92 protein-coding genes and 2 pseudogenes (2 of these 94 cut by a window edge) are annotated in these 115,343 nt (G+C 72.7%); 37 read left to right on the forward strand and 57 right to left on the reverse strand.

Going from position 1 to position 115,343, the window contains the following annotated elements; translation table 11 throughout:
• Positions 1-68, reverse strand: partial view of a low temperature requirement protein A gene (locus tag QRN89_RS33200; protein ID WP_290353109.1) — the beginning only. 1,099 nt of this gene lie to the left of the window's left edge; 68 of the gene's 1,167 nt are visible here — the first part of the coding sequence; its start codon is at positions 66-68; the stop codon falls past the left edge of the window.
• Entirely contained in the window at positions 68-2,332 is a 2,265-nt protein-coding gene (locus QRN89_RS33205) for an FUSC family protein (RefSeq protein WP_290353110.1), read from the reverse strand. Before QRN89_RS33205 ends, QRN89_RS33200 begins: the two co-directional genes overlap by 1 nt.
• 1,099 nt (positions 2,333-3,431) lie before the next feature.
• Here QRN89_RS33205 and QRN89_RS33210 point away from each other — a divergent pair.
• The 3 genes from QRN89_RS33210 (at position 3,432) to QRN89_RS33220 (ending at position 7,061) form a co-directional block, all read left to right on the forward strand.
• The gene (locus QRN89_RS33210) at positions 3,432-5,090 is read left to right on the forward strand and encodes an NAD(P)/FAD-dependent oxidoreductase (protein ID WP_290353111.1); all 1,659 of its coding nucleotides are present in this window, start codon (positions 3,432-3,434) and stop codon (positions 5,088-5,090) included.
• Positions 5,087-6,535 carry an ATP-binding protein gene (locus tag QRN89_RS33215; RefSeq protein WP_290353112.1) on the forward strand — a complete coding sequence of 483 codons (1,449 nt, stop codon included), beginning with the start codon at positions 5,087-5,089 and terminating at the stop codon, positions 6,533-6,535. Before QRN89_RS33210 ends, QRN89_RS33215 begins: the two co-directional genes overlap by 4 nt.
• 163 nt (positions 6,536-6,698) lie before the next feature.
• The gene (locus QRN89_RS33220; RefSeq protein WP_290353113.1) at positions 6,699-7,061 is read left to right on the forward strand and encodes a UBP-type zinc finger domain-containing protein; all 363 of its coding nucleotides are present in this window, start codon (positions 6,699-6,701) and stop codon (positions 7,059-7,061) included.
• Between the two features lie 537 nt (positions 7,062-7,598).
• Here QRN89_RS33220 and QRN89_RS33225 read toward each other — a convergent pair.
• Positions 7,599-7,838: a DUF2630 family protein gene (locus QRN89_RS33225; protein ID WP_290353114.1), complete on the reverse strand. Its 240-nt coding sequence runs from the start codon at positions 7,836-7,838 to the stop codon at positions 7,599-7,601.
• A gap of 225 nt (positions 7,839-8,063) precedes the next feature.
• On the reverse strand, positions 8,064-9,704 hold the full coding sequence (pgm, locus tag QRN89_RS33230; RefSeq protein ID WP_290353115.1) for a phosphoglucomutase (alpha-D-glucose-1,6-bisphosphate-dependent): 1,641 nt from the start codon (positions 9,702-9,704) through the stop codon (positions 8,064-8,066).
• 251 nt (positions 9,705-9,955) lie between these two features.
• Here pgm and QRN89_RS33235 point away from each other — a divergent pair, with 251 nt between their 5' ends.
• Positions 9,956-10,576, forward strand: a complete 621-nt coding sequence (locus QRN89_RS33235; RefSeq protein ID WP_290353116.1) for an L-threonylcarbamoyladenylate synthase — start codon at positions 9,956-9,958, stop codon at positions 10,574-10,576.
• 73 nt (positions 10,577-10,649) lie between these two features.
• Here the strand turns inward: QRN89_RS33235 and QRN89_RS33240 are convergent, their stop codons facing one another.
• From QRN89_RS33240 to QRN89_RS33260, 5 genes are all read right to left on the reverse strand, one after another.
• A complete protein-coding gene (locus QRN89_RS33240) occupies positions 10,650-11,939 on the reverse strand; it encodes a sugar ABC transporter permease (protein WP_290353117.1) in 1,290 nt (429 codons plus the stop codon).
• Positions 11,936-12,730 carry an ATP-binding cassette domain-containing protein gene (locus tag QRN89_RS33245; protein WP_290353118.1) on the reverse strand — a complete coding sequence of 265 codons (795 nt, stop codon included), beginning with the start codon at positions 12,728-12,730 and terminating at the stop codon, positions 11,936-11,938. The genes QRN89_RS33240 and QRN89_RS33245 overlap by 4 nt, the downstream gene beginning before the upstream one ends.
• A 66-nt stretch (positions 12,731-12,796) precedes the next feature.
• Positions 12,797-13,963 carry a sugar ABC transporter substrate-binding protein gene (locus tag QRN89_RS33250; protein WP_290353119.1) on the reverse strand — a complete coding sequence of 389 codons (1,167 nt, stop codon included), beginning with the start codon at positions 13,961-13,963 and terminating at the stop codon, positions 12,797-12,799.
• 162 nt (positions 13,964-14,125) lie between these two features.
• A complete protein-coding gene (locus QRN89_RS33255; RefSeq protein WP_290353120.1) occupies positions 14,126-14,749 on the reverse strand; it encodes a TetR/AcrR family transcriptional regulator in 624 nt (207 codons plus the stop codon).
• A gap of 216 nt (positions 14,750-14,965) precedes the next feature.
• The gene (locus QRN89_RS33260; protein ID WP_435833311.1) at positions 14,966-17,023 is read right to left on the reverse strand and encodes a discoidin domain-containing protein; all 2,058 of its coding nucleotides are present in this window, start codon (positions 17,021-17,023) and stop codon (positions 14,966-14,968) included.
• Between the two features lie 394 nt (positions 17,024-17,417).
• Between QRN89_RS33260 and QRN89_RS33265 the strand changes: the two genes are divergently transcribed.
• Complete coding sequence (locus tag QRN89_RS33265) at positions 17,418-18,185, forward strand: NPP1 family protein (RefSeq protein WP_290353122.1); 768 nt, start codon at positions 17,418-17,420, stop codon at positions 18,183-18,185.
• Positions 18,186-18,615: 430 nt separating this feature from the next.
• Positions 18,616-18,822, forward strand: coding sequence for a hypothetical protein (locus tag QRN89_RS33270; protein ID WP_290353123.1), 207 nt, complete (start codon positions 18,616-18,618; stop codon positions 18,820-18,822).
• A 74-nt stretch (positions 18,823-18,896) separates the two neighbouring features.
• Here the strand turns inward: QRN89_RS33270 and QRN89_RS33275 are convergent, their stop codons facing one another.
• A complete protein-coding gene (locus QRN89_RS33275; RefSeq protein WP_290353124.1) occupies positions 18,897-19,994 on the reverse strand; it encodes a glutamate--cysteine ligase in 1,098 nt (365 codons plus the stop codon).
• Between the two features lie 357 nt (positions 19,995-20,351).
• Here QRN89_RS33275 and QRN89_RS33280 point away from each other — a divergent pair, with 357 nt between their 5' ends.
• The gene (locus QRN89_RS33280; protein WP_290353125.1) at positions 20,352-21,194 is read left to right on the forward strand and encodes a class II glutamine amidotransferase; all 843 of its coding nucleotides are present in this window, start codon (positions 20,352-20,354) and stop codon (positions 21,192-21,194) included.
• A gap of 131 nt (positions 21,195-21,325) precedes the next feature.
• Here the strand turns inward: QRN89_RS33280 and QRN89_RS33285 are convergent, their stop codons facing one another.
• The 5 genes from QRN89_RS33285 to QRN89_RS33305 form a co-directional block, all read right to left on the reverse strand.
• Complete coding sequence (locus QRN89_RS33285; RefSeq protein WP_290353126.1) at positions 21,326-22,099, reverse strand: methyltransferase domain-containing protein; 774 nt, start codon at positions 22,097-22,099, stop codon at positions 21,326-21,328.
• Positions 22,100-22,459: 360 nt separating this feature from the next.
• Positions 22,460-23,143: an STAS domain-containing protein gene (locus tag QRN89_RS33290; RefSeq protein ID WP_290353127.1), complete on the reverse strand. Its 684-nt coding sequence runs from the start codon at positions 23,141-23,143 to the stop codon at positions 22,460-22,462.
• A 212-nt stretch (positions 23,144-23,355) separates the two neighbouring features.
• Positions 23,356-25,095, reverse strand: a complete 1,740-nt coding sequence (locus QRN89_RS33295) for a SpoIIE family protein phosphatase (RefSeq protein ID WP_290353128.1) — start codon at positions 25,093-25,095, stop codon at positions 23,356-23,358.
• A gap of 76 nt (positions 25,096-25,171) precedes the next feature.
• Positions 25,172-25,729: a DUF6114 domain-containing protein gene (locus QRN89_RS33300; protein WP_290353129.1), complete on the reverse strand. Its 558-nt coding sequence runs from the start codon at positions 25,727-25,729 to the stop codon at positions 25,172-25,174.
• Positions 25,720-26,343 (reverse strand): DUF6230 family protein, encoded by a 624-nt coding sequence (locus QRN89_RS33305; RefSeq protein ID WP_290353130.1) that lies wholly within the window; start codon positions 26,341-26,343, stop codon positions 25,720-25,722. Before QRN89_RS33305 ends, QRN89_RS33300 begins: the two co-directional genes overlap by 10 nt.
• A gap of 228 nt (positions 26,344-26,571) precedes the next feature.
• On the opposite strand from QRN89_RS33305, the gene QRN89_RS33310 reads away from it, so the two are divergent.
• Both QRN89_RS33310 and QRN89_RS33315 read left to right on the forward strand, forming a co-directional pair.
• On the forward strand, positions 26,572-26,973 hold the full coding sequence (locus QRN89_RS33310; protein ID WP_290353131.1) for a hypothetical protein: 402 nt from the start codon (positions 26,572-26,574) through the stop codon (positions 26,971-26,973).
• 302 nt (positions 26,974-27,275) lie between these two features.
• Positions 27,276-27,803: a hypothetical protein gene (locus tag QRN89_RS33315; RefSeq protein WP_290353132.1), complete on the forward strand. Its 528-nt coding sequence runs from the start codon at positions 27,276-27,278 to the stop codon at positions 27,801-27,803.
• 66 nt (positions 27,804-27,869) lie between these two features.
• Here QRN89_RS33315 and QRN89_RS33320 read toward each other — a convergent pair whose 3' ends face one another.
• A complete protein-coding gene (locus tag QRN89_RS33320) occupies positions 27,870-28,289 on the reverse strand; it encodes a VOC family protein (protein WP_290353133.1) in 420 nt (139 codons plus the stop codon).
• A gap of 204 nt (positions 28,290-28,493) precedes the next feature.
• On the opposite strand from QRN89_RS33320, the gene QRN89_RS33325 reads away from it, so the two are divergent.
• The gene (locus QRN89_RS33325; RefSeq protein WP_290353134.1) at positions 28,494-29,696 is read left to right on the forward strand and encodes a phospholipase D-like domain-containing protein; all 1,203 of its coding nucleotides are present in this window, start codon (positions 28,494-28,496) and stop codon (positions 29,694-29,696) included.
• 38 nt (positions 29,697-29,734) lie between these two features.
• On the opposite strand, the gene ppk2 is transcribed toward QRN89_RS33325, so the two are convergent.
• The 3 genes from ppk2 to QRN89_RS33340 form a co-directional block, all read right to left on the reverse strand.
• A complete protein-coding gene (gene ppk2 / locus QRN89_RS33330; RefSeq protein WP_290353135.1) occupies positions 29,735-30,814 on the reverse strand; it encodes a polyphosphate kinase 2 in 1,080 nt (359 codons plus the stop codon).
• Between the two features lie 192 nt (positions 30,815-31,006).
• Positions 31,007-31,354, reverse strand: coding sequence for a ribosome maturation factor RimM (locus QRN89_RS33335; RefSeq protein WP_290353136.1), 348 nt, complete (start codon positions 31,352-31,354; stop codon positions 31,007-31,009).
• Between the two features lie 137 nt (positions 31,355-31,491).
• Complete coding sequence (locus QRN89_RS33340; protein ID WP_290353137.1) at positions 31,492-31,977, reverse strand: DUF5709 domain-containing protein; 486 nt, start codon at positions 31,975-31,977, stop codon at positions 31,492-31,494.
• 408 nt (positions 31,978-32,385) lie between these two features.
• Here QRN89_RS33340 and QRN89_RS33345 point away from each other — a divergent pair, with 408 nt between their 5' ends.
• Positions 32,386-33,831, forward strand: coding sequence for a glyceraldehyde-3-phosphate dehydrogenase (locus tag QRN89_RS33345; protein WP_290353138.1), 1,446 nt, complete (start codon positions 32,386-32,388; stop codon positions 33,829-33,831).
• Between the two features lie 245 nt (positions 33,832-34,076).
• On the opposite strand, the gene QRN89_RS33350 is transcribed toward QRN89_RS33345, so the two are convergent.
• Positions 34,077-35,495 (reverse strand): M1 family metallopeptidase, encoded by a 1,419-nt coding sequence (locus QRN89_RS33350; protein ID WP_390702073.1) that lies wholly within the window; start codon positions 35,493-35,495, stop codon positions 34,077-34,079.
• A 319-nt stretch (positions 35,496-35,814) separates the two neighbouring features.
• Here QRN89_RS33350 and QRN89_RS33355 point away from each other — a divergent pair, with 319 nt between their 5' ends.
• Positions 35,815-36,093, forward strand: coding sequence for a hypothetical protein (locus QRN89_RS33355; protein WP_290353139.1), 279 nt, complete (start codon positions 35,815-35,817; stop codon positions 36,091-36,093).
• An 889-nt stretch (positions 36,094-36,982) separates the two neighbouring features.
• Complete coding sequence (gene map, locus QRN89_RS33360; protein ID WP_290353140.1) at positions 36,983-37,750, forward strand: type I methionyl aminopeptidase; 768 nt, start codon at positions 36,983-36,985, stop codon at positions 37,748-37,750.
• Positions 37,751-37,846: 96 nt separating this feature from the next.
• On the opposite strand, the gene QRN89_RS33365 is transcribed toward map, so the two are convergent.
• Positions 37,847-39,187, reverse strand: coding sequence for a helix-turn-helix transcriptional regulator (locus QRN89_RS33365; protein ID WP_290353141.1), 1,341 nt, complete (start codon positions 39,185-39,187; stop codon positions 37,847-37,849).
• Between the two features lie 140 nt (positions 39,188-39,327).
• Between QRN89_RS33365 and QRN89_RS33370 the strand changes: the two genes are divergently transcribed.
• Positions 39,328-40,671, forward strand: coding sequence for a M64 family metallopeptidase (locus QRN89_RS33370; protein ID WP_290353142.1), 1,344 nt, complete (start codon positions 39,328-39,330; stop codon positions 40,669-40,671).
• A 60-nt stretch (positions 40,672-40,731) separates the two neighbouring features.
• On the opposite strand, the gene QRN89_RS33375 is transcribed toward QRN89_RS33370, so the two are convergent.
• Positions 40,732-40,986 carry a hypothetical protein gene (locus tag QRN89_RS33375; protein WP_290353143.1) on the reverse strand — a complete coding sequence of 85 codons (255 nt, stop codon included), beginning with the start codon at positions 40,984-40,986 and terminating at the stop codon, positions 40,732-40,734.
• A 632-nt stretch (positions 40,987-41,618) separates the two neighbouring features.
• Between QRN89_RS33375 and QRN89_RS33380 the strand changes: the two genes are divergently transcribed.
• Together QRN89_RS33380 and QRN89_RS33390 are read left to right on the forward strand one after the other, a co-directional pair.
• The gene (locus QRN89_RS33380) at positions 41,619-42,554 is read left to right on the forward strand and encodes an RNA polymerase sigma-70 factor (protein WP_290353144.1); all 936 of its coding nucleotides are present in this window, start codon (positions 41,619-41,621) and stop codon (positions 42,552-42,554) included.
• 830 nt (positions 42,555-43,384) lie between these two features.
• Complete coding sequence (locus QRN89_RS33390) at positions 43,385-44,227, forward strand: alpha/beta fold hydrolase (protein ID WP_290353145.1); 843 nt, start codon at positions 43,385-43,387, stop codon at positions 44,225-44,227.
• Between the two features lie 135 nt (positions 44,228-44,362).
• Here QRN89_RS33390 and QRN89_RS33395 read toward each other — a convergent pair.
• Together QRN89_RS33395 and QRN89_RS33400 are read right to left on the reverse strand one after the other, a co-directional pair.
• Positions 44,363-44,677: pseudogene (locus tag QRN89_RS33395) on the reverse strand (YceI family protein); the annotation flags it as partial.
• Between the two features lie 215 nt (positions 44,678-44,892).
• Complete coding sequence (locus tag QRN89_RS33400; RefSeq protein ID WP_290353146.1) at positions 44,893-45,639, reverse strand: SDR family oxidoreductase; 747 nt, start codon at positions 45,637-45,639, stop codon at positions 44,893-44,895.
• Positions 45,640-46,096: 457 nt separating this feature from the next.
• On the opposite strand from QRN89_RS33400, the gene QRN89_RS33405 reads away from it, so the two are divergent.
• Positions 46,097-46,834, forward strand: a complete 738-nt coding sequence (locus QRN89_RS33405) for a DinB family protein (RefSeq protein ID WP_290353147.1) — start codon at positions 46,097-46,099, stop codon at positions 46,832-46,834.
• A gap of 101 nt (positions 46,835-46,935) precedes the next feature.
• Here the strand turns inward: QRN89_RS33405 and aceE are convergent, their stop codons facing one another.
• The 5 genes from aceE to QRN89_RS33430 form a co-directional block, all read right to left on the reverse strand.
• Positions 46,936-49,623: a pyruvate dehydrogenase (acetyl-transferring), homodimeric type gene (gene aceE / locus QRN89_RS33410; RefSeq protein ID WP_290353148.1), complete on the reverse strand. Its 2,688-nt coding sequence runs from the start codon at positions 49,621-49,623 to the stop codon at positions 46,936-46,938.
• 1,296 nt (positions 49,624-50,919) lie between these two features.
• Positions 50,920-52,644: an allophanate hydrolase gene (gene atzF, locus QRN89_RS33415; protein WP_290353149.1), complete on the reverse strand. Its 1,725-nt coding sequence runs from the start codon at positions 52,642-52,644 to the stop codon at positions 50,920-50,922.
• Positions 52,641-56,228 (reverse strand): urea carboxylase, encoded by a 3,588-nt coding sequence (gene uca, locus QRN89_RS33420; RefSeq protein WP_290353150.1) that lies wholly within the window; start codon positions 56,226-56,228, stop codon positions 52,641-52,643. Before uca ends, atzF begins: the two co-directional genes overlap by 4 nt.
• On the reverse strand, positions 56,225-56,878 hold the full coding sequence (locus QRN89_RS33425) for an urea amidolyase associated protein UAAP2 (RefSeq protein WP_290353151.1): 654 nt from the start codon (positions 56,876-56,878) through the stop codon (positions 56,225-56,227). The genes uca and QRN89_RS33425 overlap by 4 nt, the downstream gene beginning before the upstream one ends.
• Positions 56,875-57,702 carry an urea amidolyase associated protein UAAP1 gene (locus QRN89_RS33430; protein WP_290353152.1) on the reverse strand — a complete coding sequence of 276 codons (828 nt, stop codon included), beginning with the start codon at positions 57,700-57,702 and terminating at the stop codon, positions 56,875-56,877. Before QRN89_RS33430 ends, QRN89_RS33425 begins: the two co-directional genes overlap by 4 nt.
• 184 nt (positions 57,703-57,886) lie before the next feature.
• On the opposite strand from QRN89_RS33430, the gene QRN89_RS33435 reads away from it, so the two are divergent.
• Positions 57,887-58,582 carry a TetR/AcrR family transcriptional regulator gene (locus QRN89_RS33435; protein WP_290353153.1) on the forward strand — a complete coding sequence of 232 codons (696 nt, stop codon included), beginning with the start codon at positions 57,887-57,889 and terminating at the stop codon, positions 58,580-58,582.
• A gap of 27 nt (positions 58,583-58,609) precedes the next feature.
• Here QRN89_RS33435 and QRN89_RS33440 read toward each other — a convergent pair whose 3' ends face one another.
• Complete coding sequence (locus tag QRN89_RS33440; protein ID WP_384861546.1) at positions 58,610-60,175, reverse strand: amino acid permease; 1,566 nt, start codon at positions 60,173-60,175, stop codon at positions 58,610-58,612.
• Between the two features lie 650 nt (positions 60,176-60,825).
• Here QRN89_RS33440 and QRN89_RS33445 point away from each other — a divergent pair.
• The gene (locus tag QRN89_RS33445; protein WP_290353155.1) at positions 60,826-62,250 is read left to right on the forward strand and encodes a DEAD/DEAH box helicase; all 1,425 of its coding nucleotides are present in this window, start codon (positions 60,826-60,828) and stop codon (positions 62,248-62,250) included.
• 528 nt (positions 62,251-62,778) lie between these two features.
• On the forward strand, positions 62,779-63,267 hold the full coding sequence (locus QRN89_RS33450; RefSeq protein WP_167746090.1) for a GNAT family N-acetyltransferase: 489 nt from the start codon (positions 62,779-62,781) through the stop codon (positions 63,265-63,267).
• Positions 63,268-64,023: 756 nt separating this feature from the next.
• Here the strand turns inward: QRN89_RS33450 and exaC are convergent.
• From exaC to QRN89_RS33470, 4 genes are all read right to left on the reverse strand, one after another.
• A complete protein-coding gene (gene exaC, locus QRN89_RS33455) occupies positions 64,024-65,547 on the reverse strand; it encodes an acetaldehyde dehydrogenase ExaC (RefSeq protein ID WP_290353156.1) in 1,524 nt (507 codons plus the stop codon).
• A 204-nt stretch (positions 65,548-65,751) separates the two neighbouring features.
• Positions 65,752-67,536, reverse strand: coding sequence for a VanW family protein (locus QRN89_RS33460; protein ID WP_290353157.1), 1,785 nt, complete (start codon positions 67,534-67,536; stop codon positions 65,752-65,754).
• A gap of 289 nt (positions 67,537-67,825) precedes the next feature.
• The gene (locus QRN89_RS35685) at positions 67,826-68,521 is read right to left on the reverse strand and encodes an aldo/keto reductase (protein WP_356948703.1); all 696 of its coding nucleotides are present in this window, start codon (positions 68,519-68,521) and stop codon (positions 67,826-67,828) included.
• Positions 68,522-68,927: 406 nt separating this feature from the next.
• Positions 68,928-70,211, reverse strand: coding sequence for a GAF domain-containing protein (locus QRN89_RS33470; RefSeq protein WP_290353158.1), 1,284 nt, complete (start codon positions 70,209-70,211; stop codon positions 68,928-68,930).
• Positions 70,212-70,839: 628 nt separating this feature from the next.
• On the opposite strand from QRN89_RS33470, the gene QRN89_RS33480 reads away from it, so the two are divergent.
• Positions 70,840-71,394 (forward strand): GNAT family N-acetyltransferase, encoded by a 555-nt coding sequence (locus QRN89_RS33480; protein WP_290353159.1) that lies wholly within the window; start codon positions 70,840-70,842, stop codon positions 71,392-71,394.
• Positions 71,395-71,582: 188 nt separating this feature from the next.
• On the opposite strand, the gene QRN89_RS33485 is transcribed toward QRN89_RS33480, so the two are convergent.
• The 3 genes from QRN89_RS33485 to QRN89_RS33495 all read right to left on the reverse strand — a co-directional run bounded on the left by QRN89_RS33485 (position 71,583) and on the right by QRN89_RS33495 (position 76,898).
• Entirely contained in the window at positions 71,583-72,131 is a 549-nt protein-coding gene (locus QRN89_RS33485) for a DUF1062 domain-containing protein (protein ID WP_290353160.1), read from the reverse strand.
• Between the two features lie 478 nt (positions 72,132-72,609).
• Positions 72,610-74,028 (reverse strand): SWIM zinc finger family protein, encoded by a 1,419-nt coding sequence (locus QRN89_RS33490; RefSeq protein WP_290353161.1) that lies wholly within the window; start codon positions 74,026-74,028, stop codon positions 72,610-72,612.
• Complete coding sequence (locus QRN89_RS33495; RefSeq protein ID WP_290353162.1) at positions 74,025-76,898, reverse strand: SCO1167/SCO6262 family helicase; 2,874 nt, start codon at positions 76,896-76,898, stop codon at positions 74,025-74,027. The genes QRN89_RS33490 and QRN89_RS33495 overlap by 4 nt, the downstream gene beginning before the upstream one ends.
• A gap of 240 nt (positions 76,899-77,138) precedes the next feature.
• Between QRN89_RS33495 and QRN89_RS33500 the strand changes: the two genes are divergently transcribed.
• Together QRN89_RS33500 and QRN89_RS33505 are read left to right on the forward strand one after the other, a co-directional pair.
• Complete coding sequence (locus tag QRN89_RS33500; RefSeq protein ID WP_290353163.1) at positions 77,139-78,344, forward strand: acyl-CoA desaturase; 1,206 nt, start codon at positions 77,139-77,141, stop codon at positions 78,342-78,344.
• Positions 78,345-78,419: 75 nt separating this feature from the next.
• A complete protein-coding gene (locus tag QRN89_RS33505) occupies positions 78,420-78,605 on the forward strand; it encodes a tail-anchor membrane protein (protein ID WP_017950017.1) in 186 nt (61 codons plus the stop codon).
• Positions 78,606-78,733: 128 nt separating this feature from the next.
• Here QRN89_RS33505 and QRN89_RS33510 read toward each other — a convergent pair whose 3' ends face one another.
• The 4 genes from QRN89_RS33510 to QRN89_RS33525 form a co-directional block, all read right to left on the reverse strand.
• Positions 78,734-80,119, reverse strand: coding sequence for a tannase/feruloyl esterase family alpha/beta hydrolase (locus tag QRN89_RS33510; RefSeq protein WP_290353164.1), 1,386 nt, complete (start codon positions 80,117-80,119; stop codon positions 78,734-78,736).
• A gap of 256 nt (positions 80,120-80,375) precedes the next feature.
• The gene (locus QRN89_RS33515; RefSeq protein ID WP_290353165.1) at positions 80,376-81,176 is read right to left on the reverse strand and encodes a hypothetical protein; all 801 of its coding nucleotides are present in this window, start codon (positions 81,174-81,176) and stop codon (positions 80,376-80,378) included.
• 182 nt (positions 81,177-81,358) lie between these two features.
• The gene (locus QRN89_RS33520) at positions 81,359-81,670 is read right to left on the reverse strand and encodes a hypothetical protein (protein ID WP_290353166.1); all 312 of its coding nucleotides are present in this window, start codon (positions 81,668-81,670) and stop codon (positions 81,359-81,361) included.
• A gap of 213 nt (positions 81,671-81,883) precedes the next feature.
• Positions 81,884-82,483, reverse strand: a complete 600-nt coding sequence (locus QRN89_RS33525; RefSeq protein WP_290353167.1) for a class I SAM-dependent methyltransferase — start codon at positions 82,481-82,483, stop codon at positions 81,884-81,886.
• A 173-nt stretch (positions 82,484-82,656) separates the two neighbouring features.
• Between QRN89_RS33525 and QRN89_RS33530 the strand changes: the two genes are divergently transcribed.
• From QRN89_RS33530 to QRN89_RS33550, 5 genes are all read left to right on the forward strand, one after another.
• Positions 82,657-83,457: an MHYT domain-containing protein gene (locus tag QRN89_RS33530; RefSeq protein WP_290353168.1), complete on the forward strand. Its 801-nt coding sequence runs from the start codon at positions 82,657-82,659 to the stop codon at positions 83,455-83,457.
• A 103-nt stretch (positions 83,458-83,560) separates the two neighbouring features.
• Positions 83,561-86,227 (forward strand): sensor histidine kinase, encoded by a 2,667-nt coding sequence (locus QRN89_RS33535; RefSeq protein WP_290353169.1) that lies wholly within the window; start codon positions 83,561-83,563, stop codon positions 86,225-86,227.
• Positions 86,224-86,658 (forward strand): roadblock/LC7 domain-containing protein, encoded by a 435-nt coding sequence (locus QRN89_RS33540; protein ID WP_290353170.1) that lies wholly within the window; start codon positions 86,224-86,226, stop codon positions 86,656-86,658. Before QRN89_RS33535 ends, QRN89_RS33540 begins: the two co-directional genes overlap by 4 nt.
• Before the next feature lie 22 nt (positions 86,659-86,680).
• On the forward strand, positions 86,681-87,094 hold the full coding sequence (locus QRN89_RS33545; protein WP_290353171.1) for a DUF742 domain-containing protein: 414 nt from the start codon (positions 86,681-86,683) through the stop codon (positions 87,092-87,094).
• Positions 87,095-87,476: 382 nt separating this feature from the next.
• Positions 87,477-88,472, forward strand: a complete 996-nt coding sequence (locus QRN89_RS33550; protein WP_290353172.1) for a nucleoside hydrolase — start codon at positions 87,477-87,479, stop codon at positions 88,470-88,472.
• A 109-nt stretch (positions 88,473-88,581) separates the two neighbouring features.
• Here the strand turns inward: QRN89_RS33550 and QRN89_RS33555 are convergent, their stop codons facing one another.
• Positions 88,582-89,394 carry a SigB/SigF/SigG family RNA polymerase sigma factor gene (locus tag QRN89_RS33555; protein WP_290353173.1) on the reverse strand — a complete coding sequence of 271 codons (813 nt, stop codon included), beginning with the start codon at positions 89,392-89,394 and terminating at the stop codon, positions 88,582-88,584.
• Positions 89,395-89,656: 262 nt separating this feature from the next.
• Here QRN89_RS33555 and QRN89_RS33560 point away from each other — a divergent pair, with 262 nt between their 5' ends.
• Positions 89,657-90,496: a pentapeptide repeat-containing protein gene (locus tag QRN89_RS33560; protein ID WP_290353174.1), complete on the forward strand. Its 840-nt coding sequence runs from the start codon at positions 89,657-89,659 to the stop codon at positions 90,494-90,496.
• Positions 90,497-90,870: 374 nt separating this feature from the next.
• Positions 90,871-91,431, forward strand: coding sequence for a type 1 glutamine amidotransferase domain-containing protein (locus QRN89_RS33565; RefSeq protein ID WP_290353175.1), 561 nt, complete (start codon positions 90,871-90,873; stop codon positions 91,429-91,431).
• Positions 91,432-91,651: 220 nt separating this feature from the next.
• Here the strand turns inward: QRN89_RS33565 and QRN89_RS33570 are convergent, their stop codons facing one another.
• From QRN89_RS33570 to QRN89_RS33585, 4 genes are all read right to left on the reverse strand, one after another.
• Complete coding sequence (locus QRN89_RS33570) at positions 91,652-92,368, reverse strand: alpha/beta fold hydrolase (protein ID WP_290353176.1); 717 nt, start codon at positions 92,366-92,368, stop codon at positions 91,652-91,654.
• Between the two features lie 338 nt (positions 92,369-92,706).
• Entirely contained in the window at positions 92,707-93,627 is a 921-nt protein-coding gene (gene ligD / locus QRN89_RS33575; protein WP_290353177.1) for a non-homologous end-joining DNA ligase, read from the reverse strand.
• Positions 93,628-93,715: 88 nt separating this feature from the next.
• Complete coding sequence (locus tag QRN89_RS33580; RefSeq protein WP_390702101.1) at positions 93,716-95,560, reverse strand: transketolase; 1,845 nt, start codon at positions 95,558-95,560, stop codon at positions 93,716-93,718.
• Positions 95,561-95,614: 54 nt separating this feature from the next.
• Complete coding sequence (locus QRN89_RS33585) at positions 95,615-96,991, reverse strand: NAD(P)/FAD-dependent oxidoreductase (protein ID WP_290353178.1); 1,377 nt, start codon at positions 96,989-96,991, stop codon at positions 95,615-95,617.
• Between the two features lie 468 nt (positions 96,992-97,459).
• Between QRN89_RS33585 and QRN89_RS33590 the strand changes: the two genes are divergently transcribed.
• Positions 97,460-98,065 (forward strand): GTP-binding protein, encoded by a 606-nt coding sequence (locus QRN89_RS33590; protein ID WP_017950034.1) that lies wholly within the window; start codon positions 97,460-97,462, stop codon positions 98,063-98,065.
• An 87-nt stretch (positions 98,066-98,152) separates the two neighbouring features.
• On the opposite strand, the gene QRN89_RS33595 is transcribed toward QRN89_RS33590, so the two are convergent.
• Complete coding sequence (locus QRN89_RS33595; protein WP_290353179.1) at positions 98,153-98,581, reverse strand: PPOX class F420-dependent oxidoreductase; 429 nt, start codon at positions 98,579-98,581, stop codon at positions 98,153-98,155.
• Positions 98,582-98,730: 149 nt separating this feature from the next.
• Here QRN89_RS33595 and QRN89_RS33600 point away from each other — a divergent pair, with 149 nt between their 5' ends.
• Entirely contained in the window at positions 98,731-99,144 is a 414-nt protein-coding gene (locus tag QRN89_RS33600; RefSeq protein WP_290353180.1) for a roadblock/LC7 domain-containing protein, read from the forward strand.
• A gap of 149 nt (positions 99,145-99,293) precedes the next feature.
• Complete coding sequence (locus tag QRN89_RS33605; protein ID WP_290353181.1) at positions 99,294-100,520, forward strand: DUF6397 family protein; 1,227 nt, start codon at positions 99,294-99,296, stop codon at positions 100,518-100,520.
• 170 nt (positions 100,521-100,690) lie between these two features.
• On the opposite strand, the gene QRN89_RS33610 is transcribed toward QRN89_RS33605, so the two are convergent.
• Both QRN89_RS33610 and QRN89_RS33615 read right to left on the reverse strand, forming a co-directional pair.
• Positions 100,691-101,929 (reverse strand): IS256 family transposase, encoded by a 1,239-nt coding sequence (locus QRN89_RS33610; protein WP_290347950.1) that lies wholly within the window; start codon positions 101,927-101,929, stop codon positions 100,691-100,693.
• Between the two features lie 56 nt (positions 101,930-101,985).
• Positions 101,986-103,122 (reverse strand): phosphatidylinositol-specific phospholipase C domain-containing protein, encoded by a 1,137-nt coding sequence (locus QRN89_RS33615; RefSeq protein WP_290353182.1) that lies wholly within the window; start codon positions 103,120-103,122, stop codon positions 101,986-101,988.
• Positions 103,123-103,972: 850 nt separating this feature from the next.
• On the opposite strand from QRN89_RS33615, the gene QRN89_RS33620 reads away from it, so the two are divergent.
• The gene (locus tag QRN89_RS33620; RefSeq protein ID WP_290353183.1) at positions 103,973-105,529 is read left to right on the forward strand and encodes an ATP-dependent DNA ligase; all 1,557 of its coding nucleotides are present in this window, start codon (positions 103,973-103,975) and stop codon (positions 105,527-105,529) included.
• 294 nt (positions 105,530-105,823) lie between these two features.
• Here the strand turns inward: QRN89_RS33620 and QRN89_RS33625 are convergent, their stop codons facing one another.
• Positions 105,824-106,390 carry a TetR/AcrR family transcriptional regulator gene (locus tag QRN89_RS33625; protein WP_290353185.1) on the reverse strand — a complete coding sequence of 189 codons (567 nt, stop codon included), beginning with the start codon at positions 106,388-106,390 and terminating at the stop codon, positions 105,824-105,826.
• Between the two features lie 102 nt (positions 106,391-106,492).
• Between QRN89_RS33625 and QRN89_RS33630 the strand changes: the two genes are divergently transcribed.
• On the forward strand, positions 106,493-106,918 hold the full coding sequence (locus tag QRN89_RS33630) for a nuclear transport factor 2 family protein (protein ID WP_290353186.1): 426 nt from the start codon (positions 106,493-106,495) through the stop codon (positions 106,916-106,918).
• A 412-nt stretch (positions 106,919-107,330) separates the two neighbouring features.
• A pseudogene (locus QRN89_RS33635) lies at positions 107,331-108,017 on the forward strand (LmeA family phospholipid-binding protein); the annotation flags it as partial.
• A gap of 672 nt (positions 108,018-108,689) precedes the next feature.
• On the opposite strand, the gene QRN89_RS33640 reads toward QRN89_RS33635, so the two are convergent.
• Together QRN89_RS33640 and QRN89_RS33645 are read right to left on the reverse strand one after the other, a co-directional pair.
• Positions 108,690-109,538 (reverse strand): SDR family NAD(P)-dependent oxidoreductase, encoded by an 849-nt coding sequence (locus QRN89_RS33640; protein ID WP_290353187.1) that lies wholly within the window; start codon positions 109,536-109,538, stop codon positions 108,690-108,692.
• Positions 109,539-109,566: 28 nt separating this feature from the next.
• Positions 109,567-110,001: a MarR family transcriptional regulator gene (locus QRN89_RS33645; protein WP_390702176.1), complete on the reverse strand. Its 435-nt coding sequence runs from the start codon at positions 109,999-110,001 to the stop codon at positions 109,567-109,569.
• 138 nt (positions 110,002-110,139) lie between these two features.
• Here QRN89_RS33645 and QRN89_RS33650 point away from each other — a divergent pair, with 138 nt between their 5' ends.
• Positions 110,140-110,577 (forward strand): HGxxPAAW family protein, encoded by a 438-nt coding sequence (locus tag QRN89_RS33650; RefSeq protein ID WP_290353189.1) that lies wholly within the window; start codon positions 110,140-110,142, stop codon positions 110,575-110,577.
• A 16-nt stretch (positions 110,578-110,593) separates the two neighbouring features.
• On the opposite strand, the gene QRN89_RS33655 is transcribed toward QRN89_RS33650, so the two are convergent.
• From QRN89_RS33655 to QRN89_RS33675, 5 genes are all read right to left on the reverse strand, one after another.
• Positions 110,594-111,502 (reverse strand): Gfo/Idh/MocA family protein, encoded by a 909-nt coding sequence (locus QRN89_RS33655; protein ID WP_290353190.1) that lies wholly within the window; start codon positions 111,500-111,502, stop codon positions 110,594-110,596.
• A 124-nt stretch (positions 111,503-111,626) separates the two neighbouring features.
• Positions 111,627-112,823 carry an ROK family transcriptional regulator gene (locus tag QRN89_RS33660; RefSeq protein WP_290353191.1) on the reverse strand — a complete coding sequence of 399 codons (1,197 nt, stop codon included), beginning with the start codon at positions 112,821-112,823 and terminating at the stop codon, positions 111,627-111,629.
• Positions 112,824-112,838: 15 nt separating this feature from the next.
• The gene (locus tag QRN89_RS33665) at positions 112,839-113,705 is read right to left on the reverse strand and encodes a carbohydrate ABC transporter permease (protein WP_290353192.1); all 867 of its coding nucleotides are present in this window, start codon (positions 113,703-113,705) and stop codon (positions 112,839-112,841) included.
• Positions 113,705-114,676, reverse strand: coding sequence for a carbohydrate ABC transporter permease (locus tag QRN89_RS33670; protein ID WP_290353193.1), 972 nt, complete (start codon positions 114,674-114,676; stop codon positions 113,705-113,707). Before QRN89_RS33670 ends, QRN89_RS33665 begins: the two co-directional genes overlap by 1 nt.
• Positions 114,677-114,698: 22 nt before the next feature.
• Positions 114,699-115,343, reverse strand: partial view of an ABC transporter substrate-binding protein gene (locus QRN89_RS33675; protein WP_290353194.1) — the 3' portion only. The gene runs 759 nt beyond the window's last position; 645 of the gene's 1,404 nt are visible here — the last part of the coding sequence; its start codon lies off the right edge, out of view; the stop codon is at positions 114,699-114,701.

Consider the following 115,343-nt stretch of genomic DNA (forward strand, 5'->3'; position numbering starts at 1 on the left):
AAGAAGAGCTCCAGGGTCGTGGCACGCGCGGGCTCGGCCCTGTCGGCGGGCGTGGGCGGCATGGACATCACCGGTTCCCGCCGGAACGGTCCCGCTCCTTCGGCCCGGGGGGGCCGCCGCGCCCGAACCACCGGCCGCCGAAGACCGGTTCCCCGGCGAGCCGGAGCGCCGGAGCCGTCAGACGCGCGGCCTGACGGTCGAGATGGAGGAGGTATTCGTACACCCACCAGGACCGGCACGAACGCGGCACGATCCCGGACAGCGCCGTGTCACCCTCCGGCTGCCCGCCCACCGGGGCCCGCACCTCCGGGGCACGCTCCAGCTGGTCCCCGAGCCGGGTGTAGAACGTGGCGAGCTGCGAGGCGAGGCGGCCGAGCCGGAAGCGGTCGGGGTCCTGGTCCAGCACGACCTGCGGCTGCCGGGCGAGACCGCTCGTCGTCATTTGCAGCCAGACGGCGGACGAGGACAGGAAGCACAGGTCCGCCCCCTCCAGACCTCGGGAGCCCGGCTCGGCCAGGTACCCCCGCATCGAGTCGTGCATGTGGCGGGTCGCGGGCGACGACGAGGTCAGCCGCACCGACGGGCGCTTGGTGACGAACCCCAGGGCCCAGCCGGTGGACGCCGTCAGGTCCCTGCTGCCCAGCCGGAACACCTCGGCCATATTGCTGCGCAGCACACCCGCGGCGCCGCGCGGCCACATCAGCGCGCCGACGAGCAGGCTGACAGCGGCCCCGACGGCCACGTCCTGGAGACGGACCAGCCCCAACTGCCAGCCCGAGGGGGAGAGCAGTGTGTACAGGCAGAGGACGACCACGGTGAACGCCGCCTGGCCGACCACGTCGGGCAGGGTGCCGGGGCTGAACGCGGCGAGCCACACGACGACGGGGAACACCGCCCACACGACGGCCGGGTCGCTGCCGGCGAGCCCGATCAGGACACTGCCCACGACGACGCCCGCCACCGTCCCCAGCAGCGCGACCACCGCCCGGGACCCGGTCGACGCGACGCTCGAGCGCAGCACCGCGAGCACACCGAGCAGCGCCCAGAACCCCCGGTCGAGCCCGGCCAGATGGACGACGACGATGGTCAGCGCCATGGCGACCGCGGAGCGCAGCGCGTTGACGAACCAGATCGAGTCGATGGTCGCGGAATCCCGCCAGGCCGTGACCACGCTGCTGTCCCGCGCCCGGCCCGCCATGCGCCGCAGGGAGGACCGGCACGGGTCGACGGCCCTGCGCCAGGCGACGCCCGGCCGGTACGAAGGCGGCCGGCGTACCGCCCGAAGGGTCTCCACCGCCGTCGTCGACGCCGCCTCCGCGATGTTCACGGTGTAGAAGGCGTGGGAGACGAACGTCCCGGACGGCGGGGCCTCGTGGTCGATGCAGTCCACCCGCGTCCCGTACGCCGCCAGGAGCCGCCGGACCTCCGTCACATCGGGCTCCGGGCCCTCGGCTTCGAGGAAGTCCGCGGTCCTGCGCAACAGTTCCGCCGACGCCTCCAGGAGCTCGGACTCGGGTCTGTCCGCCCGGCTCAGACCTCCCACGCACCGGTTCGCGGCCTCGCCGATCAGCCCCTTGGCCCAGAGCAGCGCCCCCACGACGTCCGTCAGCGACCGGTCGGCGGACCGGGTGCCGCTCGGCTGGTGCATGCCCGAGGTGAACTCCGTCAGCATCGTGCGGACGGCGTCCCGCGAGACCTCCGCCTCGCCGGGCCCCGCCGTGTCGCGCAGCAGCGCCGACAACTGGTCGCCGAGCGCGCGCGTCGTGTGTGCGACGGAGGAACGGAAGGCGTCCTCGCCGACGGGGGCGCGCAGCAGCAGCGTGGCGACACCCCCGGCGGCGACCCCGAGACCCCAGCCGCCGACCCGTACGGGGAGTTCGGACAGCGGCGCCGGTGTGGAGGCCGCCAGCACATAGCCCAGCAGCGCGGCCGTCGCGCCCGACCCGCCGTGCGGGCCCTCGATCGCGAAGTAGTAGGCGAGGAAGGCCAGGGGGAGTGTCACGAGCACGGCGGAGAGCAGGCTCAGCGACGCCAGACAGCCGACGGCCACCATGAGTCCGCCGACGCCGAGCAGCAGCGAGAACGCCAGGGACTCCGAGGCGCGGGTGCCCTCGAAGGACGCGATGACGAGGGCGGCGAACGCGCCGAAGGCCGCGAAGCCCGCCAGCCCCGGGTCGCCCACGACCAGCAGCCCCAGGGCGAGCACCGCGGGCAGCACGACGGCGGCGCGGCAGCCGCGGAGGACCGCGTGCACGGGGAAGCGGCCACGCAGGCCTGTCCGGCGAGGCTCCTCCGGCAGTTCCTCGAGGGAGGGCGTCACTGAACGTGTCATCGGACTCCTCTGCGTCACATGAGGAGGCTCGGCCTCGGTCCGACGAGACTCAGTCTGCGCTTCCGCCGGAGCTTCCGCCTGCGCTTCCTCCTGCGCTTCCGGCGCGGCACCCGCGAGCGGGTGGCGGGTCGGCGGGCGCGTCGCCCGGGTGCTGCCGCGCGCCGAGGGCCCTTGCCCCGCCCGCAGACACCGGCGCGTCCGCCCCCGCCCGAGGTGGGCCTCCCGGTGGCGCCCGCGCGCCGATCGCCGCCGCGCGCCGTGCGCCCCGTCCGCAGGCGCGCACGCCGATGCCGCGCCCGGGGTGCCTTGTCGGCAGGCGCCCGCTTGCCGCCCCCGCCGCCGGGGTGCCGGTTCGGCGGAGATTCCCGCATGCCGCCCCCCGCGCCGGGGTGGCCCGTGCGCAGGCGACGCCCGTGAGTTGCTCCCGGGCGAGTGCCCCGTCCGCAGGTGCCCGCACGCCGCAGCCGGGTTGTCCGTCCGCAGGTGGTGTTCGGCGGGCTGCCTGCGCCGGGGTGCCTGTCCGCAGGTGGCGTCCGGCGGTTTCGTCGTGCGCCGGGGTGCCGGTTCCGCGGGGCGAGACATGCCCGCGTGTGGGGGCGCCCGACCGTAGGTGGCGTCCGCGGTTTGGTCGTGCGCTGGGGTGCCCGGTTCGGCGGGCGATGCGGCATGCCCCCGTGCGCCGTGTGTCCCGTCCGCAGGCGGTGTCCGGCGGGTTGCCCGCGCCGGGGTGTGCGTCTGCAGGTGGCGTCCGGCGGTTGTGCGCCAGGGTGTGCCCGGTTCGGCGGGCGATGCGGCATGCCCCCGTGCGCCGTGTGTCCCGTCCGCAGGCGGTGTCCGGCGGGTTGCCCGCGCCGGAGTTCCCGTCCCGTAGATGGCGCCCGGCGGGTTCCCGCGCCGCGGTGCCGGGTTCGGCAGGCGATGCCCGCACGCCGCCCGCGCCGGGGTGCCCCGTCCGCGGAAGAGGCCCGGCGGGCTGCCGCCCCCGCCGGAGGCCGGTCGGCGGACGACGCCCGGCGGGCCGCCCCCGCCCAACGGACCGCTCCCGGCCGGGGAGCGCCCTCCGCAGGCGCCCGCAGGACTGTGAGCGCATCATGTAGAGATGGCTAAGGCGACGATCCTGACCGTCGACGACGATCCAGGAGTCTCCCGGGCCATCGCCCGTGATCTGCGGCGCCATTACGGCGACCGCTTCCGCGTGCTGCGCGCCACCTCGGGGGACGAGGCCCTCGAAGCCCTGCGCGAGGTCAGGCTGCGGGGCGAGGCGGTGGCCGTGATGATCGCCGACTACCGCATGCCCACCATGAACGGCGTCCAGTTCCTGGAGGCCGCCATGGACCTGTTCCCCCGCGCGCGACGGGTGCTGCTGACCGCGTACGCGGACACGGGCGCGGCCATCGACGCGATCAACGTCGTCGATCTCGACCACTATCTGCTCAAGCCCTGGAGCCCGCCGGAGGAGAACCTCTACCCCGTGCTCGACACCCTGGTCGACCTCTGGGACGCGGCCTCCGACCCGGAGACGCCCGAGACCAGGCTGGTCGGCCACCGCTGGTCCGCCCCCTCCTTCGCCGTGCGGGACTTCCTCGCACGCAACCTCGTGCCGTACCGGTGGATCGCCGCCGACGAGCCCGAGGGGGTCCAACTGCTCGAGGCGGCCGGACTCACCGCCGCGGACGTCCCCCTCGTCGTCACCGCCGATGGCAAGGTCCTGCACGCCCCGACGGAGGCGGAACTCGCCGCCCACGTCGGCCTGCGTACGAGCCCCGCGGCCGACTTCTACGACGTCGTCGTCATCGGCGCCGGCCCCGCCGGGCTGGGCGCCGCCGTCTACGCCGCGTCCGAGGGCCTGCGCACCGTGCTCGTCGAGCGCAGCGCCACCGGCGGACAGGCGGGCCAGAGCAGCCGGATCGAGAACTACCTGGGGTTCCCCGACGGGGTCACCGGCGCACAGCTCACCGACCGGGCCCGGCGGCAGGCGGCGCGCTTCGGCGCCGAGATCCTGAGCGCCACCGAGGTGGTCGCGCTGGAGGCCGCGGGGTCCGGGCGCGTCCTGCGCTTCGGCGACGGCACGTCGATCGGCGCGCACACCGTCGTGCTCGCCACGGGAGTGACCTACCGGCGCCTGGCGGGCGCGCAGCTCGACGGCTACTGCGGCGCCGGTGTCTTCTACGGCTCGGCGGCCTTCGAGGCTGCCAGCTGCCGCGGCGACGACGTGTACGTCGTCGGAGGCGCGAACTCCGCCGGGCAGGCGGCGGTCTACTTCTCGCGCTTCGCGGCGAAGGTCCACGTGCTGCTGCGCGGCCCGAACCTGGCCCAGTCCATGTCCGCGTATCTGATCCAGCAGATCGAGGCCGTGCCCAACATCGAGATCCACCCGTGCACCGAGGTGGCCGCCGGTGGCGGGGAGGGCCATCTGGAGCGGCTGACGCTGCGGGACAACCGCACCGGTGCCCTCACGGACGTCGACGCCACCTGGCTGTTCGTGTTCATCGGCGCCGAGCCGCAGACGCAGTGGCTCGACGGGCTGATCGCGTGCGACGACCGCGGGTTCGTCCTGACCGGCCCCGACCTCCCCGAGGCGGGCGGGCGTTCGCCCCGCTGGCCGCTGGTGCGCGCCCCGTACCACCTCGAGACCAGCGTGCCCGGCGTGTTCGCCGCGGGGGACGTCCGCGCCGAGTCGGTCAAGCGGGTGGCCTCGGCGGTGGGCGAAGGAGCCATGGCCGTCACGCTCGTGCACCGCTATCTGGAGGCCCAATGACCGCCTCGGTCTCACGGGAGGTGCTGACCCCGGACGAACTGCGCACCCTGTTCCTCTTCGAGGCCCTCGACGACGACCAGCTGGCGTGGCTGGCCGAGCGCGGACGCGTGGAGGTGCGCGAGGCGGGAACGCCCGTCTACACCCAGGGCGAGGGGGCGACCTGCTTCTTCGTACTGCTCTCCGGCACCGTCGCGCTCAGCCGCCAGCTCCACGGCGACGACATCGAACTGGGCCGCAGCGAACAGCGGGGCGCCTACGGCGGTGCCACACAGGCCTACCTCGGCGACCGCGTAGACCAGGTGTACCCGAACACGATGCGCGCCGTGACCGACGTGGAGCTGTTCGTCCTGCCCGCGACCGAGTTCGCGACCGCGATCCGGACCTGGTTCCCCATGGCCCTGCACCTGCTCGAGGGACTGTTCCTCGGGCTCCGGGCCAGCGACATCATCGTCGGGGAACGGGAACGGCTCGTCGCCCTCGGTTCACTGACGGCCGGCCTGACCCATGAGCTCAACAACCCCGCGGCCGCGGCCGTACGCGCCACCGACACCCTGCGCGACCGGGTGACCCGCATGCGGCACAAGCTCGCACTGATCGCGGACGGTCGGGTGGACGGCAAGCGGCTCCACGAGCTGGTGGAGATGCAGGACGCCGCGGTGCAGCGCGCCCGGACCGCCCGCCAGCTGACGGCGATCGAGGCGGCCGACGCGGAGGACGAACTGGGCGACTGGCTGGACGCGGCAGGGGTGGAAAACGCCTGGGACATCGCCCCCACCTTCGTCTCCGGCGGCATCGACGCCGACTGGCTGGCCGAGGCCACCGCGGAGCTCTCCGGCGAGAACCGGCGGGCGGCCGTGGGCTGGCTGAACTACACCGTCGACACCGAGATGCTGATGGGCGAGATCGAGGACGCGGTCCGCCGCGTCTCCGGACTCGTCGACGCGGCCCGGCAGTACTCCCAGCTCGACCGCGCCGCCCAGCAGCCCGTGGACGTCCATGAACTCCTCGACGCCACCCTGGTGATGCTCAAGGCCAAGATCCCGGCCGGGGTGCGGGTGGTGAAGGAGTACGCGGAGGGCATGCCGCTCGTCCCCGCGTACGGCGCGGAGCTCAACCAGGTGTGGACGAACCTCATCGACAACGCCCTCGCCGCGATGGGCGGCGACGGCACCCTCACGCTCGCCACCTGGCACGAGGACGACCACGCGTACGTGGAGGTACGGGACACGGGCACCGGGATCGACCCCGAGATCCGCCCCCGCATCTTCGAACCGTTCTTCTCGACGAAACCGGTCGGCGAGGGGACGGGCCTCGGGCTCGACATCTCGTACCGGATCGTCGTCAACAAGCACGGCGGCGACATCCGCGTCGCCTCGCACCCGGGCGACACCCGCTTCCGGGTCTGCCTCCCCGTCGTCCGGCCCTCGGGGGACGAGCCGCTCTGAGGGCCGGACACCGGACATCGCCGGGCCCGCCGGTCGGAGCGTCCCGGCGCGGGGCCGGCGAGTGGCGATCACCCGCCCCCGGCGCGAGCCTGAGGAGAACGAGCGCCGGCGACGGGCACCGGGCCGCGCCGGCCGCACCGCGAAGCGACCGAGGAGCGGCGCCATGGCGGACGACCGGATTCCAGGGATCGACCCGACCGTACCCCCCAGTGGCACCGGCTGTGCCGAATGCCTGGCCGGGGACGGCCCGGGGTGGTGGATGCATCTGCGGCGGTGCGCCGAGTGCGGGCACATCGGGTGCTGCGACTCGTCGCCCTCCCAGCACGGCACGCGCCACGCCGTGGACTCGGGGCACCCGTACCTGACGAGTTTCGAGCCGGGCGAGGACTGGTTCTGGAACGTCCGGACCGAGCAGTACTACGAGGGCGGACCCCGGCTCGCCGAGCCCAGCGCCCACCCGCTCGCGCAGCCCGTGCCCGGCCCGGCGGGAGCCGTGCCCGCCGACTGGGAGCGGCACCTCCACTGACGTCCGGCGTCGGCGGGGCCGCCCCACCCCGCGCCCGCCGCCCGCCGACGGGGGTGCCGGGCTCCCGGGAGCAGCGTGCCAGGGCGGTACGCCCGCCCGGCTTCACGGTGTCCGGCGGGCGTCCGGCCCCGCCGCCCGCGTCCGCGGGCGGGTGTTCCCGACTGCAGGGAGCGCGACACGGCGGTACGCCCGTCCCGGGAGGCGTGTCCGCGACACGGCGGTACGTCCGTACCGGGAGGCGTGTCCGCGACACGGCGGTGTGCCCTCCCCGGCGGGCGTGCGGGACACCGCGGTACGCCCGTCCGGCAGAGGACCGTTCCACCGGGCCCGACCCGTGTCGCGTCATCGGTCGGCCGAGCCGTCCGAGCCGTCGGGGATCCGGCGACGCCGTCAGGGATCCGGCGACGCCGTCGGGCCTCCGGCGAGGCCACCGGAGGCGACCGGCGCGAACAGGACCGCAGACCGGCGACACACTTTGCCCGCCCGCCCGACGCATCCACCTCCCGCGCCCCGCCCCGCTGCCCGCCCCGCGCCGCTCTACTGCTCGTACGACTCCACTTCGCTGATCGGGCGTGGCGCGACCTGCTGCGGGTCCTGACCGGCCTCCGCGCTCGCCCTGCGCCGGCGCAGCAGGTCCCAGCACTGGTCCAACTGACGCTCCACGGACTCCAGCCGCGCTCGTTCCTCCGGACCGAGCCCTGCGCCGGGGGCCTGGTCGCGGAGCCGGTGCTCCTCCGCGACGAGGGCGTCGATGGTCTGCAGAAGGTCATCCGCCATCTCTGCCTCCTCAGCCGGATCCCGCACGGGTGCGTACGCGGAGGTCGTCCCCCCAATTGTCGGCGACAGCCGCTGCCGCCGCGAGCGAAGGCGCCGGGTTCCCGTTCCCGGGCGGACCGGTGGTGCGGGAAGCCCGGCAGGGCCTTCTCCCGGGGGTCGCCGCGTACCCGTGCCGGTGCGGCCGACCCGGAACGGCGGGCCGCGGCTGCCGCGCCCCGGCCTCGGTCAGCCGCGCAGCGCCGCCGCCACCACGGACCGTGCCTCCTCCTGCACCCGCGTCAGATGGTCGGGCCCGAGGAACGACTCGGCGTACACCTTGTAGACGTCCTCCGTGCCCGAAGGGCGTGCCGCGAACCAGGCGTTGGCGGTGGTCACCTTGATGCCGCCGATGGGTGCGCCGTTGCCCGGCGCACGGGTGAGCACGGCGGTGATCGCCTCCCCGGCCAGGGTGTCCGCGGTCACCTGCTCGGGGGAGAGCCGGCTCAGCACGGCCTTCTCCTCACGGGTCGCCGGTGCGTCGACCCGTGCGTAGGCCGGCTCGCCGAACCGCTCGGTGAGCGACGCGTAGTGGCGGCTCGGCGACGTCCCCGTCACGGCCAGGATCTCGGACGCGAGCAGGGCCAGTACGATGCCGTCCTTGTCGGTCGTCCACACCGAGCCGTCCCGGCGGAGGAACGAGGCGCCGGCGGACTCCTCACCGCCGAAACCGAGCGAGCCGTCGAGCAGTCCGTCCACGAACCACTTGAAGCCGACCGGCACTTCGCGCAGCTCCCGGCCGAGGTCGGCCGCCACCCGGTCGATCATGCTCGACGACACCAGCGTCTTGCCGACCGCCGCACCGGCCGGCCACTGGGCGCGGTGGCTGAACAGGTACGAGATCGCGGTGGCCAGATAGTGGTTGGGGTTCATGAGCCCGCCGTCCGGGGTGACGATGCCGTGCCGGTCGGCGTCGGCGTCGTTGCCCGTGGCGACCTGGAACCGGTCGCGCTGCTCGATCAGCGACGCCATCGCGTGGGGGGAGGAGCAGTCCATGCGGATCTTCCCGTCCCAGTCCAGCGTCATGAAACGCCACGCCGGGTCGGTGAGCGGGTTGACGACGGTCAGGTCGAGCCGGTGCTGCTCGGCGATGCGGCCCCAGTAGGCGACGGACGCCCCGCCGAGCGGGTCGGCCCCGATGCGCACACCCGCGGCGCGCACCGCGTCGAGGTCGAGCACGGACGGCAGGTCGGACACGTAGGAGCCCAGGAAGTCGTACCGGCCGGTCGTCGCGGCGGACAGTGCCCTCGTCCAGGGGAGCCGCCGCACGTCCTTCAGCCCGCCGGTGATGATCTCGTTGGCGCGGTCCTGGATCCAGCCGGTCGCCTCGGAGCCGGCCGGGCCGCCGTTGGGCGGGTTGTACTTGAAGCCCCCGTCCGACGGCGGGTTGTGCGAGGGCGTGACCACCACGCCGTCGGCGAGACCGGAGGCGCGACCGCGGTTGTGCCCGAGGATGGCGTGCGAGACGGCCGGGGTGGGGGTGAAGCCGTCGGCCTCGTCGATCAGCACGGTGACGCCGTTGGCGGCGAACACCTCGACGGCCGTGACCTTCGCGGGCTCGGACAGCGCATGGGTGTCGGCGCCGAGGAACAGCGGCCCGTCGATGCCCTGCCCGCTGCGGTACTCGCAGATCGCCTGGCTGGTGGCCGCGATGTGGTCCTCGTTGAAGGCCGTGGCCAGGGAGGACCCGCGATGTCCCGAGGTGCCGAAGGCGACCCGCTGGGCGGGGTCCGCCGGATCGGGGTGCAGGGCGTAGTACGCCGTCACCAGCCGGGGCACGTCGATGAGGTCCTCCGGCCGCGCTGGCTGTCCCGCGCGCTCGTTGGGCATCCGTCCACTCCTCCGCTTCGGTGGGTGCGATCAGGGCAGGTGCCATGATCGCTCGTCAGTCGCCGTTCGTCCGGCTGCCCCTCCGCACGCACGTGCCGGTGGGCGCCCCGAGTCGGGCATGCCCAGCGTGCGCCCGCGCACGCGCCCGGCACGGGCGATTCTCCGGAATCCGTCCCCGCCCGGCCGCCCGTCGCCCGGAACGTCGTCGAACCGCCGGGGGCGGAATCGTCCTGATCACCTACACTCGCCGGATGGCGAAGTACTTCGACGTCCATCCCGAGAATCCCCAGCGCCGCACCATCGTCACCGTGGCCGACACCATCCGCTCCGACGGCCTCGTCGTGTACCCGACGGACTCCTGTTTCGCCCTGGGCTGCCGCATCGGCAGTCGGGAGGGCATCAACCGGATCCGCTCGATCCGCAACCTCGACGACCGTCATCACTTCACCCTCGTGTGCAGGGACTTCGCCCAGCTCGGCCAGTTCGTGCACGTCGACAAGGACGTCTTCCGCGCGGTCAAGGCGGCCACCCCCGGCAGTTTCACGTTCATCCTGCCGGCGACCAAGGAGGTGCCGCGCCAGCTCCTGCACCCGAAGAAGAAGACGGTCGGCGTCCGCATCCCCGACCACGTCGTCGCGCAGGCGCTCGTCGAGGAGCTCGGCGAGCCCCTGCTGTCCAGCACCCTCCTCCTCCCCGGCGAGGACGAGCCGATGACCCAGGGCTGGGAGATCAAGGAACGGCTCGACCACGTGGTGGACGCGGTGCTCGACTCGGGCGACTGCGGTACCGAACCGACCACCGTCATCGACTTCTCCGGCGGCGAACCGGAGATCGTGCGCCGGGGCGCCGGCGACACCGAGCGGTTCGAGTAGCGCCGGGCACGGGCCGGGCCCCGGACGTCGCCGCGCATACCGTCCGAGGGCCCGCCGCCGCGCCGTTGCCGGGTCACGCCCTGCCGTGCGCCTTCTGCGAGTGCCGTGCCAGGGAGTCGAGGACCACCGCGGCGAGCAGCACACCCCCGGTGATCACCGACTGCATCGGCGTAGGGATGCCCAGCAGGACCATGCCCGACGCGATCGACTGGATGACGAGCATGCCCAGCAGTACGGACCAGGTGGTCCCGCGCCCGCCGAACAGGCTGACGCCACCGATCACGGCCGCGGCGATCGCGTTGATCAGCAGGATGCTGGAGCCCGACGTCTGGCCGACCGCGGCCACCCGGGAGGCCAGGAAGAGCCCGCCGACGGCGGCCAGCGTCCCGGACACCATGAACGCCGAGATCCGCAGCCACACCACGTTCATGCCCGCGCGACGGGCCGCCTCGGCACCGCCGCCGATGGAGACGATCTTCCGTCCGTAGAAGGTGCGCCGCAGGAGGAAGTCCAGGCCGACGACGAAGACCAGGAAGATCAGCAGGGCGAGCGGCAGGCCCTGGAACCGGTTCAGGATCCAGGCGGCGGCGAACGCGACCACCGCCACCGCGGCCGTGCGCACGGCGATGACGCCGAGCGGCCGGTACATCACGCCGACCGACCGGCGCCGCCGGGAGTCCCGGTACGACGCCAGGAAGAACACGGCCACGCTCAGGGCCGCCAGCCCGTACGCGACCGCCGCCTCCCTGAAGTAGTAGCTGGTCAGGGCATGGACGAAGCCCTCCTCGGGGAGGTTGACGGTGCCGCTGGCGCCCAGCACGTAGAGCATGAGCCCGTTCCAGGCCAGCAGCCCCGCCAGCGTCACGACGAACGCCGGGACGCCGAGCCGGGCGGCGAAGAACCCCTGGGTCGCGCCGATCGCCGCGCCCACGAGCAGGGCGGCGAGGACGGCCGCCCACTCCGGCATGCCCTGGTTCACGTTGAGGACGGCGAAGACGGCCGCCGTGAGCCCGCTGACGGAGCCCACGGACAGATCCACGTCGCCGAGCAGCAGGACGAAGACCAGACCGAGCGCGATCATGCCCGTGCCGACGATGTCGACGCTGAGGTTGGACAGATTGCGCGGTGAGAGGAACTGCTGGTCCAGGCTCTGGAAGATGATCCACAGCACCGCGACCGCGACGACCCCCGGCATCGGGCCGAGCTCGCCGCTGCGCATCCGGCGGGCGAAGGCGCGGGCACGGCCTCCGAAACCCCCGTCGGCGTCCGTACGGCGCTGGTCGGCGGGCTGCGGACCGCCCCGGGCCGGCCCGCCGCCCGCCCGTGCGACCCCGGTGCTCTCCGACGCTCCGGTCCGCTTCACCGCAGCACCTCCCCCCACCGGTCCCGGCGATGGGTGACGGCGTTGTCGGTGGCGCCGGTCATGGAGGAGACGATCTGCTCCTGGGAGGTGGTCGGCACGCTGAAGAAGCCGTTGTTGCGGCCGAGGTGCAGCACCGCGACCTGGTCGGCGACGGCCTTCACGTCCCCCAGGTTGTGGCTCACCAGGAGCACGCCCAGACCGCGGTCCCGCAGCCGCTCGAGCAGGTCGAGGAACTGGGCGGTCTGCCTGACGCCCAGCGCGGCGGTGGGCTCGTCCAGGATGAGCAGCCGGGGTTCGCTGAGCAGCGCGCGGGCGATGGCGACCGTCTGCCGCTGGCCCGCGGACAGCGAGGCGACGGGCACCCGGAAGCTGGGGAGGCGCATCGACAGCGACTCCAGGACGTCCAGCTCCTGGGCCCGTCGCTCCATGGCCACCTCGTCGAGGATCACGCTCCCGCCGAGCTCGTGTCCGAGGAAGATGTTGCCGACGACGTCGAGGGTCTCGCACAGCGCGAGATCCTGGTAGACGCTGGTGATGCCCAGGGCCTGGGCGTCCCGGGGGCGGGAGATCCTCACCGGGCGGCCGTCCCACTCGACGACGCCCTCGTCGGCCGGTCCGACCCCGGTGATCACCTTGACCAGGGTGGACTTGCCCGCCCCGTTGTCGCCGACCAGGGCCACGACCTCTCCGGCGTGGATCTCCAGCTCGATGTCGGACAGTGCCCAGACGGCGCCGAACCGTTTGCTGATCCCGCGCATCGCCAGGAGTGGCGCCCTCGGCACGTGAACCATCTCCTTCGCCCGTCCCGTCGCTCCGGCCGGGGCGCCGCACGTCGTCGGGGTGCGGAACCCGTCCGGCTATCCGGTGAGACCCGCATTCCGGCAGGCGGCCTCCATCGCCGGGGTGCAGATCTGGTCGACCGTGTACAGGCCGTTCTCGACCACCGTCTCCTCGACGTTGCCCCGGGTCACCGGCACCAGGGGCCCCAGGACGGCGGGGATGCCCTCGTCGGTGTCGTTGCGTACGCGGTCCTTGGCGATGTCGTCGAGCTTCTCGCCGCGGCCCAGGGCGACGGCCATCTCGGCGGCGGCCTCGGCCTCCGCCTCGAAGGACTTGTAGACGGTCATGTACTGCTCGCCCTTGACGATCCTGCGGATCGCGGACAGGTCGGCGTCCTGCCCGGTGACGGGCGGCAGCGGCTTGACCCCGGCGGCCTTGAGCGCCGTGACGACACCGCCCGCCAGCCCGTCGTTGGCCGACAGGACGCCGTCGATGCGGTCCGGGCCCAGCTCGGCGATCGCGGCGGACATGTTCCGGAAGGCGTTCTCCGGTATCCATCCGCCGGTGTAGTAGGACCTGGCGATCTTCACCTTGCCCTCGAGCACGGACAGCGCGCCCCGGCGCAGATCCCGGGTGTTGGGGTCGGTCGGGTCGCCGTTCATCATCACGATCTGGCCGCCGCGGGCCTTGGGGCCCATCGCCTTGAGGAGCTCCTGGGCCTGGATCCTGCCGATCTCCTCCGAGTCGTAGCTGGAGTAGGCCGAGATGGGCCCCTGGGCGAGGCGGTCGTACGAGACCACCGGCACGTTCGCGTCCCGGGCCCGGGCGATCGACGAACGGAGCGCCTTGTCGTCGACGGGGTCGAGGATCAGGACCTTGGCGCCTTTCGCGATCATGGACTCGATCTGCTGCTGCTGTGTCGCCACGTCGGCGGACGCATAGGCGTGCAGCAGCTTGCAGTCGGGGCACAGCGCCTTGACCTTCGCCTGGATGAGGGGCTTGTCGGCGGTCGCCCAGCGGGCGGTGTGGACGTCCGGGAGCAGCAGCCCGATCGTGAAGGCGTCCTCGCCGGAGGCGTTCCCGGTGTCCTCGCCCGCCTCGCCGGCCGTTCCGCAGGCGGTGAGACCGGCGAGCGCGGCGGCCGCGGTGGCGGTGGCCAGGGCACGGGCCGTACGGCCCCGCGTCCACGGCGTCCTTCCGCCGCGTCCGCGGCGGCTCCGCGCGCGGTGATGTGGAACCGGCATATTCCCCAATGTAGGGGAAAATGGGAGAAACGAACTGCCGGGCGAGGGCCGCCGGCCGCCGTCGGGGGCGCGGGCCGGGAGCGGTACGGCGGTGCACGGAGGGGCTCGTGCGGGCCGGCCGTCCTGGCCGGGGCCGTTCGGCGGTGGCGCCGGTACGGTCCGTCAGCCGTTGCCGGGTGCCACCGGCCGGGATTCGCCGTGGACGAGGTGCACGACCTGGTCCGCGATCGTGTCGAGGACGCCGGATGCGGCCGTCTCGTCGCCGAGCACCAGGAAGTTCAGGGTGAGCCCGTCGGTCATGACGGCCAGATAGTGCGCGAGGACCGCGACCGGGACGCGCAGTTCGAGTCCCATGTCGTGCCGCAGTTGGTCGATGAGCTCGATGAACGTGTCGGTGTACAACTCGTACTGACGCCGTGCCAGGTGCTCGAACCCCGGCTGGCGCAGGGCGTACTGGGTGAGCTCGTAGGTGAGCATGTGTTCACCGGGGTTGGCGCGCACGTGGTCCCAGTAGGCCTGGAAACCCGCGCGGACGGTCTCCCGCAGGGTGGTCTGGGGCCGGATCGCCTCGCGCACCACCGCGATGTAGTGCTCGGTGATGGCCTCGATGACGGACTCCAGCAGTTCCTGCTTGGAGTCGAAGCAGTAGTGGAAGACACTCAGCGACACCTGCGCCTCGGCGGCGATGGACCGTGTCGTCGTCCGGGGGACACCGTCACGGGTCATCGCCCGGATCGCTGCCTCGATCAGCTGTCGACGCCGTTCGGCCGACGGCATCCGTGCCATGCGGGTCCTCGTTCCTGTGCCGTGCTGCGGTGCGTTGCGGTGCGGTGCTGTGCTGTCTGTGCGGTGCTGTTCCCCGCCCGGGTTTCCCCCGTCGTTCCGGGCAGGCGTTTCCCGTGTCCGGAACGGGGTGCGCGACGGGTGCCGGGGAAGCTGCCGGGGCCGGCCGGATCGGCTGATCCGGCCGGCCCCGGCCCCTGACGCCCCCCGCCGGCGGGCTCAGCTGCCGTAGACGCCGACCTCGCGCAGGGAGTAGCCCCACTTGGTGCCGCGTTCCAGCCCCTGGATGCGCACATGGCGCGCCGTCGTCCCGTCGAAACGGGCCGTGTCCAGGCCGCCGTCACCGGCCGTCGTGGACCACACCGGCCGCCAGTTCGTGCCGTCCGACGACACCTCGACCCGGTAGGACTTCCCGAAGGCGCGTTCCCATTCGAGGGTGACCCGTTTGACCAGGGCCGGTGCGCCGAGGTCGATCCGGATCCACTGGTCGTCGTTCCAGTCGCTCGCCCAGCGGGTCCCCGCGTTGCCGTCGACGGCCCGGCCGGGTGCGTAACTCGTGAACAGGCTCCACTCCGACGAGCTGGCCGTGGCCGGGGCGCTCGCGGCGAGGTTCACTCCGGCCCGGTGCCGCTCCGACCCGCCCCAGGTGCCGAGGTAGGACTCGGCGCCCCGGAAGAGGTCGTCCACGACGCCCTGGCCGCCGACGATCCGCACGTCCTCCAGCCAGTCCGGGACGAGGCCGTAGTGCGCCGCGCCGTCGGTGTTGAGGTCCCAGGTGCGCCGGCCGGTGGTCTGCCGGTCCAGGACGGAGCCGCCGTCGGCGCTGCGGAAGGGGTAACGCACCGGGTTGGGGGTGTCGGCCCCCCGTGGGCCCGGCCAGCCGCCGACACCGTTCATGTCGCTGCCGAAGCCGTATCCGGCACCGTACTTCTCACGCAGGGCGTCCGTGCGCTCGGCCTCCGCGCTGAACGCCTCGGAACCGTGCATGTACTGGGCGATGAAGCCGCCCAGCCGGTAGACGCGCTCGGTCCAGTCGATGTCCATCCAGCTGTGCGAGGAGATCACGCCGGGGTACGACTCGGCCTCGAGGATGTCGAGCACCCGGCCCGTGGCCTTGACGCTCATGTGGTCGATCTCGAGCATCATCTTGCGTTTCATCATGCCGCGCACCGCGTACTCGCCGAGTTCGGTGAGCCCGCGGGTGTTGCACTGTGCGTCGGCGGCGTACGACGGGACCTGCACGCCCGGCGGGAGTTCCTTCTCGGCGTTCGGAGCGGCGGCGACGCCGATCGGGTTGTCGTGCTGCGGGCCGGCGCACTTCTCCGTCTTCCAGAAGGTGCCCGTCGACAGGAACTGGCCGACGTTGATCGCGGTGCCGAGCGTGCCCGAGTCGAACCGGACGCCGCACAGGGCGTTGTCGAACTTGTGGCAGAGGAACATGCTCCGTACGCCGAGCTTGTGGAGCTCGTCGAGACCGCGGTCGATGTCGTCCCTGCCGCACTGCGGCACGTCCAGGATCTGCTTGCAGCCGAAGGGCTCGGAGGTCTCCACCCCGAGGACCACGGCCAGTTTGCCCTGCTCGATGACCTGCCGGGCCTGTGCGGAGTCGGTGACGATCCGGAAGAACCCCTTGCCCGGGCCGCCGTAGACCTTGTCGATGTACGCCTGCATCTCGTAGGTCTTCTGCGCCTGCAGGCGGATGGAGGTCATCTCGTCGCAGCTGCGGTCCTTGAAGAAGTAGACCGAGCAGATGACGCCGTTGGTGACCAGGTCGTTGACGAGGACGCGCTGGCCCCCGCGCCAGGCCCGCTCGATCCAGGCGTAGTAGTTCTGCTGGTGCGTGAGCGAGTCGTGGGCCGGCCAGTCCTTGAACGTCGGCCAGCCGTTGGGGTCGTGGCGGCCGTCCCCGCCCCTGGTGATGAAGTCGAAGACAGCGAGGGAACCGTCGGGGTAGTGCTCCGGGCAGTCCTTGAGCGCGTCGGCGATGCCCTGTTCCGAGAAGGCCTTGCCGCAGATGAGCCGTCCGCCGAACGCCTCGTTCGACATGATGTGGTTGTGCGCGTCGACGAAACCGCGCACCTTTCCGTCGGGGCCGGTGCCCTTGAAGGGCTCGCCCGTGACATTGATCCCGGAGTCGGGCGCGGGCCGGGCGGCCGGGACCCACCAGCCGGACTCGGCCGAGGACCCGGGGGCCGTGCCGAGGACCAGGGTCAGCGCGGTGAGGAGCAAGGTCACCACCGCGAGGGGTCCACGGCGGCGACGCAAGTGCCGTTTCATCGTCATCTCTCAAGCCTTCGGTGAGCGGACGGCCGGGGCCGGGGGCCGAGTCCGTCCGGAGCCGGGACCTTCCGCCGAGATCCCCCTGTCATGACCCGTGCAAGCGGTGCGACGAGGATCGCGACTGTCACACAAAGAGTCAATAGTCCGGGACAACCGACCTGATGACCGAGGCGGCCGCCAACGACCGTCGCTATCGCGGCAGTTCGGGACGGGCGCATCGGGTGCGGAGCGGATCGGCGCCCCGTCTTCCGTGTTGGCCCATCTTTCACCGCCGTGACATCCGCACGGCTTGGCGCACCGCCCCCGGCCGTGGATGCTGAGCTGGACATGTCAACGGCGCAGCCCGTCCCGGCGCGCGCCGCACCCCCACCGCGGTCGTCTGGAGAACGCAGTGAAGAGAAGGTCACGCATCCGCAAGGTCCCCGTGGTCCTCGCCAGTGCCGTCGCGCTGGTCGTCGCCACCCCCGGCAGCGCTCTCGCCGCCCCTCCCACCGCGCTGCCCGCGAACGCGAACGCACTGGAGCAGACGTACCAGCCGGCCTACGACTACGACACCGACGGCTGCTACCCCACCCCCGCCATCGGCCCCGACGGCACCGTGAACGGGGGCCTCAACCCCTCCGGGGCCCTCAACGGCCAGTGCCGTGACTCCTGGGACCTCGACAACACCAACGGATACGCGCGGCAGAAGTGCAACAACGGCTGGTGCGCGCTGATCTACGGGCTCTACTTCGAGAAGGACCAGGCCGTGGCGGGCAGTGGACTCGGCGGCCACCGCCACGACTGGGAACACGTCGTCGTGTGGGTGCAGAACGACCAGGCCCAGTACGTCGCCACGTCGGCCCACGGCTCGTTCGACGTCCACCACCGTGACCGGATCCGGTGGGACGGCACCCACCCCAAGATCGTCTATCACAAGGACGGTCTGAGCACCCACTGCTTCCGCCCGGCCGACTCCAACGACGAGCCTCCGGAGAACCACCACCGCACCTGGCAGTTTCCCCGGCTGGTGGGCTGGGACGGCTACCCCGCCGGCATCCGGGAGAAGCTCAGCCGGGCCGACTTCGGCAGCGCCGTCTTCGGCCTCAAGGACGGCAACCTCAACAGCCATCTGGAGAAGGCCAAGCCGGCCGGCATTCCGTTCGACCCGCACGCCTGACCCGAGCGCGGCGCCCGTCCCGGAGGGGCGGGCGCCGGACGCCCCGCGTCAGCCGGAGGCGACCGACCGCAGCACGAGAAGGGCGATGCCGTCCCTGCGGGGGCGGGGCCGTGCCGCAGGAGTCCGGCGAGGAGGCCGTCGAGGCCACTGGTGGCGGAGCGGGCGAGCCGGCGCGCGAGACGGCCGACGGACGGCGACGTCTCCCGTCCCGCGGTGCCGACGGCACGCGCTCCGAGGACGACCCCGGCCGGCCCTGTCGCGGCCTCTGTCCGGCGACCCCGCGCCGCCCGCCCCGTGGCCGGGCACAACCGTGCCGGAGCACGCTCCGCCCGCCCGCCGGGGCTGGAAGGGTCACAGAAACTTCACGGACACGGGCGTTCTCCGCGCCCTCCTGCGGCAAAGCGAGCGGAAAGCCGCGAGGAGGAGACCCATGATTCTCACTGCCGTGCTCATACCGCCCGCGCTGCTCCTGCTGATCATCGCGATGGACCGCCTCGAGGACCGGATCCTCTCCGCGCCGGAGGCCCCTCGGCACGCCCGGCCCCGCGGCCGCCTGCGTCTTCTGCCCGGACGCGGGCCCGGGAACCCGCCCGATGCCGAGGGCGCCGACGACGCCCTCCCCGAGGTGGCGGCCTGAGGCGGGACAGGGCCCGGCAGTACGCCGGCCATCTCCGGACGGGGACGGCCGGCGCGGCCCGACGCCGTCCGGGCTCAGCCCTGGGTGAGCCCGACGCACTCCGTGACGACATCGCGCAGGTTGCCGGTCCGCTCGAGCAGCGCCCGCTGCACCCGTGCTCCGTTGCCGCGGGCCAGCAGCGCGTCGACACCGTGGCGAGCCGGTACGAGGTCGCCTGTCGCGTCCAGGGCGTCCTTCACATGGTCGAGAAGCGCGCGCACGACACTCTCCGCCGGGGCGGGCCGCATCGTGAGCGGATGCATGAGCTCGTGCTCGAGCCCGTACCGCCCGGCCTGCCACTCGGCCATCCGCAGCAGCGCCACCCCGTGGCCGGCCGGCGGCTCGCCCTTCTGCCACTCTCCTGCGGCCGTCTCCACCAGACCCCGCGCCAGCGTGGCGAGCAGCACCGTGGTGGACGGATCCAGGCATACGTCGGCGACCCGGATCTCGACGGTGGGGTAACGGTGGGAGAGACGGGCGTCGAAGTAGATCATGCCCTCGTCCCGCAGGACACCGGTGCCGAGCATGTCCCGGACCTGCGCGTGGTACCGCTCCGGTGAGCCGAAGACCTCCACCGGGCCGGCGGAGGGCCAGCGGCCCCAGACCTGGCTGCGGTAGCTGCCGTACAGGGTGTCCTTGCCCTGCCAGAACGGGGAGTTCGCGCTCATCGCCATGAGCACGGCCAGCCAGGGCCGGATGCGGTCGAGAACCGCGACGCCCTCCTCGTCGGACTCCACGGAGACGTGCACGTGGCAGCCGCTGGTGAGCTGCTCCTGCGCCGTCAGACCGAACTTCGCGCCCATCCAGCGGTGCCGTTCGCCGAATCCCATCGAGGGGCTGACGGGCAGCGGGGACGTGGCCAGTGCGGCGACCGCCCCACCCACCCGTTCCGCGTGGCGGGCCGCCTCGGCGCGCCAGTTGCGGATCTCCTCGGCGATGTCGCGCATGGAGACGTGCGGCCGGGTCGCGAACTCGAGCTGCTCGCGCTGCAGTTCCTCCTCGAACACCTCGTCCTTGTCCTCACGGACCGCCTCCCGGGAAGCGGCGGCCAGCACTGCCGTCGACAGGGCTCGGGGCTCCCCGCTCTCGGCGTCCACCAACAGCAGTTCCTCTTCGACACCCACACTGCGCACGCCAACTGCCTTTCCGCGGCCCGGGCCGCAGTCGTCCACTCTCCTCGGGCCACCGGGCGCGTGGTGTCCCACCCGCCGGGTCGGCCTGGCGGACGGATGCCCCGGGAACGGTCGGCGACACCTCGGGGCGGGGACGCGAACCCCGGCGACGTGCCCGGTCACCCGTTTGCCCGCGGCCGCGGCGGGACAGACGACCCGGCGACGGGACAGGCTGGACCGTGCCGTGTCGTGCCGCCCGCGCAGCGCGGACGGGCGGCACGACACGGCGAGCGGAACGACAGGGCGCGGGGAACGACGCAGGTCGGACGGCGCGCGGAACGACGCAGATCGGACAACGATCGGAAGAGGAAGGTCGCCATGTGCCGGTGGCTCGCCTACTCGGGTACGCCCGTGCAGCTCGAAACCATTCTCTACCGGCCGAGGCACTCCCTGATCGACCAGAGCCTGCACTCCCGTCTCGGCGTCGAGACGACGAACGGCGACGGCTTCGGCCTCGGCTGGTACGGGGAGGAGACCGAGACCCCGGCCGTGGTCCGGGACACGGGGCCGGCGTGGAACAACCGCAACCTCCGGGAGATCGCGGCCCATGTGCGTTCGCCGTTGTTCTTCGCCCACGTCCGCGCCTCCACCGGCTCGGCCGTGCAGCAGACCAACTGCCACCCGTTCCGGCACGGCCGGTGGATGTGGATGCACAACGGCGCGATCACCGACTTCCACCGTCTGCGGCGTGACCTCGCCCTGGCCGTCGACCCGGTGCTGTTCTCCTTCGTCGAGGGCTCCACCGACTCCGAGGTCATGTTCTTCCTGGCCCTCACCTTCGGCCTCGACCAGGACGTGCCGGGCGCCGTGGCGAGGATGGCCGGGTACGTCGAGGCGGTGGGCCGCGACGAGGGCGTGGAACACCCGCTCCAGATGACGATCGCGGTGAGCGACGGCGAACGGCTGTGGACCTTCCGCTACTCCAGCGAAGGGGCCTCCCGTTCCCTGTACTACAGCAACAGGGTCGAGACCCTGCGATCCCTCCATCCCGACGCGGAATTCCTCCGGGACGTGTCCGAGGGCACCCGCCTGGTCGTGTCCGAACCGCTCGGCGACCTCCCGGGTGCGTGGAGCGCCGTACCCGAGAGCAGCTACAGCGTCGTCCACGACGGGGAACTCGATCTGCGGCCCTTCGCCCCGGAGCCCCCCGGCCGGAGCTGAACGGCCGGGACCGGGGCGGCACGGCGACCCGTGCCGTCGCCCCGTCCCCGGGCGCCCCTCGGCCCGGCCGCCGCCGCCCGTCATCCGGTACGGCCACGCACCCCGGGGCCGCCGATCGTCCCCGCGGCCGCTCAGCGGGAGCAGACGACGGTCACCAGGGTGAAGGACGCGAAGAACGGTCCTTCCGAGAGCGAGGTGAACCACTGGCGGCCCCGCGCGGCGTCGATGCGGCCCTCCCCGATCGCGCGCTGCATGTTGCGGCCCAGCCCGAGCATGTGGTCGGCGTCCGCGAAGTCGCGGAAGACGGGCGTGGTGGCGAGCACGGCTTCCACGGCGAAACCGGCGCGGGAGGCGTGGCGTGCGAGGCCTCGGCCGATGGTGGCGTTGCGGACGACTTCGGACGCGGTGTAGCGCGTGAACGCGCGGCTCGTGTCGAGATCCTCCGCGTCGACGACCAGGGTGTCCCAGTCCGGTTCCGCGAGACCGATCAGGGCTCCGTGGCGCGTCGCCGTGCGCAGCTGGGCCAGAACGCCCTCCGGGTCGGCCACGTGCATGAGGACTCGGTCGATCCTGGCCCGGTCCGCCGTCCCCGGCTCGACCGGGAGCGCGTGGGCGTCGCCCTCGCGGACGTCGACCACCGGCAGGTGGGCGGTGCGTTGCCTGGCCCGGTCGAGCATCGCCGGATCACGGTCCACGCCGATCACGGTGCCGCCGTCCCCGACCCGTTCCGCCAGCGAAGGCAGATCCGTCCCCGGGCCGCAGCCGACGTCCAGCACGGTATGCCCCGGCCGTACGTCCAGGAGGTCCAGCAGTTGCTGCTTGTACGCCCTGCCGGCCCCGTCGGCGGCGGCCCGCAGCATGTACGCGGCCTGGTCGGGTGAGGGCGTACCAAGGGTCGTCGGCATGCCCGTGAGTAAATCATCCGGCAGGAAAGGGCGGCAGGACCCGGGCGCGGCAAGGCAGTCGCCCGCGGCGCGGCCACGAGAAGGACAACCGCTGGGGGTTCCCGCCCTCGGAACGTGCGCCGGCCCTGTGTCCGGGCCGCCCCCGCGCCGTGCGACCTGGCGGGATCGCCGAGGTCCACCGCACCGGGATCCGGCCACGCCCGCCGCATGAACTCCCGTACGTGCACCACGTGGTACGCGTGTCCCATCAGCAGCCCCGGACGCGTACCCGCCTGCCCCCGTGCCGGTCGGGCGGATGGATGACGACGAGCGGTGGCCCCACCACCGCTCCCGCCGCTCGCACCGGCGCCGTACCCGGCATCAGCCCGTGGGCTCCGTCGTGCCGGGTGCGCTCGGAACGGGATCGGCCGTGGCCCGCACTCCGGCAGCGGTCCGGCCCTGGATGCCCAGTCCCACGCGCGTGAGTGCCGCGACGACGGCGTCGCCGAGGACCCGGTCCGCCGCACCGGTCGACTCGGGGTCGTCGCCGGTCCGCCAGGAGACCTCGACCGCGTCACCGTCAGCACGGACGTGCAGGAAGCCGGACATCGCGAGTCGGGCGGTGAGCGGGAGACCGGCCCGGAGCAGTGCGGTGCGTACCGTCGCGACGAGAGGCGAGGGATCGGGCTCCTCGACCTGGGGACACGGGATGAAGAACTGCGCGGTGCCGGTGGTCTCCATCAGGCGCCGCATCACACCGCCGGCCGTCGTGACGACGACGGTCCGCCCGGAGGCCAGGGCTCGCTCGCGCAGTTCGACCAGCATCCGCAGACCGGCGGTGTCGCAGTACGACACCTGGGAGAGGTCGAGGTCGAGCCCCTCGGAGGACGCCTGGAGCGCCGATACGAGCGTGGTCTCCAGCACTTCGGCGTCCAGCCCGGTGATGGGGCCGCACACCGTCACCGTCGCCCGCCCCCGGGTGCCGTCGGTGACCGCGGCGACCACGGAGGCCGGTTCGGCCCGGGTGGGCGACCTGTCCAGACCACGGGGCCAGAAAGCAATCACGAGACACCTCCGGGAAAGACCTGCTTCCCACCCATGATCGGGACGGCGGCCCGTTGGGGCAGCCCATGGGGCGAACCGATCCGTCGGTAATGTCCGTAAAGCGAAGTATCGGCCCTGCGTGCGGTGGCAGGTGCCGAGCGGGCCAGTGCGGTCCGGCCGACCGCGCACCGGACGAGGAACGGCGGAACTGCCCCTCCCGCGGTGTCTCCCCGTCAGGCCGTCGCCTCGCTCGACGACGGGCAGTCAGGCGTGCGCAGGGCGAGGACGGCGACGTCGTCGTCGTTGTCATCGGGCCGCACCTGGGCGAGCAGTGCGTCGTTGAACGACTCCAGCGGGCGCCGGGCGAGGGCGGCGGCGTGCCTGGCGAGCCGGTCCAGCCCGTGGTCGACGGAGTGACGCCGGGATTCGACCAGCCCGTCGGTGTAGAGGACGAGCGTCGCACGTGGCGGGAGCGTGAGGACGGAGTCCGGGCGGGGACGGTGGCCGCCGGTGCCGAGGAGTACGCCGTGGGCGCCGGTGAGGAAACGGGTGCGGCCGTCATGGCCGACCAGGAGCGGAGGCGGATGGCCGGCGTTGGTCCAGTGCAGCCGCCACAGCCCGTCGTCACCGCTGACCAGCCGCGCCAGGATCAGGGTCGCCATGGGCACGTCGGCGATGTGCACCAGTGCCTCGTCGAGCCGGGTGACGACGGTACCGGGCGACTCGGACCGCGCCCAGGCGAAGGCGCGCAGCATGTTGCGCGCCTGCGCCATGCGGCCGGCGGCCTCGAGGTCGTGTCCGACGACGTCCCCGACGGCCAGGGCGGTCGCACCGTCCGCGAGCGGGAACGCGTCGTACCAGTCGCCGCCCACCTGGGAGGCGTGCGGAGCGGGTACGTACCGGGCCGACAGTTCCAGCCCCGGCACGACGGGCATCTGCGGCAGCAGATGGCGCTGCATCGTCTCGGCGACCCGGCGCTGCCGTTCGTACAGCCGGGCGTTGTCCAGCGCCAGCCCGGCGCGGCGGGCGACGTCCTCCAGGAGGGGCAGGTCCGCGCGGGAGAACGGTTCGGGCCGTTGCGAGCGTCCCAGCGTCAGGGCACCGAGCACGTCCCGCAGTCCGCGGATCGGGGCGATGGCGGCCGTGTGCATCCCCGTCGAGGTGAAGAGGCGATGCTGCTCGACGGCTATGCCCGAGTCGGGAGGCCCCTGGTAGGTCGACGGACCGGCCAGGGCGGACGCCGCGCCGCGCAGAGCCCGGGAGAGCGGCATGGTGGACTCCTGCGGCACCGGAGGCATGGGGCCCTGGAGGTCCTCCCGCTCGACGAGGACGCCGTCCTCGTGCTGCACGACGAGGGCACGCCGTACCTCGTCGCCTTCCGTGATCAGGTCCACCACAGCCCAGTCGGCGAGCAGCGGCACGGTGAGTGCCGCCAGCCGTCTCAGGGCCTCGTCCACGTCCAGCGTCGAGGTGAGCTGGGTGGTCGTCTCCGCGAGGAGGGCGAGGCGGTCGAGTTCCGTCAACGGGGTGGAGAGGTCCTCCTCGTCCCCGCGCGCGGGAGCCGGTCCCCGCGGATGGAGCAGCACCAGGGCTCCCGTCCCCCGGTGCACGGAGCACGGCGTGATCACCCAGGAGAGCCCGAGCAGCGTGCCGTCGCCGCAGGCGAACCACCCCAGATCGCTCTGTCCGGTGCGTTCGGTGAGCAGGGCCTCCCGCAGCCGGCAGCCGCTCCGGGGCAACGGCCGTCCGTGGCGGTCCCGGTGCAGCAGGTCGTGGGCGTCCTGTCCGACGAACTCGTCGTGCTCCCTGCGGAAGAGCTTCAGCGCGGCGGTGTTGACGGCGAGGAGCAGGCCCTCGCCGTCCACCAGGAACGCGGCCGCCCTCATGGTCTCCAGGGCCGCGGCGGACAGGGCGTCGGGCGCCGTCGAGCCGGGCAGCCGGAAGGTGCCGGCGCCGGGTTCGACGATGTCCATGCGCCCTCCTCGGTCAGGCCAGGTGGTCCGTGGCCTACCCGCCGCACGAGCATCACACACGGCGGACGCCGACGCCTCATGACGGCGAGCGGACCTCCGCGGGCCGGGCGGACGGCCCGGGACCGTCCTGCGCCCTGCGGGCCACGCACACGCTCTCGTCGGGGGCGGCCCAGGCGAGGGCCAGCGAGCCGCCGATCAGACCTGCGAAGAGACCGAGGAACAGCCCTCCGAAGTTCGCCACGGGAAAGGAGACGAGCGACAGCAGCAGCGCCGTGATCCCTGCGAACACACGTGTCTGCGGCCGGCACCACAGGCTGATGCCCAGCACGACGAGGAGCGTCCCGGTCAGCAGCGCCCCCGCGCCCGCCGTGGTGGACAGCGCCAGCGGGACGCCCGACAGGCTCAGCGGCACGTAGGGGAGGTAGATGATGGGCAGGCCCGCCCCGAGGGTGAACAGGCCCGCCCAGAACGGCCGGCTCCCGCGCCAGGCCCGGAAGCGCCGGCGGGCGTCGACGACGTCGGAGCGCCGGGGCGGACGGACGGCCCGTACGGCCCCGAGAAGCACCCGGGCCCGCGACAGCGAGGAGAGGGCGAGCCGGGAGGCGGCGCCTGGACGCCCGGAGGTCAGAAGCATTCGCGCGTCCCCTGCTTGAGCCGCATGGTCAGATCGGGGACGTTGAGCGTCGCGGCCGTCACCGCGACCGCGGTCACCTGCACGTCCGTCAGCTCGGCGGACCGTGCCTGCTGGGCGATGCCGTCGGCGTCGAAGTACCGCGAGTGCCTGTCCCCGGGGTTGATCGGTCCCTTGGCGACGGCGCCCGCCGCCACACCGGTCTCGATGTCCTCGAACTCGGCCTGACCGATCGTCAGGGTCTTGGAGTCGATGAACATGTTCTTCGCCTCGACCCGCTCGTCCTCGCCGCCGGTGAGCCGCAGCGTGTAGGGGCCGAGGACGGGGATGGGGACCACCACGGACTGGCACAGGCCGCCGATCTCGGCGTGACGGAAGCCGGTGACCGTGACGGGCACCGGGGTGCCGTTCCTGGTCACGTCCACCATGCCGTAGATGCTGAGCCCCCGGACGTCCAGTGTGTCGGCGCTGATCTGGAAGGTCCGGCCCGCGATCAGGAACGACGCGGCGAGCGCTCCTTCCGCCATCCCGACGCCCAGGGCCGCGGCGGCGGCGACCGACGGCACCAGCACCGCGGCGAAGCGCTTCCATCGTGTCCTGCCGATGCTGTGCGACATGGCGGTCTCCCGGGGCCGTGGAGCGTCACTGCCGACGCCGGACAGGAAGTCACGCCGAACAGGAAGGGAAGGTCCCTGTCCGGTGATGGATCCCAGGCTTGCGGATCTTCCGGCCGACGGCACCTGCGGGAGGCAGACGGGTGAAGCGGGGACACCGCGGCCCCCTCGCGCGCCGGGTGGACGCCCCCCGGTGCGCGGCGGCCGGGCCCGTGCGGGCACCATGACCCCGTGCCCCGCTGCTCGTCCAAGACCCGTGACCGTGTCCTCGCCCTGGTCCTGGCGGCCGTCGCCGTGGCCGTGTTCGCCTGGGGGGCGGGGCTGCTGCACTGGCCCTTCTCGCCGGACCGCCCCGGCGGCAGACTCGGCGAGCTCGCGGGCCGTGCGGGCTGCCGTGCCACGCTCGAGGCCGAGGAGCCCGGGCACCGGCTGGCGTCCTGCGCGGACGGCGACGCCCGGTACGTCCTGGTCACCTTCACCAGCGCCCGTGACCAGAGCGAATGGATCGCGGACACGCTGCCGGAAGGTGCCTCGTACCTCGCGGGCACACGGTGGGTCGCCTACGGGCACCCGGCCACGGTCCGGACCCTGAAGGACAGACTCGGCGGCGAGGTCCTGAGTGTCCGGAGATGACCGCGCTGGGGCGTGATGTCCGACGGCGGGGCCGGGGTGGCGGTGATGTTCCCCTCGCACGAAGGGCGGCCGCGTGAGCGACCGCTCCGCGTCTCCCGCCATCTGCCCCCTCGGCGGTCGTCCCGTGAGCGTTCGCCGGGCCGACGCGCGGAAGGCACAGGACGGTCCGCCGGGCCGTACGGCGAGACGGTTCGGCCGACGGCTGGCCGGCGAACCTCTGGAACTCCTCAAGCGGTCTCGACCACCGTCCTCTTCGTGTGATCCACTCCGGCCACGCGAGTACGGCGAGGGGAGGGGGTCCGGTGAGGGCCAGGGTGTGGGTGGTGAGCGCGGCCGTGGTGATGGTGGGCCTCGGTACGAGTGCGTCGGGGGCAACGGTCGCGGGGACGGCGCTGGAGGAGACGGGGGGCGAACTCGGCATCTCGTCCGCGACGCCCGGCACGGGCTACTGGATCGCCTGCTCCGGGCTGAGGAACATCTCGTCGGAGCCGATCGACCTGATCGGTGCGGAGGTCGTCGGCGCCCCCGCCCACTGGCGGACCGGACCGGTCAGGGCCGTCGACACGAGGAAGGCCGGCGCCATTGCCCTGGGCGTGCGGGACGAGACGTTCGCCGAGGAACCGGGGATGGCAGAGGACCTTTCCGGGCAGCCGTTGCGCGTCGAGCCCGGTGAGTTCAGCCGGTTCACCTACTACCTGCGCGTCGAAGCCGTCTCGGCACCGGCCGCCGGCCGCGCCGAAGGATGCCGTGTCACCTACCGCCAGGCCCACCGCGTGTACGTGCAGGACATGGCTCTCGGTTTCGTCCTCCACGCCGGTGTCGCCGACTGACCTCCCCGGCGGGTTCGGCGCGTCGCCGGCCGTGTGGCGCGACAGGTCCGACGGCGCCGGCCGCGCTCAGGCGGGGCCGCCGCCGAACGCGATCTCGTTCCCGTCCGGATCGCGGTACGTGGCCTTGCGCACGCCGTTCGCATAGGTCTCGCGTGTCGCGGGCTCGAGGCCCCGGTCCGTGATGCCGGCGACGACGGCGTCGAAGTCCTCGACGAAGACGGTGTGCATCGCGTGCCCGGCGCGCCGGGGCAGGTGCTCGATGTACACGTAGCGGTGTTCCGCCAGTTCCCACACCGCCTCCGTGTCGTTCGGGAGGAAGGCCGGGGGAGCGCCGAGCAGCCGCTCGTACCAGGTGAGAGCCGCGGCGTAGTCGTTGACGGCGATGCCTGCGAAGAGGTCGACGGCCATCCGGACATGGTAGTCGTGCTCGGTCAGGTCGCTGTGCGCGTACTCGAAGCCGCCGCGCCCTGACAGCACACGGCCCACGGCGCCCGGACGCACCGTGCACGACGGCTCGCGGTGGGACCGTCCCTGGTCGTGGCCTCGCGGACGTCGTCCCCCTTCGCTACAGTGCGCTCGACGCCGTGCCCCACTGAGCCGCCGTTCCCGCCGCGGACCGGGCCGTCGGTCGCCGCCTCCGCCCGCCGGGGACGACGACGCCCTGCCGAACCCGCTGCCCGGAGACGCCGAATGACACTCGAAGACGCCGTACGTCCCGCCATGCCCGAAGCCACCGGCACCGTCGCCGCACAGCGGCTGCGACGCAGACTCGAGCGGCTGATCGGCGTGGCGGCGACCGAGGGGAACGAGGTCGTACCGCTGCGCAACGGGCAGGAGATATTCCCCGCCATGCTCGACGCGATCCGCGCGGCGGAGCACACCGTCGACATGATGACGTTCGTCTACTGGCGGGGACAGATCGCCCGCGACTTCGCCGCTGTGCTCGCCGACCGGGCGCGTGCCGGGGTGCGCGTACGCCTGCTCCTCGACGGCTTCGGGGCGAAGGAGATCGAGCAGGACCTCCTGGACACCATGGACGACGCCGGTGTGCAGGTCGCGTGGTTCCGCAAGCCGGTCTGGCTGTCGCCGTTCAAGCAGAACCACCGCTGCCACCGCAAGGCACTGATCGTGGACGAGCACACCGCGTTCACCGGCGGAGTGGGCATCGCCGAGGAATGGTGCGGGGACGCCCGCAACCCGGGCGAGTGGCGCGACACCCACGTCAAGGTCCGCGGACCCGCGGTGGACGGCGTCGCAGCGGCCTTCGCGCAGAACTGGGCCGAGTGCCACGACGAGATGTACGACGAGCACGACCGGTTCGTCGAGCACACCCCGCACGGTGACTCCGTGGTTCAGGTCGTCCGCGGCTCGGCGAGCATCGGCTGGCAGGACATGCAGACGCTGATCCGGGTCATGCTGACCTCCGCCGAGAAGCGCTTCCGCCTGGCGACCGCGTACTTCGCGCCCGACGAGTTCTTCGTCGACCTGCTGTGCCGGACCGCGCGCCGCGGCGTGCGGGTGGAGATCCTGCTTCCCGGCCCGCACACCGACCAGCGTGCCTGCCAGCTCGCGGGCCAGCACCACTACACGACGCTGCTCGAAGCAGGCGTGAGCATCCGGCAGTACCAGCCGACGATGATGCACGCCAAGGTGATGACGGTGGACTCGGTGGCGTCCCTGATCGGTTCCACCAACTTCAACCGGCGCTCCATGGACCACGACGAGGAGGTGATGCTCGCCATCCTCGACGAGTCCTTCACCGCGACCCTCGACGCCCACTTCGACGAGGACATCGAGCGCAGTGTGGACATCGATCTCGCCCGCTGGAAGCGGCGCGCCGCCGTTCAGCGCCTCAAGGAGGCGTCCGTGGCCCCGATCCGGCGGTTCCTGTAGGAGCGGGGCCCGTCACGGGGCCGGCACACGCGGAACCGTCACCGCCGTCCTGGATGGTTGCCGGGCCCGTCGTCGTGCGGCGCCAGGGGAGTGGGCGTCAGGTCGGCCGGCTCCTCGCCGCGCTCCAGCAGCGTGTCCGCGGCACCGATGATCAGCGGGTCCGCCTTCCCGACCGCCTCGGGGTCCTTGCCCGCGTAGTCGGCGCGCAGCAGCAGATGACGCATCGCCTCCAGCCGGCCGCGTCGCTTGTCGTTGTTCTTCACCACCGTCCACGGTGCGTGAGGCGTGTCGGTCTCCCGGAACATGTCGACCTTGGCCCGGGTGTAGTCGTCCCAGCGGTCCAGCGACGAGAGGTCGGTGGGGGAGAGCTTCCACCGGCGTACGGGGTCGACCTGGCGGATCGCGAACCGTGTGCGCTGTTCGCTCCGGGACACCGAGAACCAGAACTTGACCAGCATGACCCCGTCGTCCGTCAGCAGTTTCTCGAAGACCGGCGCCTGGGAGAGGAAGTGGCGGTACTCCTCGGGAGTGCAGAAGTCCATGACCCGCTCCACGCCCGCCCGGTTGTACCAGGAGCGGTCGAAGAAGACGATCTCGCCCGCGGCGGGGAGTTGGGACACGTACCGCTGGAAGTACCACTGGCCGGCCTCCCGTTCGGTGGGCTTGTCCAGGGCCACCACGCGCGCGCCACGGGGATTGAGGCGCTCGGTGAACCGCTTGATCGTGCCGCCCTTGCCCGCCGCGTCCCGCCCCTCGCACACGACGACCATGCGCCGGCCGTTGTCGCGGACCCACTTCTGCAGTTTCAGCAGCTCGATCTGCAGCACCCGCTTCTCGCGCTCGTAGGCCCTGCGGCCGAGCTTGTGGTCGTAGGGGTGGTTCTCGCGCCAGGTGTCGATCGGCGTGCCGTCGCCGTCGAGCAGCACGGGCTGCTCGGGGCGGGCGTCGTCGATCCGCAGCCCCCTGAGCAGAGCGGTTTCGGCCCCGGTCGCCGTCGCCGGGGTGTCGGCCCTCGGCCTTGCCGGACGCTCCGGAGCGCGCTCCCCTGCCGTGCCCTCCGGCTCGTCCGCCTCGGCGGACCCTCGCGCCGTGGAGGCGTCGCGGGTCTCCCGGTCCATGGCACGTCCTCCTCTCGTGTGTCCGTCCTGCGTCACTCTGCCCTGCGTCACTCTGCCCTGCGTCACTCTGCCCTGCGTCACTCTGCCCTGGAAGTGCGTCCCTTCCGTCCGTCCCTGACGCGGTGGTGCAAAGCCGCCGGGCACGCCCCGGTGTACGGGACGTGCCCGGCGGACGGCGTTTCGACCGACGGCTCAGTGGCCGGAGCTGTAGTAGCCGCCCAACTGGTCGCGGTAGGCCGGGTCGCCGAGATGCTTCTCCTTGTCGAACTCCGGCGCGGCCTTGATCTCGTCCTTCGTGCGGGACACGATGATGCGCCTCTCGTCGTGGTCGACGACCGTGATGGTGCCGGCCGGGAGCAGGACCTCCTTGCCGAAGATCCACACTCCGGTGTCCACGACGATGTACTGGGAGCCGACCTCGTTGGAGTGCTTGTCGACCTTGCCGATGTCCCCGTCGGTCGCCTCCACCCGATAACCCGTCAGGTCGTCGTCGCGGTTGTGCCCGCTGGTCGGTACGTAGGCCCACATGTGCTCGCTCACGGGTGCTCCTTCACCTCGGCATGTTCCTCGAACGGGAATTCCGGGATGAACCCGGCTTTTCCCGTCCCCGGTCATCCGCTTGCCCCGCTTTCCGGACGGCACACCCGCCGGCCGGGAGCATCCTCGGCCCGCCCCCGTCACAGCTCGGCGTCGGGGGATTCGGCTTCGTCCTCCTCGACCACGACGTGCACCGCGGCCTCCTCCGCGCCGGCGGCTCCCGCGTCGATGCCCACGTCGGTGGCGAACAGCTGCTTGTCCGTGTCCGGGCGGGTTCCCTCGTCGGGCGCCACCAGCCGTCCCGCCCGCCAGGTGCCGACCTCCTCGTCGATCGGCTCGCCCTCACCGCCGGGCAGGTCGCCGATACCGTCCCAGTCGTCGGTCGCGACGTCGGGGAGCTCCTCCGCCAGCCGCTGGTCGAGCGTCTCGCCCTCGCGCTGTTCCGCCGCCGTCGTCCCCACCCTGTTCACGCCGAACGGCCTCTCCGGCGGGGAGTACCCCTGGTCGAGTATCTGGTCGTAGTCCGGCTCGTCCAGGGCGTCCTCGAGGTCCAGGTGGGCCGCGTCCCCCTGCTCCTCGTTGTCGCCGGTCGGCTGGTAGACGTCGTCGGCCCTGCTGTCGCTCATGATCGTCTTCTCGCTCCGGGGAGCTCCGATCTGCGGAGGGCGTGCACTCCGGTCAGAGCGCCTGTTCGTCGTTCACGGCCCGGTGGCCTGTCTGGCGTGATTCCGCTCGTGTGTGACGGTGTCGTGCGGGCCCGGTGCACGTGGGGTCCGAATCCGGCTCGTCGTGCGGACCCCACGTGGTTCGCGTGCCCCTAAGCGCAAGCCTAGGGAAGGTCTCGCCGGACGGCCTGTCCACCCCGTACCGTCACCAGGTGCTCGCGGAACGTGTCGACAGAGGGCGGATTCTCCCGTTTGCCTGATGGGTCCCCGTGGCCCATCGGGGCCCACGCACCCCTGACGGGACCCTCTGAACGACCAGATGAGGGGCGGGTTAGCATATGAGCACCGCCTAGCTCGAAAGATAAATCTGTGACTGTCAACGAGGACTCGTTCACAAACTGGAAGCATCGCGAGGAGATCGCGGAGTCGATGATCCCGATCATCGGGAAGCTGCACCGTGAGCGGGACGTCACCGTCCTGCTGCACAGCCGCTCCCTGGTGAACAAGTCGGTGGTCAGCATTCTCAAGACCCATCGCTTCGCCCGCCAGATCGCCGGTGAGGAGCTCTCGGTCACCGAGACGCTGCCGTTCCTGCAGGCTCTCACCGCGCTCGATCTCGGGCCTTCCCAGATCGACATCGGCATGCTCGCCGCGACGTACCGGACGGACGACCGCGGTCTCTCGGTGGAGGAGTTCACCGCGGAGGCCGTCGCCGGCGCCACCGGCGACAACAAGATCGAGCGCCGTGCCCCGCGCGACGTCGTGCTCTACGGCTTCGGCCGCATCGGCCGGCTCGTCGCCCGTCTGCTCATCGAGAAGGCCGGCTCCGGAAACGGTCTCCGGCTGCGAGCCATCGTCGTCCGCCGGGGCGGTGACCAGGACATCGTCAAGCGTGCCTCGCTGCTGCGACGGGACTCGATCCACGGCCAGTTCCAGGGCACGATCACCGTCGACGAGGCGAACAGCACGATCATCGCCAACGGCAACGAGATCAAGGTCATCTACGCGGGCGACCCGTCGGAGATCGACTACACGGCCTACGGCATCAACGACGCCATCCTCATCGACAACACGGGCAAGTGGCGGGACCGCGAGGGCCTGTCGACCCACCTGCGCCCCGGTATCGACAAGGTCGTCCTGACCGCCCCGGGCAAGGGCGACGTCCCCAACATCGTGCACGGTGTCAACCACGACACGATCAAGCCGGACGAGCAGATCCTCTCCTGCGCGTCCTGCACCACCAACGCGATCGTCCCGCCGCTGAAGGCCATGGCGGACGAGTACGGCGTGCTGCGCGGCCACGTGGAGACCGTCCACTCGTTCACCAACGACCAGAACCTGCTGGACAATTACCACAAGGCCGACCGCCGCGGCCGTTCCGCGCCGCTCAACATGGTCATCACCGAGACCGGCGCCGCCTCCGCCGTGGCCAAGGCGCTGCCCGACCTCAAGGCGCCGATCACCGGCAGCTCGATCCGCGTCCCCGTCCCGGACGTCTCGATCGCGATCCTCAGCCTGCGGCTCGGCCGTGAGACCACCCGCGAGGAAGTCCTGGACTACCTCCGCCATGTCTCGCTGACCTCGCCGCTCAAGCGCCAGATCGACTTCATCACCGCGCCCGACGCGGTCTCCAACGACTTCATCGGCTCGCGCCACGCGTCGATCGTCGACGCCGGAGCCACGAAGGTCGACGGCGACAACGCGATCCTCTACCTCTGGTACGACAACGAGTTCGGCTACTCGTGCCAGGTGATCCGTGTCGTCCAGCACGTCTCCGGGGTGGAGTACCCGACCTACCCGGCGCCGGTGGCCTGACGTACCTGCTCGGACGTCCCGGGGCCGTGGCCCCTGCTCAGGTGCCGACGTGCCGACGTGCCGTCGTCCGGTGCCGGTGGTCGCCGTTGTTCCGGCGTCCGGGGCCTCACCCGGTTGTCCGACCCGGGCGCCCGCGGCCCAAGTCGTCCGGCCCGCTGGCCAGTTCGATCCGTGTCCCGGAGAGCGGCATCCCCGCCCTCCGGGACACGGGCGTCTCCGGGACCGCGCAGCGCCGCCGCGGACCGTCAGGGCCGCTCCGGCCTGCCGTCGCCGTAGAGCCAGACGTCCCACAGCGCGCCCAGGTCCTTGCCCGACTCCCGCTCCACGTACGCCGTGAAGTCCTGTGTGGAGGCGTTGCCGTGGCGGTGGGTCTCCGCCCAGCCGCGCAGCACGGAGAAGAACGCGGTGTCCCCGACCGCCTCGCGGACCTTCTGCAGCGCCATCGCGCCGCGTTCGTATACCGGATCCCCGAGCAACTGCCCGGCATCGGGCTGTTCGGCCGGCGGGAAGGCCCAGTTGTCGTCGGAGCCGAAGGCGTCCTCGAAGCTCTCTCGGACGGGAACGTCCTCGAACTCCTCCAGGTAGAGCCACTCCGCGTACGTCGCGAAGCCCTCGCTCAGCCAGACGTCCCGCCACGTCCTGGGGGTGACGGAGTCCCCGTACCACTGGTGGGCCAGTTCGTGGACGAGCGTCGCGGGGTCGAACGAGTCCTCCGTGAAGACCGACCGGCTCTGCGTCTCCAGCGCGTAGTCCACGTCGCCCTCGCGTTCGACGATCGCACCGGTCGAGGAGAACGGGTACGGGCCGAACTTCCGCACCGACCAGTCCGTGAGCTCGGGGATGCGGTCCAGCAGTTCGCCGACCCGGGGCGCGACCGTTCTGTCCACGGCGGCGTAGACGGGTACCCCCGCAGCCCCCGGCCGGGACCTCGTGATGTCGTACGCTCCGATGCCGACCGTGGCGAGGTACGTCGCCATGGGTTGTGCGGAGCGCCACGCGAACGTGGTGCGCCTGCCCTCGGAGGTCGGGCGCTGGGAGCGCAACTCCCCGTTGGAGACGGCCGTCAGGCCCTCGGGAACCGTGACGGTGATGTCGAACGTCGCCTTGTCGCCGGGGTGGTGGTTGCCCGGGAACCAGGTCATGGAGCCCTGCGGCTGCCCGAGCGCGATCGCGCCGTCGGCGGTCCTCAGCCAGCCCTCACGGGTGTCCCCGGAGTCCGTGAGCGTGCGCGGCGTGCCGTCGTAGCGGACGACGGCACGGAAGACGCCTCCGTCGCGGATGGCGCGTGCGGGGCGCAGGGTCAGTTCGTCGCCGGCCCGGGTGACGGCGGCGGGCGCCCCGTCGACGGTCGCGGAGCGTACGGAGAGCCCGTGGAGGTCGAAATTGAAGGCGCTGAGGTCCTGGGAGGCGCGCGCGGTGATCTCTGCCGTGCCACCGAGCCGGTGCGACGCCGGCTCGTAGTCGAGCGCGAGCGCGTAGTGCCGCACGTCGTAGCCGCCGTTGCCCAGGGCCGGGAAGTACGGATCCCGCGCGCCGGCGGCCCCGGCCGTGCCGTGGGCCTCACTTCCGGCGGGGTGTCCGTCCACGCCGGTCATCGGCGCGCCGCCGAGCACGATCAGGGCGGCGGCCGGAGCCAGGCTGCGGAGACCGAGCCGCGGATGCACAGAAGCGATGATATGGGGCGAAAGTTCAATCTTCCACCGCAGCGGGAGGGGCGCTGCGGGCCACCGACCGCGGCCCCACGTCTTCGGCACCAGCATTCTCGCCACCGCCATCAACCTCGTCGCGGGAATCGGCGGCGGCTGACCGCGTCACACCTCGCGTCCCCCCGGACTCCCCGTGGCACGGCGACCGACGGCCCGTGACCGGGCAGCAGCCGTTCGGATGACGAGTCGGCCGGCAGCGCGCAGGATGGGAGGGAGCGGCACACCGGGCACGCGTACGTGCGGATGCCGGGGTGCGCGCCGGAAGGAGGGCTTACGCATGACTCACCACAAGCCGAACCGCGCGGTCGAGGGCGACCCGGACCACGGTCACAGCAGGGGAATGCCACGGCGGCCCGACGAGGACGAGCTCGAACAGCGCACGGTGCGTGACCGAGAGGACGTGGGCCTGCCCACCGGTGGACCCGAGGACCCGGAGGCCGAGTACCGGTCGGCGCAGGACGAGATCGACCGTGAGGTGGACGCGGGCGAGATCGCGACGGGCGACGCGGCGAAGAAGGACCGCGACCCCTTCCCGCCCACCCGCTACGAACGCTGAGCCGGGCCCGCCCGCGAGCAGCGGGCGAAGAGGTTGCGGGGCCGCACGGGAGCCAGCCGGGATCGGGTCTGCTCGCGGGGTGACTCGCCGAGGGGTACCGCCACCGCGGTGGCGGTACCCCTCGGCGAGTCGTTGGGCAGGGGAACAGTGTGACAGCGTGCGGTGGGGTGGCATGCGCTGCTGACCGGTGCGGGAGTCCGTGCCCGCGGCCGGGGTCGCGTGGCCACGAGGGACGGCCAAGTACCAGGTGAGCGCATCGCCGACCAGGTCCACGCCGTCGCCGGGGCCCGAACCGGCATCGAGGTCTGCGTCCATGGGGTGGCCGGTGAAGCGGGCGGTACGGGGGTTCCGGGGCGCTATCCACACACGATGTCATCATGACACTGTTCGTCTTTTCGCAGGTCAGCGCGGCACTCTCGGAAAGGTGTACCGCGAACCCGCGAGGTGCGGAGGGGATGATGACACTGTTTCTGGACAGGATGGTAAGCTCGTCACAGCGTTTCGGGCGTGGTTCGACACGATCCCCGTGAAAGCGTCCGAAGCGCGTTGCCACCTGCGACCCAGAGCCGAGCAGGTGAAGTGTTCCGGGCGTCACCGCAACCCCCGTCGGTGGCGCCCGGAGCCGTCTGCGCACACGGTCTCGGCGACGTCGCACGCGGTGCCGGAGAGCCGAGTAGCCGTCCCGGGTGGAAGGAGCCTCTGGGGCGGCGTACGCGCTGCATGCGACGAAGCAGCGATCCATGGTGTCCCGTCCCCGTCCCCGTCCCCGCCCTCCGCGTTGCCGCTCCCCGCCACCCCGCTCGCGCGGACTCGGGGGGACTCCCACTGCGACCGTGATACTCATACCGGTATAAGTATTGGGTAGTCCGCACGGCAGGGAGTCAGGCACATGGTGGAGATCAAGACCGACACGGCGCTGGAGGCGATGCGGGAAGCCGGACGCGTCGTGGCCCACGCACTCGCGGCCGCCCGCGCGGCGGCAGCCGTAGGAGTTCGTCCGAGGGAGCTCGACGAAGCCGCCCGCGCCGTTCTCGCCGAGGCCGGAGCGCGTTCTCCCTTCCTGGGCTACCAGCCCTCCTTCGCCCCGCGCCCCTTCCCGGCCGTGATCTGCACGTCCGTGAACGACGCCGTCTCGCACGGAATCCCCGACGACCACCCCCTGCGCGACGGCGACCTGGTCAGCGTCGACTGCGGAGCCGAACTCGACGGCTGGACCGGCGACGCCGCGATCAGCTTCACCGTCGGCACCCCTCGCCCCGCCGACCTCGAACTCATCGCCGCCACCCAGCAGGCCCTGGACGCCGGCATCGCAGCCGCCACCGTCGGCCACCGCATCGGGGACATCTCCCATGCCATCGGCGCGGTGGCCCGCAAGGCCGGCTGCGGCATGCCGGCCGACTTCGGCGGCCACGGCATCGGCCGCCGGATGCACGAAGACCCCCACGTCCCCAACCGCGGGCGGCCCGGCCGCGGCTTCCCCCTGCGCCACGGCCTCGCCCTCGCCCTCGAACCCATGCTCATGGCCGGGGGACGCGACGACTACCGCACCGACCCCGACGGATGGACCCTGCGCACGATCGACGGCAGCCGAGCCGCCCACATCGAACACACCATCGCCATCACCGAGGACGGCCCCCGCATTCTCACCCTGCCCTGATCCCGCGTCCGCTCACGCCCGGCAGGCCGGCACGGCGGCACGGCGGCCGTCGAGCGCGGGGGCGGACAGCGCAGGGGGCCGACGGGAGTCGGTCACTCAGCGCTGCAGGAACGACGGTGTCGCCGGGGCCGGGCCCAGGGTCGTCGTGCCCGGGGCCGCACGATGGCCCAGGCCCGTGCGGTACGCGTCCAGCGCGGCCTCGGTGCGGCCCTCGCGCCGCAGGAGGTCGCCCAGCAGGCGGCACAGATCGGCGAGGTCCCCGCTGGCCCCGCTGCGTTCGAGCAGCCCCAGGGCCAGGACGTAGTGCTCCTCGGCGGCATCGGCGTCCCCGCGTTCCTCCGCGATCAGCCCGAGGAGCCGGTGCGATCCGCCCGCGTGCACCGCGCCGTGCCGGTCGCCCAGTTCGAGCAGCGCGGTGAGCAGCTCGGACGCCTCGTCGAGACGGCCGAGGCGCCGCAGCACATCCGCCAGCTCGACCTCCACCTGTGCGGCGAAGAGCACGGCGCGCTTCGCGGTCAGCATGTCCCGCGCGGTGCGCAGTTCCTGCTCCGCGAGGACCAGTTCGCCGTCCTGCGCCTGTACGTAACCGCGCATCCAGTGGCAGTGCGCGAGGTCGGTCCGCAACCGCAGCTGACGGTAGATGGCCTGCGCCTTGGCGAGGGAGGCGTCGGCATCGGCGGTGCGGCCCTCCGCGAGGAAGGTGCGGGCGACCTGCCGGTGCATCCCCGCCACGAGTGCCGGATCGTCGACCTGCGGGGCCAGGGCCAGGGCGAGTTCGGCGGCATGGGCGGCGCGGGCATGGGCCCCCATGTCGATGTACGGGCCGATGATGGCCGCGTAGAGCAGGACCAGGGCCTCGGGATCGGCCAGGCCGCTGCCGTTCAGTTCGTCGATCGTGGCTTCGAGGAGGTAGCAGGCGTAGCGGAGTTCGCCGGCCAGCAGATGGGCGACGGCGCGTCCCCGTATCGCGCGCGCCCGCCGGGGCAGCGGTTCGCCGCCCAGGAGCCGCTCCGCCGCCTCGAAGTGCCTCCTCGCGTTGTCCAGCTGCCCTGTCTCCAGCGCGCATTCGCCGAGTCCGAGCAGCGCTTCGGCCTGCTCGACGGTGAGTTCCAGGTGCTCGGCGTCGGTGAGGAGCCGCCGGTAGCTCACGGCGGCGTCCTCGGCGGAACCCGTGGCGAGCTCGCGCTGGGCGTCGGTGAGGGCGAGCCGGAGTTCGGTGGCGAGGTGGGCGGGGCGGCCCGTGGACAGCTCCTCGAACGACGTGCCGAGCCGCTCGGCGAGGAAGCGCAGCGCCGTCTCGGACGGCCGGACCTTCCCCGCCTCGAGGGTGGAGATGTAGGCCGGGGTGTACGAGGGTTCCGCCAACTGCCGCTGGGTCAGCCCGAGCTGCGCACGTCGTCGCTGCACACGGCGGCCGATCTCGGCCGGTTCGTCCACGGGACCCCCTGGGTTGCTCCAAGTCCCCATTATTCAGGGGCAGTAGACCATTGCGCAGCTTCCTCGCCCACGCCTAGTTTAAGCACTCCGTCAATTGCGCTTGTCCAGTCACTTGATTCGCGTTCCAGGGGGAGGCTTCCATGCGCTCAGCATGGCGCAGGGTCATCGCGACGGCCGGGACCGCCGCCGTTCTCACGGGGGTGCTGACCGCGCCCGCCGCCGCCGATCCGGCGGTGCCCACCGGCCCGGGGGTCGAGGTGGAGGTCCCGGGGCCGGAGGACGGCGACGCCGCCGGGTCGGGCCACGCCAGGGTCCCGCGCGACGGACGGGACCGACCCGCCCCGAGGCTCTCGGCGGCGGAGAAGTCCGCGGACGGTGCCGTCACCAAACTGCTGGACAACGGCACCACCGGCGACCGGCTGGACATCGTCGTCGTCGGTGACGGCTACACGGCCGGCGAACTCGACCGGTTCCACGCCGACGCCAAGGAGATGTGGGCCGAACTGGCCGGCGTCGAGCCGTACACGACGTACCAGGGCCTCTTCAACGTCTGGACGGTCGACGCCGTGTCGAACCAGTCCGGTGTCTCGGGCGACCCCGGACCCGACGTCGTGCGCGACACGGCACTGGGCTCCTACTTCTGGTGCGACGACATCGAACGGCTGCTGTGCGTCGACCAGTCGAAGGTCGACGGGTACGTGGCGAAGGCGCCGGAGGCCGACCTGGTGGTCGTGCTCGCCAACAGCGCCAAGTACGGCGGAGCGGGATACAACGAACCGAGCGGGACCCTGGGCTACGAAGGCATCTCCACCGCGTCGGCCGGCAACGAGAAGTCGGGCCAGGTCGCCATCCATGAGACCGGACACTCCCTGGGCAAGCTGGCCGACGAGTACTTCTACCCCGACTACCCGGGGTTCGAGGAGTACACGGGACCCGAACCCGCCGATTCCAACGTCTCCGTGCTGACCGCCGGGGACATGGCGGCGCAGCGTGCCAAGTGGCACCGCTGGCTGGGAGAGGAGTCCCCCGACGGCGGGGCGGTCGGCACGTACGAGGGCGGGGGCTACTTCGTCAAGGGCCTGTACCGGCCCACCGACGACTCCCTGATGCGCTCCCTGGACAAGCCGTTCAACCTGCCCGGCGTCGAGTCCATGATCGCCGGATTCCACCGCCACGCACGACTCGTCACCGCGGTCACGCCCACCGAGCGCCTGCTCCGGCTGCGGGACACGGCGCGCGTGAGCCTCCCGCGGATCACGGACCCGGACGGACGACGGCTGACGGTCCGCTGGTACCTGGACGGCAGGGAGCTCAAGTCGCTCGCGGGCCGGACCCGGGTGCGGGTGTCGGACCTGGCCCTGTTCCTGCTCGACCTGCGTACGCACAAGCTGTCGGTCACCGTCGAGAACCGTACGCGCGCGGTGCGCGACCCGGAGATCGCCGAGCAGATGACGTCCACGGTCGGCTGGAACGTCCGGCTCTGATCACCCGTGGGGGGGGGTCGGCTCCGCCCGGCCGGGCACCCGGTGTCATTTTCCATCGGGTCATGTGTCGCGCGGCCGCGGCGCCGCTCCGTCACCTCCGGACGTCCTGCCGTGCCGGCCGTCCGCCGCGCCGGCGCAGGACGTCGCGTGGCGGAGCCGGCGCAGTGTGTCGGAGACCGCCTCGATACGCGCGTCCACGGTGTCGAGTGCCTCACGGAGCATGCCCAGCCGGGCCTCGAGCAGTGCGGCCTCCGTCGCCAGAAGCACGACGGACGCTGCGGGATCGGGGGGCTGGTCAGGGTCTCGCGCCATCATGTGCCTTCCTTCGGCTCGAGCCGTCGCACGGGGAACCGGAGCACGCACGAGGCGAAGGCCGTGCCCGCGGGATCGCCCGCCGAGGCCGTGAGCAGGTGACCTCGGCGCGCGGGCGGTCACGGAGTCCCGGCACACGCGCGCCCTGTCCCACGCCGTCTCACGGTGGGGCCTGTACGGACTCGTGCAGGCCCCACTCGCATTGACCGGACAGCGGGGGGAGCTGTGACATCCGAGCCCCGGCGCCCGGGGACCAGGCCGGCGTCGGCTCACACCGGCGAGCGGACCGGCGGGACACCACCCGACGAACACACCGTGGCATGAGGTGGTGCGCCGCCCTGGGTATATGCGCGTTCTGGGTGGTTTGAGGGAGGGGTGGGCCCTCCTGGAATCACTCCGCGCTCGGACAGTGGCAACAAGGTGGCATGTCGAAGTTGTCACAGAACCTGAGCGGTCCCGGTCATACAGACGGGACGCGATCGGAGCGGTCGTGACGTTCGGCGGCCACGGCTCGGCGGGCGCCGGGCCTGGTGCGCGTGACGGACGGAACGCATGCGTACCGGAACCGGCCGAGGAGCGCGCGGCAGCCGCACGATCACGCCACCCACGGCACGAGGAACGGAGACCGCAGGTTCATGCATCGCGAGACGTCCCCCACGGACAGCACCCTGGACCAGGCCGTATCCGTTTTCGTGGAGCTCCGTCCACGGCTCTTCGGCATCGCGTACCGGGTGCTGGGAAGCGTGGCCGAGGCCGAGGACGTGGTGCAGGAAGTGTGGCTGCGCTGGCAGAAGACCGACCGTTCGGTGGTGGTCAGTCCCGTGGCGTTCCTGTCGAGCACCACCACCCGGCTGGCCGTCAACGTGGTCCGGTCCGCCCGTGTGCGGCGCGAAACCTACGTCGGTCCGTGGCTGCCCGAGCCCGTCGACACGAGCAGCGACCCGGCAGTGGGCGCTCAGCGGGCCGAGGCCCTGGAACTGGCTCTGCTCCTCGTGCTGGAGAGGCTGAATCCCACCGAGCGGGCGGCCTACGTCCTGCGGGAGGCGTTCGACTACGCGTACGCCGAGATCGCGGAGATTCTCGAGCTCAGTCTCGTGAACGTCCGGAAGATCGTGAGCCGTGCCCGCAAGCACCTCGCCGCCGAGCAGCGGGAGACCGTGGACGCGGCGGAGCACCGGCGCCTGCTCGACGCGTTCGTCCTGGCGGCGCGAACGGGAAACGTCGCCTCGCTGGAGGCCCTGCTGGCGCCCGACGCCGTCAGCCTGTCCGACGGCAACGGCGTCCGGGGCGTCGCCCGCGTCCCGGTGGAGGGCCGGGCACGCGTGGCGAACCTGGCGACGGCCACTCCGCGGTTCTGGAGCGAGGTGGCCGTCCGGGGAGTGCAGGCCAACGGACGGCCCGGAGCGATGATCTATCGCGGCGGCCGGCCCACGACCCTCCTGGCGGTAGCGGCCTCGCGGGACGGCATCCACACCGTCATGTGGCTCTTCAACCCGAGCAAGATCGCCGCGTACCTCCACTCGCGCCTTCGCTCCGCGCCGCCGCTCGGTGCCCTGCGGGCCGCGTCGTAGCGGCGACGCGGCAGAATCCGCCGTGGCCGCCCAGGCGGGAGGGAAAGGCCCTCACGCGGGCTGCGGACGACTCGTCGCAGTGGCGCCGGCGCCGCCCGTCCGGCATACGGCGGCCGGCCGGCAACGGGCCGGTGGGCGCACGGACATCACCGTGCGCGGTTCCTGCGAGGTGTGAGGGTGGCGTTGGGCAGGGCCGGCGCGGGCAGACGGTCCCCGTCGTACCCCTCGACCCGGCCGCACCTGTCGGACTCGCTCTGCCGTGCCTCCCGTGCCCGGACGATGTCCCCGTGCGACCGGCCGATGAGTTCCCCACATGACGATGTCCTCATGGAACGGCGGCCCGACCGGCAGCACCACCCGGGCCCGGTGGGGTGACGTGCCGGTCAGGGCGAGTTCGTCAGTCCCGGTGCGGCGTAGCCGAGTTCGGCCGGCTCCAGGACAGGACCGGCGTTTCCTGACCTTGTTGTGCACGGGCCGGCGCTCCCGGGAGAAGGCCGCTGACGAAAGTCCTTGCGCCGGCCGTGTCACAACTTCGGCGAGTCCCCTGTCATAAGGGTGAAAGCAGCAGACAGGCGCAAACGCGGACACCCAGGACCGCTTGGTCTGTGAAGCGGCCGTCGTCGACGCGTATGCCGTTGTGGCATTCGCCGTGTACGGCATCGACCGAATGCGGCCGCGGGCAACAGGAAACACCCGGCGCTCTCCCGTTCCGAGTGGTTCCGCCCGAGACGCGTCCCACCCGATGTGATGCGTGCTGCCTGACACCACGCGTCATCGCCGAACCGTCCATCGGTTCCGGCTGAACCGACAATCGCCCGAAAGGCACTGACATGAAACGGCATTCCCTCCGCCGACGTGGCCGTACTCCGTTCACGCTCTTGGCCACGGCCACCGTCGCCGCCGCTCTCCTCGCCACGACGGTCGCCCCGGCGAACGCCGGCGGGGCGTCCTCGTCGCAGAGCCGCAAGCCGACCGTGGTCCTGGTCCACGGCGCCTTCGCCGACGCCACCAGCTGGAACGGCGTTGTGAAGAAGCTGAAGCGGGACGGCTACCCGGTGGTGGCCGCCGCCAACCCGCTGCGCGGGCTGAGCAGCGACGCCGCCTACCTCAAGGAGCTCCTGGCCAGTATCGACGGGCCCGTCGTGCTGGCCGGCCACTCCTACGGCGGAGCGGTGATCACCAATGCCGCCCGCGGTGCCGACAACGTCAAGGCGCTGGTGTACATCGCCGCGTTCATGCCGGACAAGGGGGAGAGCGCGCTGGACCTGGCGGGCAAGTTCCGCGGCAGCACGCTCGGCGACGCCCTGCACCCCGTCCCGATCACCCTGCCGAACGGGTCCCAGGGGCAGGACTTCTACATCGAACAGGGCAGGTTCCACCAGCAGTTCGCCGCGGATGTCCCGAAGGACACCGCCGAGCTCATGGCGGTCACCCAGCGGCCCGTGACCGGCGCGGCCCTGGGGGAGCCCTCCTCCGAGCCCGCGTGGAAGACCATCCCGTCCTGGGCCCTGGTGGCGACCGAGGACCGCAACATCCCCCGCAGGACCCAGGACTTCATGGCCGAGCGCGCCGACTCCCGCACTGTGGAGGTCCGGGCTTCGCACGCCGTCAGCGTGTCCCGCCCCGACGAGGTCTCCCGGATCATTCGGGAGGCGGCGCGGTCCGTACGCTGACCGCGGAACCCGGAGGGCGGGGTGGCACCGTGCCACCCCGCCCTCCCGTCGTTCGCCGGCCGCCGGCCCTGATCCCCCTCGGCGGAGATCGATCAGCACTGGGCACGCAACACGCTCCCGAGGGTCGAGCCCGGTGGAGCGGAACGTCATCAGCGGGTACAGCACGGAGTCCAGGTACTCCGGGCCGGCGACATGGGCGTCACGGTCGCGCTTGCCCGTCTGCACACTGCCGGTCCGGACGCTCACGTGGGCCCGGGACCGCGTGGGGCGGGATCCGTCGAGCTCGAGGAGCCCTTCGAAGTCGGTGAGCCTTCCGCGCACGTTCGAGATCACGGCGTGCCGGACGCGGAAGCCGATCGTGCTGTGGGCGGGGTCGACGGTGTGGATCCCGGTCAGCGTCTCGGAGGGGTCGGTGAGGGGCACCGTGGTCGCCCCGCGGTCGATGAGCATGGCGGGACGCTTCCTTCGTACGGTGAACGGTGAGCTGGACGGATGCCGGAACGGCCGTGGGGAGCCACAGCCCGCTCCGGGGGTGCCGCCTCGCCACGGAGTGGTGCCGGCCCGTCCCGTCGGGCACGGGAGACGCTGTGCGCGTCGCCGGCGGTCCCTCGGACCCGGACGCGACGGTGGCCCTGCCCGCCGGGCAGGGCCACCGTCCCGAGGACCTACTGCTTCCGCGCGAGCCAGTCGGTGAAGCGGGTCGCGCCGATGCGGGCGTCGGAGCCGGGAAGGAGGCTGGCCTCTTCGAGCTCGGCGCCGAAGTACCGGGCGTGGGGGTCGGCCACCACGGTACGGGGGTCGTTGTCGGCGGCGAGGCCCTTGCGGATGAACTCGTCGAACGCGAACTCGTCGGGACCGCAGACCTCGATCACGCCGTCGAGGGGCGTGCCGACGGCCGTGCGGGCCACGGCGGTGGCCACGTCGTCGGAGAACATGGGCTGGATCCTGGCGTCGGGCACCCGCACGACGTCGCCCTCGGTCGCCGCGTCCGCGATGCCCTTCACGAACTCGAAGAACTGCGTGGCGTGGACGATGGAGTACGGGATGCCCGACGTCTTGATCAGCCCCTCCTGCGCCAGCTTGGCGCGGAAGTAGCCGTTCTCCTCGAGCCGTTCGGTGCCGACGACGGAGAGCGCGACGTGGTGGGTCACACCGGCCTCTGCCTCCGCCTTCAGGAGGTTCGTCGTCGAGGTGCGGAAGAAGTCCATGACGGCCTTCTCCTCGAACGAGGGGGAGTTCGAGACGTCGACCACGACCGAGGCGCCCTCCAGGACCTCGGCCAGGCCCTCGCCGGTGAGGGTGTTGACGCCGGTGTTGGGTGCGGCCGGTACGGCTTCGTGGCCGTGCTCCGTGAGCTTGCCGACCACCTTCGAGCCGATGAGTCCGGTTCCGCCGATCACGACGACCTTCATGAGTGGGATCCTCTCGGGGGTTCTCCGGTGCGCGGCGGGCAAGCTGAGCGAGGTGCACGCCCGCACCGGTCGATGGGCCTTTTCACGGATGACCGGGTGGTGGCCGTGTTTGTGACGCGGGCGGTGCCTGGGCAGCGACGGGCGCGGCGGCACGGACCGGGATCGGGACCGGGCGTCCGGTCGGATGAGGAGTCTCTGCATCCCCCGCCGCCGGGCATTCGCGAGGTCAGCCGGGTGTCCGGGCCGCAGGATGCAGTACCTCTTCGGTCACCACCAGGACAGCGCAGCGTGTGGTCGTGTGACGGGCTTCCATCTGCGCCCGCCGTGTGCGCCCTCCCGGGCGCATCGCCGCTTCCGCGCTCCGTGCACAGGAATTGGGTCGCGCCCCGAGGGGTGCGCCGTTAGCTTCGGCCTGAGCGGCACGTATGACGAGACGACATCGCAAGGGGAGCCGGGCATGGGGACCGAGAGCGCACGGACCGACCGTTTGGGGTTGCTGCTCGAACAGTTCGACCAGGCAAGGGAGATGGCCCAGGTACGGCTGACGGGGCTGAGTGACGAGGAGTACCTGTGGGAGCCGGTGCCGCACTGCTGGTCGATCCGGCGGCGGGGCGATGCGGTGACGCCCAGGGCGTACGGTCCGGGCGAGTGGGTGCTCGACAAGGGCGCACCGGACATCCCGGCGAACGAGTACGCCGAGGTCGCCCGGCAGGCCGCCGGCGGGATGACGATCGCCAAGATCGCCGATGACTGGAGCGTGAGCGTCGAGAGGGTCGAGCAGGTCCTCGCCCACACCGGTGAGCCCGAGCCCGACGACACGCCGATCACGACCATCGCGTGGCGGCTGGGACACGTGCACTCCTGCTTCGCGGGCCAGTGGGAGTGGACCTTCGGCGAACGGCGGCAGGAGCCCGGACTGCTGGTCGACTTCACCCCGTCCGCCGCCCTGGCCCTTGAGAGGCTCTGGGCGACGATCGACCGCTGGCGCGACAGCGTCGGGTCCGTCACGGACGAGCAGCTCGACACGGTCGGCTTCTCGCAGTACCCGTACGGCTCCGACCCCGACGACCCGTTCATCAGCGTGGTCGCCGGCGCCAATCTCGAATTCATCCACCACATGGCCGAGATCGCGTTGCTCCGCGATCTGTGGCGGGCCCGCTTCGCCGCTGCCGGACCGGCCACCCGCGGGCACTGACGTGCATCGGCCTCGGCTCCGCGTACGCTTCTGCAGGGCGCCGCTGCACCCCTGTACTGTCCCCGCCCGCGGATTCGGTGCCGGCCCGCGGTGGTCCGGGGCTACTCGGAGCGGCCCTGGTGGTCGCGGGCCCGGGCGACGACCTCCGGGTCGACCGCTCCGGTCCGGGCCAACTGGTCCAGGGCCGCGACGACGATCGACTCGGCGTCCACGCGGAAGTGGCGCCGCACCGCCTCGCGGGTGTCCGACAGGCCGAAACCATCCGTCCCCAGGGACGAGTAGTCCTGCTCGACCCACTGGCTGATCTGGTCGGGCACCTGGCGCATCCAGTCGCTGACGGCCAGGACCGGACCCGGTGCGTCCGACAGCGCGCGGGCCACGTACGGGACGCGCGGCTCGCCGCGCAGCCTCGCCTCGTCCGCGCCGAGCGCGTCACGGCGCAGTTCGGTCCAGGAGGTCACCGACCAGACGTCGGCCTGGACGCCCCAGCGCGTCTGGAGGAGGTCCTGGGCCTCCAGGGCCCAGTGGATGGCGGTGCCGGATGCCAGCAGCTGGATCCGCGGACCGGTGCCGCCGGGCTTCGCCTGCCGGTACGGGTACATCCCGCGCAGGATTCCCTCCTCGACCGAGGGCCCGGAGGGCATGGGCGGCTGCTGCTTCGACTCGTTGTACACGGTCAGGTAGTAGAAGACGTCCTCGGGCTGCTCGCCGTACATCCGCCGCAGCCCTTCCCTGACGATCACCGCGATCTCGTACGCGAAGGCGGGGTCGTAGCTCAGCACTGCCGGATTGGTCGACGCCAGCAGATGGGAATGGCCGTCGGCGTGCTGAAGGCCCTCTCCGGTCATGGTCGTGCGCCCGGCCGTCGCCCCGACGACGAACCCGCGCCCCAACTGGTCGGCGAGCGCCCAGAACTGGTCACCGGTGCGCTGGAACCCGAACATGGCGTAGAAGATGTAGAAGGGGATCATGGGCTCGCCGTGCGTGGCGTACGAGGTCGCCGCGGCGGTGAACTCTGCCACGGAGCCGGCCTCGGTGATGCCCTCGTCGATCAACTGGCCGTTCTTGGACTCCCGGTAGTGGAGCAGCTGGTCCGCGTCGACCGGTTCGTAGTTCTGGCCGTCGGGCGAGTAGATGCCGGCCGTCGGGAAGAGCGACTCCATGCCGAAAGTACGGGCTTCGTCCGGGATGATCGGCACCCAGCGCCGGCCCGTCTCCTCGGCGCGCATCAGGTCCTTCACGAGACGGACGAGCGCCATCGTGGTGGCCACCTCCTGCTTGCCGAAGCCCTTCTGCAGGGCTTCGAAGGGGCGCGACGGCGGCTGGGGAAGGGGCTTGGCGACCACCTTCCGGACCGGGGCGGGGCCGCCCAGAGCGGCACGCCGCTCACGCAGGTACCGCACCTCGGGCGAGTCCTCCCCGGGATGCCAGTACGGCACCACGTCCCCGCTCAGCGCGCTGTCCGGGATGGGCAGCTCCAGCACGTCGCGCAGGTGGCGGAACTGCGGCATGGTCAGCTTCTTCATCTGGTGGTTGGCGTTGCGCGACTCGAACTCCGGCCCCAGCGTGTGTCCCTTCACGGTCTGGGCGAGGATGACGGTCGGCGCGCCGCGGTGCTCCGTCGCGGCCCGGTACGCGGCGTAGACCTTGAGCGGCTCGTGCCCGCCGCGCGAGTTCCCGAACAGTTCGGTGAGCTGGGTGTCGCTCAGCCCTGCGGCGATGCCGGAGAGGGCGTCACCGGTGAAGAAGTGCTTGCGCAGGTAGGCGGCGTCCCGGGCGGCGTACGTCTGCATCTGGGCGTCGGGCACCTCACCGAGGCGGCGGACGAGGGCGCCGTCGGTGTCCTGCCGGAGGACGGGGTCCCAGGCCTCGCCCCAGAGCGACTTCACCACGTGCCAGCCCGCTCCGCGGAACCGGGCCTCGAGTTCCTGCACGATCTTGGAGTTGGACCGTACGGGACCGTCCAGGCGCTGCAGATTGCAGTTGACGACGAAGGTGAGGTTGTCGAGACCTTCCCGGGCGGCGAGCGTCAGTGCGGCCGTCGCCTCGGGCTCGTCCGTCTCCCCGTCGCCGAGGAAGGCCCACACGTGCGATCCGGAGGTGTCCTTGATACCGCGGTCGTGCAGGTAGCGGTTGAACCGGGCCTGGTAGACGGCGGCGAGGGGGCCGAGGCCCATGGAGACGGTGGGGAACTCCCACAGCCACGGCAGACGCCTGGGGTGGGGGTACGACGGCAGCCCGTTGCCGTCCGCCTCCCGCCGGAACCCGTCGAGCTGGTCCTCCTTCAGACGGCCCTCGAGGAAGACACGGGCGTAGATTCCCGGCGACGCGTGTCCCTGCAGGAACAGCTGGTCGCCCGAACCGTCCTGGTCCTTGCCCCTGAAGAAGTGGTTGAACCCGATCTCGTAGAGCCACGCCGCCGAGGCGTAGGTGGAGATGTGGCCGCCGAGGCCCAGGTGGGAGCCGCGGGTCACCATGGCCGCCGCGTTCCACCTGTTGACGGCGGTGATCCGGGACTCCATCGCGATGTCGCCCGGAAACGCGGGCTGGGCCGAGGCCGGAATCGTGTTGATGTAGTCGGTGGAGAGAAGCCGGGGCAGGACTATCCCGGAGCGGGTCGCGTGCTCGTGGACTCGTCGCAACAGGTACGCCGCCCGGTCCGGCCCCGCGTGCCGTATGACGGCGTCCAGCGACGCCTGCCACTCCGCGGTCTCTTCGGCGTCACGGTCGGGAAGTTGGTCGAGCTCACTGGTCACGGAGGACGGCGTGGGACGGGCCGAGTCAGTCATGGCAGCCTTCCAGTCGAGGCGTGGGGGCGGGGGACGGCGACGGCGCACCCGGAGGTCCTCCGGCGCGGGTCGACAGTGGGTGTGCGTGGGCTTCCGCGGCTCACACGGTGGGGTCACCACCGGCCGTGCCACGGGGCGGATCTCCCGGGCCCGGCGGGACCGGTGTCCGTGACGTCGTGGGCGCCCCCGCCGGGGCGTACGGGCACGACGCGTGCTCCCGGAGCGGCGTGCCGGCGGTCCCGGCACCGGTCAGCCCGGTGGTGTCTGCGACGACGACTCTCATCTCGGCCCTTCCCTTTCCCTTCCGGGGGCAGCACCCCTTCGGTGTCTGAGTGAGGGCTGAACCAGCCGCTCACTACTGACGACAGGGCTCGTGCCGGTGTTGTGACACCGTTCGCGAGTCAGCTGCGTCACAGGACCACGCTGTGGCCGGTGGTCGCTGCGGAGGCCCGTCCGGAGGGCTCGCCCCGGTGCCGAGGGAGAAAGGAGAGAGCAGCGGAACACGACGCGCAGCGCAGACAGCGCGTGGTGTTCCGCGAGCACGCGGGCGTTGTGTTCCGGAACACGACGCGCAGGGTTCCGGAACACAACGCAACAGTTCCCGAGCGCAAACGGAAGGACCCGCCACGGGAGAACGACGGGAGGGGTGGAGCGCCCACGGGCTCCGAGCACAGCGGCTCCCGTCCGTGGGGGAGCGGAAGGCGACCGCCCGGCGTGACGACGGAGGGGGTCCGCCCGCTCACGGCATGCGGAAGGGCGCCTGACGGGGCGATCCGCCCCGTCAGGCGCCCTGCTCCGCGCCTCTGGAAGAAGCCGAGCTTCTGCGGCGAGTACGACACCAGCAGGTTCTTCGTCTGCCGGCCGTACACGCCTCGTGTGGCCGCTGACCAGCGGAAACGGTCACGATGTGGCCGAGCTGCAGGTGGCTGGGCCGCGTATGGCCCGGATCTCGGTTGGCACGGAGGGGACCTCTGACTGATGGCCCGTGGCGGCGGCGAGTTGGCACACAAGCGAGGGGCAGCCGCCCGCTGCCTGCGCACCGAGGCCGCCGCCTCGCCCGTCGCGGCTGGTTGCTTGGAGCGCGCCCAGGGTCTGTTCCGTGCGAGCTACGCCGCGGCATGGCCGCCTGCCGTCCCCACGGGCATGAGTGCTTCGCGGTGGTCTGTGGTCGTCGGGAGACGCCTTGCGGCGGACGGGCGGGGGTGGCGGCGGACTGTCCATGGTCGGTGGGGTCGCCGGTTCGGCCAACCAGCGATCCGACGCCATGTTCCCCTGCGCAGGATTCGGGGTGTCCGATCATGCAAGGTGTTTCGTCGCTCTGGCCGACCAGTCCGCGCGGCAATCTGTCGGGTGGTCGTGCCCGCCTACGCCGAGGAGCTGGGCGGCGAGCGCCGCGCGCCAGCCGCCGTGCGCGGTGATCTCACGGGCGCCGTCGAGGGCCTCGGGCTCGCAGAGGAAGCCGGGTACGGAGGTGCCGTCCGCGAGTTCCACGCAGCCGAGGGCCATCGGGCGGGGGAGGGCGGCGACCAGCGCGCCCAGCCCCTCGGCGGGGAGCCGCCACACCTCGGCCTCGATCGCCGCGCCGCCTTCGCGGACCCGGACCAGACCGGGCTTCGGGGGCGTCGTGTCCAGCACGTACAGCTGGTACGCGGGCGCCGTCGCCGTCGTGCGGACGAACCGGCCGCCGAGGGCGAGCAGCTGTCCGTTGAGGGGCTGCCCGGAGAGGTGCGCTCCCACCACCGCCAGGTGCAGGGGCGGAGCCGTGAGCAGCCCGGTGATCCGGGCGAGGCGTTCGTCGGTGTGGGCCGGCCCGACCAGCATGACGCCGAACGGCCGACCCGTCACCTCGCCCGCCGGGACGGCGGCCGCCGCGAGGCCGAACAGGTTCGTGGAGTTGGTGAAGCGTCCCAGCCGGGCGTTCGCGCCCAGAGGGTCGGCCGCGACCTCCGCGACGGTCGGGTGCCCGGGTGTGGTCGGCAGGAGCAGCGCGTCCGCTTCGCCGAGGGAGGCCAGCGCGCGGGCCCGGAGGGCGGCGAGCCTCTCCCGGTCCGCGTACAGGCGATGGGCCGGGACGTCGCGTGCCCCGGAGACGATCCCGGCCACCGTCGGATCGAGGCCCGGGTCGCCCGCGTGTTCGTCGACGAAGGCGCCGACGGCCGAGTAGCGCTCGGCGACGAACGCCCCGTCGTACAGCATGGCCGCCGCTTCGGTGAAGGGCTCCAGGTCCACGGACAGGAGCTCCGCGCCCGCGTCTGCCAGCCGGGCGGCGGCCGCCTCGAACGCCTCCGCCCAGCCCCCGTCCATCTCGCCGAGCTGCGGGGCGTCGGGGACCGCGATCCGCCACGGCCCCGGGCGCCGCGGCGGCGCGGCGGCGGGTTCCACCGGCGCCGCCATGAAGGACAGGGCGCTCTCGGCCTCGGGGAGGGTACGGGCGAAGACCGTGACGCAGTCGAGCGACGCGCAGGCGGGGACGACGCCGTCGGTGGGGACGAGGCCGTGGGTCGGCTTGAGGCCGACGACGCCGTTGAAGGCGGCCGGGACCCGGCCGGAACCCGCCGTGTCCGTGCCGAGGGCGAGGTCCACGAGGCCGAGGGCGACCGCGACCGCCGAACCGGAGGAGGACCCGCCCGACACGTACGCCGGGTCGACGGCGTTGCGGACCGCTCCGTACGGGCTGCGCGTGCCGACCAGACCCGTCGCGAACTGGTCCAGGTTGGTGCTGCCGAGGACCACGGAGCCGGCCGCCCGCAGGCGTGCCACCGCCGGCGCGTCGGCCTCGGGCCGGTACGCGTACGAGGGGCAGCCCGCGGTGGTCGGGAGTCCCGCGACGTCGATGTTGCCCTTCACGGCGAGGACCGTTCCGGCCAGGGGCAGACGCTCCCCGGCGGCGGTCCGCGCGTCGATCGAGGCGGCCTCCGCCTCCGCGTCCTCCTGGGGACGGAGGTCGATCCACACCTCGGGCCGGTCCGCTCGGGCGATGCGGGCGTACGCGGCCCGCACGCGTTCCAGCGCGCCGCTCATGCGGTCACCTCCACCGTCACAACGGGGGCCAGGACGACGAGGGCGGTACCGGCCTCGACCTGGCTTCCCGGCCTGATCAGGATCTCCGCGACGACGCCTTCGGCGGGGGCCGTCACGGGGGACTCCATCTTCATCGCCTCCAGGGCGACGAGCTGCTGACCCGCCGACACCCGGTCTCCGACCTCGACGTTGACCTGCCAGACGCAGGCGGTGAAGTCGGCCTCGACCAGCCGGCCGCCCTCGGGCACCTCGACCTCCCCTGTCGACGGGACGGTCTCGGCCGCCGCCTCGGCTCGGGCGAACTCGCCGGCCGTCTCCCAGGCGTCGCGCTCGGCCTGGAAGGCCGCGCTCTGCCGGGCCCGGAAGGCGGCGATCGGCACGGCGTTCGCGTCGAGGAAGTCCCGGTACGCGGAGAGCGAGAAGGTGCCCTCCTCGGTCCTCGGGACGAACCGGCCGGAGACGATGTCTGCGCGCAGCTCCAGGAGTTCGTCGGCGCCGACCGGGTACCACTTGATGCGGTCGAAGAAGCGCATCAGCCAGGGCCTGCCCGCCTCGAAGGCGCCGCGCTGGCGCCAGGGCGACCACACCTGGGTCGTACGGCCGACGAACTGGTAGCCGCCAGGACCCTCCATGCCGTAGATGCACAGGTACGCGCCGCCGATGCCGACCGAGTTCGCCGCCGTCCAGGTGCGGGCCGGGTTGTACTTGGTCGTCACCAGCCGGTGCCGGGGGTCCAGCGGGGTCGCGACGGGCGCGCCGAGGTAGACGTCCCCCAGGCCGAGGACCAGGTACTCGGCGTCGAAAACGGTCCGGAAGACGTCGTCGACCGTGTCCAGGCCGTTGACGCGGCGGATGAACTCGATGTTCGACGGGCACCAGGGGGCGTCGTCGCGCACGCCCGCGACGTACCGGTCGATGGCCTCGCGGGTCGCCGGGTCGTCCCAGGACAGCGGCAGGTGCACGATCCGGCTGGGCACCACCAGGTCGTCGGTGGCGGGCAGTTCCTCCTCCACGCGCAGCACGACGTCGAGCAGGTCGCGCTGCGGCAGCACGTCCGGGTCGGTCTGGATCTGGAGCGAGCGGATGCCCGGGGTGAGGTCGAGGACGCCGGGGAGCCGGCGTGCGGCCAGCGCCTCCGCGAGCGCGTGGACGCGCATCCGCAGCGCCAGGTCGAGCTGCATCGGCCCGTACTCGACCAGGAGGTTGTCGTCGCCGCTGCGCCGGTACGTGACCGTCGGCCGGGCCCCGGTCTCCTCCAGGCGTGCGAGGACGCCTCCGTCGACGTTCGGCGGGCGGTCGGCACGGGGCGCGACCGCCGGGGTGCGGCGCAGTACGGCGGCCGTCTCCGGGGTCACCGGCACGAAGTGGACCGTGTCGCCGGGGCGGAGCTGGCCGAGCTTCCAACGCTGCCCGGTGACCACCGTCGCCGGGCAGACGAACCCGCCGAGGGAGGGGCCGTCAGGGCCGAGGAGGACCGGCATGTCGCCGGTGTAGTCGACTGCGCCGACGGAGTACGGGGTGTCGTGGATGTTGGAGGGGTGCAGGCCCGCCTCGCCGCCGTCCGCGCGGGCCCAGCGCGGCTTGGGGCCGACGAGGCGGACGCCGGTGCGGGCCGAGTTGAAGTGGACCTTCCAGTCCGCCGCGTAGAAGTCGCGTACGTCGTCCTCGGTGAAGAACTCGGGGGCGGCGTGCGGTCCCTCGACCGCGCCGATGTGCCAGTCCGCACCGAAGGCCGGCCGGTCGTCGAGGGGGACGACGGAGGTGTCCGTACGGGCTTCGCCGCCGTGCAGGACGTCGCCGGGGCGCAGGGCGCGGCCGCCGTGCCCGCCGAACCGGCCGAGGGTGAAGGTGGCGGCGCTGCCCAGGAACTCCGGCACGTCCAGACCGCCCGCGAACAGGACGTAGGTGCGCAGGCCGTGTCCGGTGGGCGCGTCGACGGCGAGGGTCTGCCCGGCGGCGACGGTGACCGGCTCCCACTGCGGCACGGCGGCGCCGTCGACCGTCACCCGGGCCGGGGCGCCGGTGACGCAGACGGTGGTGGGGTGGGTGAACCGCAGGGAGGGGCCCTGGAGGGTGCACTCCAGACCGGGGGCGCCCTCGTCGTTGCCGAGGGCGGTGTTGCCGAGCCGGAAGGACAGGTCGTCCATCGGCCCGCCCGGAGGGACGCCGACCTGCCAGTAGCCGGTGCGGCCCGGCCAGTCCTGGACGGTCGTCAGGGTGCCGGCCGCGACGACCTCGACGCGCGGGGTCGGGTCGGTGACCGTGGCCAGCGTGGCGGTGGAGTGCGTCGCCGTGCGGACGCCGGAGTCCCGGAGGGCCGCGCGCACCAGACCCAGATTGGTCTCGATGCCGTCGACGCGGGTCGAGGCGAGCGCCGCGTCGAGCCGGTCGAGGGCCTCGGCCCGGTCGGAGCCGTGCGCGATCACCTTGGCGAGCATGGGGTCGTAGGAGGTGGTGACCTCGGTGCCGGTCTCCACCCAGGCGTCCACGCGGACGTCCTCCGGGAAGGCGACGCGGGTCAGCAGGCCGGCGCTGGGGCGGTGGTCGCGCGAGGGGTCCTCCGCGTACAGCCGGGCCTCGACGGCGTGTCCCCGGGGCGGCGGGGGCTCGGTGACGACGGCGGTGTCGCCCTGCGCGAGGCGCAGCATCCAGGCGACGAGGTCGACGCCGTAGATCGCCTCGGTGACCGGGTGCTCGACCTGGAGGCGGGTGTTGGCCTCCAGGAAGTACGCCTCCTCGTGGGCGGCGTCGTACACGAACTCGACCGTGCCGGCGGAGCGGTAGTCCACCGACGCGCACAGGTTCCGGGCTGCCTCGGCGAGCCGGTGCCGGACGTGGTCCGGGAGGCCGGGGGCGGGGGCCTCCTCCAGGACCTTCTGGTTGCGGCGCTGGAGCGAGCAGTCGCGGTCGCCGAAGGCGACGACCTTGCCCATCCCGTCGCCGAAGACCTGCACCTCGACGTGGCGGGCCCGCTCCACGAGGCGCTCCAGGAAGACCCCGGCGGAGGAGAAGGAGGCGGCGGCGACCCGCTGCACCCGGTCCCAGGCGTCGGCGAGGCCGGCGGGTCCGTGGCACGCCTGCATGCCGATGCCGCCGCCGCCACCGGTCGCCTTGAGCATCACCGGATAGCCGATCTCGTCGGCGGCGGCGAGCGCCGCGGTCACGTCGGGGAGGAGTCCGGTGCCGGGGGCGAGCGGGACGCCCGCGGCCTCGGCGGCGGCCCTGGCGGTGTGCTTGGCGCCGAAGAGCTCCAGCTGTTCGGGGGTGGGGCCGACGAAGACGATGCCGGCGTCGGCGCAGCGGCGCGCGAAGGCGGCGTCCTCGGACAGGAAGCCGTAGCCGGGGTGGATCGCGCCGGCGCCGGTGTCCTTGGCTGCCTTCAGCACCTGATCGGCGTCGAGGTACGACTCCTTGGCCGGGGCGGGGCCGAGCCGGACGGCCTCGTCGGCCAGGCGGACGTGCTCGGTGCCCCGGTCGGGGTCGGAGTACACCGCGACGGTCCGCAGCCCGAGCGTCCGGGCGGTGCGGATGATCCGGGCGGCGATCTCGCCGCGGTTGGAGACCAGCAGGGTGTCGAAGGTCATCGGGTGCCGTCCTCGTCGCTCGCGCCGGGCTCGGTGATCGTCATGCGCACGGCCGTCGGGTCGAATCCGTTGCAGGGGTTGTTGATCTGGGGGCAGTTGGAGAGCAGGGCGAGGACGTCGGTCTCGGCGCGGAGTACGACCTTCAGGCCGGGGGCCGAGATCCCGTCGACGATGCCGAGGGTGCCGTCCTTCTCGACCGGCACGTTCATGAACCAGTTGATGTTGGAGACGAGGTCGCGCTTGCCGAGCCCGTGTCGGGCGCCCTCGGCGAGGAAGTTCTCCACGCAGGCGTGTTGCGACCAGGTGTGGTGGCCGTACCGGAGGGTGTTGGACTCCTTGGAGCAGGCTCCGCCGAGGGTGTCGTGCCGTCCGCAGGTGTCCTCGACGACGGTCATCAGCGGGGTGTGATCGTTGGAGAGCAGGACCGACCCGGTGGTCAGGAAGACGTTGCCCTGGGCCTGGATCGTGTCGGGGGCGCTGTAGCGGAGGGTGGTGTCGTGCGCGTCGTAGAGCAGGAAGTCGGCGGCCTGGTTGCCGTACAGGTCGGTGAGGGTCAGCAGCTGCCCCTTGCGGACGACGGCGGACCAGGCGGCGCGGGCGGGGACGGTGTCGTCGGAGACGACGCGGCCGGGCAGGGAGGTGGCGGTCATGCGAGCCCCCGGGCGGTGAGGTGGTCGACGGTGTTGAGGAAGGCCCGGCGCCCTTCGGGGGTGGCGTCCCACAGGGCGTCGCCCGGGGCGGTCGGGCGGGACCGGTACGCCACGACCTGGAGGTGCCCGCAGGTGTACTCGGGGCGAGGGTCCAACGGGTGCGGCACGTTGGCGAGGAGGACGGTGAGGTCCTGTTCGGCGCGGAGCGTGACGGACGCGCCGGGGCCGGCCGATCCGGTGAACGCGGTGGTGCCGTCCTCGGCGATCCGTACCCCCTGGAAGAAGGAGACGGACGGCGGGAGGTCGCGCGGAGCGAGGCCGTTCTTGAGCGCGGCGAGCGTGAACAGCTCGCGCCCCGCCGGCGAGGCGGACTGCGGGGTGCCGTCGCCGTACCGGGCGGTGTTGCGTGCGAGGCTGGAGGTGCCGGTGAGGGCGTCGTGCCGGCCGGAGGTGTCCGCGACGACGGAGGCGAGCACTCGGCCCTGGTCGGAGAGGAGCAGGTGCCCCTCGCCGAGGTAGGCGTTCCAGAGCACCTTGACGGTGTCGGCCGTGTTCAGCCGCTCCCACGGGCGGTCGGCGCTGTGGAGGAGGAGGTGCGCGCAGGCGTCGCCGGTGAGGTCGGTCAGCCGCAGCTCGGTGCCCCGGGCGAGGACCTTGTGGGTGTAGTTGCCGCCCGCCACGGTCTCGGCCCAGACGACGTCGTCCGCTCCGACGCCCGGCGGAGGTTCCGGCCAGTCGCTCGCCGGGAGGACCGGCATGGCTTCGGCCGTCGTGCCCTCCTGGGCGCGGGCGTGTTCGCGCGCGCCGTACGTCGACGCGGTCATGGGCGATGGAGCTGAGGGTGTCCCCATGGCTCGGCCTCCGGTCCGGGATCAATTTCTGTCGCTTGACAGAAATTAGGCAGCGGGCGCTTCGCAGTCATTGCCCTTGCGTTTCCGCTCGGTTACCTGGAACTCACCCCCACGGCTCGGCCCGGATGAGGCGCCGCCCGTGTGCGAGGATCGCGGGGTGAGCACGCCGAAGCCGCCCGCCAGCAGGAGAGTCGGCCGCCCACGGGCCCAGGAGCGCCCGGCAGGCGGCTCGGAGCCGCGCGACGAAGTCCTCGCCGCGGCGGCCGAGTTGTTCACCACCCGCGGCTACACCGCGACCTCCACCCGGTCCATCGCCGAACGCGCGGGGCTGCGACAGGCGTCCCTGTACCACTACTTCGACGGCAAGGAGGCGATCCTCGCGGAGCTGCTGGAAGGGACCGTCCGCCCCTCCCTGGAGGTGGCGGCCGGGCTCGTGTCGCGCACGGAGGCGTCTCCGGAGGCACGCCTGTGGGCACTGTGCCAGTCCGACGCCACCCTGCTGTGCGAAGGGCCGCACAACCTCGGCGCCCTCTACCTGCTGCCCGAAGTCGGGACGGAGCGCTTCGCCGCCTTCCACCGGCTCCGGAGCGAACTCAAGTCCTGCTACACGGGGTTGCTCGCCACCACCGCGCCCGGTACGGACCTCGCCCCCGAGGAGCTGGCGCTCCGTGCGGACCTCCTCTTCGGGCTCACCGAGAGCGTGATCCTCATCCGGCGCGCCGACCCCGACCGCGACCCCGGGGCCCTCGCCCGGGCGACGGCCGACGCCGCGCTGCGGGTCGCCGGCGTGGCGCCGCGCTCCCTGGCGCGGCTGCGCCGCGAGGGGCAGGGGCTCCTCGCGGCGCGGTCCTGATCCGCGGATGCCCCGCGCGGCCCGGTCTCAGCCGCGTACGGGCTCCGGCTCCGGCTCGGGCCGCGCGGTGGCTCCTTGCCCCGGGACGTCCCGACGCCGGCGGTACCCGCGGTACGCCGCCCCTGCCGTGAGCGTGGCCGCGAGGACCAGGACGGTGAACCACCGGAAGTACCAGTGGCCGCCCTCGGGGTCGTACACCTCGGCGCGCGGCCAGGCGAGGTTGACCGTCATGAAGAGTCCGTAGGCGACCGCGAGCGCGTTGACGGGAAGTCCCCAGCGGCCGAGGGAGAACAGCGTGCGGCCGAGCTCGTCCCGCTCGTCGTCGGCCGGAGGCCGCCACTCGCCCCGCAGCCGCCGGACCAGCATCGGTCCGGTGACCATGGCGTACGCCAGGTACACCATCGCGATGCACGTCGTGCCGATGGCGAGGAACGCCTGCGGGGAGGCGAGGTTGAGCAGGAGCAGCAGTGCCGCGCCGACGCCGACCGTCACGGCGGCCGTGCCGGGCATCCCGGTCCGTCGCGGAACCCGCGCCAGCGCCGCCGACCGGGGGAGGGCGCCGTCGCGGGCCATGGAGAAGAGCATGCGGGTCGCCGAGGTCTGGATGGCGAGGGTCGCCGCGCAGATGGCGACCGCCACGTTGGCGAGCAGGATCCTGCCGAGCCCGTCCCCGAGGGTGCTGGTGAGCACGTAACCGAGGCCCTCGGTCGCGAGCCGGCCGTCGGTGAGGCTGGGCGCGGCGAGCAGGCCGCCGAGGAGGAGCAGTCCGCCGCAGACGCCGGAGGTCGTGAGGGCGGTGAGGGTCGTCCGGGGCGCGGTGCGCCGGGGATTGACGGTCTCCTCGCTCATCTCGCTCGCGCTCTCGAAACCGATCAGCACGTATGCGGCGGTGAACGATCCCACCAGAAGCGCCGTGATCAGACCGCCCTGCCCGCCGGTGTGCAGGGTGATGCCGGGATCCCGCTCCGCGTGCGTGGCCAGCAGAGTGACGATCAGCACGACGCCGCCGATCTCGGCGGTGACCCCGATGGTGTTGACGGCCGACAGCGCGCGGTTGTCCAGGACGTTGAGCAGGGTGGTGAGCGCCAGCAGGACGAGGCCGAGGAGGGCGGCGTTGGCGGCGCCGCTGGTCGTCGTGGGCGACGGGTCGCCGCCGACGACCTGGAAGCCGGGCCAGACGGCGGGCAGCACGACCTGGAGGGCGAGTGCGGCGGCCGCGACCACCACGATCCGTCCGGTCACCATGATCCAGCCCGCGTACCAGCCGAAGGCGGGGGAGCCGAGCCGGCTCGCCCACTGGTAGATCGCCCCGGCGATGGGCATGCGGGCGGCGAGTTCGGCGAAGCAGGCGGCGACGAGGAGCTGCCCGACGAGGACGGCGGGCCAGGTCCAGAAGAAGAGCGGCCCGCCGAAGGAGTATCCGAGGGCGAAGAACTGGAAGACCGTGGTCAGCACGGAGATGAAGGAGAACCCGGCGGCGAAGGAGGCGTACCGCCCCATCCGCCGCCGCAGTTCCTGGGGATAGCCGAACGAGGCGAGCGCGCCGGCGCCCCCGGGCGGGGGAGATGCCGGTGGTGTGGGATCGGTGGTCATGGTCATGGCGGGCCCCTGTCGCGGAGGTGAGGGTCGTCCCTGCGAATTCCTGTCGGTTGACAGAAATTAGGGACGACCCGTTTCCGCCGCGTGTCGCGGCCGTGTCCCGCCCGTAAGTGACTGCTCTCCTGTCGGTCCGCCGGGAGTCCGCTCATGGCCACACCGGCCCTCCAGGGCACACCCGTCACCCGAACCTGCATCAGACCCCTGGATACGGGCGAGCAATTTCCAGACGGGCGGACAGACTTGGCGTGCTGGAAGAACCCCGGCGCTTTCGGGGAATAGCTGCAAAGGATGTTCTTCCTCCGCTGGTGGTACACGGCCTGATCTGCCGCTGAGCTGAGGAAACGAGTGAAGTCGCGCAAGAAGAGGTGGAGTCGGTCCGCTCCTGGTCCGGATCTTGGTGGCGGGGGCCGCGCTGGGCGTCGATGCCGGGGGTGTTCTGGGCTCACCACCTGGCTCCGCACAGGCAGGTCCGGCTGTCGTCCCTCGGCTGAGCGGTGCGGCGCGGGAGGCCCCGGAGGGTGTGCCCCGTGCTAACGTTGCGCTTTTGCTGTGCCGCTGCTCGGTGCTCCGTTGGGTATCTCTGATCGGCGGCCGCTTCCCTGCCGCGCCTTCCTCGGTACGGTCCCTTCGGAGGAAGGCTTTCTGTGAGCGAATCAGCACGTGCCGGTGCTTGGCAGCAGGACTGTGTGTCCGAGGCGTCGGGCGCAACTTCGGCGATGCCCGCCGTGGCCTCCTTCGCACCGCTGGGACTGCCGACCGAGGTTCTGCAGGTGCTCGACGAGCATGGTGTCACTGTGCCCTTCCCCGTCCAGGCGGCGGCGCTGCCGAATGCGCTCGCGGGACGGGACGTCCTGGGCCGGGGCCGCACGGGATCCGGCAAGACGCTCGCCTTCGGCCTGGGGATGCTCGCCCGGACGGCCGGGCGGCGCGCGCAGCCCAAGGAGCCGCTGGCGCTCGTTCTGGTGCCCACCAGGGAGCTGGCGCAGCAGGTCGGTGAGGCGCTCACCCCGTACGCCGAGGCACTGCGGCTGCGGCTCGCGACCGTGGTGGGCGGCGTGTCCATCGGACGGCAGGCCGCCGTGCTGAGGGATGGCGCCGAGATCGTCGTCGCCACGCCCGGTCGGCTGCACGACCTCATCGAGCGCAAGGGCTGCCGACTGGGACGGGTGCGCATCACGGTCCTGGACGAGGCCGACCAGATGTGTGACATGGGGTTCCTGCCGCAGGTCACAGAGATCCTGGACCAGGTGCGTCCCGACGGGCAGCGCATGCTGTTCTCCGCCACCCTCGACCGCGACGTCGACCAGCTGGTGCAGTGCTACCTGCGCGAGCCCGCCGTCCACTCCGTGGACCCCTCGTCCAGCGCGGTCTCCTCGATCGAGCACCACGTCTTCGTCGTGCACGGCCCGGACCGGTACGCCCTGACCACGGAGATCGCCGCCCGGGACGGCCGCGTCCTGCTGTTCCTGGACACCAAGCACGGCGTCGACCAGCTCACCCGGCATCTGCGGGCCAGCGGCGTGGCCGCCGCCGCCCTGCACAGCGGGAAGTCCCAGCCGCAGCGCACCCGGACCCTGGCCCAGTTCAAGAACGGGCAGATCACCGCGCTGGTAGCGACGAACGTCGCCGCACGCGGCCTGCACGTCGACGACCTCGACCTCGTGGTCAACGTCGACCCGGCCACCGACCCGAAGGACTATCTGCACCGCGCGGGCCGCACGGCCCGGGCCGGCCGCTCCGGCACCGTCGTGACACTCGTCGTTTCGGGACAGCGTCGCGAGACGAGCCAGGTCGTGGCGGACGCCGGCGTCGCCCCCAAGGTCACCGAAGTGCGGTCCGGCGAGGCGGAGCTGAGTCGGATCACCGGCGCCAAGGCCCCCTCCGGAAAGCCTCTCGACGGCGGGTCGGCCGTACCGCGCCCCAAGAACCACAACGTGCCGTTCGGCGGCCTGGGCAGTACCAAGGACGCGAAGAGCGGTTCCGGTGGCAGGTCGTCGTCCCGCAAGAGCAGCGAGGCCCGCAAGCTCGCGGAGGCCCGCAAGGCGGCCCGGGTGCGGCGCGGCGGCTGAGACCGGCTTCCCGGGACTGCCTGGCGGTGTCTTCGTCTACGTTGCTGGACGGATACGCGAGACCGGAGATCGGCCGGGGTGCACCGGACGGCGTCACGTACGGGTGACCGCGCGCAGGGGAGGCGTGCAGGGGAGGCGTGCAGCGATGGAGAACGGCGCGGACCTGCCACGGGGGATCGCTGTCTACACCCGATGTTCCGGGCCCCGGGGACGGCGAGGGCGTGGCTCAAGCCGCCGGGGCCGGAGAACAGGTCGAGGACGATCCGTCTCAGGAGGCTGGCTCGACACTTTCCTGTGCCGGCTCGGCTTCGCCACGGCAGGCCCGGGGAGAACAGCCCTCGACCCTACCGCTCCAGCTCCTCCGCGCCGATTCGTGCGTCCAGCGGCTGCTTGGGGGCGGCCGATCCGGCGGCAGTGACGTGGCCGATCGGGGCCCGGGCAAGCGGTTACCGGGAGCGGTGCAGGAACGCCTGCCCGAGCAGTCGACCCGCCGCACGAAGACACTCCCCGGTGCGAAATACTCTCCCGATGAGTTCACGCACATCCCCGATCAGCCAGCCGATCACGATACGGAGGGCCGTCGCGCGGGATGCCAAACGGCTCACGCGGCTTGTGCGCGGCTCAGGCGCCTACGAGGGTAAGTACGCAGCCGCAGTGGCGGGCTACCGGGTCGGTCCCGATTACATCGAGGCCCACCGCACCTTTGTGGCCGTCGCGGCCGACGAGCATGGAGGCCGGGTCCTCGGGTTCTACTCGCTCGTCCTCGCTCCACCGGAGCTCGACCTGCTTTTCGTCGCCGACGAAGCGCAAGGACGGGGTATTGGACGGCTGCTCGTGGCGCACATGCAGTCCGAGGCCCGTGCCGCCGGGCTCGACCGACTCAAGGTCGTGTCGCATCTTCCCGCCGAGGACTTCTACCACCGTGTTGGTGCGGTGCGGACCGGGACCGCGTTCGCGAACCCACCCGCCGTGCCGTGGGACCGTCCCGAATTCGAGTTTCGCATTCCTTCGGAATGACGCGGTGTGACGCTCGTTTCAGGCTCTGTACGCCCGCACGCTGCGCGGCGAGCCGAGAAACCGGTGCTGACCCGGTCCTTTCCACGGCTCGCGCAGGCCGACACCTTCCGATGGCTCATCATGCGGAGTGCGTTGCCACCCCGACCTGCTGGGGTGGCTGCTGACTCCCGTGCCCCTGACGGTACCCGGAGAACGGGACGAGCTGATCCATTGCCTGTGCGAACATCTTTTCCCGACGGAGCGGGGTACCCGCAGCGGGTGCCTCGACACGATCGGATCACGCCGGCGTCCGGAACAGGCAGGGGTGAAAGCGGTACCACCTTCCGTGGCCGAACCGTTCGCCCGGTGCTGGAGAAGTCGAAGGTGACGTCCGTGACCGCGAGGAGCAGCCCCGCACGACGTCCGGGTGGCGTGGGGCTGCGGCGCAGCCGCAGCGATACGCGAAGCCCCCGCCCGTGATCACACAGAAGAAACACGTCACCCGCTGAGAACCGATGCGACGGTCGGTGCGCGAGTGACGGGATGCGCGCCCGGCATCCGATCTGATGCGGTGCCAGGAGGCGTTCTCATGGGCTCGCGGCACTCATGAGCGACTCGTGGGGTGATGTCGTTCGGCGCCGTTTGGTCCACGACTGGTCCGGGGGACTCCCTTGGGTGTCAGACAGTAGCGCGAAGGCTCCAGCCAATCACGGATTGTAGTCGTCATCTCGGGTTGCCTGGAGCGCAACGATGCCTCCAGGCAACCGACTCCAGGCTCTAGAAGAAGCCAAGCTTCTGAGGGCTGTAGGAACAAAGAATGTTCTTCGTCTGCTGGTAGTGGTCCAGCATCATCTTGTGCGTCTCCCGGCCGATACCGGACTGCTTGTAGCCGCCGAAGGCCGCGTGCGCGGGGTAGGCGTGGTAGCAGTTCGTCCAGACCCGGCCGGCCTGGATCGCGCGCCCGGCGCGGTAGGCCTGGTTGACGTCCCGCGTCCAGACACCGGCACCGAGACCGTAGAGCGTGTCGTTCGCCGTCTTGATGGCGTCGTCGAAGTCGGCGAACGAGGTCACCGCGACGACCGGGCCGAAGATCTCCTCCTGGAAGACCCGAATCCGGTTGTCGCCCTCGAAGATCGTCGGCTGGACGTAGTAGCCGCCCGCCAGCTCACCGTCGTACTCGATGCGCTGGCCGCCCGTGAGGATCTTCGCGCCTTCCTGTTGGCCGATGTCCAGGTACGACAGGATCTTCTGCAGCTGGTCGTTGGAGGCCTGTGCGCCGATCATCGTGTCCGTGTCGAGAGGGTGGCCCGGGACGATCGCCTCGGTGCGGGCGATGCCGGCCTCCAGGAACTCGCTGTAGTGGCCGCGCTGGATCAGTGCACGCGACGGACAGGTGCACACCTCGCCCTGGTTGAGGGCGAACATGGTGAAGCCCTCCAGCGCCTTGTCCCTCAGCTCGTCGTCGGCCGACCAGATGTCGTCGAAGAAGATGTTCGGCGACTTGCCGCCCAGCTCCAGCGTGACGGGCTTGATGTTCTCCGCCGCGTACTGCATGATCAGCCGGCCTGTCGTGGTCTCGCCGGTGAAGGCGACCTTCGCCACCCGGGGGCTCGACGCGAGGGGCTTGCCCGCCTCGACGCCGAAGCCGTTGACGATGTTCACGACTCCCGGCGGCAGCAGATCGGCGACGAGCCCCATCCAGTAGTGGATGGACGCGGGCGTCTGCTCCGCGGGCTTGAGCACCACCGCGTTGCCCGCGGCCAGGGCGGGGGCGAGCTTCCAGACGGCCATCAGGATGGGGAAGTTCCACGGGATGATCTGCGCGACGACCCCGAGGGGCTCGTGGAAGTGGTACGCGACCGTGTTGTCGTCGAGTTCGCTGAGCGAACCCTCCTGGGCGCGCAGCACACCGGCGAAGTACCGGAAGTGGTCGATGGCCAGCGGGATGTCGGCGGCCAGGGTCTCCCGGACCGGCTTGCCGTTCTCCCAGGTCTCCGCGACGGCGAGCTCCTCCAGATGGGTCTCCATCCGGTCGGCGATCCTCAGCAGGATGTTGGCCCGGGCGTCCGGCGCGGTGCGCCCCCAGCCGGGCGCCGCCGCGTGGGCCGCGTCCAGCGCGCGCTCGACGTCCTCGGCCGTGCCGCGGGCGACTTCGGTGAATGCCTTCCCGTTGACGGGGCTCGGGTTCTCGAAGTACTGGCCACGGGCGGGCGGTACGGACTCGCCGCCGATCCAGTGGTCGTAGCGGGACGCGTACGTGACGATCGCACCCTCGGTGCCGGGCGCGGCGTAACGGGTCATCTCGGAGGCCTCCCGGGTTCGCCGCCGTCCGCCGTCGGACGGCGTTTCGACGCCGAAGCTAGAGCGGCGGACGTTGCAACCCCGTTGCGCCCGCGCCCGCCCCGGTGCCCCGGGGAGTCGCGGAGGGCCGTGCTGGGGCCACCGCGGGCGATGCGCTTCCCCGCAGGTGGCCCGCTCCTGTCACCGGGCCCCGGTGGCGTCGGCTCAGTGGGCCTCGGTGGCGTCGGCCGCCTCGGCGGCGGGCTTCGCCTCCTGCTCGCCGGCGCCCGGGGCCTGCTCCTGCGGGGTGCAGACGACCTCGTCGCGCGGCGTGTAGTGCGTCGTGAAGTTCTCCCGGCCGACCTCGCGGCCGTTCTTGACGAAGTGGCGCCCGACAGCGACATCGAAGCCCTCGAGCGGCGTCTGGACCTCGCACTCCTGCCCGCTGCCCTTGCGGATGCCCGGCTCCTTGACGTTGGTGCGGGGGCCCTTGGTCGCCCGGACCTCGTCGTACTTCTTCGTGCCGAGGAACGTGATGGTGACCGAGGTGTCCGTGGACTCGGCCTTCACATAGAGCGCGTTGCCGGAGTCGTTGAGCCAGCGCAGGTCGAGCGTGCCCCAGGCCACCGTGGCCTCGCGGCCCTCCGGGTAGCGTTCGATGTAGAACGAGTGGGCCCCGTACTCCACCGGCTTGACGCCCGCGAAGAACACGGCGTTGAACATCGTCGTCGCGACGGCGGAGACGCCCCCGCCCGGCGACTTCACGTACTGGCCGTCGTTGATCATGATGCCGTCGACGAAGCCGTTCTCCTTGGTGCGTTCACCGACCGTCCGGTTGAAGCTCCACTCCTTGCCCGGCAGGACGACGGAGCCGTCGATGCGCTCCACGGCGCGGGCGATGTTGGTGACCCGGTAGGGAGCGGTGGGGAAGTTGACGGTGAACGAGGAGACCTTCTCCTTGATGCCCAGGCGCCGTGCCGACTCGCCGGTGAACTCCGGCTGGACGGTCTTCGCCGGTATCTCCCCGGTGCGGGCCGCGCCTTCGCGGGTCAGCAGGGGAAGCACGGCGTTGCCGAAGGCCTGCTCCTCGATCTCGTGGCCGACCCGGGCCTCTTGGGTCACCACGACCCGGTCCCCTTCGAGCCCGAGGACCGCGTTCCGCGGTCCCTGCGCGGCCTCGCGCACCTGGCCGGCGACCTCGGGGTCGTTGAGCAGCCCCTGCGAGTCCAGGGCCGGGGCGAGCCGGCCGTCGGCAGCCGGCTTCATGGTCAGATGCCGGCCGAGGGCCGAGGGACCGACGGTCACGGACCGTCCGTCGAGGGTGAGCGTGACGGGACCGGACATCGCGGGCTGGGCGAAGTCGTTCATGGCCCGGTCGGTCTCGGCGCGGCCTATGTGCGGAGGCGTCCGCTTCACCGGCATCACGACGGGCGACCGGTCCGCGCGCAGGTAGCCCTCCCGGAGGGCGTCCGGGGCGCGGTCCCTCACCAGGGACGTACCGATGACCGGTGCGACGGCCGCCGCCTGGCCGTCCTCGAACGATATGGCGCCGTCGCGCACCTTCCGCTCCGCGGCCGACGCCATGCGGTCGACGGCGGCCCGGTTCTTCCGGTCGTCCACGCGTATCACGGGCTCGATGTCGCGGTTCTCCGCGGTGAAGAGCCTTCCGATGACGCTGACGGGGTCGAGCGAGTCGTTCACGGCACGGCCGGCGGTCGCCGACGTGTCGACGGACAGGCCGAGCGCGGCGGGCTCGGCCCTCTCGACCCGGTCCCCGATCCGGAGCGTGAGCGGAGCGGCGAAGGTGCCCGTGAGCTCCCGGTCCAGGGTCCGCTGTGCCTCCGGCCGGCTCATCCCGCCTATGTCGACTCCGCGCACCCGGGTGCCGTCGGGGACGTCCCCGGCCGCCAGCCCCGCCGCGTACAGACCGCCTGCGGCGAGGACGACCGCCCCGCCCGCGACGGGCAGAACGAACCGCCGGTTGCCCGCTGCGCGGGTTCCGCGTGCCATGAGACTCCCTCGGCGTCGGTCGGCCGCAACGACGCCCCCGGCGGGCCGCCGGTGCAGCCCGGTGAACGTGGTCGGACTTACCACCATCCACTGAAACAGGCTGAAAGTGACCTTAATGTGACAGTTTTCACGAACTGCGCTCCGCATGGTCCGGCCCTCGGGCGAGGGCCGGAAACCGCAGGTCAGGCCACGGGTACGACAGGGCCGGTGACGACGGAGGCCTCGCCGCCCCGGACGGTGTCGCGAACCGCGGCGCTCGCCTCGTGCGGGACCCCGAGCGGGACGGCACTCACCTCGGTGAGGCGGTTGTGCTGGTCCTCGGTGAGGCCACCTCGAGGGCGCCGAGGTAGTCCTCCAGCTGCGCCGTGTTCCGGGGCCCGATGATCGGGACGTACGACGTCGTGGCGCGGGCGGCCCGCTCCCTCAGCCGGGCGACCGAGACCTGTGCGGGGGAGGCGCCCGTCTCCTCCGCGACCGCGAGGACCGTGTCGACGACCGCCGTCTTCTGGTCGCTGGACTCGGTGTGGACGAGCGTCCTGAGGTCGCTGAGACGGCCGTCGGTGCCCCGCCGGTACTTGCCGGTGAGCAGTCCGCCGCCCAGGGGCGGCCACAGGGCGGCACCCAGGCCCAGTGCCTCGGCCATCGGCAGCAGTTCTCGGTCGGTGGTGCGCTCGACCAGGCTGTACTCGACCTGGATGCCGGCGACCGGGGCCCAGTTCCTCAGGTCCGCGAGCGTCGCGGCGCGGGAGACGCGCCAGGCGTCGACGCGGCGCTCGTCGAGCCGGCGCGCCGGGGAGCGGCAGCCCGACTGAGACCGGCGACCGCACGGGCGGACGCCCGCGCTGACCGTGGTCGCCGCCCCGCGGGCGTACGACGCCCCCGCGGCGCGGTCGGCGGGCGAGCCCGGCCGTCGCCGGCCAGAGGGACCCCTCGACCCCGGTCCGGTCGGGGGTCGGGGTTTCGGCCTTGTGCCGGTCGGGGGGATCGCCCGGCCCTCGGTGGGACCGCCTGGCCTCGGTCTGGGGCGGGGGTTCGGCCTTGTGGCGGTCGGTGGGGCGGCCGGTCACGGTCCGGTCGGGGTCGGGGCTTCGGCCTTGTGCCGGTCGGGGGATCTCCCGGCCCTCGGTGGGCGGCCGGGCGTCGGTCCGGTCGCCTGGGGCCGCGCTGATCGCCTGCGTGGCACGGGTCAGGCCCTGCGGCCACGTCCGGGGCGGAGGACCCGCGTTCCCGGTGGGCACGGCGGCGTCCTGATCACGGTCACGTCGGGTCAGGTCGGCGCAGCATCCGGGCCCCGGCCACGTCCCGGTCGGCGGGACCGCCCGGTCGGCGTGAGGCGGCGAGCCGTGGTCGCATCCCGGACACGAGCTCCCGTCGCAGCGACCCCCGAGCCGTCACCCCGGGTCCCCGAGGTGCGCCCGCGCCCCGTCCCCGTACTCCCGGTCGAGGGCGCGGGCCCGTGCCTGCGCCGCGGGGCGCCGGTCCTCGGGGAGGGCGGCGGCCAGCGCCCGCCAGACGGCGAGGTCGTCCTCGCCCCACGGGCTGTACGCCCAGTCCGCCAGCAGCCCCGGGTCGCCGCGCGCGATCAGGGCGGTGCGCAGCTGGTCCCGCAGCCGTTCGCGCAGGCGCGCCACCCCGGGCGCCCGGGAGCCGGGCAGGAGCGGCCCGGTGTACTCCCCCAGCGCCGCCGCGACCGCCCCCGAGGCGAGCCGTCTTCCCACCGTGCCGAAGTCCGCGTCGACCGGAACGGCCACCCGGTACGGACGCGACCGCAGCAGCCCGGGGCCCAGCAGCGCACGCAGCCGGGACAGCTCGGCCCGCAGCGTGACCGGGGTGACGTGCTCGTCCTCGTACAGCTCCAGCAGCAGTTCGTCGCCGCTCAGGCCCTCGGGACGGTGGGCGAGGATCACCACGATCTCGCTGTGCCGACGGCTCAGACGGATCTTGCGGCCCGCCACGACCAGCAGCGCCTCGTCCCGTCCCAGCGCGGTCAGCTGCGCCGTGTCGCCGAGGGGCCTCGGCGACAGCAGCGCCAGCTGCGACTCGGCGGCCCGTGCCACCGCCCCGACGAACGCCAGGCTGTGGGGGTGCGCCAGCCGGTTCCCGCCGGTGATGTCCACCGCGCCCAGGAGGCGGCCGCTGTGCGGGTCGTGGACCGGGGCCGCGGCGCACGTCCAGTCCTGCACCGGGCGCTGGAAGTGCTCCGCCGCGAACACCTGCACCGGCCGGTCGACCGTGAGCGCCGTGCCGGGCGCGTTCGTCCCCGCCACCGCCTCGGCCCAGCGCGCGCCCTCCACGAAGTTCATCCGCCGGGCCCGCTCCCGCGCCCCGCGGTGGCCCTCCACCCACAGCAGCCGCGCGTGCGCGTCGCACACCGCGACCAGGTGCTCGCCGTCGACGGCGTAGGCACCCATGAGCTCCCGGATCACCGGCATCACGCGCGACAGCGGATGCCCGTCCCGGTACAGCGCCAGTTCGTCGTCGCCGAGTTCGACACTCGCCCGGCCCTCCGGGGCGACCCTCGCCCGCGCGGACCGCCGCCACGACTCGGCCACGACCGGCCGCACGTCCGCCTCCATCCGGCCCGCCGTCGTGAACTGCTCGTACGCCCGCCGCAGCACACCGACACGCCGCCCGGCGTCGCCCCCGGGCTCCAGAGCCACCCATGGGTCCGTCAACTCGGCCTCCCGGTCCCCGGTCCGCGTCCGTGCCCATCGTCGTGCGGCCCGGCGCCCCCGACAAGGGTCACGCACCGACCACGATCCGTCACACGTCCCGGGCGATCCCCGCGTACGAGGCCGGATCGAGCACCGCGCGGATCACCGAATGTGTGGCCCGCGGCAGGGCTCCCGCGGAGCCCGGACCCGACACCGCCGACGACGGCCGGGCGGCCCGCGCCAACGGCGCAGGCACCTTCCGCTCCAGCGACGGCAGGCGTCACGGCGCCGGCCGCGACAGCGCGCCGCCCCGCACGATCGCCCGAGGGTCGAGCAGGTTCACCGCACCGGCCGGCGCGATCCCCGGCGCCGCACCCGCACCGCGCAGTGCCCGCAGTACGTCCCGGTCCCCGGCCGCCGCCCGTTCCGCCGGCAGGCGCACCGGCCGGCCGTCGTCACACGGGCCTCCGACGGTGACGTTTCGCCGTCCCGCCGGGGTGCTGTGCGTGTGGTGCGCCGCTGTGGCGGGTGTCGGGCTGCCTCCGCCGCGGACCTTCTCCGACCCGACGCGTCACCGGGCTCTCGGGCGTAACCGTGCGGTCGCGCTTGCCGGTTGCCGTCGGCGAGCCCGGTCGGATAGGAAGCTTGCATGCTAAAGGGCAGCAAGGTCGGGCTCAGGGCCCGGCACGAGGACGACATCCCGATCCTGCGGGCCGAGCTCTACGACGACGTGGTCAACGCCTCGCGGGCCGAAGGCCGGCCGTGGCGGCCGATCACACCGGGCTCGAACGATTCGCGGCTCGTGGTGGACGACGAGGAGCACGGCCACGTCCCGTTCTCCGTGGTGGAGTTGGGTGGCGGCACACTGGTCGGCACCGCGACGCTGTGGGGCATCGACAACCACAACCGGTCCGCGCACGTCGGCCTCGGACTGCTGCCGTCCGCCCGCGGGAAGGGGTACGGCACCGACGTGGTCGCGGTGCTGTGCCACTACGGTTTCGTCGTGCGCGGCATGCGGCGGCTGCAGATCGAGACGCTGTCGGACAACGCCGCGATGCTGCGTTCGGCCGAGCGCAACGGCTTCGTCCGTGAGGGCGTGCTGCGCTCCTCGGCCTGGGTGATGGGCGAGTTCCTCGACGAGGTGCTGCTCGGACTCCTCGTGGAGGACTGGAAGCCGGACTCGCAGGATCAGCCCCGGATCTGACAACTCCCGCCTGGCTCGCGACTCCTGGCACGACCACGCGCCGCGTTGCCGGCCGTGGCCGGGAGCCGTCCCGCACGTGACCCCGCGGGGCTGGCCCGGCGGCCGGCGCGGCCCCGAGCCCACGGGGCGTGCACCGGGGGCCGGTCCGGTGGATCCTGCCGGACGGGCCCCGGGCTCCCGGGGCGAACTCAGCGCTTGAGCGTAAAGCCGAAGTCGCCGGTGAGCCTGCCGCTCAGCCGGACCGCGGAGACGAGGTTCCCCTCCGTGATCAGCCTTTCGACCTCGGCCCGCGAAACGCCGAAGCCTTCGGCGATCAGCCGCACCGGCCGGACGGGGATCCGCGCCGCGAAGCGGACCGAGACGTCGATCACCTCACGGTCCAGGTGATCCGATCCGCCGGTGTCGAGGCGCCACGCGTCGTCCCAGTCGAGGGCGATGCGATTGCCGCGCCGCATGACCGCATCCTGGAGCAACTCGGCTGCCAGGCCGAGGTCGTTGTCATGCAGCCGGTCGAGCAGTTCCGGTCGTACGGAGCGCACGTTCCTCCGCTCCAGGACCGTGAGCTTCGTGGTTTCCCCGCACGCGGTGCAGAGCGCGAGGAGCCAGGCGTCGATCAGCTTGTGGTTGGCGTTGACGCGGAATTTGCCGTTCGCCCGGAAACGCCCGGACGTGCACCCGTGGCAACGGCGGAGGACGAGCGGCAGGCAGGTGGGTACGACGACCCAGGTGTTGAGCACAGAAGGACACCGTTTCCAGTGAGAAGTCCGCAGCAAGAAGCAGCGCGGCGCACATGTGCGACGCGCGACGAATCAGCGCTCGGGAGTCCTCACAGGGTGTACAACGGCACGTCCTTGTCCAGACGACTGGGCTCGGGCGCACGGTAACCGGGCACAGCGGCGCCGCTCCACTGGTTTTCGGGCGCCTCACCGCCGGGTTCCTCCGGCGGATCGGGGGGCGAGGCGGGAACCGGACTGCGGCGACGACGCCGTCGAAGCCCCGCCTCGGGCACCTCGTCGTCAGGGCCCCGGAAATGCCCTGGGCTCGCCGATCGTCCGCTCGACCTCGCTCCCACGCCGGTCGTCCTCTCGTCGACGCCGACGGGCCGACCGCCCCCGCCGCCCGGGCACGTGCGGTCGGCCCGCTGCGGTGGCTCCGCCAACGCCCGCCTCACCGGCACGACTTCGGCCATGCGGCCTCAGCGGGCCCGCTCGCCGTTCAGGCCTCCCCGTCCCCCGACGGGCTCGACGACCCCGGCCCGAACCCGTCGAAGGAGCCGCCGGACAGGCCCTGGACGTCCGCGGTGCGGAAGGAGGCCAGTGCCGAGGCCGGGTCCGGGGCCGGCGGGCCCGCGGGGGACCAGGGTGCGCCGGCGGCACGGGTGAAGACCCACCAGTACCCGTCCGCCCCGACACGAAGTTGCGTCCCAGGCCCCGCGGTCCACCGCCCGTTCCCCGCCGCGCGCAGCGAGGGGCGCTCGTCCTCGTCCCAGTCCGCGGTGAGCCGCAGGCGGGACGTCGCACGCGCGAGGACGTCGTCCGGGACGGGCTCGCCGTCCAGTACGGCCAGGCCCGCCGCGCCCCCGAACCGCCAGGCCCGAACCGCGAGTCGGAAGCCGGGACGGCTCCGGCCGGAGCCCGCGACGAGCCGGTCGGCGACGGCCGGCGGGAGCGCGTCGCGTGCCGTCGCGGCAAGGCGCACCGCGTCCTGACCCGTCGTGAGCCCGGTCGTGAGTCCCTCCGCGAGACCGGCTGCGACGCTCTGTCCGCGGCCCTGCCCCGCCGGTCGCGTGGACAGCGCCTCCGCCAGCATCCGCCGCGCCCGTACCGCCGCGTCCGCGGCCAGGAACTCCAGTGCGGCCGGGTCGATTCCCTCCGGCGCACCCGTCTCGGTGTCCAGCGACGGCGGCAGGCCCGGCGCGTCCGGCAGGGGCGGCGCGGCCGGCGGTGCCGACGGGACGCCCGCCGCCGCGAACGCCTCGGCCGCAGGTACTCCCGCGGTTCCGGCCGCCCCGGAGGCTTCGGACACCCCGGCGGACTCCGGCGCGGACGGCTCCGCCCGGGCCGCGCTCCGCACCTGCAGCGCGTCGAGCAGCCGGCGCTCACCGCGTCCCCGCAACAGCAGCAGGACGAACGGGTCCTCGTCCAGCAGCCGTGCCACCTGGTAGCAGAGGGCCGCGGTGTGCGGGCACAGGTCCCAGGCGTCGCACGTGCACTCGGGCTCCAGGTCGCCGATGCCCGGGAGCAGTTCGACGCCCGCCTCCGCCGCGTCCTCCACCAGGTGCGGGGGCATGTCCCGGTCCAGGAGCGCCGCGATGTGACCCGCGCGGTCCACGGCCGTGTCCAGGAACCGCTCCCAGGCGTCGTCGGTCAGCTCCTGCAGCAGCACATCGCTGCGGTGACCGGTGCCGTCGCGGTCCCTGACCACCGCCGTGATCCGCCCGGGCCGGACGGACACGGCCCCGACCGCGCCGTCCCGTGCCTGCCGGCGTCCCTTCTTCAGCTGCTCCGTGTCCAGGGCGCTGTCCTCCAGGGCCTTCACCCAGGCCCGGCCCCACCAGGTACCGGCGAAGCCCCGGCCCCGCGCGGGCGGCAGGGCGACGAACGTCCGTTCGTCCTCGTACGCGTCGTCCGTCATCGTGCGCCCCCTCGCAGTGCGACCAGCTCCGCCAGTTCGGCGTCGGTCAGTTCGGTCAGTGCGGCATCGCCGGCGCCGAGCACCGCGTCGGCGAGTTCCTTCTTGCGCTCGAGCATCGCGGCGACCCGGTCCTCGACGGTGCCCTCGGCGATCAGCCGGTGGACCTGCACCGGCTGTGTCTGGCCGATGCGGTAGGCCCGGTCGGTGGCCTGTGCCTCGACGGCCGGGTTCCACCAGCGGTCGTAGTGCACGACATGACCGGCCCTGGTGAGGTTCAGCCCCGTGCCGGCGGCCTTCAACGACAGCAGGAAGACCGGCACTTCACCGTCCTGGAAGCGCTGGACCATGGCCTCGCGTTCCGGAATCGGCGTACCGCCGTGGAGCAGTTGTGCCCCTGTGCCGCGCGCCGCGAGGTGCCGTTCCAGCAACCGGGCCATGCGTACGTACTGGGTGAAGACGAGCACGCTCGCGCCCTCGGCGAGGATCGTGTCCAGGAGTTCGTCGAGCAGTTCGAGCTTCCCGGAGCGGTCGGCGGTCCGTGGCTCCTCCTCCTTCAGGTACTGGGCGGGGTGGTTGCAGATCTGCTTCAGCGAGGTCAGCAGCTTCACCACGAGCCCGCGCCGCTCCATGCCGCCGGCCGCCGAGATCGCCGCGAGCGTCTCCCGGACGACCGCCTCGTACAGACCGGTCTGCTCCGCGGTCAGGGCGACCGCGCGGTCGGTCTCGGTCTTCGGCGGCAGTTCGGGAGCGATGCCCGGGTCGGACTTGCGGCGGCGCAGCAGGAACGGGCGGACCAGCGCGGCCAGCCGTTCGGCGGCTGCGGTGTCGCCGCCCTCGACGGCCTGTGCGTACCGCGACCGGAAGGTGCCGAGCCGGCCGAGCAGCCCCGGTGTCGTCCAGTCGAGGATCGCCCACAGCTCGGAGAGGTTGTTCTCGACGGGCGTGCCGCTGAGAGCGACGCGCGCCTTCGCCCCGATGGTGCGCAGCTTCCGCGCCGTCGCCGCGTAGGGGTTCTTGACGTGCTGGGCCTCGTCCGCGACGAGCATGCCCCAGGCCGTCTCCGCGAGCCGCGCCGCGTCGAGCCGCATCGTGCCGTACGTGGTGAGGACGAACTCCCCGTCCGCCACGCCGTCCAGGGTCCGGGACGGCCCGTGGAAGCGCCGTACCGGAGTGCCGGGGGCGAACTTCTCGATCTCCCGCTGCCAGTTGCCCATCAGCGAGGCGGGGCAGACGACGAGGGTCGGGCCCGCGGCGGACGCGTCGGTCTGCCGGTGCAGATGCAGGGCGATGAGCGTGATGGTCTTGCCCAGACCCATGTCGTCGGCGAGGCAGCCGCCGAGCCCGAGCGAGGTCATCCGGTGCAGCCAGTTGAGCCCGCGCAGCTGGTAGTCGCGCAGGGTGGCGGCGAGTGCGGCGGGCTGCGCGATCTCCTGTGCTCCGCCCTCGGGATCGGCCAGCCGCTCCCGCAGCCGTTCCAGCCATCCGGACGCCTCGACTCCGACCCTGCGGCCGCCGGCGTCCACGGACCCGGTGAGCACCGCGGCCAGCCCCTCGACGGGCGTGACCTTGTGGTCCCTGCGAGCGCGGGCCAGTCGGACCTCCTCGGGATCGACGAGCACCCACTGGTCGTGCAGCCGCACCACGGGCCTGCTCGCCTCGGCGAGCCGGTCCAGCTCGGCACGGCTCAGCTCCCGGTCGCCCAGTGTGAAACGCCAGTCGAAGGCGAGCAGGGCGTCGGCGGCGAGGAACGACGGCAGCGCGGATCCGCTCTGGTCCGCACCGGCCCCCGCGGCTCCCTCGGGCGGCCCGATCACGGCCCTGGCGGTGAGGGTGCGGACGAGCTCCCGGGGCCAGCGGACCTGTACGCCGGTCGCCGCGAGGTCGCGCGCGGCATCACCGAGCAGTTCGGCGACCTCCTCGTCCGCGAGGTCGACGGCGTCGGGCACGGCCGCGGACAGCAACGGTGCGAGGGGCGCCCATGCCCGTGCGGCCCGCCGCAGGGCGAGCAGGGCGTCCATGCGGGCACGCGGCCCGAACGCCTCCTCCTGCCCGCCCGCCCACACGCTCGCGGCGTCCGCGACCAGCGCGGGATCGCTGACGCTGTGCAGTTGCGGCACGGCCCGGAACGACGGTCCCTCCCGGTGCCCGGCCGTCCCGGACGCCTCGTCCCCCTCGGTCCGCCCCAGCACGTCGACGCGCAACGACAGCCGCACGCCCGCGTCATGACCGGACGCCACGTCCTGTGCCCACGTACGTACCCCGGGCGGACGCACCGGCTCCTCGGCGGCGAACGCCCCGGAACCCGCGGCGAGCGGGGCGGCGGGTGTCCGCGGCAGTACGTCCGCCACGGCGTCGAGGAAGGCCCGCAACAGCCGCTCGGGTTCGGGGAGCAGCACCGGCGAGGCCCCCGCGTCGAGGGGCACCGCGTGCGCGGTCGGCGGCATCGAGGCGGCGAGGGTCCGCACCCGCTCCCCGTCCTCCGCCGTCAGCGGACCGATCCGCCAGGCGTCGTGTCCGCCGACTCCGATGCCGGGCAGCAGCAGCCCGCGGGCCGCCAGGTGGAGCGCCAGCGCGGTGGCGGCGCCCCAGAACGCGGCGGCGGGGGAGGCGCCGTCCGCCGCAGGAGCCCGGAGGAGCACCGGCAGGGCGTCCCGTACCGGCAGCAGGCGGGCGGTCACGGCGTGGGTCCGGCCGCCCGGGCCGGCGACGGTCAGCTCCGCGGGCGTACCGGCGCCTGCCGGGGGTTCGGTGCCGTCCGGGTGCCAGAAGGCGACCCTGCCGGTGCGGGGCGGGTCCGCCGGCAGGAGCACGGCGGAGCAGCCGACGAGCCCGGAGTCCTCGGAGGGTGGTGCCGCGGAGGGCCTGTGCACAGCGATGGCGGATTCCTCAAATTTGACTAGTCGGGGCGGGAGCCGCCGAGGATACCCCAGGGGCGCCCCCGGGCGGGACTGGTGCCTGCACCATCCCGTCGCCCCGGCAGTCCCCCCGTCGGGTCCGGGGGATGCCGCCATGGTCGTCAAGGGGCGCCGATTCCTAGGTTTCTTCAGGTCAGAGCAGTTCAGCAGAGGATCGCGCCGGACGGCGCGACGGCCCTGAGACCGGAGACCGCCATGCCCCAGGCCACTGCCGCCGTGCCCGCCGCCGGCGCCGATCCCGCCCCGCCGCCCGACCGGACGGTCCCCGCACCGCCCCGCTCAGCCGACCGGGCGCCCGGCAGCGACTTCGCTCCCCTCCTGCGAACCGTCAGGGAGCAGGGGCTGCTGGAGCGGCACACCGGCTGGTACGCACGCGTCATCACCCTCAACCTGCTGGGGACAGCCGCCGCCGTCACTGCCGTCGTGCTCGTCGGCCCCTCCTGGTGGGCCCTGCCCCTGGCCCTGCCGCTCGCGCTGCTGTCGGCGCGTTCCGCCTTCATCGCCCATGACGCGGGCCACGCGCAGATCACGCCGGACCGGCGGATCAGCCGGGCGTTGCAGCTCCTGCACGGGAACCTGCTGCTCGGGATGAGCCAGGACTGGTGGAACGACAAGCACAACCGTCACCATGCCAACCCGAACCATCCGGAGAAGGACCCCGACGTCGCCCCCGACGTGCTGGTCTTCGCCCGGGACCACGCCGGCGGCCGCACCGGCTTCCGCGGCTGGCTCACCCGCCACCAGGCCGCGCTGTTCTTCCCGCTGACCACCCTCGAAGCCCTGTCCCTGAAGGTCTCGGGCCTCCGGCACGCCTTCTCGCGACGGGCGGACGGCTCGGGCCGGGACGCCCCGGGGCGGAGCGGGCGGTCCGCCGCCGGACGCGCGGTCGAGGGCGGTCTGCTCCTCGCGCACGCCGGCGGCTACCTCACCCTGCTGCTCGCCGTCCTCACCCCCCTCCAGGCGCTCGTCTTCGCCCTGCTGCACCAGATGCTGCTCGGACTTCACCTCGGTCTGGCCTTCGCGCCCAACCACAAGGGCATGGAGAAGCCCGGCACGGAGCCGGGCGAGCGCTGGGGGCATCTGCAGCGGCAGGTCCTGACCTCGAGGAACATCCGGGGAGGCAGGCTCACCGACTGGTTCCTGGGAGGGCTGAACCACCAGATCGAGCACCATCTCTTCCCGAGCATGCCCCGCCCGCACCTGAGGCTCGCCCGGCCGCTGGTCCGCGACCACTGCGCGCGCCTCGGCATGCCGTACACGGAGACCGGGGCGATCGACTCGTATCGTCGGGCCCTCGGCCATCTGCACGAGGTCGGGAGCGGGCTGCGGTCGCGGGAGACCGGGCAGGACCCCGGGTCCGGGGGCGTGCGCGGGGCCGCGGAGGACGCGGGTGCCGCCTGAGGGAACCGCCGGGCACGCGGGCGCGTTGTCACTGCAGGGAGCGGCGGCCCGAGGGCCGCGGACGGAGGCTGCGAAATGTCGACAGGTGCGAAGATCGCCATCGGGGGAGTGGCCGTCGGCCTTCTCCTGATCCCGCTGATCGGATTCTGGATGTCGCTGCTGGTGATCGTCGGAGTGCCCGCCGTGGCCTACTTCGCGCTCGACCCCTCGCAGCGCCGCCGGCTCCGCCGGATCAACAACCGCAAGCAGATCGGGCGCTGACAGGGGGCTCCACCTCGCCCTCGCCGGTGACGACGCGTCGGTGACGTCGTGCCGCGGTACGACGTCACGCCCGCGGAACGGGCCGTCGGCACGCTGCGGCCCCGGGCCGGGCGAGGAGGAGCGGGCGGTCAGCTCAGCGCACAGGAGTTCACCACATCGCCGCTCGCGGGCCTCGGGATCCTCCGGTCCGCGGGCGGTGCCGCGCCCTTCTCCACCCAGCCTGTCAGCGCCGTGAAGGCCGCCCGGTAGCACGGCAGGATCGGACGCAGCCGGTCCGGATGGGTGTCGTACAGGGCGTCCGTGTGGGTGCCGTCCTCGACCGTGTAGTAGCGGTGCAGCTGCGCGCGCCCCCGGTCGTCGACCATCCCCGCGTAGACGTCGGAGTCCTGACGGATCGGCAGCAGGGTGTCGAGATCGCCGTGCAGCGTGATCATCGGCTTGCCGATCCTGCCCGTGAGCGCCACCTTCGCCAGTGCCTTGCGCACCGACGCGGGACGTGCCGCGAGGTCGTAGACGGCGTCGGAGGGGCAGGCCGAGAAGATCTGCTCGGGGGTGGAGCCGGCCGAGGCGCCGGGGCAGTGCCGGTCGTACGCCGGGTCGAACTCGGCACGGAAGATCTTCTGCGTCAGGCCCCAGTACACCTTCTCGTGGTACGGCCACAGGAACTCCGAGCCCGGTGCGAAACCGGCCGCCAGCAGATCCTCGTCACCGGCCCGACCGAGGCTGCGGGCCACCGTGACCGGCAGGTCCGTGAGCAGGTTCGGACCGCGCACGGTCCACAGGGCGCCCTCCCAGTCCACGCCCCCGTCGTAGAGCCCCGGGCGGTTCTCCAACTGCCAGCGCGTGAGGTAACCGCCGTTGGAGATGCCCGTCATGTACGTACGGGCCGGAGCGTGCCCGTAGCGCTGCCGGGCGGCGCTCTTCGCCGCCAGGGTCAGTTCGGTCACCCGACGGTTCCACTCGGCGACGGCGTCACCGGGGGCGCGGCCGTCGGTGAAGAAGTCGGGCCCGGTGTTGCCCTTGTCGGTGGCCGCGTACGCGTACCCCTGGGCCAGTACCTGGTCGGAGATCAGCGCGTCCGTGGCGTACTGGCGGCGGGTTCCCGGGGCGCCCGTGACCACCAGCCCCCCGTTCCACCGGTCCGGCAGCCTGATGACGAACTGGGCGTCGTGGTTCCAGCCGTGGGTCGCGTTGAGGCGCGAGCCGTCGGGGAAGTAGCCGTCGATCTGGATGCCCGGCACCCCGGAGGGACGGCGGGTGCCGGCCGCCGCGAGTCCCGCCTGGTCCGCCATGTCGGTGTACGGCGTTCCGGCCAGCCCGGCCGTCGTCAGATCGCCGAGACAGGCCGACCGCTGGTGCGCGGCGCCGGGCACGTCGAGCCGGTCCTGACGTGCGCAGTGGCCGGAGGGCGCCCCGGCCTGCGCCGGGTCGGCGCCGGCGAAGGACGTGGAGGTGAGGGCCAGGAGCAGCGCGGCGAGTACCGGTGCTCTCCGGGGCGTACGGGACAGACGCATGGCGGCGGCCTCCGAATGAACGGCGAAAGGGTGGGTGCGACGCCCCAGCGTGCTGTGGGCCCCTTCGCCCGGCCATGGGCGCGGCCCACACCTCGGACACCCCGGCCATGTGGGACGTCGGCGGGACCCGGTGCGCTCGGATACCGAACGCGCGCCCGAGCCGCTCCGTACGTCCGTCTCAGGCGGGCGCCACCGCCGGCCGTCTCGGGTACGCGCCACCGCCGGCCGTCTCGGGAGCGCGGCTCAGCCCTCCGGCTCAGGCGGGCCGTACCGCCATCTTGTCCAGGGCCTCCAGCAGTCCCGGCAGCTCCGGACCGCGTCCCACCGGCAGCACCTCGCCCGGCTCCTCGTCCAGCAGCACGAAGGCGATGTCGTCGGTCCTGGCCACCAGCGACCAGCCGGGCCCGTCCGCCCGCAGCATCCGTGCACCGTCCGGCGCGAAGCTCGACCGCACCCGTCCGAGCGGCGGCGTGTCGTCCACATAGCCGTGGAGCTCCTTGAGCACCCGCCGCACACCCTCGTGCGGCGTCGCGCGCTCCTCCTCCGCCGCGTCCGGCTGCACGAACGTGATCTGCTCGGACACCTGCTCGCGCCACACGGCCCACTGCAGCGCGACCTCGTCCGCGCCGAGCCTCCGCTGCGCGGGGCCCCACTCGCTCGTGTCGGGCGGGGTCAGCGGTGGGCCGCCCGCCTCCTCCTCGTCCGGGTCGTGGGGCGCGGGCACACCCGGCGCGACGGTGGCCACGGCCAGCGGCCAGCCAGGCAGCGCGGCGACCACCGAACGGTCGCTCGGCGACAGGTCGTACTCCATCCCGCAGTCCCACGACGCGATCGCGACGGCGACCAGGGACACGTCGTCGATCACGACCGTCCACCGTGCGCCGTCGCCGTCCTGCCCGAGGACCAGCCCGTAGCCGCCGTCCCAGGCGCCGAGTCCCAGCGCCGCGCACGCGGCGGGGTAGTCGTCGCCGAGCACGCTGGGGAACTGCGCGGGTGTGAGCAGCTGCGCAGTCAGCACAAAGAGCGCGTCGTCGGCCGCTTCGTCCGTCCCGGCCACGGCATCCTCCCCATCGGATCGTTCGTCGGCGCACCTTAACCAGTGGGTAACCCCGGCGTCGAGAGCCCGCGACAGGAATCTGGGACGACTCCTTCCACGCCCGTACGCAGGGCGCGGGCACCGCTGCGGAGCGGCGGGGACGGCGTCAGGCCGCGCGCCCCCGCCCCTCCGGGCCCGTGCGGTCAGGCGACGGGCAGTCCGAGCAGACCGCGGGCCACGGACCGCGGTGACTCGTCGCGCTCGCGCGCCAGGGCGATCACGGCCCGGCAGGCCAGCTCGTTCACCCCGAACGACAGCGCCTCCGGCGACACCCAGCCCGACGCCTCCTCGATTCCCTGCTGATCGTCCTCGGCGCACGCGGAGACGTACTCCGCCGCGGCCTCGAAGAGATTCGGCTGGCGCCGCCGGACGACCTTCGCCTGCGGCGTGCCCTCCCCGCCACCCGTCCGCTGCGCCACGAGTCTGCGGATTCCGCTCATCACCTTGTCGAACATCCCGGGGCCCCCTTCCACCGCACCGTCACTCTTCCGGTGTACCCCGCCGGTGTGACAAGTCCTCCTGTCGTTCCTGCCGGTGTTCTCCTGCCGGGCGACTTCCGGTGTCCGCCCTCCGCGTACGGCCTCCCGGAGCAGACCGGGCCCGCTGTGCCCGGCGGGCGGCCGCCGCACCGGAACAAGCCGCCGGTCGGGGGGCCGTGTCCGGGCCGGTCAGTCCTCGCGGACCGCGAGCGCGAGGAAGCGCGCCTCCTCGTCGGCGTACGAGACCAGCCGCCAGCCGGTGGCGGCCAGCAGCGGGCCGAGGTTGGGCTCGGCGCGCAGGTCGTCGGGCGTGAGCCGGCGCTTCTGGCGGACCGCCAGCGCGGCCCGGCCGATGGGATGGAAGAGCGCGAGACGTCCCCCGGGGCGCACCACCCGGGCCAGCTCACGCAGATCGTCGGCAGGATTCGGCAGGTGGGCGATGAGGCCGGAGGCGAACACCGCGTCCATCGACGCCGTGCGCAGCGGCAGACGTGCGGCGTCGGCCTGCAGCAGTGCGGCGTCGCGGTCGCGTCCGGCGCGCACCGCCATCTGCAGCATCTCGAGGGTCAGGTCGGCGCCGACGACCGTACCGCTCGGGCCCACTGCCTCGCGCAGAAGGGGCAGCGCGCGCCCGGTACCGCAGCCGGCGTCCAGGACCGCGTCGCCGGACGCCAGGTCCAGTGCCGAGACACCCGTGGCGAAGGCCGGCCCGTCGTCGGGGAACCGCACGTCCCAGTCGGCGGCCCGGGCACCGAAGAACTCCTGCACACGCGCGTGGTCGTCGGTCATGTGCCCATGATCCCGCACCCCCCGGGCCGATTCACCGAGCACTGCCGGAACAGACGTGCGGCGCACACGTTCGACCTCGGCACGATCGTTCTGAAACATCGGCTGTCATATTCCATCCGCTTTCGAAATGCGCCCCCGTCCCGCGCCCCCATCGGGACTACCGTCCCTGAGCCATGGGACACCTGGACCACGCCACATTCGGCTGGCTGACCCCCGTGCTGTCGTACGCGATGGCCTGCATCGGCGCCGCCCTCGGGCTGCGCTGCACCGTGCGCGCGCTCGACGCGACCGGCCGCTCCCGCCGCAACTGGCTCCTCACGGCGGCCTCCGCCATCGGCACCGGCATCTGGACGATGCACTTCGTCGCGATGCTCGGCTTCGGCGTCACCGGCACCGACATCCGCTACAACGTCCCGCTCACCATCCTCAGCCTCGTCGTCGCCATGGCCGTCGTCGGCGTGGGCGTCTTCGCCGTCGGCCACAGCCGCGACCGGGTCCGCGCCCTGCTGCTGGGCGGACTGACCACCGGACTGGGTGTCGCCAGCATGCACTACCTCGGCATGGCGGCCCTCCGGCTGCACGGCGACGTCACCTACGACCCGCTGCTCGTCGCCCTCTCCGTCGTCATCGCGGTGGTCGCCGCGACCGCCGCCCTGTGGGCGGCGCTCAACATCAAGTCGCCCCGCGCGGTCGCCGTCGCCTCCCTCGTGATGGGCGCGGCGGTCAGCAGCATGCACTACACGGGCATGTTCGCCGTCAGCGTCGGTGTCGCCCCCTCGGACGCGGTGCTGCCCGGGGCCACCACGATGCAGTTCATCTTCCCCCTCGCCGTCGGCCTCGGGTCGTACCTCTTCCTCACCTCGGCCTTCGTCGCGCTCACCCCGACGGCACGCGAACGGGCCGCCTACGCCTCCGCCGAACGGACCACGGACCCCGAGCCCACGGTGTCCGCGCCTGCACCCACCACGTCGTGAACCGCCCCGTCGCCAGGCGCGTCCGGGACCCCTCGGACCCCGACCAACCGCCCGCACGGCCGCCCCGCCGCACCCAACGCCCCGTACCCGGAACGAGGAGGCCATGCGCAGACCTCGCAGCAAGCCCGGCGCCGAGACGCCGAACCCGCACCCGCGACCCGCGGCGACAGCCGGCGTTCCGGCCCTCCGCGGACGCCGCGCCCACGCGGGGCCGCCCGCGGACGAACGGGCCGAGGCCGACACGGCCCACGGGCCGGACGACCCGCACCGCGGGCCGGCACCGCAACGCCCCGGGGAATGGCATCTGCGTCCCCGCACGGTACGCGCCAAGATCATCTCGTTGCTGATGGTCCCCGTCGTCTCCCTGCTCGCCCTCTGGGGCTTCGCCACCGTCACCACCGCGCAGGACGTCGCACGGCTCCGTCAACTCCAGGACGTCGAGGACCGGGTCCGCGGCCCCGTCGCCGACGCCGTCGGCGCACTCCAGGCCGAACGGCGCGCCGCCCTCCGCCAGATCGCCGCGCCGGACGCCCAGCGCGCCGCCGACCTGCGGCAGCAGTCGAAGGCCACCGACGCCGCGCTCGCCGAACTGTCCCTCGACGCGTCCCACACCGTCGCCGACGGAGGCGATCTGCCGAGCGACGTCGCCGGGCGGCTGGCCGCGTTCGTCGCGCAGGGCCGCTCGCTCGCCGCCCTCCGCGTCTCCGTCCTCGACCGCAGGACCGACTGGGACCGCGCGTACGACACGTACACGGCCGCCATCGGCTCAGGCTTCGGCGTCGCCGGTGCCCTCGCCGGAGTCCAGGACTCCGGACGGGGCTCGGACGCCCGGGTGCTGCTCGAATTCGCCCGGGCGGGCGAGATGCTCGCCCGCGAGGACGCCCTGCTCACCGCCGCCCGGGCGCACAAGTCGTTCGGCGCCGACAGGCTCCGGCGGTTCACCGGCGCGGTGGAGGCCCGTCGCGCGCTCACCGAGTCCGCCGTGGCCGATCTGCGGCCACGCGAGCGCGCCGCCTGGCGCGAACTCACGAACGGGAGCGCCTACCGGGTCCTCCGGTCCGCCGAGGAGGCCACCAGCGCCGCCCCGGCGGGCCGCCCGGCGGCCGCGGCCGTGCCGGTCGCCACCTGGGACACCGCGCACAGCGCCGTGCGCGCCGGCATGCGCGACATCGAGTCCGCCGCACAACGTGGCGCCGCGGACCGGGCCGACCCGGTCGGGCAGGGGCTGTTCACCGCCGCCGGGGCCGCGGTCCTCCTCGGCCTCGCCGCGGTGGCCGCCTCCCTCGTCATCTCCGTGCGCATCGGCCGTGCCCTCGTCGTCGAACTCGTCAGCCTCCGCAACACGGCCCTGGGGATCGCCCGGCACAAACTGCCCCACGCCATGCGCCGCCTCCGGTCCGGCGAGGACATCGACGTCCGCGCCGAGGCACCGCCCGGGCCGCCGCCGCGGGACGAGATCGCCGAAGTCGGCGAGGCGCTGTCCACCGTCCACCGCGCGGCCCTCAGCGCCGCCGTCGAGCGCGCCGAACTCAGCCGCGGCATCTCCGGGGTGTTCGTCAACCTCGCCCGCCGCAGCCAGGTCCTGGTACACCGGCAACTCACCCTGCTCGACAGCATGGAACGACGGGCCGAGGACCCCGGCGAACTCGGCGACCTGTTCCGTCTGGACCATCTGACGACCCGTATGCGGCGGCACGCCGAGAGCCTGATCATCCTGTCCGGGGCCGCACCGGGGCGGGCCTGGCGCGTGCCCGTGCCGCTCACCAACGTCGTCCGCGCCGCCGTGTCCGAGATCGAGGACTACGCGCGGGTCGAGGTGCGGCAGCTTCCGGAGGCCGCCGTGGTCGGGGCCGCGGTCGCCGACCTCACCCATCTGCTCGCCGAACTCGTGGAGAACGCCGCACAGTTCTCGCCCCCGCACACGAAGGTCAGGGTCAGCGGCGAGCCCGTCGGCAACGGATACGCGCTGGAGATCGAGGACCGGGGCCTCGGCATGGGCAAGGAGGCCCTCGCGGACGCCAACCGCCGCATCGAGCAGTCGGAGGCACTCGACCTCTTCGACAGCGACCGGCTGGGCCTCTTCGTCGTCAGCCGGCTGTCGGCCCGCCACGACATCAAGGTGAGACTGCGGACCTCACCGTACGGAGGGACCACCGCCGTCGTCCTGCTCCCCACGGCGCTGCTGCAGAGCGCCCTCCCGCCGGGAGCACCGCAGCCCACAGCCCGGCGGGACGAGACCGGTCCGGTCCCCGCGCCGGGACCCGCGCCGCACTCCGCCCCGTACGCCGTTCCGGACGCCGCGCCGCGCCCCGCCCCCCACGGCGAGCCGTCCCTGCGGGGCCGGCCCGGCCGGCCCCGCATCGAGGCCCGGTCCGGGGAAGCCGCACCCCCGCCGCCCGGGGTCATCGCCCTGCGGCTGCGCGACCGCAGCCCTTCGCCACCCCCCGAGGACCCCCGCCCCGAGCCCCCCGCCGCCCGCCCGCCGGCTCAGGGCGACCCCGTCCGAAGGGACCCCGCCACCCCTGAGGAAACGGGCAGCCTGCCGCGCCGCGTCAGGCAGGCCAACCTCGTCCCCCAGCTGCGCGAGGCCGCGCAGCACGAACCGGTGGACCCGGCCGGGCCCGCCGCGCACGACGCGCCCGAACGTACCCCGGAGCAGGTCAGGGACCGGATGACCGCCTACCGCGCCGGCTGGACGCGCGGCGGTGGCGCCGCACCGGGCAGCCCCACCCACACCAGGGCTCACAGCAGCGAAGGAGACCACGCATGATCGACCACGAGAGGACCCTGCACCCCCGCTCCGGAGAACTCGACTGGCTGCTCGACGACCTGGTGCTGCGGGTGGGCGAGGTCCGCCACGCGGTCGTGCTCTCCAACGACGGCCTCGCCGTCGGTGCCTCCGGCGGCCTCACCAGGGAGGACGCGGAGCATCTCGCGGCCGTCTCCTCCGGGTTCCACAGCCTCGCCAAGGGGGCGGGCCGCCACTTCAGGACCGGCGGGGTCCGGCAGACGATGGTCGAGATGGACGACGGGTTCCTCTTCGTCGCCGCTGCCGGCGACGGCTCCTGCCTCGCCGTCCTCAGCGCCGTCACCGCCGATGTGGGGCTGATCGCCTACGAGATGGCGCGCCTGGTCAAGCGCGTCGGGGAGCACCTGGGCACCCCGCCGCGCATGTCCACGACCCCGCCCGCCGCCGGCTGACCCGGAGAGAGGCTCCACCGTCATGAACGATGCCGCCGACGGCGGCCCGGACCTCCAGGGCAGCCGCTGGTACGACGCGGAGGCGGGTCCGCTCGTCCGCCCGTACGCCATGACCGGGGGCCGCACGAAGCCGGGACCGAGCTCCGTGCGCCTCGACCTCATCGCGCTCGTCGACGCCGCCGCCGACGCGGTGGACCGGGCCGCGGAATCCCTGCTCGGTCCCGAGCACCGGGCACTGCTGGACCTCTGCCGCGCCGAGACCCAGTCGGTCGCGGAGCTCGCCGCGGACGCCGATCTGCCCGTCGGGGTGGTGCGGGTGCTCGTCGGCGACCTGCTGGAGGGCGGGCACGTCACGGTCTCGATGCCCGTGCCGCCCGCGCAGCTGCCCGACGAAAGGATTCTGCGGGAGGTGATCGACGGGCTCAGAGCCCTGTGAGCCCGGACCCGGGCGGGCCGTCTCGCCGCACAGCCGGAGAGCCGTTGCGTCGGGCGCCGCTGGGCCGTCCAGTCGTCCAGTCGTCCAGTCGCTCAGCCGTTTGGCCGGTGCCGGGGCGGCGTGCGCCGAGCCGGGCCGCACGCATGGAGCCGAAGCGCCCGGTGCGGATCGGGATGCGCGGTGCGGACCGACGTGCGTGCGGGCGGAGGGCGAGGCAACGGCCGGAACGGAGCGGCCCGTGCGGCGTCCTCCGGGGCACACTGGTGGCGTCGTTCCCGCAACGCCCGCCAGCCCGTCTCCGTGCCGGTACCGGCCGCAGTGGTCCCGGCCCAACCCGTACCGCCGGCGCGCTTCCGCGCCGACACCGACGCCGAGGAGCACCGTGACCGTACCGATCATCCTCGACTGCGATCCCGGGCACGACGACGCCGTCGCCATCCTGCTCGCCGCCGGGGACCCCGAGATCGACCTGCTCGCGATCACCACGGTCGCCGGCAACCAGGTGCTGGAGAAGACGACGCTCAACGCCCGCCGCATCTGCACCGCCGCGGGCATCACCGACGTGCCCATCGCCGCCGGTTGTGCCCGGCCGCTCGTGGGACGACTCCACGTCGCGGAGGACGTCCACGGCACGTCGGGCATGGACGGCCCGAGCTTCGGCGAACCGACCGTCGGGACCGTGCCCGAACACGCCGTCGACCTCATGTACCGGCTCCTGACCCGGCATCCGGAGCCCGTGACCCTCGTGCCGACCGCCCCGCTGACCAACATCGCCCTGCTGCTCACCCGGCATCCCGACGCGGCGGCGCACATCCGCGAGATCGTGCTCATGGGCGGCTCGACGGAACGCGGCAACCGCACTCCCGCCGCCGAGTTCAACATGTACGTCGACCCCGAGGCCGCCGACATCGTCTTCCGCAGCGGGCTGCCCGTGACCATGTGCGGGCTCAACGTCTCCCATCAGGCGCTCGTCACCCCCGAGGTGCTCGCCCGGTTCGAAGGGCTCGGCACGGACCTGGGACGCGTCTGCGCGGAACTGATGACGTTCTTCGCCGCCACCTACCGGCGGCTGTGGGGCTTTCCGGCGCCACCCCTGCACGACCCGGTCGCGGTTGCCCGGGTCATCGACCCGAAGATCGTGGAGTGCGTCGACGCGAGTGTCGCCATCGAGCTGCGCGGGGAGTTCACGCGCGGGGCGACCGTCGTGGACCTGCACCGGTACCTCGACCGGCCGGTCAACGCGCGTGTGGCGGTGGGCCTCGACCGGGAGAGGTTCTGGGACCGGGTGGTCGGCGCCGTGGACAGGCTCGGCCGGCGGGCGGCCGGCCCGGCGGGTGCGGGGCGGGACGGCACGCCCGAGGAGGGCCGGCGGGGGTGACGGGCGGTGGGCCCCGTCGTCACCCGGCCGCAGTGGTCACTGCCGCACGGGGGAGCAGGGCCTGCGCAGTGCCCGGCGCGGCGCGGGACGCCGCTCCGTCGGGCGCGCCTCACAGGCGGCCGGCAGGCACCGCGTCGCGCATGATCTCGTCCCGCAGCCGGCTGCAGCAGCGGTTGATCAGCCGGGAGACGTGCATCTGCGAGATGCCGAGGTCCTCCGCGATGCCTCGCTGCGTCATGTCGCGGAAGAAGCGGAGGTAGAGGATCCGCCGCTCACGGTCCGGCAGTCCGTCCAGTCGGGGCCTGACCGCCTCGCGGTCGACGACGACGTCGAGCGCCGGATCGGGGCCGCCCATCGCATCGGCGAGCGTGAAGCCCTCCTCGCCGCCCTGGACCTCCGCGTCCAGGGAGAGGGCGCTGTAGCTGCCGAGCGCCTCCAGGCCCGCCCCCGCCTCCTCCTCGGTCATCCCCGCGTGCCGCGCGATCTCGGCGGCGCTCGGTTCACGGCCGCCGACGGACTGGACGAGCTCCTGGCGGGCGGCGCGGACCCGATTGCGGAGGTCCTGCACCCGGCGCGGCACGTGCACGGTCCACGTGTGGTCGCGGAAGTGCCGCTTGATCTCCCCGTCGATCGTCGGCACGGCGAACGACTCGAAGGCCCCACCGCGATCCGGGTCGTAGCGTTCCACTGCCTTCACCAGCCCCAGCGCGGCGACCTGACGCAGATCCTCGAGTGCCTCGCCCCGATTGCGATAGCGCCCCGCGAGCCGGTCGGCCATCGGCAGCCAGGTCCTCACCAGCTCCTCCCGCAGCGTGGCCTTCTCCGGACCGTCCGGGAGCAGGGCCAGCCGTGCGAAGGCCTCGGCCGTGTCCGGGGCGTCGTCGTGGGGATGCGTGCGGCGCTCGTACGTCTGCCTGCTCACGCTCAGCTCCTCGTGCGGTGCTGACGGTGTCCCTCGCCCGGAGCCGGGCGCGCTCCCGGGCGTCGCACGGGGCACGCCCGGGCTCCGAAGCACGTGTGAGCGCCTGCCCGGCGGCCCTCGCGGCAAACGCCCGCAGGACGGTCTCGCGGCACAGGTCCGTGGAAGGGGGGCACAGGCGGGGGAACGACCGTTCGGATGAGGAAGACTGGACCCGTAGCCACCACGGAAACCCGTCACCCACCACGGAAGAGGCACCGGCTCAGTGACCGACGCGCACCAGGACGCAGCACCCGCCCCCGACACCACGGCGCTGCGGGCCGACTGCGGTGACTGCTTCGCCCTGTGCTGTGTGGCGCTGCCCTTCTCCGCCTCGGCCGACTTCGCCGTCGACAAGCCCGCCGGCCGCCCCTGCGGCAACCTCCGTGAGGACTTCCGCTGCGGCATCCACACCCGGCTCCGGGACAGCGGATTCCCCGGCTGCACGGTGTACGACTGCTTCGGCGCGGGCCAGAAGGTCTCACAGGTGACGTTCGGGGGGCGGAGCTGGCGGCAGGCCCCCGGGGCCCGCCGGATGTTCGACGTCTTTCCGGTGATGCGGCAACTGCACGAACTGCTGTGGTACTTGACGGCCGTTCTGGGAATGGCTCCCGCCCGTCCGGTGCACGCGGCGGCGCGCGCGCTCCGCGACGAGATCGAGGCCGTGACCCTGCGGGACGCCGAGGTGCTGCTCGGGACGGACGTGGCCGCGCTCCGTGGACGTACGGGCGAACTGCTGCTCCGGGCGAGCGAGTTGGCCAGGGCCGGGGTGACGCCGGGCCGAGGCAGGAAGCACAGGGGCGCGGACCTCCTGGGGGCCGGGCTCGCGCGCGCCGATCTCCACGGCGCGGACCTGCGCGGGGCCTGTCTGATCGCTGCCGACCTCAGCGGTGCCGATCTGCGTCTCGCCGATCTCCTCGGCGCCGACCTCAGGGACGCCGACCTCTCGGGAGCCGACCTCACCGGCAGCATCTTCCTCACCCAGCCGCAGCTCCAGCAGGCGAAGGGGGACGCGGCGACGCGAGTGCCGAGCGGCCTGCACCGCCCCGCGCACTGGAAGACCTGACCGGGCCCTTCGGTCCCGTGACTCGCCCACGCCCGTCCACGCGGTGCCGCCGCGGGCGAACGCCGGCGGATTCCCGTCGAGGCCGGTGGATTCCCGCCGAGGGTGAGCACGGCGGGGATGCGCCAGACGCGAAGGACGTCGGAGACGGGGAAGGCCATCCGAGGGGGCCGGGTGCGGGGCCGGCGCGGCGCGATGCCGACGGGCGCCGGAGTGCGTGGCCGACGCGAGGGGCACCGGAGCAGGCCGCCGACCGCCACGGTGCCGGTCGCCGCATAGCGATCACCCAGGCGGGTACGCGCACCGCCGGACAGGGCCGTGTTCCGGCAAGCATGCCGGACCGGCGACGCGAGCGGGGGAGAGAAGGGTGGAGCCCCATGAACATCGCCTTCCTCACGGCGCACGAAGGCGTCGAACAGGTCGAGCTGACCGAACCCTGGCAGGCCGTGACCGACGCCGGGCACACCCCGCGGCTGATCTCTGTCGAGCCCGGCCGCGTCCAGGCCTTCGACCACCTCGACAAGGCGGACACGTTTCCCGTCGACGAGGTCGTGGCCGACGCCTCCGTGACGGACTACGCGGGCCTCGTACTCCCCGGCGGAGTCGCCAACCCCGACTTCCTCCGCATGGACGAGCAGGCCGTCGCCTTCGTCCGCGGGTTCTTCGGGGCGGGCAAGCCCGTGGCGGCCATCTGCCACGCTCCGTGGACGCTCGTGGAGGCCGATGTGGTGCGTGGCAGGACGCTGACGTCGTGGCCGAGCCTGCGCACCGACATCCGCAATGCGGGCGGCACGTGGGTCGACGAGCAGGTGCGGATCTGCCGCGAGGGCCCGAACACACTGATCACCAGCCGGAAGCCGGACGACCTGAAGGCCTTCTGCTCGGCTTTCCTCACGGAGTTCGCCCGCCGGACCGCCGGTGCGGGCACCGGGAGCTGACGGCCCGGGCAACGGGCACGAAGAGCCACCGGCTCGCCCCATGGACCCGGCCGTGCAGTGCCCGGTGCCGCGCGGGCTCCCTCGACGAGGCCCCGCGCGGGCCGTCGGCCCGTACGCGCGGGCGCCCGGTGGTCGCGCCACTGCGCCGCGTCCGACGAATCCCGCCCGGCGCGCCGTGGGCGTCCTGCGAAGGTCCCTCCTGGCCTGCGGGCGGACGGAGCTACGTTCGCACCACGCCCCGAGCAGCCCCCGCGTCGAGGAGCACCCGAGCCAGTTCGCGCGGACGGGAGAACATCGGCCAGTGCCCGGTGTCCAGCTCGACCAGCTGCCAGCGCTCGCCACGCAGCAGTTCGACCACGTCGGGGCCGGGTTCCGGCCCGTCGAGCAGGCACTTGACGTACGTCGCCGGGAGTTCGCCGATGGCCCGACCGAGCACCGCCGGTTCGGTCAGCGTGGCGCCGGGATGCGGGGTCGCACCGCCGACGATCCGGCCGATCTGCCCGTCGCTGAGTCCCTGCCCCGCGAAGTCCTCCTCGGGCGGGGGCGCCCAGAAGCCTCCGGTCGCGGCCGTCGACGCCTCGATCATCGCCCGGCCGTCGGGCCACGCGGACACGAACGACTCGCCGTGCACCGGGACGTTCGAGTCGACGAAGACCACACGCCGGAGCCGGTCGCCGATCCTCTCCGCGGCCTGACCGACCGGGATGCCCGCGTAGCTGTGCCCCACGAGGACGACATCCCGCAGGTCGTGCGCCTCGATCTCGCGGACGACGTCCCGGACGTGGGTCTGCTGCCCGGCCGGTGCGCCGCTCTTCTCCGCCAGCCCGGACAGGGTCAGCGGACGCACACCGTGCCCGGCCGCGCGCAGCTCCGGTACGACGTCGTCCCATGCCCATGCGCCGAGCCAAGCGCCTGCCACCAGTACGAAGTTGGTCATGCCCCGCACCGTAGCGAAGGGGTCCGACAACCGCGTCCCGCCCGCATCGGGGCGGGCGGCTCGCCCGTCCGTCACCGTCGCCGACGTGCTGCCCGTGGCGGGGCCCCGGGTCCGGGGCGCCGGTCTCGGGACGCCCTCGCCCGGCCCCATGAGACCGCCGCGACGAGACCGCCGCGACGAGTACGGTCAGCCGGGTCCTGCGGTCCGAGCGGCTGCCGCGTTCGCGGTGGTCCCGGTTCACGAGCAGCCACCACCGGTGTCGCCGCCCCCGCCGCGGATCGGCCGCCGCCCCGGCGCAACCGTGGCGCGGCGGGCCGGGGCGGCGGGCCCCCGGGTGCTCAACCGCCGGTCCGGTCGAGGCGCAGCCGGTCCAGCCGCCGTCGTGCCGGCCCCAGCGCCCTGCCGCGCCGCAGCGCACCCTCCCACGGGTCCGCGGCCGCCTGGTCCGCCACGTCCGTGATGTTCCACCGGCGCGCCGTGAGCCCGGGGTCCTCCAGCTGGTCCCAGTCGATCGGCGTGGCGACCGGCGCGCCCTCGCGGGCCCGTACCGAGTACGGAGCCACCGCCGTCTGCGCGTACCCGTTGCGCTGGACGTCCAGATACAGGCGGTCCCCCCGTGCCGCCTTGCGCGCCTCGGTGGTCAGCCGGTCCGGGTGGGCGGCCGCGAGCAGGTCCGCCACGTCCTTCGCGAACTCCCGGACCTCGTCGAACGCGTGACGCCTGACGAGCGGTACGACGACGTGCAGGCCCCGTGAACCGGTCGTCATCAGGACCGACGGCAGCCGGAGCTCGCCGAGCATTTCGCCGAGGAGCCGCGCGGCCCGCCGCACCGGTTCGAAGTCGTCCTCCGGCGGGTCCAGGTCGAAGACCAGGCGGTCGGGGTGGTCCGGGCGGTCGGCCTTCGACTGCCAGCGGTGGAGGGTGACGCACGCCTGGTCGGCGAGGTGGACGAGCGTCGCCGCGTCGTCGCACACCGTGTGGGTGACCGTGCCGCCCTCCTTGGGGACCTCGGCGCGACGCACCCAGTCCGGATAGCTCTCCGGTGTCTCCTTCTGCATGAACCGGGGCCCGTCGAGGCCGTCGGGGAGCCGTTCCAGCATCAGGGGCCGGCCTCGCAGATGCGGCAGCATGTGCGGGGCGATCGCCCGGTGGTACTCGACGAGGTCCGCCTTGGTGAAACCGTCGGCGGGGAACAGGACCTTCTCCGGCCGGTGGACCTCCAGTTCACGGCGGCCGGCCCGCACGGTTGTGGTGCTCATGGCTCGCGGGTACCCCGTGCGGCCGGCCGGTAGACACCGGCACGGCCGGACGGCGCACGCTCGGACACGTCGAAGGGCACCGGTCGCCTCAGTGGGCGATGACCCGTTCCACGAGCAGTTTGACGGCAGCCGCGATGGATTCCGCGTCGATCCCGGCGGCGTGCAACTGCTCCTCGGGTGTCGCGGAGAGGGGCATGTCGCGCACGGCGAGCCGGGCGAGCCTGGGTGCGGGACGCCCGTCCGAGAACGCCTCCGCCACGGCGTCGCCGATCCCGCCCTCCGGACGGTGGTCCTCCACCGTGAGCACGCATCCCGTCGCCGCTGCGGCGTCGTTGAGCGTGTCCGCGTCGACGGGTTTGACCGAGTAGAGGTCGACGACCCGGACCGGGATGCCGTCCGCCGCCAGCGCGTCCGCGGCGCGCAGGGCCTCGTGGACCGTCACGCCCGCGGCGACGATCGTCGCCTTGTCGCCGTCGCCGCTGCGCAGCACCTTGCTGCCGCCGACGGGGAACTCCTCGTCGGGACCGTAGATGACGGGTGTCTCGCCTCGGCTGGTCCGCAGATAGCGGACGCCCTCGAGGTCCGCCATGGCCGCCACCAGCCGCGCCGTCTGGTTGGCGTCGCACGGGTACAGCACCGTCGACCCGTGGACGGACCGGAGCATCGCCAGATCCTCGAGGCCCATCTGCGAGGGGCCGTCCTCGCCGATCGACACGCCCGCGTGCGACCCGACGAGATTGATGCCGGCCCGGCTGACCGCGGCCATCCGGACGAAGTCGTGGGCCCGGGTGAGGAACGCGGCGAACGTCGACGCGTAGGGCACCCAGCCGCGCGTCTGCAGGCCGACGGCGCCGGCCACGAGCTGCTGCTCGGCTATGTAGAACTCGAGGTACCGGTCCGGGTGCTCCTTCCGGAAGTACTCCGTGCGCGTGGAGTCCCCGACCTCGGCGTCGAGCGCGACCACGTCGCCCCGCGCCGAACCCAGCGCCGCCAGGGCCTGTCCGTACGCCGTGCGGGTGGCCTCCTCCGTACCGCGCTCGAAGCGGGGGAGCTCCAGCGGCCCGAGGTCCCGTACGCGCCGGCCGGGGGCCGAGGGGGGCGGCTCGACCTCGACCCGGACGAACCGCGGGCCGCCCAGTTCCTCGATGGCCGCCTCCGCGTCGGGCAGCGGTTTGCCGTGCCTGCCCTCCTGGTCCTCGACGGCGGCGACGCCCCGCCCCTTGCGGGTGGCCGCGATGACGGCCGTCGGACGCTCGTCCACCTCGGCCGCCTCGGTGAGGGCCTTGTCGACGGCCTCGACGTCGTGGCCGTCGACCTCGACGGTGTGCCAGCCGAACGCCCGGAGGCGCTGCGCGTAGGCGTCGAGGTCGTGCTGGTGGCGGGTCGGACCTCGCTGTCCGAGCCGGTTGACGTCGATGATCAGCTTCAGATTGCCCAGCTTCTCGAACGCGGCGTGCTCGACGGCCTCCCAGACGGAACCCTCCGCCATCTCGCTGTCCCCGGAGAGCACCCATACCCGGTACGGGAGGCGGTCGAGGTACCTGCCGGCGAGGGCCATCCCCACCCCGACCGGCAGCCCCTGGCCGAGCGAGCCCGTGGCGACGTCCACCCAGGGCAGCCGTGGCGTCGGATGGCCTTCGAGACGGCTGCCGCGCTTGCGGAACGTCAGCAGCTCCTCGTCGTCGATCGCGCCCGCCGCCTTGTACAGGGAGTACAGCAGGGGCGAGGCGTGGCCCTTGGAGAAGATCAGCCGGTCGTTGACCGGGTTCTCCGGGTCGGAGAAGTCGTAGCGCAGGTGGTGGGCGAGGAGGACGGCGGCGAGGTCGGCCGCCGACATCGAGGACGTCGGGTGCCCGGACCCCGCGGCGTCGGCCGCTCGCACGGAATCCACCCGCAACTGCTGGGCCAGCTCCGTCAGTTCTGCGTAGCGCATGTCACTCCGTTCGCGGGGTGTCCTGTGACCGGTTCGCGTGTCGTCGCCGGGCCGTCATTCCCCGGACCGGCCCGGAAGCCGGGCCACTTCGGGCGACGAGGTGTCGAGCGGCACCGACCAGGAGCTGACGAGACCGAGCTGCACCGCCTGGCGCGGCAACGCGGCCTCCAGCAGCCAGTCGGCGGCCACCCGTATCCGGTTGCCCGGCATCGCCGCCAGGTGGTATCCGCGGGTCACCGCGCCCGCGAGCGGTCCGGACAGTGGTACGCCGAGCGGATTGGCCGCCGCCTGGACACCGCCCAGGTCCACGGCGAAGCCCAGGTCGTGGTGGCGGTAGGCGCGTGCGGTGCCGTATCCGAGTGATGCCGCCACGTTGTTGGCCGCGACATCGCCCTGACGGGTGGCGTGCTGCGCGGTCATCGGGGTCAGTTCGTAGCCGGTTCCGTCGCCGTCGTCGCCCGGGGGCAGCGGCCGGGTCAGATCCGGTACGGCCGCCGCGTCACCGCAGGCGAACACCTCCGGATGGCCGGGGACGTTGAGCTCGGCCGTCACCCGCAGCCTGCCGCGGTCCACGGGCAGCCCGACGTCGGCCACGAGCGGATCGGGCCGTACGCCGACGCACCACACGAGCGTCCGGGTCGGCACGAACTCGCCGTCGTCCAGCAACACCCCGTCCGGCGTCGCCTCCTTGATGGAGGTACCGGTGCGCACCTCCACGCCGCGGGCGCGCAGCACCCGGTCCGCGGTCTCGGACAGGCGCCGGTCGAGCTCGGGCAGCACGCGGGGCGCGATGTCGAGGAGCAGCCAGCGCGGCCGTGTGTCCGGGGAGCACCAGGCCGGGCCGAACGGCTTCTTCGGCCGGGACATCTGGGCGTGCAGGTCGTCGGTGAAGATCTTGCCCTGGGCCGCCACCTCGGTGCCCGTGTAACCGGCGCCGACCACGACGAAGGTGCAGCGCGCCGCGCACTCCTCGGCGTGCGGCGCGGCGCCCGCCATCTCGACCTGCCGGACGACGTGGTCGCGCAGGTACAGCGCTTCGGGCAGTCCCCGGAAGCCGTGCGCGTACTGGCTCACACCGGGGACGGGGAGCAGCTTGTTGACGCTTCCGACGGCGAGTACGAGGCGGTCGTACGCGAGCTCTCCCCGCGTGCCCTCGGGATCCGTGTAGTGCACACGGTGCCCTGCCAGATCGACCTGTGTCGCCTCGCCCAGCACGAGTCGTACCCGCGGGAGGGTGTGCACGAGGGAGACGGTCACCCGCCGCGGCTCCAGGATCCCGGCCGCCACCTGCGGCAGCAGGGGGAGGTACAGAAAGTAGTCGGTGGGGTTCAGCAGGACGATCTCGACCCGCTCCCTGGCCAGGGTGCGGGACAGCGCCCGTGCCGTGCGGTGTCCGGCGAACCCCGCACCCACGATGACGATCCTGGTCACGCCGTCCCGCCGTGGCCCGTCCCCCCGGGGCGTGGTGCCCGGGGCCTGCACGTGGGGATCCTGGGTGTCGTCGGCCTGCACGGCGAATCGCCTCCCATGGGGATAGGGGCATGCGAGGGACGGGACGTTCCGAGTGCCCTGCCGGCGCAGGGGTAAACGCCGGTGTCGGCGCCGTCGGGAAACACCGTCGCCATAGCGTCCGTCTCTCCAGCGTCCCCCCGTCGAACTGTCGCGGCCACACGAAATGCGAATGGTTCCGGACAGCTTTTCAGTCCGGAACAGTCACATCGCGCAAAAAGCGATCCAGGGGCCCCGCCTGTGGCTCCGGTTGCCATACTGCTCACGTTCACAGAACAGATGTGCTGGCGCCGGTCCTCTCGGCCGGTCTTCCCCGAGGCGGCCGGGACGGCCGCGACCTGGGGATCCTTCTGCCGTTTGTCGGCGCACACCCACGGAGAGAAGTGATCGATGGCTCCCGAGCTCTCTGGCGGCATCGGCGGAGACGCCGCCGCTCTCGCGCTGAAAATACTGGTCGCCGGCGGGTTCGGCGTCGGCAAGACGACCCTCGTCGGAGCGGTCAGCGAAATCCGGCCGCTGCGCACCGAGGAACAGCTCAGCGAGGCGGGCGAGAGCGTCGACGACACGGGGGGAGTCGACCAGAAGACGACGACCACCGTCGCCATGGACTTCGGGCGCATCACGATCCGCTCGGGGCTGTCCCTCTATCTCTTCGGGACGCCCGGACAGGACCGATTCTGGTTTCTGTGGGACGAGCTCTCGCAGGGCGCGCTCGGTGCGGTGGTCCTCGCGGACACCAGGCGTCTCGAGGACAGCTTTCCCGCCGTCGACTACTTCGAGCACCGGCGGATCCCGTTCGTCGTCGCCGTCAACTGCTTCCCGGGGGCGCGGACCTACGGGGCGCACGAGGTCTCCCGTGCGCTCGACCTCGATCGGGGGACGCCGGTGGTGCTGTGCGACGCGCGCGACCGCGATTCGGGGAAGGAGGTGCTCATCCGGCTGGTCGAGTACGCCGGGCGGATGCACACCGCCCGGCTGCTCGACTCGGTGGGGTGAGGCGCCCGGACGAGAGCGGCCGCGAGGGCCCGGCCCCGCGATCCGCCGGCAGCGCCCCCGGCCGGTCGGCGGCCGGGTGAGGCGCCGTCAGTCGGCCACGTCCGCCATGGCCTGGACCTTCTCGACGCGCACCCGCACCAGCAACTCGCCCGGCACCCCGTTGCGCGCACCGAACTCCTCGGCGCGGTCCTCGCCCATGTAGCGGGCGGCGATGCGCGTGGCCCAGTGCCGCAACTGCTCCGGTTCCTCGCTGATTTCCGCGCGGCCCTGGACGACCACGAACGAGAACGGCGGACGGTCGTCGTCCACGCAGAGCGCGACCCTGCCGTCGCGGGCGAGGTTCCGCCCTTTCACCGTCTCCTTCCCCGTGGTGAGGAGCAGGTCGTCACCGTCGAGGAGGAACCAGACCGGTGCGATGTGCGGGCTGCCGTCCGCCCGGACCGTCGACAGTTTCGCGGTGCGCGTGCCCTGGGACACGAAAGCCCGCCATTCGTCCTGAGACATCTTTCTCGCCATGGGAGTCATCCTCGGACGCGACCCGTGGTGAGGGAAAGTCAACTCTCCGCTGCCGTGCGCCCGTGATGACTCCTTGCCGGGACGGGGACAGTGCGCAAGGCTTACCGGCGACACGGGGGAACACGAACACACGAACGGGGAGGAACGTCATGGCAGCGGACAAGGGGCTCGACTGGCTCCTGGACGACCTGACCAAGCGGGTCTCGTACATACGGCACGCGCTCGTGCTGTCGAACGACGGCCTGGTGACCGGGGCGAGCACGGGACTCGCCCGGGAGGACGCGGAGCACCTCGCCGCCGTCTCCTCCGGACTGCACAGTCTCGCCCGCGGCTCGGGCAGGCACTTCCGGGCGGGCAGGGCGCGGCAGACCATGGTGGAGTTCGACGACGCGATGCTGTTCGTCACCGCGGCGGGCGACGGCAGTTGTCTGTGCGTCCTCAGTGCCGCGGAAGCCGATGTCGGCCAGGTCGCCTACGAGATGACGCTGCTGGTCAACAGGGTGGGGGAGCACCTGGCCGTGGCCGCGCGGCAGCCGGGGCGGGTCACGGTCTCCGACTTCTGAGACCGCCCTCCGCCTTCTCGGGCCGTCGTTTCCGGAGCCGCGCCCGCACGCCAGGGCCGGAACGGGAGTTGTCCACAGGCGGAGCGAGAAGTCGTCGCACGGGGTTACGGTCGTCACCGAGAGTATTCGTCTGTACGGGGGAGACCACCATGCGGGACGACACGACCATCTGCATGCCCAGGGACGGGAAGTCTGCCGACCGGGCCGACGCGGCCGGCCCGGGCCACGCCACCTATACCGACACGGGTGACGCCACCGGTGCCGGCCCGGAGAAGGGTGCAGCCGACACCGTGCCCTCGGGGCGTGCGGCGGCGGCCCTGGAGCTGAGGCGCGGCGAGTTCGAGCTCGCGGTGGACCTCGGCCACGTCCGCACGACACCGGGCCGGGGCGCCGGACGGAGGCGGGTGACACTGGAGGAGATCGCGCGGCTCCGGGAAGCCGACGGTTTCCCCGAGGCCTTGCGCGAGCGTGTCCGCACCGTCGGCACGGCGGAGGCGGCCCAGATCCTGTCGACCACCTCCGCCCGCTTCACCAGGCTCGCGCGCACCGGGCACCTCACTCCCGTCCGGTTCCGTCTCAACCGCTACCGCGCAGTGGTGTGGCTGTATCTGGCCTCCGAGGTCCGCGAGTTCGCCGAGCGGAACGCCGATCTGCTGGTGGGGAAGCTCCCTCCGGGGCTGCGCGCCGGAGTCGACGAGGGCGAGGACTGGCGCGCCCGCAACTGGCGCGGACGGCGCCTCGCGATGCTGCTCCGACTGGCGGACGGCCCCTGGGCGCGCTCCGCCGCCATCGCCTCACTCCTCGATGCCGCCCTCGTGGCGGAGACCTTCGACGACCCGCACGAGCGGACGCATCTGGCGCGGCTGCGCCCGGAAGCGCCCTACGGTCGCACGGAGTCCCCGGCCGTGCGCGAGATCACGGACCGGCTCCTGCTGGCGGACGATCCGGACGAGATCGTGTGGCACCGGACGAGTCTGCGGCTGTCCCTGGACGAGGCGCGGGCCTCGGGCCCGGCACCGCGCCCGGCCGCCGACCGGCTGCGCCTCCCCGGCCCCGGAGGCTCGGCCCCCGCTCTCCCGATCCGGCCGGGCTCCCGGGCCGTCGACTCCGTGCCCGCCCCCGGATCCCGGCGCCCCGGAGTCACGTCCGGCGCGCCGGTCTCCGGGGCGGCCTCCGATCCTGTGCCCCGGCCGCGCCCCGAGCCGGGGGCCCGCTCCGTGCCCGGGGTCCGGTCCGCGACCGCGACTGCGACCGGGCCGGGGCTCGAGGCCGGGTCCGTGCGGGAGGCCCGGCACCGAGCGCCGGCCGGGCGGGCGGCCGAGGCAATACGGGCCCGGTGGCGCCGGCGCGGGACTTCCCCGTCGCGCGTCGGCTGACGCAGGTCACGAACGGGTACGCCGCGAGAAAAGCGCCGGGTGAACACCGACGACGATCGCGTCCACCGCTCTGCTGCCTACAGCTGTGTCCCTGCGGCCGTCCCGCCCGCGGTGCGGTCACGTCCGTTGGAGTGGTGTATCGACGGCCACTCGGCGATCTCGGTTTGAGGCTATGCGGTGAGTTCGGTGGGCAGGAGGGTGTCGTTGTTTTCTGACTCGATCGGGTGGAGTCGGGCCTTGGCCAGCAGGTCGCGGCCCATGTAGCGGCGGGCTTCGGTCCACTCGTCGTTCTGCTCGGCCAGGACCGCCCCGACCAGCCGGATGACGGCTGTGCGGTCGGGGAAGATGCCGACCACGTCTGTGCGGCGGCGGATCTCCTTGTTCAGCCGCTCCTGCGGGTTGTTCGACCAGATCTGTCGCCAGATCTCACGCGGGAAGGCCGTGAAGGCCAGCAGGTCATGCTGGACAGCGTCCAAGTGGGCTGCGGCTTTCGGGAACTTGGCCTCCAGCGCGTCCAGGACGTGCCGCATCTGTGCTTGGACCGCGTCGGTGTCGGGCTGTTCGAAGACGGTCCGCAGCAGCGTGGCCACCCAGGGCTGGGCCGATTTCGGAACCTGGCTCAGCAAGTTCCTCGCATAGTGGGTGCGGCAGCGCTGCCACGACGCGCCGGGCAGAACGGCACCGATGGCGTCGACGAGGCCGGCATGGGCGTCGGAGATGACGAGCTGGACGCCGGTTAGGCCGCGAGCGATGAGTGAGCGCAGGAAGGCGAGCCAGCCGGCGCCGTCTTCGGCGGTGGCGACGTCGATGCCGAGGATCTCGCGGTGTCCGTCGGCGTTGACGCCAACCGCGATCAGCGCGTGGACGTTGATGATGCGGCCGCCTTCCCGGACCTTCTGGGTCAGTGCGTCGACCCAGACGAACGCATACGGCCCGGCGTCCAGGGGCCGGTTGCGGAAGGCGGCGACCTGTTCGTCCAAGTGCTTGGCCATCGCGCTGACCTGGGACTTCGACAGCTGGGTGACACCGAGGGACTCGGCGAGCTTCTCGACCCGGCGGGTGGAGACGCCGAGCAGGTAGGCGGTGGCGACCACCGAGATCAGGGCCTGTTCGGCCCGGCGACGGCGTTCGAGCAGCCAGTGCGGGAAGTAACTGCCCTGCCGCAGCTTGGGGACGGCGAGCTCGACGGTCCCGGCGCGGGTGTCCCACTCGCGCGGGCGATAGCCGTTGCGATGGTTGACGCGTTCCTCGCTGACCTGCCCGTACTCCGCGTTGCAGAGGGCGTCGGCCTCCGCCGACATGAGCGCATCGGCGAACGTCTTCACCATCGCGCGCAGCAGATCGGGACTCGCCGAGGCGAGGTTGTCCTCGGCGAGGGCGTGCAGGGGCAGACTGTCTGGTGCGGTCATCGTGCTGATCTCCTTCGAGGCTTCGACACTTCGAAGATCAGCCGGTGGCCGTTCGTCTATGCGGGCGCCATCCCGATGCCGGAGCAAACCCCCGGATCAGGTCGAACCCGTACACCACTTCCCAGGACGCAACCCGCGGTGCCACGGGGCACCACGCTCGACAGGACCGAGGGCAGTGTGTGCCAGTCCGACGAGACCACGGTCGCATGCCGGCCCGCCAGCAGGGCGACGCGGTCACGGGCCTGTGCCTCGGTCGGGCTGGTGCTGTCGATCGCGGGCGGCACATTGTGGGCGCTCGACATGAGGACGAGGTAGTTGTTGCGGGCGTACCAGGCGGTGTCGATCGAGCCGCCCGCGTAGAGGGACGCGTTCCCGTCGAAGAGGACGAACCACGGGCGGAGGGAGGCGTCCGAGTAGCGGCCGCGCGGGTCGCCGGCCTGCGCACCGAGTACCGCGGGGAAGGCCGAGGCCTCCGGCAGCCGGCCGGTCGAGGAGAGGTTCCGCAGATGCGTGGCGTACTCCCGGTCCGTCCAGAGCGTGTCGAACGGGTTCTCCTGCTCGACCGTGCCGGGGATGAGTTCGACGATGAACTTCCCCGCCATGTCGGTTCGGGACGGCCAGCCACGGGCGCGTACGGCGGTGTCGAGGTCCGGGTGACCGGCCGCCAGATCGGCGGGCCGGTACAACGCGTCACCGAGCCGGGCAGTGAGCAGTGCGTCCAGCGCGGCGGGACCCCGGCCGTTCTTGTTCTGGAACCCGTCCTTCATCTCGACCTTGAGGAGGATCGGCCGGTGCCCGGGGTTCGCGTCGTGCCAGGCGCGGATGTCGGAGAGACAGCCGCTGAGATCCCGGTTGCGGGACTTGCTGCGCAGCTCGGCGGCGGTCGCGGCGTTCACACAGTTGTTGTCGTTGCCCACGGGATTGTCGTGGGCCACCCGGAAGGATCTGCCGAACACATTGGTCCACACGTCGATTTCGAGCATTCCCGCACCGGAGTCCAGGGCGTCCGCGAAGTAGGGGTACTTCGCCTTCTCGTACGCGTTGTGGACCCCGACCGAGGTCGTCGACGAATACGCCGGTGCGGCCGCCTCGGTGCCCGGCGCGGCCGCCGCGGGTGCCTGAGCCGTGACGAGCGCCGCACCCAGCGCGGCTGCGGCGACGGACACTGCCGTTGTACGCGAAAGCTTCCTCATGGTCCCCTGCCTGTGTCGGAAATCGAGCAAATCCTCGGCAGATTAGGGGAGTTGAGCGAAGGATGGGAGGTGTTCAGGCGGCGAAGAGAAGATCTTCCGGAACTTCCGGTGGTTCCCGTGACGCGCAAGGTGACTGCGGTTCGGTGACGGGAATGCGGGGCGGGAGTCCCGACCGATCACCGAGTGGGGCCTTCCGCCGGCCGTTGGCGCGGGCGGTCGACGGTCCGCCGTGCAGCTTTACGCCGGTGCGGTGCGGTGCGGTGCGGTGCGGTGCGGGTGCGGTGCGGTGCGGTGCGGTGCGGGTGCCGGTTGCCGGTTGCCGGGTGGGCCGTCGCCCGCCTGCCGTTCCGGTCGAACCGTGGGCCGATCGTGGCCGTGCAGCGCGGTTCAGGGGTGCGGCGGTTCGGCTGCGCAGCCGGGCAGCAGGTCCTGCCGGCCCGGGGCTGGAGGTTCTGCCGCGCAGCCCCTTCTGCCGGGCCCTGGGGTGGCCGGGTTCTGCAGTCGTGCAGTCGCGCAGTCGTGCTGCCCGTGGCCGCCGACCGCCTCGTGCACCAGTCGCGGAGACCGTGGCGCCGGGCCCGTGCAGCCGGTCTCTCCGATCTCTCTGGCCCCTTCGGCCCCTTCGGCCTCGGAGCGTGGGCAGCCGGTCGTGCCGGTCCCTCGGACCGTGGGCCGCCGGTCGTGGCGTCCTTGCGGGTCCGCCACACGGCTTGCCGGTCGTGCCGGTCCTGCCGGCCCGCGAACCCGTCGGTCGGGCTGCCCGGGCAGGGCCGGCCCACCGACGGGTTCGCCGGTTCCGCCCGTGGCGCACCGGCGTGCAGACCGGGGCCGGGGCGGGCACGATGGCCGCATGCTGCTGGCCCGCCTCGCCGACGTGTCCCGGCAGATCGCTGCCGAGCCGTCCCGCACCCGGAAGATCGAAGCCCTGGCGTCCTTGTTCCGCGACGCCCGGCCGCAGGAGGCCGCGCTCGTCATCTCGTATCTGGCCGGACGGCTTCCTCAGGGACGGCTCGGCGTCGGCTGGAGCGTGCTCCGGCAACGGCCCGAACCGGCCGGGGAGCCCCTCCTGACCGTCGAGGAGACCGACGCGGTGCTCACGGCGCTCGCCCGGGTCGCCGGGTCGGGTGCCCAGGCGGAACGCCGAAGGCTCGTCGGCGGGCTCATGGCCGCCGCGACCGGGCCCGAGCAGGAGTTCCTCGTGCGGCTGCTGACCGGCGAAGTGCGCCAGGGCGCCCTCGACGCCGTCGCGCTCGAGGGCGTCGCCAAGGCGGCGGGGGCACCGGCCGGCGAGGTGAGACGGGCGGTGATGCTCGACGGTTCACTGCCGCGGGTGGCCGAAGCGGTCCTGGCGGAAGGGCCCGCGGCGCTCTCGTCCTTCCGGCTCCGGGTGGGCCGTCCCGTACAGCCCATGCTGGCGCACACCGCGGCGTCGGTGGCGGACGCGGTCCGGGCCCTGGGCGTCTGCTCGGTGGAGGAGAAGCTGGACGGGGTGCGCATCCAGGTCCATCGTGCGGCCGGCGAGGTCCGCATCCACACGCGGTCCCTGGACGACATCACCGCCCGGCTGCCCGACGTGGTCGAGACGGTCCGGGATCTTCCGGGGGACCGCTTCATCCTCGACGGCGAGGTGATCGCGCTCGACCCGGCGGGTCGGCCCCTGCCCTTCCAGGACACGTCCTCGCGCGTGGGGTCCCGGACCGACGTGGCCGCGGCCACCGAGGCGGTCCCGCTGTCACCCGTCTTCTTCGACATCCTCGCGATCGAGGACAGGGACGTGCTCGACCTGCCCGGGCACGAGCGGCATGCGGAACTGGCCGCGTTGGTGCCCGAGCCCATGCGGGTGCGGCGGTTCGTCGTCGACGACCCCGCGTCGCCCGCCCAGCTCGAAGGTGCCGAGGACTTCCTCGCCGCGACGCTCGAACGCGGTCACGAGGGCGTCATGGTCAAGGGCCTGGACGCGCCCTACGTGGCGGGGCGCCGCGGCCGCACCTGGCTCAAGGTGAAGCCGGTGCACACGCTCGACCTGGTCGTCCTGGCCGCCGAGTGGGGTCACGGCCGGCGTACCGGGCTGCTGTCCAACCTCCACCTGGGCGCGCGGACCGCCGACGGGGGGCTCGTCATGCTCGGCAAGACGTTCAAGGGCCTCACGGACGAGATGCTTCGCTGGCAGACGGAGCGGCTGGGGGAGCTGGCGGTGGAGGACAACGGCTTCCAGGTGCGGGTGCGCCCCGAGCTCGTCGTCGAGATCGCCTACGACGGTCTGCAGCGCTCTTCGCGCTATCCGGCGGGTGTCGCGCTGCGGTTCGCCCGGGTGCTGCGTCACCGTCCCGACAAGCTCGCGTCGGAGGCCGACACGATCGAGACCGTTCTGGCCGCCACGCCCGTCGTGGCGCCGTCGGGGGACTGAGGCGCGGAGTGCGCCGGCGGGCGAGCGCGCTGCGGAGCGGGCCCCTGCCGAGAGGGGAGAGTGCCCCGGCCGGTCGGGGGAGGCCGGCCGGGGCCGTACATGGGGTGGGCGCACCGTCATCGACGTGCGGTCTGCGCACCACGTCTAGATGAACGATAAACCATCTTGGAGCGTTCCTCGAAACGCCCCCGTCGCGGGCCACCGCCGCGGACCCCTGCCGTGGATCCTGGCCCCGGTGGACGGTGAAGCGGGGGTGTCCCGAGCCCCTCGTGCCGCGCTCGAGCCGGTGGCCCCTCAGGTCGCCGTCTCCGCGCCCAGGAGTACCTTCGCCGCCTCGCGGGCCTGGTCCGCGGGAAGGGGAGAGCCGGTGACGGCCGCCGTCGTGATGGCTCCCTCGGCGAGCAGGGCCAGGGATGCCGCGATCGCGCAGGGCGCACCGGCGTCGTCGACGAGACCGGCGAGGTACCGCCGGAACGCCTCCTTGTGCCGCCGCGCGGCCTCTGCCACCTCCGGGGCCGTCGCGCCCAGCTCGCCGAAGGAGTTGACGAACGCGCAGCCGCGGAAGTCCGGTTCCTCGAACCAGTGGCGCAACCAGTCGAACACCACGAGGACGCGCTCGGCCGGTGGGCCGTCCGCCTGGTCCACATACGCCGCGAGGCTTCTCCGCCACCGCTCGTCCCGTCTCAGCAGGTATGCCTCCACCAGTGCCCCCTTCGAGGGGAAGGCCTGGTAGAGGCGGCGCAGGGTCACACCGGAAGCGGACCGCACGGCGTCCATGCCGACGGCCTGGATGCCCTGCCCGTAGAACAGCTCCTCCGCGGCGTCGAGGATCCGCTCCCGGGTCGCCTCGATGTCCGTCATCCCGTCACTCCCTTGCATGAGAACCATCGTTCTCGTAGGGTACCGGGCAGAGTGAGAACGAGCGTTCTCGTTCGGATCGCCGCCCGGAAGGAGACCGTTGTCATGTCCGAATCGCCGCGCCCGCCCCTGCCTCCCTTCACGGAGGAGACCGCCCGCCGGAAGGTCCAACTCGCCGAGGACGCCTGGAACTCACGGGATCCGGAGAAGGTCTCCCTCGCGTACACGAAGGACTCCGAGTGGCGAAACCGGGATGTGTTCCTCAACGGCCGGCAGGAGATCGTCGAGTTCCTGACCGACAAGTGGCGCAGGGAGCTCGGGTACCGGCTGCGCAAGGAGCTCTGGGCGTACCAGGGCGATCGCATCGCCGTGCGCTTCGAGTACGAGTACCACGACGCGGACGGTCGGTGGTTCCGCGCGTACGGGAACGAGAACTGGGAGTTCGACGACCACGGCCTGATGCGCAAGCGCTACGCCAGTATCAACGACCTTGCCATCGCGGCCGACGAGCGCCGGATCGCCCGGGACTGAGCGCCGGCTCCCCCGGCCGGGGCGGTCGGCTCGCCGACCGGCCTCGGCGTGCCATCGCCCGGGCACCTCGGGGGACATCCGCGTCCCCGGACCGGCAGCGACCCCTCGGTCGTCAGCGGAACCGGACGACCAGGCGCACGTCGGTCGACACGGCTTCATCCTGCCGAGAGCCGGCGAGACCTGTCGTCCCGGTCCTCCGGACCGCTTCCTGCGTCGAAAGGCGGTCAACGGCCCCGGGCCGCAGGCGACTTCCGCCGTCGTGCGCGAGTCGCGCCGGTCGGCCCCGGAGGGACGCCGCGGGAGCGGTCGCCGACCTGTCGGCGGCCGTGGATGTGGCGCGGTCCACGGCGGCCGGACTTGCGTTCGAGGGTGGTGATCGTGATGGGATGAGCCGATGCGACCCCCCACACGCATGTCCACCCATTCCCGCAATCCGTACGAGGAGCTCGCTCAACTGGCCGATCCTGAGCCGGAGTTCACCGATCACGGGGCTTCCCCGGCCCGTGCACGCGGCGGCGCGCCCGTGCTCGGCATTCCGTCGGACGAGGAGCCCGACGCATGGTCGCCGCCCAACCACCGGGGCAGAAGCCGGTTCGGAGCCCTGCCGCTCGCGCTCAAGCTCACCGTCGGCCTCGTCGTGTGCGCCACGCTTCTCGGCGGCGGCGACCGGCTCGCGCTGGCCTACGCCGAGGACAAGGCGGAGGAGAAGATCCGCGACTCGCTCCGCCTCGGCGCGCGCCCGGACGTCGACATCGCCGGCTTCCCCTTCCTCACGCAGGTGCTCGGAGGGCGGATCGACCGCGCCGACGTCACCCTTCCCGACGTGGCCGCCGACAAGGTCTCGCTGGCCGAAGTGCACGCCAGCGCCCGCGACATCCGGATCGTCGGCGATCTGCCCAGCTCTCTGCAGGGCGCGGTCGTGAACCGCATGGAGGGCGACGTCCTCCTCTCGTTCGACGACCTGAACCGCGAACTGGGCGCCTCCCGGGTGAAGTTCACCAGCGCAGGGCCCGGCGGGGTCCGCATGGCCGGCTCGCTGCCCGTGGCCGGCCGGGAGATCACCGTCCGGGCGGAGGCACGCATCGAGCGGGACGGGCAGCGGGCCGTGTCGACCACCGTCCAGGGGATGCGGCTCGACGTCCCCGGCCTGTTCACCTACCGGCCGGGCGAGGACCCCGAGAGCTCGGGCCTGCGCCTGCACCGCGAGGCGGCGACGCGCATCAGTCGTGAGGCCGCCCGGATCAAGGCCCTGCTGGCCCTGCCGGCCGTGGTGGAGCGGCTGGGGCTGCCCGAGTCGCAGATCGAACGCGCGCTGCGCAGCGAGAAGGAACTGAGCCGGCTGACCGGGACGCCGCGCTTCCTCCAGCGGCTGATGAAGGTCAATCTCGTCGATGTCGTCGTCGACAACCCCTGGCTCCTGGAGAAGTTCGGCATCGACCCCGCTCTGATCGGCGCCCTGCTGAAACTGAGGCCACCGCAGCTCTCCGACCGTCTGTCGCTGTCCTTCGAACTGCCGAAGACCACGGCGGGCGACATCCGCCTCGAGGACATCGTCGTGGAGCGCGACGGCATCCGGGCCGATCTGACGGGGACGGGCCTGACCTTCGGCAAGCCCTCCGCCCGCAAGCCTTCCGCCGATCGCCCCTCAACCCGCGAGCCCTCCGCCGGCCGCCCTCCCGCCGGCGAGCCGTACGCCGGCCGGCTCTCGGCCGCCCGTCCCGGCGAGACCGACCGGGAGGGCGCGGCCCCGTCGGCCGCCCCCGGTCGTCCCTCAGCCGTCGAGACCGGCCCGGGGCTCGATGCGGTGGCGGAACGCGACGGCGCCGGCATCGACGGCCGTCACCCCTCCGTCAACGGTCAGCGTGGCGCCGTTGACGAACGAAGCGGCGGGTGACAGCAGCCAGGCGACCGCCTCGGCGACCTCGGCCGGATCGCCGGGGCGGCGTGCGGGGACGAGCCGCGTGGCCTCCTCGTACGCCGCCCCGGTGCCGTCCGCGGAGCCCGCGCCCGGCAGTCCCGCCTCCTCGGCGAACCGTGCCATGCGGCGGTCGGCCATGTCGGTCCGCACCCAGCTCGGGCAGACGGTGTTGGCCCGCAGCCCCCGGGGGCCGTAGTCCACGGCGACGGAACGGCACAGCTGCAGCAGCGCGGCCTTGGACGTCGCGTAGGCCGCGTTGGCCTGGCCGTTGCGCAGTGCGGACACCGAGGCCACGGCCACGACCGAGCCCCGCGAACGGAGCAGATGGGGGAGGGCCGCGCGGAGCAGCAGGAACGGACCGGTCACGTTCGTCCGCATCACCGCTTCCCAGTCCTCGTCCGACAGATCGCCGACGGCGCCGCTGCGGGCGATGCCCGCGTTGAGCACCAGCCCGTCGAGGCGGCCGTGGGCCGCGACCGCCGCCTCGACCAGGCCCTCCACCGCCTCGGGGTCGGTTGTGTCGGCGGCGTGGGCCAGGACCCCGGTCTCCCGCGCGAGGTCCTCCAGCGGTCCGGGGCGCCGGCCGGAGACGACGACGTGATGGCCGTCGGCCCGTAGTCTGCGCGCGGTGGCGGCGCCGATGCCCGTACCCCCGCCGGTGACGAGGTGGACGGCGCGGTCCGCAACTCCGTGATCGGTCATGGCCCTTGACCTTACGGTGCCGTGGCCCCTACGTCGCGGAACCCTCCTGGCGCACCTCGTCGAGGGAGGTGCGCATGATGTCGGCCGCCCGGGTGAACCAGTCCGACAGCACGGCGATCTCCTCCGGACCGTACGTGGCGAAGAGCGCGGCCAGCCGCCGGTGGTTGGGCCCGTAGACCTCGAAGACGCGCGCGGCCGCGTTCTCGTCGGCGACCACGCGAACCCGTCTGCGGTCGGCGGGATCGCTCCGGCGGTGGGCGTAGCCGGCTCGTTCGAGCCGGGTGACGACGCCGGTGATCGCGCCGGTGGTGAGGTTGGCCCGCTGCGCGAGATCGCCGGCCGAGAGGGGTTCCTCGGCGGCCTCCAGGATGAAGCCCAGACAGGTCAGGTCGGTGACGTTGAGCCCCAGCCGCTGGGCGATGTCGTGCTGGGCCACGATGCCCAGCGCGATCAGGCGGTCCATCTGTGCGTGCACCTGTTCGGGGGTGGCGCTCGGGAGCGACTTGCCGTTCACCGCAAATTACCTTAGCTTCTAAGTAGATTAGCTCGTGAGATAAAACGTCTCTGAGGACACCCTACTGCCTGCCCTCCTGGGGGGAACATGAGCGCACACGGACACGTCGACCTGGGCCACACCGTCGCCGGATGGACCGGTACGGCGATCGCCCTGACCGGGCTGGCCGTCGTGGGGGTCGCGATCCCCGCGGTCTCGGCGGTGCTCGCGGTCCTCGGCGGTGGGGTCCTGCTCCTCGCCGGGCTGATCACCTGGGGATTGCACCTCGCCGGCTGGGGGAAGCCCAGTGGCCCCCGTCCGGAAGCGGAATGGTCCTGGAAGGTGCGCGACCACGCCGCGAGGCGAGGGCACCCGGACTGCCTGGGCTGCCGTCTCGCCGGCCGCCGTCCTGTCGCCGTGCTCTCGGGGACCGCCGCTCACGAGCCCGCCGGCGCCTCCCCGTCGTCCCCCGTCCGGGCCGAGCCGGTAGCGAACCCGGGCACTCCGGTCCGACCGGGCCTGCCCGGGGCCGTCGGCCGCGTGTGAACGTGCCGCGGCCGCGCTACCTCCCTGCCGCCATCGCGATCAGTTCCTGCAGCCGGAGGCCGCGCCGCGCGTCGATGCCGTTGCCGCGCCCCGAGCGCACCGCGTCGGCGAATTCGCGGCGGAGCACGGGCCAGCACTCCTCGTGATCCAGCTCCGCCGTGTCGTAGACGAGTTCCTCGCCGGGTCCGAACAGCTCGACCCGGGTGCGGGCGCGGTTCAGGTTCACCGCCCCCGACAGCGAGGCCTGGCTGATCGCGCCGTTGGTGTGCTCGCAGGTCAGCTCGATCCAGCGGCGGGAGTCGCCCGAGCCGCGGATCGTCGCGATCGGCCCGACCGCCGCGTCCAGCAGATCGAGGAGGTGCGGTCCGAGGTCGAGGAGCGCACCCTGCTCGAGGCGCCAGGGCGTGGCGAAGTCCCCGCCGAGGAAGGCGCCGTGGAGATAGCAGGAACGGGCGCCCACCACCGTGACGTCCTGAGCACGGCGCAGGAACTCCCTGGTCACCGGGTGGTAGCGCTTGGACAGCACGAGCTGTGTGACGACCCCGTGTTCGGCCACGGCCTCGGCCACCCGGCGTGCCGACGTCAGATCCGCGCCGAGCGGCTTCTCCAGGAGCATCGGCTTCCCGGCCTTGGCCGCGTGCACGGCCAGCTCCGCCTGCACCGCGGGCGGCACGGCGAAGGCGACCGCGTCGCACAGGTCCAGCAGTTCCTCGAACGAGCCCGCGGCGCGGGCGCCGTACTGGCGTGCCACCTCCTCGGCCGCCTCGGGCCGCCGTGCCCAGACGGCGGTCAGTTCCGTCTCCGGGCCGGCGGCGAGCATACGGGCGTGCATGGCGCGGGCCCAGGGGCCCGCGCCCACCAGCCCGACGCGGACCGGCCGTACGGCGAGCACGCGGGCGGACGACGGGGGCTGAGGGAGTGTCACGGGTGCTCCAGGTCAGGGGCGGTCAGGGTGGTCAGGGTCGGACGGGGAAGGCCGCGGGGCCGGTGGCGGGCTCGGACGTGCCGGGTGCGGGACGTCGCGGGTCCCGGTCCGGGGGCGGGTGCCCTCAGGCCCCGCCCGCGGCGGCGAGCCGGGCGTCGGCGATCTCGGGGGAGTACAGGTGCTCCACGACCATCGCCGCCGCGCCGACCAGCGCGGCCCGGTCGCCGAGCTCACTGGTCGCCACCGTGAGATGCGCCGTGGTGCGGGGCATGGCCCGCTGGTAGAGGAGCTCACGGACACCGGTGAGGAACGGGGCGCACGCCAGGTCGCCCGCGATCACCAGCACGCCGGGGTTGAGCAGCGTCACCACCGTCACCAGCACCTCGCCGACGCGCTGCCCCGCCTCCCGGGCGAGCCGGACCGCGTCCGGCTGCCCGGCCGCCAGGTGCTCGCGCACCTCGGTCGCCGAGGGTGCGGGGATTCCCAGTGCCGTGAGCTGTTCGGCGATCGCCCGGCCGCTGGCGACCGCGCCGAGACAGCCGTACGAACCGCACATGCACAGGGCGTCCTGCCGGTCGTGCAGCCGGATGTGGCCGATGTCGCCCGCGCCGCCGTCGATGCCCCGGTACGGCTCGCCGCCCACGACCACGCCGGCGCCGATGCCCGCCGACACCTTGATCAGCGCGAACGCGGAGCAGTCCGGGTAGTGGTGGCGCTGCTCCCCGTACGCCATGAGGTTGGCGTCGTTGTCGACGAGGACCGGGGGCGGTGCGACGGCCTGACCGACGTGCCGGGCGAAGGACTCCTGCAGGGTGGACTGGACGGGACGGCCGTCCCAGCCGGGCATGACCGGCGGCTGGACGACCGTGCCGGTCTCCCAGTCCACCGGTCCCGGAACGGACAGTCCGATTCCGCACACCGTCCCGGCCTCCACCCCCGCGGCCTCCAGGAGAGCGGGGAACCACGAGCCGACCGCGTCCAGCACCTTGTCCGGGCCGTCCGAGATCAGCAGCGGCCGCGCGTGCTCGGCCAGGACCGTGCCCGCGAGGTCGGTGACCGCGGCCCGTCCGTGCGTGGTGTCCAGGTCGACCGCGAGCACCACCGCGTGCCGGGCGTCGAACTCCAGGCGTACGGACGGCCGTCCGCCGGTGGACGTGCCGGCCGTGTTGCGCAGCCAGCCGGCGTGGAACAGCTGGTCGAGACGGTGGCCGACCGTGGAGCGCGACAGCCCGGTGGCGGCCTGGAGCTCACCGCGGGTGGTGGCCTGCCCGCTGCGGATCAGCTTCAGCAGATGGCCTGCGCTCGCCTGGTTCGTCGGCATGGGGTGTTCGTGCTCCTAGCTCTTGTCGGCGCCGCTGGTGAGGCCCTCGGTCAACAGGCGCTCCGCGGCGAAGAACAGCAGTACCACGGGGATGGTCAGGACCACCGAGCCTGCCATGAGGACAGTCTTCGGCACCTCGATCCCGTTGGCGAGCTGCTGCAGACCGAGCGACACCGTCCACGCGTCGGGGTCGGCGGCGAGGAAGAGGAGCGCGAAGAGGAACTCGTTCCACGCGATCATGAACACATACAGCCCCGTGGCCATGAGCGAGGGCAGCGCCAGCGGCAGGATGACCCTGCGCATCGCCTGGAGGCGGGTGCAGCCGTCCAGCGCGGCCGCCTCCTCGATGCTGTAGGGGATCGTGACGAAGTAGTTCTTCATCATGTAGATCGACACCGGCACGGTCTGGGCGATGTAGACCACGGCGAGGCCCACGAGGCTGCCGGACAGGCCGATCCTGGCGAACATCACGAACAGCGGGACGGCGAGCAGCGTCGCCGGGAAGAGGTAGACCGCGAGGAAGAGGGCGCTGACGTGCCGTCCGCCGAAGAACCTCAGCCGGCTCACGGCGTAGGCGCCCGGCACCGCGGCGGCCAGGGTCAGGACGACCGTCCCGAGGGCGACGAGGGCCGAGTTGACGAGCATCCGCAGGAAGCCCTGGCCGCCCTCGGACGTGGGCCGGAGCACGCTGCGGTAGGTGTCGAGGGTGAAGTCCTTCGCCGACACCCACAGCGAGCCGGGGTCCAGCAGGAGGGCGTCGATCGGCTTCACCGACAGCAGCAGCATGTAGTAGAAGGGCGCGATGGTGACGACGGCCAGGAAGGCGATCGTCACCCACCGCAGGACCCCGAAGAGACGTTCCTCGAACTGGGTGCGGGTCATCACGCCTCCTCCTGGACCTTCTTGGCGAAGAACTTGAAGTAGATGCCGAGCAGCAGCGTCAGCACGGCGGCCAGCACGAGCGCCTGGGCCGCGGCCGCGCCGACGTCGTAGCGGGCGGTGAGGAAGTCGTAGACCCGTACGGCCACGACGTCGGTGCCGGAACCGCCCCCGGTGAGCAGGTAGACGTCGTCGAACTTGTTGAACGTCATGATGAAGCGCAGGACGCACAGCAGGGCCACGACGGGCATCAGCTGGGGGAGCAGGATGTGGCGGAAGCGCTGGGTGGGCGTGGCGCCGTCGACCCGGGCCGCCTCCTCGAGGCCGTCGGGCACGGCCTGGAGCCGGGCGAGCAGGAAGAGGAAGGCGAAGGGGAAGTACCGCCATATCTCGAAGACGATGACGGTCAGCAGGGCGAGCGGTATGTCGAAGCGCAGGCCCAGCAGGTCCACTTCCCAGGAGCGGGTGGAGAGGAAGGCGATCGGGTCGTCCCAGCCGAGGAGCTTCGCGCCCCACTCGTTGACGATCCCGTACTGGGGGCTGAGGGCGACCTCCCAGGCGAACGCGACGGCGACCACCGGCGCCACGTACGGCAGCAGCATCGAACCGCGCAGCAGACCGCGTCCGCGGAAGGGCCTGCGCAGGGCGAGGGCGGCGATCAGCCCGAGGAGGACCGAGCCCGCGGTGGACCCGACCGTGTAGACGAGGGTGGTGCCGAGGCTGGACCAGAACCCGGCGGATCCGAAGACCTTGCCGAAGTTGTCCAGGGACCAGTTTCCGAACAGGCCCATGCCCTGGATGTCGACCAGCCGGGCGTTCTGGAACGCGAGCAGGACGGTCCAGAGGATCGGGACGATGACGACGACCAGCACCACCAGGAAGGTGGGGGAGACGAAGGCCAGTCCGGCGCGGTTCTCCCGCTGACCGGTGGTGAGTGTGCGGCGCTCCCTCGCGCCGCCGGTTTCTGTGCTCATGAGACTTCCTCGCGGGGCGGCGCTACTGGAGCGACTTCTGGAGGGCGGTGACTTCTTCGTCGGCCTCGCGGGCGGCCTCGCCGGGCGAGATCTGGCCGCTGGTCATCGCGCCGATGGCCTTCGGGACGGGCAGTTCGCCGTTGGTGGCGCCGACGAGGGCGCCGTGGCCCTCGGTGATGCCCCAGCGCTTCATGTTGCTGACACCGTCGGCCAGTTGGTCGAGCAGGGCGTCGGAGTACACCTGGTTCATGGGCTTGCGCGTGTCCACCCCGGCCTCGCTGGCGCGCCAGGCGCGCTGGTAGCGCTGCGGGTCGTCGGCGGTCCCGGCCCGGACCGGGATCTTGCCCTCGGGCGCCATGCCGAACCAGTCCTCGTAGCCCTTGTCCATCATGTACTCGATGAACTTCCGGGAGGCGTCGGTCTCCGCCGTCCTCGTCACCGCCCAGGAGGTGATCTCGCCGAACTGGGCGGGCCCGGAGCCGTCGGGGCCCGACAGCGCGGTGACGACGCCGCTGTTGCGGGAGAGGAACTCCTTGTCCTTCTTGCACTCCTCGCAGCTGGGGAGGGCGTCGTCGCGCAGCCCCGCCAGCTCGTCGAGGAGGAACGAGGACCACACGATCATCGACGACTTGCCGGCGAAGTAGGTGGCGCGGGTCGAGTCGACGGA

It is taken from the genome of Streptomyces sp. HUAS CB01, from assembly GCF_030406905.1.
Lineage (GTDB): Bacteria > Actinomycetota > Actinomycetes > Streptomycetales > Streptomycetaceae > Streptomyces > Streptomyces chengbuensis.

Coding starts and splice junctions, on each gene's coding strand:
- QRN89_RS33535 (WP_290353169.1), top strand. CDS start 83,561: ATGCGCAGACCTCGCAGCAAGCCCGGCGCCGAGACGCCGAACCCGCAC.
- QRN89_RS33505 (WP_017950017.1), top strand. CDS start 78,420: ATGTCGACAGGTGCGAAGATCGCCATCGGGGGAGTGGCCGTCGGCCTT.
- ppk2 (WP_290353135.1), bottom strand. CDS start 30,814: ATGGACCGGGAGACCCGCGACGCCTCCACGGCGCGAGGGTCCGCCGAG.
- QRN89_RS33480 (WP_290353159.1), top strand. CDS start 70,840: ATGCTAAAGGGCAGCAAGGTCGGGCTCAGGGCCCGGCACGAGGACGAC.
- QRN89_RS33565 (WP_290353175.1), top strand. CDS start 90,871: ATGAACATCGCCTTCCTCACGGCGCACGAAGGCGTCGAACAGGTCGAG.
- QRN89_RS33390 (WP_290353145.1), top strand. CDS start 43,385: ATGAAACGGCATTCCCTCCGCCGACGTGGCCGTACTCCGTTCACGCTC.
- QRN89_RS33440 (WP_384861546.1), bottom strand. CDS start 60,175: ATGACCACCGATCCCACACCACCGGCATCTCCCCCGCCCGGGGGCGCC.
- QRN89_RS33225 (WP_290353114.1), bottom strand. CDS start 7,838: ATGGCGGATGACCTTCTGCAGACCATCGACGCCCTCGTCGCGGAGGAG.
- QRN89_RS33510 (WP_290353164.1), bottom strand. CDS start 80,119: ATGCGTCTGTCCCGTACGCCCCGGAGAGCACCGGTACTCGCCGCGCTG.
- QRN89_RS33625 (WP_290353185.1), bottom strand. CDS start 106,390: ATGACGGACATCGAGGCGACCCGGGAGCGGATCCTCGACGCCGCGGAG.
- QRN89_RS33425 (WP_290353151.1), bottom strand. CDS start 56,878: ATGACCGCCACCTCCCTGCCCGGCCGCGTCGTCTCCGACGACACCGTC.
- QRN89_RS33235 (WP_290353116.1), top strand. CDS start 9,956: ATGGCGAAGTACTTCGACGTCCATCCCGAGAATCCCCAGCGCCGCACC.
- QRN89_RS33620 (WP_290353183.1), top strand. CDS start 103,973: ATGCTGCTGGCCCGCCTCGCCGACGTGTCCCGGCAGATCGCTGCCGAG.
- QRN89_RS33285 (WP_290353126.1), bottom strand. CDS start 22,099: ATGCCGACGACCCTTGGTACGCCCTCACCCGACCAGGCCGCGTACATG.
- QRN89_RS33570 (WP_290353176.1), bottom strand. CDS start 92,368: ATGACCAACTTCGTACTGGTGGCAGGCGCTTGGCTCGGCGCATGGGCA.
- uca (WP_290353150.1), bottom strand. CDS start 56,228: ATGACCTTCGACACCCTGCTGGTCTCCAACCGCGGCGAGATCGCCGCC.
- QRN89_RS33520 (WP_290353166.1), bottom strand. CDS start 81,670: ATGTTCGACAAGGTGATGAGCGGAATCCGCAGACTCGTGGCGCAGCGG.
- QRN89_RS33340 (WP_290353137.1), bottom strand. CDS start 31,977: ATGAGCGACAGCAGGGCCGACGACGTCTACCAGCCGACCGGCGACAAC.
- QRN89_RS33460 (WP_290353157.1), bottom strand. CDS start 67,536: ATGGCACGCGGAACCCGCGCAGCGGGCAACCGGCGGTTCGTTCTGCCC.
- QRN89_RS33205 (WP_290353110.1), bottom strand. CDS start 2,332: ATGACACGTTCAGTGACGCCCTCCCTCGAGGAACTGCCGGAGGAGCCT.
- map (WP_290353140.1), top strand. CDS start 36,983: ATGGTGGAGATCAAGACCGACACGGCGCTGGAGGCGATGCGGGAAGCC.
- ligD (WP_290353177.1), bottom strand. CDS start 93,627: ATGAGCACCACAACCGTGCGGGCCGGCCGCCGTGAACTGGAGGTCCAC.
- QRN89_RS33215 (WP_290353112.1), top strand. CDS start 5,087: ATGACCGCCTCGGTCTCACGGGAGGTGCTGACCCCGGACGAACTGCGC.
- QRN89_RS33665 (WP_290353192.1), bottom strand. CDS start 113,705: ATGACCCGCACCCAGTTCGAGGAACGTCTCTTCGGGGTCCTGCGGTGG.
- QRN89_RS33590 (WP_017950034.1), top strand. CDS start 97,460: ATGGCTCCCGAGCTCTCTGGCGGCATCGGCGGAGACGCCGCCGCTCTC.
- pgm (WP_290353115.1), bottom strand. CDS start 9,704: ATGCCCAACGAGCGCGCGGGACAGCCAGCGCGGCCGGAGGACCTCATC.
- QRN89_RS33375 (WP_290353143.1), bottom strand. CDS start 40,986: ATGATGGCGCGAGACCCTGACCAGCCCCCCGATCCCGCAGCGTCCGTC.
- QRN89_RS33640 (WP_290353187.1), bottom strand. CDS start 109,538: ATGACCGATCACGGAGTTGCGGACCGCGCCGTCCACCTCGTCACCGGC.
- QRN89_RS33650 (WP_290353189.1), top strand. CDS start 110,140: ATGAGCGCACACGGACACGTCGACCTGGGCCACACCGTCGCCGGATGG.
- QRN89_RS33430 (WP_290353152.1), bottom strand. CDS start 57,702: ATGACCGCGTCGACGTACGGCGCGCGCGAACACGCCCGCGCCCAGGAG.
- QRN89_RS33450 (WP_167746090.1), top strand. CDS start 62,779: ATGAGTTCACGCACATCCCCGATCAGCCAGCCGATCACGATACGGAGG.
- QRN89_RS33370 (WP_290353142.1), top strand. CDS start 39,328: ATGCGCTCAGCATGGCGCAGGGTCATCGCGACGGCCGGGACCGCCGCC.
- QRN89_RS33610 (WP_290347950.1), bottom strand. CDS start 101,929: ATGACCGCACCAGACAGTCTGCCCCTGCACGCCCTCGCCGAGGACAAC.
- QRN89_RS33545 (WP_290353171.1), top strand. CDS start 86,681: ATGAACGATGCCGCCGACGGCGGCCCGGACCTCCAGGGCAGCCGCTGG.
- QRN89_RS33540 (WP_290353170.1), top strand. CDS start 86,224: ATGATCGACCACGAGAGGACCCTGCACCCCCGCTCCGGAGAACTCGAC.
- QRN89_RS33295 (WP_290353128.1), bottom strand. CDS start 25,095: ATGGACATCGTCGAACCCGGCGCCGGCACCTTCCGGCTGCCCGGCTCG.
- QRN89_RS33500 (WP_290353163.1), top strand. CDS start 77,139: ATGCCCCAGGCCACTGCCGCCGTGCCCGCCGCCGGCGCCGATCCCGCC.
- QRN89_RS33300 (WP_290353129.1), bottom strand. CDS start 25,729: ATGCTTCTGACCTCCGGGCGTCCAGGCGCCGCCTCCCGGCTCGCCCTC.
- aceE (WP_290353148.1), bottom strand. CDS start 49,623: ATGACTGACTCGGCCCGTCCCACGCCGTCCTCCGTGACCAGTGAGCTC.
- QRN89_RS33250 (WP_290353119.1), bottom strand. CDS start 13,963: ATGCCGGTTCCACATCACCGCGCGCGGAGCCGCCGCGGACGCGGCGGA.
- atzF (WP_290353149.1), bottom strand. CDS start 52,644: ATGAGCGGCGCGCTGGAACGCGTGCGGGCCGCGTACGCCCGCATCGCC.
- QRN89_RS33380 (WP_290353144.1), top strand. CDS start 41,619: ATGCATCGCGAGACGTCCCCCACGGACAGCACCCTGGACCAGGCCGTA.
- QRN89_RS33400 (WP_290353146.1), bottom strand. CDS start 45,639: ATGAAGGTCGTCGTGATCGGCGGAACCGGACTCATCGGCTCGAAGGTG.
- QRN89_RS33325 (WP_290353134.1), top strand. CDS start 28,494: ATGACACTCGAAGACGCCGTACGTCCCGCCATGCCCGAAGCCACCGGC.
- QRN89_RS33220 (WP_290353113.1), top strand. CDS start 6,699: ATGGCGGACGACCGGATTCCAGGGATCGACCCGACCGTACCCCCCAGT.
- QRN89_RS33600 (WP_290353180.1), top strand. CDS start 98,731: ATGGCAGCGGACAAGGGGCTCGACTGGCTCCTGGACGACCTGACCAAG.
- QRN89_RS33255 (WP_290353120.1), bottom strand. CDS start 14,749: ATGGCACGGATGCCGTCGGCCGAACGGCGTCGACAGCTGATCGAGGCA.
- QRN89_RS33490 (WP_290353161.1), bottom strand. CDS start 74,028: ATGACGGACGACGCGTACGAGGACGAACGGACGTTCGTCGCCCTGCCG.
- QRN89_RS33615 (WP_290353182.1), bottom strand. CDS start 103,122: ATGAGGAAGCTTTCGCGTACAACGGCAGTGTCCGTCGCCGCAGCCGCG.
- QRN89_RS33630 (WP_290353186.1), top strand. CDS start 106,493: ATGTCCGAATCGCCGCGCCCGCCCCTGCCTCCCTTCACGGAGGAGACC.
- QRN89_RS33305 (WP_290353130.1), bottom strand. CDS start 26,343: ATGTCGCACAGCATCGGCAGGACACGATGGAAGCGCTTCGCCGCGGTG.
- QRN89_RS33580 (WP_390702101.1), bottom strand. CDS start 95,560: ATGCGCTACGCAGAACTGACGGAGCTGGCCCAGCAGTTGCGGGTGGAT.
- QRN89_RS33210 (WP_290353111.1), top strand. CDS start 3,432: ATGGCTAAGGCGACGATCCTGACCGTCGACGACGATCCAGGAGTCTCC.
- QRN89_RS33595 (WP_290353179.1), bottom strand. CDS start 98,581: ATGGCGAGAAAGATGTCTCAGGACGAATGGCGGGCTTTCGTGTCCCAG.
- QRN89_RS33280 (WP_290353125.1), top strand. CDS start 20,352: ATGTGCCGGTGGCTCGCCTACTCGGGTACGCCCGTGCAGCTCGAAACC.
- QRN89_RS33355 (WP_290353139.1), top strand. CDS start 35,815: ATGACTCACCACAAGCCGAACCGCGCGGTCGAGGGCGACCCGGACCAC.
- QRN89_RS33260 (WP_435833311.1), bottom strand. CDS start 17,023: ATGAAACGGCACTTGCGTCGCCGCCGTGGACCCCTCGCGGTGGTGACC.
- QRN89_RS33530 (WP_290353168.1), top strand. CDS start 82,657: ATGGGACACCTGGACCACGCCACATTCGGCTGGCTGACCCCCGTGCTG.
- QRN89_RS33525 (WP_290353167.1), bottom strand. CDS start 82,483: ATGACCGACGACCACGCGCGTGTGCAGGAGTTCTTCGGTGCCCGGGCC.
- QRN89_RS33660 (WP_290353191.1), bottom strand. CDS start 112,823: ATGCCGACGAACCAGGCGAGCGCAGGCCATCTGCTGAAGCTGATCCGC.
- QRN89_RS33605 (WP_290353181.1), top strand. CDS start 99,294: ATGCGGGACGACACGACCATCTGCATGCCCAGGGACGGGAAGTCTGCC.
- QRN89_RS33270 (WP_290353123.1), top strand. CDS start 18,616: ATGATTCTCACTGCCGTGCTCATACCGCCCGCGCTGCTCCTGCTGATC.
- exaC (WP_290353156.1), bottom strand. CDS start 65,547: ATGACCCGTTACGCCGCGCCCGGCACCGAGGGTGCGATCGTCACGTAC.
- QRN89_RS33645 (WP_390702176.1), bottom strand. CDS start 110,001: ATGGACCGCCTGATCGCGCTGGGCATCGTGGCCCAGCACGACATCGCC.
- QRN89_RS33405 (WP_290353147.1), top strand. CDS start 46,097: ATGGGGACCGAGAGCGCACGGACCGACCGTTTGGGGTTGCTGCTCGAA.
- QRN89_RS33245 (WP_290353118.1), bottom strand. CDS start 12,730: ATGGTTCACGTGCCGAGGGCGCCACTCCTGGCGATGCGCGGGATCAGC.
- QRN89_RS33670 (WP_290353193.1), bottom strand. CDS start 114,676: ATGAGCACAGAAACCGGCGGCGCGAGGGAGCGCCGCACACTCACCACC.